This is a genomic window from Solibacillus ferritrahens (assembly GCF_037027585.1).
GTDB lineage: Bacteria > Bacillota > Bacilli > Bacillales_A > Planococcaceae > Solibacillus > Solibacillus ferritrahens.
This window is the reverse complement of record NZ_JAXCLE010000012.1, coordinates 1-115,343: the sequence shown is the minus strand read 5'-3', so window position 1 is coordinate 115,343 and position 115,343 is coordinate 1. Positions and strand designations below refer to the sequence as shown.

Below are 115,343 nucleotides of genomic sequence, written 5' to 3'. Positions count from 1 at the left end.
TTAAATATTTTAGTGCAACGCTTCGAAATAAATTCTTACTTAGTAAAAATAATAAAATGGATCCCGTAGTGGTACCGAGCAGGTTAATCATTAAACCCGGTATAAAATCATAATTACTGGCGATGAAGGCGGCCAGAACGGGAATAGGCGCAAATGGAATCATAGAAACAAGTAGCATTATTAAAAACTGATAAAGCCATGCATAGGGGTTTTCATTCTGTACGAGGTCTAAAATTAGTTGTTCCATATTATATCCTTTTAATAGTTATGTTAATATATTATCCGTTCTTTAATAAGACGCACCTGATGATAAAAAGGTGCATGCACCCCATTAAAAATACACATTAAAGGTTTTTAAAAATAAAAATTGCTTTATGTTTGTTACAGTTACAAAAATTAATTTTTATAGACTATAATAGATAGGAAATGAATTTGGAGGGTGTTTATCTTGTCGAATGAATTAGAAAAAACATATTTAGATTTTATGAAATACATTTTAGATAACGGCGTAAAAAAAGAAGATCGTACAGGGACTGGTACAATTAGCGTTTTTGGTTATCAAATGCGTTTCGACTTATCAAAAGGTTTCCCATTATTCACAACTAAAAGAACATCATTTAAACTAATTGCAAGTGAATTATTATGGTTTATTAAAGGTGATACAAATATTCGTTATCTTTTACAACATAATAACCATATATGGGATGAGTGGGCATTTAAGAAATGGGTTGAATCTGATGAATACGAAGGTCCAGATATGACTGATTTTGGCCTACGTTGTTTAGAAGACGAGGAATTTAATTTATTGTACAAAAAAGAAATGAAAGATTTCTGTGATCGAGTATTAACAGATGATGAATTTGCTGAGAAATACGGCGATTTAGGAAATGTATATGGTAAGCAATGGAGACGTTGGACAGACTCTGAAGGAAATGAAATTGATCAATTAAAGGATGTCATTGACCAAATTAAAACGAATCCTGATTCACGCCGATTAATTGTAAATGCATGGAACCCAGAAGACGTAATAAATGCCGGAGCAAAAGGAAGTAAAGCTGCATTACCACCGTGTCATGTAATGTTCCAATTTTATGTAGCTAATAATAAATTGAGCTGTCAATTATACCAACGCAGCGGAGACACTTTTTTAGGAATTAATTACAACATTACTTCTTATGCTTTGCTTCTTTATTTGATGGCTAAAGAGTGTAATCTAGAAGTTGGAGAATTCGTTCATACAATTGGCGATGCACATATTTATCTAAATCATGTTGAGCAAGTGCAAGAACAATTGTCACGTGAGCTAAGAGACTTACCAACATTAACTATTAATGCAGATAAGCAATCGATTTTTGATATTGAATTGGAAGATTTAACGATTGAAGGCTACAATCCACATCCATCGATTAAAGCACCGATAGCGGTATAAAGGGGAATAACGATGATTTCACTAATTGTTGCACATGATGAAAATAGGGTTATTGGTTATAAAAATGAACTTCCTTGGCACTTGCCTGGTGACTTGAAATATTTTAAAGAGATGACAATGGGTAAGCCAATTGTCATGGGCCGTAAAACATTTGAATCGATTGGACGCCCATTACCAGGTCGCCGTAATATTGTCATAACGCGAAATGCAGATTATAAAGCAGATGGAATAGAAGTTGTAGCAAGCCTCCAGGATGCGTTGACGCTCGTTCAGGATGCCGAGGAAATTATGATTATTGGTGGAGCACAAATTTTCGAACAAGTGATGCCGATAGCTGATAAATTGTATATAACTTTAATTAACCATACGTTTAAGGGGGATACTTACTTCCCAACATACGAAGATTGGAAAAAAGTATCCTGTCAACAGCCAGTAAAGTCGGATGAAGGCTTTACATTCCAATACTGTATCTTCGAAAAATAAAAGACGTGCTGAATTGTGAAAAACAAATTCAGCACGTCGCTTTTTTAAATTAAGTATAAATATACGCAGGCAACCATGCAGCTACAACCTGCAATAACAAATAAATGCCAAATTGCATGGTTATAAGGTAACCGAGTCCAAGCGTAGAAAATGGCACCGAAAGTAAAAAATAATCCGCCATATAAAAGTAGCATAAACCCATCAAAAGTTAAAAAACTGTAGAGGGGGCGGATTGCGATAATGATTAGCCATCCCATTGCTATATATAATACTAAAGACAGCTTTTCAAATCGATGGATGAACAAACATTTGAATAGAACTCCTAAAATCGCAATGGACCATATAATGCATAGCATGACAATGCCAAATGTTCCTCCGATTGCTATTAGTAAAAATGGGGTATAGGTACCTGCAATTAATATATAGATGGATGAGTGGTCTAAAATTGCGAATATACGTTTATATTTTTCCGGGACACTATGTAATAGCGTTGACATTAAAAACAGCAAAATTAATGAAGCTCCAAAAATAGCGTATGAAGTAACATGCAAGGCAGAACCATTTATTGCCGAATAGATAATAAGCAATATACAGACGGGAATACTAATTACTAGGCCTATGCCATGTGTAATCGCGTTCCACAACTCTTCCTTCCAGTTCTTATAATCAAATGTATCTATTTTTTGCATCGTACATCACACTCCTCTTTATATTAGTATAGTTTATATAGTAAATTATTGTGATAGTTGATTGTCATGATGTTATACTGCTATATGTCATAAGAGAATGATGATAAAGTGGGGCATTTTACAATGACAAATGTCATATTGGTAAACAAAATTGATTTCTTTATAATAGTAAGGAAGATAGAAAAAGGATGTGTTCTCTTTGAGTCAAATTCATATTGTAACTGATTCTACATGTGATTTAACAGATGCAGAAATTAAACAGCACGGAATCCATGTAGTGCCACTAACAGTTCAAATTGACGATAAAACGTATACAGATCGCGTGAACCTGCAACCGGATACATTTATCGAATTATTAAAAACAGCAAAAGAATTACCAAAAAGCTCCCAGCCTGCTCCAGGTGTATTTAAAGAATTGTATGAGGAGCTAGGTAAGGATGGGTCGCAAGTTGTTTCGATCCATATGACAGGTAGTATGAGTGGAACATACCAATCTGCAAACCAAGCAGCCGAAATGAGTAATGCCGATGTTACAGTAATTGATTCACGCTATATCGCATTCGGCCTTGCTTTCCAACTTCGCGAAGCAATCCGTTTACGTGACGCTGGAGCGACTGTGGAAGAAATTGTGGCAGGCGTTAACAAAGTGCGTGAAAACACACGTCTTTTCGTTGCACTGGATACATTGGAAAACATGGTTAAGGGCGGAAGGATTGGAAAAGGTAAAGCGGTTGTCAGCTCATTGCTTAATATTAAACCTATTGGGCACCTGGATATTGGCGAGGTTACAATTTGTGCCAAACCACGAAGCTATAAGCAAATCGTGAAATTTTTAATGAGTGAATTTGAAAAAGATACAAAGGGCAAAAAAGTAATGGCTGTAGGAATCTCTCATGCGAATTCGATGGACACATTAGTTAATCCATTAATAGAGCAAGTAAAAGAGACAGGCTTTACAGGAGAAATAGAAGTAGCATTTACATCACCAGTAATCAGTACACATACTGGTGAAGGTGCAATCGGCTTTATGTATTATACCGAATAAAAATAGGGTAATTCTAAAGGTCTGAACCTCTAGAATTACCTTTTTTATTTCGATGCTTGAGATTCTTTAAGCAGATACTTACATAACATAAAATAATGGTAATTTTCCATAAATCCAGTTGTTTCTAGGCAAATCATTCCTCAATATGCAGAAAATATTTTATAATAAAATAATATAATAAAAAGGGGGAAATTGTATGTGGCGGTTATTACTCACATCATTGGCTGTCATTTTTTTATCCGCATGCTCCATTACAGTTGACCCAAGTCTAGTAGAAGAACAATTAAACGACAATTCGAGCACCGAAAATAATGAGCAGTCTATTTCGGAAGATGAATCTGAACAAAAAACTACGGGCTTCTTCGAGATAATAAATGATGTATTTCAACTAGATTGGTCCAATCGTAAAGAAGATAATGCTCAACCAATACAGTATTTAGCTTTAGGAGATTCATTGACACGCGGAGTGGGGGATGAAACTCTGGATTACGGCTATACAGTACGGCTACAGGATGAGCTTGAAAAATGGCCGATGATTGAATCGGTAGAACTTGATAACCGTGGGAAAAACGGGAGACGTAGTAATCAGCTTTTAGATTTATTGCAGCGTGGACATTATGATGAGGAGCTGGCAGAAGCCGATCTTATCTCGATATCAATTGGTGGTAATGATGTCATGAAAATAGTAAAAAATAATTTATTTACAATGACTAAATCAATGTTTGACAAAGAATTACCTCGTTTTAATGAACGCTATGAACAGGTTATTGCAGAGATACGTGAAATTAATACCGATGCACCAATTATTCTAGTCGGTTTTTATAATCCATTTTCGATTGTAGTAGATGAAATAACACCTTTTGATCCAATTATTAATGAATGGAATTCTTCAATCGAGGAATTGGCAGTAAAGGACGGAAAAGCATGTTTTGTATCAGTAGAGGATTTATTTGTGTCAAATGAGGATATGGTATATCATGTAGACTTCTTTCATCCGAATAGCACGGGGTATGACCGTATGGCAAAACGCATTATTGAAACAATGCAAGCATGTAATATTGAAGAGATGTCAGACGGTTTAATAGGATTTGGGGAGTGAGTATATGAACAAATGGAAAGTAGCATTTTTATTATTAGCGGGTTCAGTAATGATCACCCTTGTTTCGGTTGTCTATCTATTAACTTCAGATGGAAAACAAGTCACCGAACAACCACCACTCCCGATAGAGGGCAATATATTAAAAGTAGAAACTACAGCAAAGGAATTTGAAGCGATTGCCAAACAATATTTAACAGCAGCGATGAAACAATCCCCAGTTCCTGTAGAAATCGTTATTGATGAGAAAATTTATTTATACAGTACATTAACCATTTTTAATATTGAGTTGCCGATTCAGATGGATTTCAACCCGGTTGTCAAGGACGGAAATATCGTATTGAATCAAGAGGCAGTTCATGTCGGGAAAGCAAATATACCTCCGGAATTTGTATTGAAAATGATTGATGATGCGGTTGATTTCCCAAATTGGATCACCGTGAAGCCAGATGACGAGGAAATTTATGTAGACTTATCCCGTATTAATATTGCGAGCGGTTCAAGAGTCCGAGCAAAGGAAATCGACCTTCCTAATGATAAAATAGAATTAGAAGTAGTTATTCCAAATGAATAGAACTAGGAGGCAAATTTATGGCATATGAAAAAGCGACATTTGCAGGGGGATGCTTCTGGTGTATGGTAAAGCCATTTGATACACAACCCGGTATTATAGAGGTTGTGTCAGGCTATACGGGGGGGCATGTTGAAAACCCAACATACGAACAGGTATGCAGTGAGACAACCGGCCATTTAGAAGCTGTGCAAATTACATTTGATCCAACTATTTATCCATATGAAAAATTAGTTGAGCTCTATTGGACATTAATTGATCCAACTGATGCGGGTGGTCAATTTTATGACCGCGGTGAATCCTATTCAACGGCAATTTTTTACCATAACGATGTTCAAAAGCAAATTGCCGAACTATCTAAAGCTAAATTAGAAGCAAGCGGGAAATTCAAAGCACCAATTGCTGTAAAGATTTTAGAAGCTAAGCCATTCTATGTAGCGGAAGAATATCATCAACATTACTATAAAAAGAATCCCGCCCATTACGAACGCTATTCAATTGGTTCTGGCCGGGCTGGATTTATTGAAAAACATTGGGGGTCCAAGTAAATGAATAAAGAAGAACGCTTAAAGCAATTAACAGAGATGCAGTACCATGTTACGCAAAATCAAGGAACTGAACCACCATTTAGAAATGAATATAACGATGTTTTTGAAGAGGGAATCTATGTTGATATTGTATCCGGGAAGCCATTATTTAGCTCAAAGGATAAATATGATGCCGGTTGTGGTTGGCCTTCGTTTTCAAAACCAATCGAACATGTGGAAGTAACGGAGCACTTTGATACTTCTCATGGAATGCGTCGTGTAGAAGTTCGAAGCAAAACTGCAGATTCACATTTAGGACATGTCTTTCCTGATGGACCACAAGAATTAGGCGGCTTACGTTACTGTATCAATTCTGCAGCATTACGCTTTATTCCAGTAAGTGATTTGGAAAAGGAAGGCTATTCTCAATATTTATCAATGTTCAAATAAAAACAACTCGCTTGTGGCATCCCATAAGCGAGTTGTTTTTATGAATGGAGCAGGGTATAGGGTTAAATTTTAAATTCACCTACAACACTTCGTAAATTATCTGCCTGTGCTGCCAATTCAACAGCCGACGCATTAATTTCTTCCATTGAAGCTGAACCTTGTGAAGCGGCAGCTGCACTGCGTTCTGTGTTAGCAGCTGTATTATCTGCAACGGCCGCAACATGAATAAAGGAAGAGTTCACATCATGACTGTTGTGCAATGTTTGCTCAATTTGACCAACCATATGTGTTAAAATATCTGATGTTTTTTCTGTCTGTAACAAAATATTTTGCAAAGAATCAGTTGTTTCATTTGTCACTTCAACACCGCGAATTACCTTTTGTACACCTGTTTGGTTTTGAGCAATGATGGATTTCACTTCAGATTGAATGGATCCAACAATTGCTGCAACTTCACTTGCAGCCTGCTGTGACTGCTCCGCAAGCTTTCGTACTTCATCTGCAACAACTGCAAATCCACGGCCATGTTCTCCAGCCCGTGCTGCTTCGATAGCAGCATTTAAAGCCAACAAGTTTGTTTGTTCAGCAATTGCTGTAATGGTACTAATAATGGATGTAATATTTTCGGATTTGCGGCCTAAATTTTCTACTGTTGACGATGTAGTTGCCATCGTTTCTTCAATTTCAAGCATTACATTTGAAGATTGCGTAACAGAATTACTACCGATTTGTGCAGCATCCTTCATCTGCATAGCTGCATGTTGAACTTCCAATGCCTTTTCGTTTAGATCATGCATTGATTGCTCTAGCTTCTGCATTTCGTTTGCTGCATTTCCGATACTAGTTAAAATTTCGGTACTATCATTGGCAATATCAATTGTTGAGTTTGCGATAAAATCAATTGTACGTGCATTTTCATCTGCTAATGCCATTAATTCCTGTGAACTGCCGGATACATTATCTGCGAGATTGGAAACACGCTTTATTAATACAGAAATGGACTCGATTAGTATATTTGTAGAGTTTGCAATTTCAGAAAACTCATCTTTAGTCTTAACCTTTACACGACGAGTTAGATCGCCTCCAGCTTGTGCAATATCCAAAATAGACTCATTAATTGCTTTTGTATTTTTGCGGATTGATTTAAATAGGATATAGCCCAATGTAATGGTCAAAACAATCGCAACAAAAGCTAAGACAAAAAAGGAAATTTTAGAGGCTAACGCAAATTGTTCTAATTCACTTATGGACTCTTCATTTCGTTGTTCCAATATTGTGATAAGTTTGGACGTATTATCATCAATATATGATTTGAAATTTTGGCTTCCACTATTGGAGAAGAGTTTAGCTGCATTTTCATATCCATATTTTTGACGTACTTCAATTGTAGATTTAGAATAGGATAAATAATTCGTATAAAATTGCTGAATTTGTCCAACTATCTTCGACTCTTCATCCTGATTTTCAAAGGATTTCTGAACAGATGTCAGGTTGTTATGTATTACCTCTTTCGTTTCTTCAAACAATTGGAGATACTTTTCATCACCTGTAATTAAAAAGGTTTGTTCATGGCTTGATAGTTTTGCGATATCAGAAGCCAGGTTGTTGATTTGAAATTGTTGTTTAAGATTTTCATCTGCAAAGTTACGCAAACTTGTTTGTAAGTTTGTTATATTAATATACGATAAAATTTGCATAGCAAGGATTATTGCCATTAAAATTGTAAACGCAATTAAAATTTTACCTCGAATGAGATGAAAGAAACGAAATGTTTTTTTTGCAGGTTTCACTTTTTTATTATTTTTTTCGGATTTAGTACTTAATTTCTTTTTCTTTTGCATAAATTCACCATCTTTTCTGAAAAATCAATTTTTTATTATTCTACTACACTAATGGGGAATTTTCACTATAATAATGTAAAAAAATATAAGTAGGAGGGAAACTATTGAAAAAATCATTTTATCACTATGTATTAACCTATAGAGGGGGAGAATGGTCTGATGAAAAAGTTCGATTTGCTGAAAGTATGTTTGTGGATCATTCGTTTCCTAAGCAATCCGATAATTTTGAAGAACTTTCGACCTATATTGAATTACAATCAGATGAATATCTAACAATAGAGGCATTTGACTCACTTTGGGATCTATATGATGTTTAAATTCAATTGATTTTTGCAACTCATGTAATTTTTAGGTATAGTTTAACTAAATTCCGAAGATGTAAAATTGAGAACATTTGACAAAATATTGTATGTTTAACCAAAATATTTATAAAGCAAGACGTCTAACGATTGAATATTTATACGAAAACGTTTACAATTTAAAAGAATTATGATGAAAAGAGGTTTTATAAATGAGCGTTCACATTAATGCCAAAAAAGGCGATATTGCAGAAATCGTATTATTACCAGGAGATCCGTTACGTGCAAAATATATTGCAGAAACATTTTTAGAAGATGTGGTTCAGTATAATGAAGTGCGTAATATTTTAGGCTATACAGGTACGTATAAAGGTAAACGTATTTCTGTACAAGGTACAGGCATGGGTGTCCCTTCTATCTCCATTTACGCAACAGAATTAATGCAGGAATACGGAGTTCAAAAGCTAATCCGTGTAGGTACTTGTGGAGCGATCCAAAAAGATGTTAAAGTTCGCGATGTAATCATTGCTCAATCTTCATCTACGGATTCAAGTTTAAACCGTGTTATTTTCGGCGGTACAATTGATTTTGCTCCAACGGCTGATTTTGATTTATTATTAAAAGCTTATAATGCTGCAAAAGAAGCAGACTTAAACGTACGTGTAGGGAACATTTTCACAGCTGATATGTTCTATTCAGATGAAGCACAAAACGAAAAATTAGCACAATACGGTGTGTTGGCAGTAGAGATGGAAACATCTGCACTTTACACATTAGCTGCTAAATTCGGTCGTCAAGCTCTTACAGTATTAACTGTATCTGACCACATCTTAACAGGTGAAGTAACAACTTCAGAAGAGCGTCAAACAACGTTTAATGACATGATGGTTATTGCGTTAGAAGCTGCGATTCAAGAGTAAGTTTACCAAGGGTTTGTGAGTTGGCATAATTTAACAGGGGACTAAAAAGGGACTAGGACCTTTAGAACGTCCATTGGAAGCCTACTAGACAAGAAATTGTTTAGTGGGTTTTTTTAGTGGAGTGAATAGATGTTGAGCGTATCTCGTATATTAGCATGTCCAAACTGTTGTTGTAAGACTTTGATGTTCACACCTTTAGCGAGCATAAGGGATGCATACGGATGCCGTAACCCATGAAATGAGATGGCAGGTAGTTCATGTTGTCTTACAATATCTCGCCATTGGTTACTCAGGGTTTACGTATGACAGAGTTTTCAGCTTTACTCTTTGAATCATTAGATTTAGCTCACAACACTATACTTGTTGACAGTACATTACAGTATGACAAGCTCACAAACCGCTTCTTTTTGGATATAACTAAAACTCAAAACAACGAAAAAACACTCACAAGTTGTTCACTGAACAGCTCCGTGAGTGTTGGTGTTGTAGTTGGGTTGGGGTGAAACAGTTACCATGAAAATATTCTCTTTAACAGTCTATTGGATTTGAATTTTAGCTGTTTGAAGTTTGCTTTGCACAGATTCGTATGTTGAATTTAGATTCTTACTATATTCAATATAAGAACCTATTGGAGATGTAGATAAACTGATAAAAGTATTATAGTTCTCGTATAAATCTAATACTGCTTTATACTGTTGTTCATATTTAGCAGGTGGATTTTTTAAAAGTGACAAATTCTTAGAAACAATATTGTGATTATTTAACGCTACTTCTGTTGCATTACTTTTAGCCATTCGAACTATAGTAATCATAGTATCAAAATTACCTTTCTCTAATCCTATTCCTAGACCTCCGCCAAAGTATGCTTGATTTGACCAATTTAGAAGTGGTTCAATTTCTTCTTCGGAAATCTCTAAGTTTTCACTAATAGTCGATAAAGGGATACTTCTGTCAATTATCTCTCCCCAATATTCTTGGTAGGAACTTCCGATTACAGCTGATTCAGTCGTCGAATACTCTATATCATCTAATAATTGAATTAGTTGTTTATGATATTCTGTTTCATCAGCACTCTTATTCCAAATGTAATAACTAATACTGCCACCTAAAACTACCAACAAAGTCACAATCAAAAAAACAGCCTTTTTACTCATGAGAATACCTCCTAATATAAAGATATTGTAACATAAAAGTAATTGTTCCATATAATAGTTTTGTGACTATAGTAACGTTTTTATATATATAGATTGGTAGTACAGTAAAGTGACACCGATCAAACTACGTTCAACGATATGATCGTTGTTGCGTTGGAAGCACGATTCAAGAGTAAGCGTACCTAGGGTTTGTGAGTTAGCATAATTTACAAAGTGCCCAAAAGTACCCATAACGTAATTTTAAAAGTGCCTAACAGGTGAAAAACTTGTTAGGCACTTTTTTAGTTGAAAGAATCAATAGCATGTATATATGTATTCAGTATTGTTTCAAAAGCAATAGCAAATATTTGTTTTCGCTCGTTTACTCGACTTTCATTTGGAATGAAATTATAGGTTAATTAGGAAACAAAAACACTATATGGTAAATTTAAAAAATAATAGCAACTTTAGCAAATTCTTAGTCGTCTCACTTGTGAAGGGAAAATGATTCAGGGAGATTAAAAAATGTCTAAAATGAATCCATTAGTTCTAATTGAAGAAATATACAATGAACATTATGCGTATTTAAGAAACTTTTTAATAGGTCTAACTAAAAGTGACGTAATCGCTGATGATATTATTCAAGATTTTTTTACAAAAATTTTAGTTTCACCTTCAGTAGTTACAGAAGTTAAGTATATGAAGAGCTGGTTAATAACGGGGGTTAAAAACACTCTGCTAGATTATTATAAAAAGAAGAAGCCTGAGTTGCTTCATGATGAGAATATTATTGAAACGTTATTGGTTGATAATTATACGCCAGAAGTAAGTGCAACAATTAACAACGAATTGGAAATGGTTTTAAGCAAGCTATCGACTTCTGAAAAAGCAATTATTATAGCAAAAGAATATTATGGTTATGACTATAATGAAATTAGTGATCTTTTAAATATACCAGTATCCACAATAAAATCGATAGTGTTCAGAATGAGAAAAAGAATGATTAAAGTGAGGTAATTCTATGGATTCTTTCAAAAAAATACATCTTTTATCTCTGGAGTTGATCCCTATAATTAATGACCTGGATGATGGGCCGAGACAGGTTGTTTTAGAACATATCACTGACTGTAAAGATTGCAAAAATTTATATGATAGTACAGAGCACTTTAATTCAAGTATGCCAAAGCAAGATTACTCAGAAAATGTGGAGTTAAAGCCTTTAAAAAAATTAGTGCAGTTTAATAATGGATTAAAGTTATTACTCATTACTGTAAGAGCGTTAATTTTATTTTATATTGTTTACTCCAGCTTTAAATATTATGGTGCGGAGTCTGTAACATCATTGCTAGAGTATTTCAGATCGGGGATATTTCTATTTTACATACCAGCCGCCATATTTCTACTCGTATTTACTTTTACTTTTTTCAATAAAAATTGGGTTTGGATATCCCTGGTGATTGATTTAGTAATTATTTTATTTTTAGAAAAAGTGCTGCAGTTATTTTTATAAATGGAGGTGTTAAATTGATCTATTTAGTCATGTTGGTTGGATTGTTTTTAGGTATTATATTTTTTGCGTTTGTTTTTATTGCTTCAAAAAGGAGCGGCAAATATTATTTAGCACCGGTCATTACCTTTTTGTTTTCGGGAATGATTGTTGCGTACAGCCTATTCTTGGTTGGAGGATTCGAAGGAATGGGGTATTTATTTTTAGCAGTAGGATTTCTTGTAGTTAGTATTGTAGGAACATTGCTGTTACCGTTATTAATCCCGAAGATTAAATCAAAATCTCTTAATAGAAAAGATAAAATCAGTTTGTTGCTTTTATCTATCCTATTTTTTGCAACAATCGGAATATCCATAATTTCAGAAGATGGCTATTGGATTATTGAACAGGCAAGCGCTGCTCCTGTAAAAACAGAAGGTTACCGAATATCCTCTATCTCTGAAGGCAGCAAAGCAATCACTTTACAACTAGGGGAAAAATACCTTGGAAAAGAGATTGAAGTGGAAAATGTAAGTAAACGAGGGGCTACAGAAATAATTTTGAAATTTGTAGATGGTGGGGATGATGATAAAGTTCCTTTTATACAGATAGGTCTATATGAAATAAACGAACCATTGAAAGTACAAACAACGGATGGCGATATTTTTGAATCCATTGGGGATCCTTGGAATTAAAGTTATCCAATATATAATAGAATCTATGGTAGGTTAAAGAGGAAGCCATTCTAAATAATGGAACTTAATGTACGCCGGGCTGATAGCTTATGTGATGATAGAGGAAAAGGACTTGTATGTAGCGTTATGCACGAGTCCTTTTACTTTTTTTAGTGTTCATAATACTAGTGATAATCGAGAAAATCGTAAAAATAATCACCCAAAAGAAGAATGTTTCACCAAATGTTGTAAACGTAAGTATTGTTAATACGCTAAATACTATTAATGGAGCGATGAACCATTTTTTAAATAACAAATAACTTATTGATGAAACAGTATATATGATAATAGGTAAAATTAAAAATACTAATAGAAATTCCATACTATCCTCCTAAAACATCAGCTTTTGATAAAACTATGTTAATACTTTTTCGCGTTAAAATTGTAACATAGGAAGTTAATGGTTTATATAGATGTATACTTTTAATGAAAAAATTAACAGTATACAAAGGACAAATTGATCGAATGAAAGCTTTACTCTTTTTTTGTTGAATAGTATCAAATTTTGATAGGAAACATTCAGTGTATCGAGTAACAGAAAAATCGCTGAATTTTCATACTATCTCGAATAGGGTATTTATGGTAACATGTAACTGAATCTTTCAAGTTAGAAAATAAAAGGAAGTGTAATAATCACATATGAAAAAGATATTGAAACCATTGATTAGTGTTGTTGCAATTGGTGCACTCTCCCTATCTATCAATATAAATCAAAATGTATTTGCGGATACATGTGAGTATGATACATCATCAAAGGTAAACCCAGACTATTCCACAATGAACTGTTTGTTAACCGAAACAGCACTGAGATATAATGTGCCTCCTGAAATTGTGAAGGCGGTAGCGGAAGGTGAAAGTGGAAATTGGCGACATTTTGATCAGAATGGCAAAGCGATTGTGACGGCTGATAATGGAATTGGTCTTATGCAAATTACCAATCAAGCGCGCTACGATCAAGAGAAGCTAAAAAGTGATCTTGTCTATAATATTCAGGCTGGCGTAGAGACGCTGGATAAAATGTTTAATCGCAAGGATTTGCCTAGCATCAACGGTGGGGAAAGAGATGTATTGGAACATTGGTATTTCGCTATCATGGCTTATAACGGGACTAAGCCAGTAAATAGTCCAATTGTACAAGCAACTGGTGAAAGAAATGTTAATGCCTATCAAGAAAAAATTCTTGGAATTGTTAAGAAATCAGAATTAATAAACTTAAAGGAACTGCCATTTAAACGCGAACATTTCCAATATGACTCTAACAGCAAGGAAAATATTAAATTTTCAGCTCTGAATTATAAATTTGATTTACCATTAACTGAATCAAAGTATTTTTTTAAAACGAATCAAAAAGTAAGTGCAACAGCTAATCCAAAATTTAGGTCAACACCTACTACGAATAATGATAATATTAAGGGTACTTTAAATAAAGGCGAAATGGTTACCATTACTGGTCCATTTGTATATGATGAAGTTTCAACGAAGAAAAACCATTTTGTTTGGTATCCAGTAAAAAGAAGTGACGGGTCAGAGGGGTATGTAGCTTCAAGTTATTTAGAGTACCCGGAAATGACAACATTACCAATACCGTCTCCAGCAGAGGTAACAAAACCGGACTACGCTGCTTATACTAAAAAGTATGCTGATTTCAACCCTACAGCCTGGTGGAAAGATGATATGATTTGGGCAATCGATCGAGGCTTAATTAAAGGATACAATGATGAATGGAACGCAAAAACTAAGAAATACGAAACCCAGCTACAACCGAACAGACATTTAACGGAAGCTCACTTCTTAACAATCTTCTTCCGTTATGCTCAAAAAGATGAATTAGCAAATGTAAAAGGCACTTCGTCTTGGAGCAGAAGTGGTATATACAACATGGCGGAAAAATACAAAATGCCTGTACTGGCAAATGAAAAGTCCAAAGAATCTAGAGCTCAAGCTGAGAATGGCATTAAACGTGGTAAATTAGCGCAATTGATCGTATCATACCATTTAGGTAAACAAGTAAGTGAAAACGAAGCTATTCAATTTTTCATAGATAATGGAATTACTACTGCTACATCAATCGTTGAATATAAGCCTAACCAAATTTTAACTCGTGCTCATATATCAGCGTTTATTCAAAGATATGAATCATTCGAATTAAAGCAAAAATAATTGAACTAAAAAAACGGTTGCGTTCTTGCAATCGTTTTTCTAATTTTACGGCGGAGGAAATGCATTAGAAAGAGGAGGATAGGTTGCATGGAACCAAAATGGCTATACAGATTAGAGAGTACCATTCCAACGCTAGGGCTTTGGTATAACGAAAAAGGGGACTTCGTTTTAACCCTCGCCGAAATTGAAAACTGTAAAACGAAAGATCTGCCAATGGGGTTTGACGAAAGATATAAACAAGGTGGTAAAGACTGGTTTAGTAGTTGTTCCAATATTGAAGATTTAACGCATTGGTATTCAATTGAAAATGCGAAAGATTTAATTAAGAAAGGCTTTAGGTTTTCGAAATATCTTGCTACTGATTACGTTGAATACGACAAAGAAACCGTTTTTTTAAAAGAGACTTGTTTGGAGAGAGTTACACTAAAGATTGAAGAAATTTTTAAATGAGAAAGTTTGGAATCGGGGTTGTGAAAAATGGATATGGATAATACTCAATACATTGAGCAGTGTATGATAAATTATGAAAAGATTATAAATAAAACAAAAGTAGCAACTAAAGAAAATAACGAAGTATTAGCAAAGCTTATCAAATCAATGTCATATGGACTCATCAAAACCAATTACGATAATTGGCTGGAAGAGTGCTTATTACAGGAAGACTGGCAAAAATTGAATGATTTAATTTTCCAGCAAATGCGTTATCAATTACTTCCGGGATCCAGTGGAGGGTACGACCATTGCCGAAACACTTTACATATTTTAGAGGCATTCGCTTGCGGGGACAATGAGGTAATGGAGCGCATTCTTCCAAATGAGCTGGGTTTAACTAAAAATGGTTACCCGTTTTATGTTGTGATAAGCAATCTCTTAATGGCAATGTGGTATAAAGATGAAACACTAATGAAAAAAGCCCTTGATGCTGCAGAAAAATTTGTTGGTACAAAGAAACCGCAATGGGAGCGTTCGGGAGCTGCATTTCTCATTGCTTTACAAGATGAAGATGTAGAAGCAATGGGAAAACATTTACAAGATTTCTGTTCGGGATATATGCGCGCAGATTTTAATAAGGCGATAAAACGGTTATGTGTACCTGCACATGGTCTTTATTGTTTGGCAAAAAACATATTGCCCTTAGAGCTATTTCAACAGATTAAAATGCCGGAACACAAGAACTTTTCTCAAGAATTCGCTAAGTGGAGAAATGATAATCCGCACCCTAGCTTAAATATATATTTTGAATATCCATCTCCTTTGGAAATCCTTAATCAAATAATTATGGCACCAGTAGCTAAAAGCATTATTTCCCAACCTTATCTTCAGAACGATAATCCACATCATTCACCGCAATTAAAGAAAAAATGGTTTCTTGATGAAGAGGCAATGTTAATGGCCTTTGTTGAAAATATGTAATCTTATTATTTAGATTCACATGTGTTGATCAATTAAATCCTTCCTGTAAAAAAAAGGCAATCTCAGTATTAAAACTGAGGTTGCCTTTTATTAATATATTGCATAAGTGATAAATAATATTAAATTTAGGTAAGTCTCGTTGATAATCAAAGTACTGATTACCAACGTTACATATATCTTTTACGCAATTTATTATGTTTTTTCTGCTACGCTATTAAAATTATATGAGTATAAAAATTATATTGGGGTAGAAGTATAGAAAATATTTAATTGAAAGAGGCGTTAACATGCAAGAAATACTTCTAATTTTGGCAATACAACTTGTTTATGTACCATTAATGACATTGCGAACGATTTTCCTAGTAAAAAATATGAGACTTCTAGCTTCAATTTTTGGGGTTTTAGAAGTGCTAATTAATGTATTTGCTTTATCCATCATCTTCAGTGGTGATCAAAACTTCATAGCGATGCTTGTCTATGCACTCGGTTTTGGACTTGGGATACCATTAGGAACAATGATTGAAGGTAAGCTGGCAGTTGGTTATGTTTCTGTTACGATTAATACGCAAGAAAAAAATCAGGAATTGATCGACATGTTAAGAGATAATGGATTTGCTATTACGACATATATTAGTCAAGGGCGTGACAGCGACCGATTTAAATACGAAATTTTGGCAAAACGAAATCGTGAAAAAGAACTGTTCAATCTTGTAGAATCAATTGAACCGAAAGCATTTATTATTTCGTATGAACCTAAATCATTTAGAGGCGGCTTCCTAGTCGACCGAATGCGCAATAAAAAGTTTAAACTAAAAAAGAAGACAGGAGAAAATTGATTTTCTATTGTGTCTTGAATCGCTAAAATTCAGCAAAAAAATAATAATAAATTCAGGATAGTTGGCAATACTAGTTATTGATGGTCGGTTAGCCATCGAATGATTTCGGCGCAGAAGGTTTCATCCTTCGCGCCTTTTTTATGTTTATACATTATCGCATTTTTTTGAAATTGATGTTATGGAAATCCCCTTTTCTTCAAATAATGAATGAAAAGGGGTGATAAGATGAGTAAAGAAGTTGGGAAGATTTTTGTACAGAGATTGATGAATAATAGTGATCCATTATCAAACATCGTTACAGTGCACCTTTTTTGTGAAAATGCGATAAATAGTTTAATTAAGGCTAAAGCTTTTGGCGTCGAGGATTTCTCGAAAAAGAATAAAGGGGAAACATATATCCCTATTCTTGATTCCAATTATTCAACGAAATTGTATTTTGTCTATTCGATGGGTTTAATCGAACAAAAATTATATGAAAATTTAAGACTGCTTAACCATTGGAGAAATAAAGCTGCCCATAATATCCATGAAGACTTAAAAAAATTACCTATCAATTTTCATATTTATAATGAAAACCATTCGATAACAGCAGGGGCCGATGAAAATGAAATCGTTTTAGGTGTTGCCTTTGCAACTTATGTTGAATTACATAAGTTTATCGAAGAACAATATGAAATAAAAATTTGAAACAAGGCATTAAGCTTCGATATCAGCACAAAGAGAGTTGGGGATGGACATTTCCAACTCTTTAATTATGACATTTAATTGATATTTACCCAATCATAATTGGTTCTTATTTCACATTTCTCATAATTAAATGATGGTCAAATGTACCGAATATCCATAATATCCGCTAAAATTGTTTAAATAAGGGTAAATGATGTAAGTAGTTTATTTTTTTTAAGGGGATGGACAATTTGAAAAAGAGATATTTTTTGGCTATGAGTACACTATCAATTGCAGTGGTGGCAGGTTGTGGAGATACAGCGGAACCAGTAGAAGGAACTAAAGATGAAGCAAGCTTAACTTTGCAGCAAGTATATGAAAAAGCAATGGAACGCCAGCAAAATTTAAAAAGTGTCCATGCTGAAACAACGATGGACCAAGTAACGAATTTAACGATGGACAGCGAAACAATGCAACTGACAAGTTCATCTAATTTAGCAATGGACATCGAACAAAACCCTATGGCAATGTATACAAAAGGTACTATTGATATGGATATGGGTGGCGAAAAATTCGAAATGCCAATGGAGATGTACATGACTGAGGAAGATGGCTTTTACATGTTGAATGGCGAAACAAATGAATGGATTAAGCTGCCGGATGAACAATATGAACAAATCATGGCACAGGCTGGGGCACAGGCAAATTCAACAGAACAATTAGAACAATTACAGCAATTCATAGATGAGTTTACATTTGAACAAGATGATGAAAATTACTTATTAACCTTAAATATTCAGGGGGATGAGTTTAAACAATTTATTCTATCTCAAATGGGTGCAAGCTTAGGTGAATCCATGGACATGTCAGGTGATATTTTAGAGAACATGAAGTTTGAAGATTCCCAGTATAATATAGTAGTTGCAAAAGATACATTTGATACGAAGGAAATCGATCTAGACTTAAAGATTATTACTAATATTGAAGGTCAGGAAACAACGATCGAAAGTGATGTTAATGTTATTTACTCGAAGTTTGATGAGGTAGATACAATCAAAATTCCGGATGAAGTATTAAAAGAAGCGACAATAGCTGAATAAAGTGCAAGCAGTGGAAGCGCATTTTCGCGTTACCCACTGTTTTTTTTATATTATATAGGAAACAAAATAAAAAAATTATCGTCTGTCCTTTTCTAGTCGCCTCTAAACTGATATTATTGATATAGTGTGACATCAGTCAGTGTAAAAATGAGAGTGGTGAAATTGAAATGGATGAACAAAAAAGAGATGAAGAACAAACAGAACAAAGTGAGCAGCAAGTCAAATCTGAAAAGCCTGCTGGTAAATATTTACGTATGAAACCATTTGCTTTCATTATGCTCATTTTCCTAACAATTATATGTACTGCTGGTTTAACTATCTTTGCATTAACGTTCGGTGAGCAAAAGGTTGTGGAAGTGAAGACTGAGGAACGTCCAGAATTCAAAAAGTTATATGATGCATATGATGCTCTTCAACAAAAATATTTTGAAGACGTAAATGAAGAAGAAGTAGTATATGGTGCAATAAACGGAATGTTTGATGCATTGGGTGACCCTTATTCAGATTACATGAATAAAGAAGAGGCTAGCTCGTTTAACGAAAACCTTTCTTCAAGCTTCCAAGGTATTGGTGCAGAAATTCAAGAGAGAAATGGCTATATTATGATTGTCTCTCCAATTAAAAATACACCGGCTGAAAAAGCAGGTTTGCAACCAAAAGATATGGTGCTTGCAGTTGACGGCAAAAGTGTAAAAGGAATGAGCTCCACTGAAGCTGTACTCCTGATTCGTGGAGAAAAAGGCACAGAGGTGACATTAACAATTCAACGTGGAGAAGCGGATAGCTTTGACCTGACGCTGGTACGTGATGATATTCCTGTGGAAACCGTATATGGTGATTTGGATGAATCAGGGATTGCTCACCTTCAAATTACGTCATTTAGTGAAAACACTGCTATAGAGCTTGAAAAACTATTGATTGAATTTGAAAAAGAAGGAATGAAGGGAATCGTTTTAGATGTTCGCCAAAATCCTGGTGGGTATTTAAAAGCAGCTATCGACATTTCAAACTTATTCGTTGAGCAAGGCAAAACAATCGTACAAATCCAAGAGCGCAATTTAGAGCCTCAAATTGTGATGGCCGATAATCGCTCTAAATATAAGCTGCCTGTAACTGTTTTAATCGATGAAGGAAGTGCCTCGGCCTCAGAAATTTTGGCAGGAGCATTAAAAGAATCGGCAAATGCTAAAATCATCGGCTTAAAATCATTCGGTAAAGGGACAATGCAAGAAGTTATCTACATGGAAGATGGCGCTAACTTAAAATTCACAACGGGTAAATGGCTGACACCGGATGGAAACTGGATTAATGAAAAAGGTATCTCTCCTGATGTGAAAGTGGATTATCCAGATTATGCGTCACTGCCATATATTGACCCAAATCAAACTTATGAATTAGGTACTGAGCATGTAGTGGTAGAAACAGCAAAACGTATTCTAGAAGTATTGGGTTATGACCCAGGCGAAGTGAACACTGTGTTTGATGAAACGACTGAAGCGGCATTAAAAGCGTATCAGGAAGAAAATGAGCTTGAAATTACGGGGATCTTAACTGGGGATACAACTTATGCATTAATGGATGCCATTAGTGAAAAGCTGAAAACTGAAGATCCGCAAATTTTAAAAGCGAAAGAACTTTTAGGTGTAACGCCTGAAGCAACAACAGACTAATACAAAAGATGGGCTAGTAAAAAGTGGAACTCACTTTATTGCTAGCCCATTACTATAGGAAGTGAAAATATGAAAGATGTTTATTTATTTAGTGGCTTTTTAGGCAGTGGCAAAACTTCCATGTTAACAGATGTAATCCGTCAATTGAAGGAAGCCGGATTAAAACCAGCCGTAATTATGAATGAGTTGGGCAAGTTGCCTTTTGACTCACAAGCCGTAGAATCCGATGTCCCATTAAAGGAAATGCTAGAAGGCTGCATTTGCTGTAGTGGTGCAGAAAAGACCGAGGCGCAAATTCAATCGCTTTTACATGATCAACAATTTGATGTGTTAATTATTGAAACAACAGGCGCTGCGCATCCTGTAGAAGCACTTGATGCCGTATATTCACCATTATTTGCAGAACAGTTGAATATAAAAGGAATTGTTACAGTTGCTGATAGCCGATTATGGTTAGATCGCTCTGTCTTAACTCCACAAGTGCGCTCGTTGTTTATGGAGCAAATTCGCCATGCACACTTAATATTAGCGAATAAAACAGATTTACTGACAGATTCTGAACAAGCTCAAGTTGTATATGAGCTGCAAGGTTTTAATTCTAAAGCGTTCATCTTACAAACAACGAATGGTCGTGTTCCACTTAACTTATTGCAAAATATGCAATCGACAGCCCGTGTTTCAAAGGATGACATAGTATCGGCACGCATCGGTGAAAGCTTCAATTTAGGCTCTAGATTAGTACATTTTGATAGTAGTTTCACTCAGGAACAGTTTGAAGATTGGATTCGGGAATTGCCGGAAACGGTTTACCGCATGAAGGGGTATGTACCGATTGAAGGGATTAAAAACCCGATGCTGTTTCAATATGCGTACGGTATGGTGCAATGGCTGCCGGAATACGTGAAGATGGCACCAAGCCTCGTAATAATCGGAGAGAATATAAAAGACGTGGAAATTATTGGACAATAACTCGTCAATACCTTTTCAAATGCAATGTTTGAGGGAATTGGATAAATTTACAGGAAAAATGAAGTGAGATTTAAGATTATAAGGCTTATAAATTGGTAGATGGACAACTTACCAATTTATAGGCCATTTTTTTATAAATTTTTCATTTACGATGGGATTACGAAAGGAGGCGTACAAAATGAAAAAATTAATATTACCATTTTGTGCAGTAATACTTTTTGCAACACAAGCACCCGTTGCGAATGCTAACGCAAACGAAGGGGGCAAAACAACTACAGGAATCAACTACTATCAATCAGCAGCAGAATATAAATTGAAGCTGAATCAAAAATATAACTCTCAAAAAAAGACACCTCAAAAACAAGAGGTATCATCAAATACAGTTAAAAATACATCTGTTAAAGAAGTAAAGAAAGAGCAAACGTCAAATGTTCCTTCTACTAATGTAACGCCGTCAAAAGCAGAACAAGCAACAACAGCAACAACGAATACTACAACTAATCAAGTATCGGCATTTGAAGAGAAAGTAGTAGAATTAACAAATGTAGAGCGTACTAAAAATGGTTTAAATGCTTTACAAATAGACAGACCATTAATGGCAGCAGCTCGCGAGAAATCACAGGACATGAAAAACAATAACTATTTCTCTCATACTTCACCGACATTTGGCAGCCCATTTGATCGTTTAAAAGCATTGAATATTTCGTACAAAGCTGCAGGTGAAAATATCGCAAAAGGTCAAAAATCACCAGAGCAAGTTGTAGAAGCTTGGATGAACTCAGCAGGACATCGTGCAAATATTCTAGATAAAAATTTCACGCATATTGGTGTAGGCTATGTTAAAGATGGCCACATTTGGACACAGCAGTTTATTAAAAAGTAAACACAATAAATATATCTTGAATTATTAGTACATCACTTATATAAAGTGATGTACTTTTTTGTTCTTATAACATGTATAAGTTCCAAGAAACCAAAATGGATTTTTAGTAACGCTGGCATCGTAATAATAGTTTATGTGAATAATAATTATTTTAAATTATACATACTGAATTAGGGTGATATATGTTTAACATTAACGCAAATATTTTATATAGGCTTCAATTGTGCTACAATTAACGGTATACTTATATTTGCTTTAAAATAAAGCGGTGCAAAATCGTTATATAAGTTGTGGTGAATTCCCAAAAAATACTTTTCGAGAATAATGATAATTAAAGGGATATATGAATATACGTTGAGAATACGTATAAAAAAACTATTTTAAGAAAAAATTAACGTAAATTAAATGGCAGACTAAATAATATGATATTTATCGAAGCATGTTGAAATGTCTTGATGCATAAAATATAAAAAATGACATTTGCTTTGTTAGGAGAAAATTATGAACGAAAAATCAATTATTTTAACAGGTGGGGGAACAGCCGGTCACGTATCATTAAATGAGGCAATCATTCCATCATTATTAGAAGCAGGATATAAAGTACATTATATTGGTTCGCAGGCAGGTATAGAAAAAGAACTTATAGGAAATGCATTTCCAACATTGCCTTATCACAGTATTGCAAGTGGGAAGCTACGCCGTTACTTTTCAATGCAGAACTTTACAGATCCGTTCAAAGTGTTGGTAGGGGTCACACAGGCTTTTACTATTATTAAGCGAGTAAAACCGACTGTAATCTTCTCAAAAGGTGGTTTTGTGTCGGTTCCGGTAGTCATAGCAGCAAAACTGGCGAATATTCCGGTCGTTGTACACGAATCTGACGTTACACCAGGTTTGGCAAATAAAATTTCATTGCCATTCGCATCTCATATTTTTACCGTATTTAAAGAGACTATGAAACATTTACCGAGCGATAAAGCGACATGTACCGGCTCGATTATCCGCCAACAACTTTTTGAAGGTAACCGCGAACGTGGTTTAGCCTTATGCAATTTTACTTCGGATAAAAAGGTACTTCTTGTTATGGGGGGCAGCTTAGGTTCTGTCGTAATAAATGATGCGCTTCGAAGCAACTTGCCGACATTGCTCGAAAATTATCAAATCATTCACCTTTGTGGCAAGGGGAATAAGGATACGTCATTTGATAATCTGGAGGGCTATTGCCAATTTGAATATGTGACGAATGAATTGCCGGACTTGTTATATGCAACAGATTATGTCGTATCGAGAGCAGGCTCTAATTCAATATTCGAATTTTTAACATTGCATAAGCCGATGCTTCTTATTCCTCTATCAGCTGCAAAAAGTCGTGGGGATCAAATATTAAATGCAAATCTGTTTAAAAAACAGGGTTTCGCACAAGTATTAGATGAAGAGAAATTGACAAAAGAATCGTTTTTACAAGCCATCAATCACCTTTCTGCAATGGCAGATGAAATGATTGACCATATGGCTGAGGTTGAACATCCTAAAACACCGAAGGAAATGGTCGGATTAATTACACAATACGAAAAATAAAAAGCGAGAGGCGTCCCAACAATGTGGAGAATGCCTTTCGCTTTATGTTTATAGGTTAGTGTAAAGAATTGCTTTACATTGCTTGTTCTTCTGCTTCCTCTTGCGTGTGAGCAGTTGTTAAGTAGAACAGGTCTTTTGGTATTTTAAATAAACGGAATTTAGTAGGACCTTGATTGATTTCTTCAAAAAGCAGGGGATTTGTATCCTCAGCATCAATTACATAAGGTAATTTTGATGCTGCTGCCTGCGATCGGCCATTTTCTTCCCGTACACGTAAAAATACTGTATGGAAATCGTAATCAAAAAACAACTCATTTAAAAATGCCAGCTTTGCTTTTTGATTGTAGCCTACTCCTTGAAATGGTTTGCCAATCCAAGTACCTAAAAATCCGGCACCATCCTGAATATCAAAGATGCTAATTGTACCGATTGGAGCGCCCCATTCATCGACGATTGTGCGTGAGATTGTTTGGCCATTTTGCTCTTCTTCGATTAATTGTTTTGTCATAAATAAATACTCCTCAGCGGAAGTTGCTTTTTGACGAACGAACGGAAACACAGACGGATGACGTAATAACTCGTATAATTCTGCAGTTTCTTGAAGATCTCTTTGTTTTAACATGTGAAACGCCTCCTTTTAAGAAGAAAATGGTAGAGCCTGTAGAAAAGAAATTAGTGTAAATAATCTTCTAATGCTAAAAGGTTCTTTATCATAAGGCAGTAGTCATTTCGAACTTGATCTTACCTAAAAGAATTTGACGTTAAACTATGGAACATAATTTGCCGGTCTCGCTCTATCCTAGACAAATAAAACAATATCGAAATAAGAATTATATCTACATTTTATTATAATATATTCTCTTGACGCAACTTTCAAGCTCGAAAAAAACATTTTTTTCTACTATTAGTCTATATATTCTGAATGTTCTAATTAATAATAATATTGATGACAATTTGTTTTTTGTCAAAGTATAATATAGTAATTATGAGAAGGTGAGGCGAAAGAATGAAAGTACAATTAGTTAAAGTTCACGGTTCAGGAAATACATTTTATTTATACGAAGCATTATATGACGATAAGCTTGATTTTGTGAACATGGCTAAGCAATTATGTGATCCTTCTATAAATGGAGGAGCAGATGGACTGTTGCTCGTTTTGCCCTCCGATATTGCCGATGCAAAAATGCGTGTAATAAACGCGGATGGTTCGGAAGCTTCCATGTGCGGCAATGGCTTACGCTGTGTTGCGCGCCATGTATGTGAAAAATTGGAAGTCGATGAAGCGCTTATCGAAACGATGCATGCTTGTTTAGCAGTTAAAAAAGAGGCTCCTATTTTTGAGCAGCTACCAACTTATTCAGTAGAGATTTCCCCAATTTCTTTTGAATTATCATCTTTGCCAATGTTCTTAGAGGATAAACTAGAATTGCACCATGAACGAATCCCGGCATTTTCTGAAGAAATACCTTTTACAGCTGTTTCTGTTCCCAATCCACATTTAATTGGAATTGTGGACAAAAAATATATTGAAAATACATCCCATCAACAGCAGCTAGCTGCATTTTTAAATTCGGATAATGACTATTGCCCGGATGGTGTAAATGTCAGCTATGTGCTACCTATATCAAACAATGAAATTTTCGTTCGCACGTATGAGCGTGGTGTAGGTTTTACAAATGCATGTGGAACTGCAATGACTGCTTCAGCATTAATTTCTATAATGGAGAACATTGTTTCGGATAATTTAATTACGGTTTATAATCCGGGTGGCTTCGTTCAGTGTTCTGTTACACAATATAATGATAAATGGACACTTGCTCTTATAGGAAATGCTACTATTGTAGGGTATTATGATATTGAATATATTGGTAATAAAATAGAGTTTATTAATTGTGTTATGTCAGAAGAGCAAGTACAATATGATAAATGTAATATTTTTGCAGAAAACAAGTTAATAAGTATTACAAAGTGAAAAGTGCTATAGGGGGATGCAAGCAATGAACGCCATTTTTTCCGTAAATCAATTGGATTTGTTATTCAAGAATAGTAGTGATGCGGTTTTCTTTATGGAAAGAGTAAATGATGGGTACCGCTATATTTTTGTTAACGAAACGGCTATAGATTTAATTAACGTTAATCCTACCGGCAAGTTATTAGAACAAGTCGTCCCTTCCCATTTAGCGAAAACGATTATTCAAAACTATAATTTGACTTTACAAAATCAAAAACAAATGGAATACGAAGATTATACGTATGATAAAATGGAAGTTCGAAAGCAGCGTACGACATCAATACCTGTATTTTTGAATGAAAAAACATATATTTTGGCAATTACAAAAGAAGTTTCCCTCGGCCGTGACTTAGAAGACAAATATCTTTTCATGCGCTCATTACATTCCAGTTCATTTATATCAACACTTTTAGTATCCAATGACATGCATTTGCTCGAAGCAAATCCTACTTTTATTCATGAATTTAGTATTTGTATGGAAGAAGCTCATAGTCAATCCTTGTTTGATATGAAATTTATGGATAGTAAAAGTGTAAAAACTCTCAAAAAATATATAAATCGGGTTCAAAACGGGGAAAGTATTCAATCGAAGATGCTATATTTTATTGATAAAAATAATGAGCGTCGATGTTTTACTGCTTCCTTCTCCTCCCTGACAAGTAATGATGAGACAATAGCTGTATTTATTATGCTGCACGAAATCACAGAGTTTATTAAACAAGAGCAAGCTTTGCGTACAGCATCACATGGTTTGGAAATGTTTAAAAATGCAATCAGTACCGTAGCGGATGTTATTTTTACCGATGTGAATGGCGTAATCACTGATATTAATGAACGTGTCATAAAAAATACAGGCTATAGTCGTGAAGAGATTATTGGGAATACACATCATATTTTCAATTCTGGCACCCATAACAAAGAGTTTTTCACAAATTTATGGAACACTGTTAAAGAGGGAAATGTGTGGCGGGATGAAGTTTGTAATCGTAAGAAAAACGGGGAAATATATTGGGTCGATTCCACAATCGTGCCATTAAAAAATGAACTAGGGAAAATCGAACAATTTTTCACTGTGCAATATAACATTACATCGGAAAAACAACTGCTGTCCGAGTTATACAAAATCGAACACATTTTCCGTGCTATTACAGACAATACGAACGACTTTATCGTAGTTACGGATAGTTTTGGGAAAATCAAATATGCGTCACCATCGTATTTGAGGAAACTAGGTTACGAAGAGGTTGAATTAATTGGCACTCCGTACGAAGATTTGCTAATGCCTGAAAGTATGGGGATATGGCAAGAAGCGTTAAACCCAAAAGAAATTGATTTAGTAAAAGAACTGAAAATCGAGCTGCTACTACATAAAAAGGATAATAGTCCAATTTGGACTGAGGGCAGTTATACGATGTCTCTCGATTTATCGCAGCATGAAATTTCGGAAATCGTGATGGTATCCAGAGAAATTACCGAGCGCAAAGAACTGGAAGATAAGTTGACCTATTTAGCTTATCATGATAGTTTAACGCAACTTGGCAATCGCAGAAAACTTTATAAAGACTTCCCTATGATTCAAAATGAGGCAATTCTATCCGATACGAGCATTGCAATCTTTTATCTCGACGGCGACAACTTCAAACAAGTAAATGATTTACATGGACATGATGTAGGAGATGAGTTTTTAAAACAGTTTGGCAAATCTCTCGTAAAAAGTGTTCGACAAGAAGATTTAGTCGTTAGATTAGGCGGTGATGAATTTTTAATCGTCTTTACAGGTTTATCAAATTCCGAAACAGAGCGTGTTATTCAAATCGAACAAATAATGAATCGAATTAAAGAAAATCTGGATATCGGATGGAGAATAAGAGGGGTCCATTTCTCTCCAACTGTTTCAATTGGGATCTCCATTTACCCGCAGCATAGTGAATGCCTGGATGATCTCATAGATTTGGCAGACCAGGCATTATATCAGGCAAAACAGTCCTCACAATATCAATATTGTATAAGCGACGTCTAACATAATAGCTAAAGGTGGTACGGAATATTATTCCGTATCTTTTTTTTATCTCAAATACAAATGGTACACTAGATAGTAATAATAGATTTTATTTGATTGAAAGAGGGAAAGGCATGAGTCAAAAAATATTAATTGTTGAAGACGAAAAGAATATCGCTCGTTTTTTGGAGCTAGAACTTCAGCACGAACAATTTGAAACGATGGTCGCATATGATGGGAGAACTGGTCTTGAATTAGCGCAAAGTGAAATGTTTAATTGTATTTTACTAGATGTGATGTTACCTCAGTTAAATGGGATTGAAGTATGCCGCAGAATAAGAAAGACAAGTGATGTACCGATTCTTTTAATTACTGCACGTGACGAAGTGATGGACCGAGTTGCAGGACTTGATGCGGGGGCGGATGATTATATTGTGAAGCCTTTTGCCATTGAGGAGTTACTTGCTAGGATTCGTTCTATATTAAGAAGGGTAAAGCATACTCATGCTTCCAAAACATTGATTGTCCGTGATTTGGAGATTGATGTGAACGCTTATGAAGTGGTATTTGAAAAGAATAAGATCGAGTTAACTCGGAAGGAATTTGATTTATTAAAGCTCCTTGTGGAAAATAAAAATCATGTATGTACTCGTGAGCTCATTTTAGAAACCGTTTGGGGCTTTGATTCAGAAGTAGAAACGAATGTGGTCGATGTATATATTCGGCATTTACGTACGAAACTTCAATCAAACAATGACCCGTATATCGAAACTGTTCGTGGGGTAGGATATGTGATGCGCGGATGAAAAAAAGGTATATAAAACAATTACATCTATCATTAAAAACAAAGTGGATGCTTGCTGTAGGAGTAACAATTTTCATCAGCTACGCACTAATCTCAATTGTACTGTATATTGCATTACAAACTTGGCTTATAAACAATGAAGAGAAAAATGCAATCCGTACGATAGATGATATGTCCACTTTTTTTGAAGCACAGGAGAACACTGTTACAATACAGAAACTGCAAAATAATTCTGCTTTAATGAAAGCAATATTGACCCAAGAACAAACTGTACGTATTTTTAATTTGGATGGTATTGAAATTATGCGTATAAATGATGTAACACCTGCTGCACATTTTCCGGTTGAAGAAATGAATTATTTTTCAACTATTATAGAGAAACAATCAATTGACGGTACAGAAGGATATGTCATCCACAGGGCCGTTCAGATCGGACAATTTCAAGGAATTATGCAGCTCATTCATCCATTGACGACATTCAATTCTATGATGAACTATATACTGACAACAATCCTAATCATCGGATTGGGTGCAATGCTTTTTTCTGTTACGATCAGTTATTATTTAGCCAATATATTAGTAAAACCGATTGTCCAACTTAGGGATGCAATGCATTTAGTGAGAAATAATGGGTTTAAAGCACAGCCACAATTCGATTACTCAGCACATGATGAAATAGGGGAATTGCTTCAGATGTATCGTACGTTGATGAATGAGCTTGAAATATCGTTTACAAAGCAGCAACAATTCGTTGCAGATGCATCCCATGAACTCCGGACACCTATTCAAGTTATCGAAGGACATTTATCTTTAATTAAACGGTGGGGAAAAGACGACCCGGAAATTATGATGGAATCATTAAATACATCTTTAACCGAAATTACGCGGATGAAAAAGATGATTGAAGAATTATTGCAATTGGCTCGCCGGGAAGATGCTGACGAATCTGCGGCAGCTAATATAGAAGAAGTTTATGAACAGGTGAAAGAAGAATTGCTACAACTCTATCCGAATGTACAATTCGATTTATCTGTTGTAGGACAGAGGGCGGATGCTGCAGTAACGGAACATGCGCTAGCGCAAATCTTTAGAAATATTATGAGTAATAGTATACGATATAATAGCAATGCACCAATTATTCAAATAAGCATTCTTTATAGCGATACGGACTCAACAATATTAGTTACTATAGAAGATAATGGGCTCGGGATTTCTAAGGAGCATTTACCGTATATTTTTGATCGTTTTTATCGAGTCGATGAATCACGTACAAATGAAGTTGCTGGTACAGGGCTCGGCCTAAGCATTACGAAAATGCTTGTCGATAAGTATCGAATCGTGATGAAGGTGGAGAGTACTTTACAAAAAGGCACTATTTTTTCCCTGAAATTCCACAAAAAATAGAATAATTTTAGTCAATCTATTTATTATTTCAATAGTTCAAGAAAAAATATGCTTAATTTTATAAAAAGAGTTGTATTTTTTGTGAAGAGTAGTAAGATTGAGATGGAAAAAACGTTCTTCCCCCTTTTATAATGTGCTTTTAGTCTGTGTGGAAGAGTGGTAAAATATTATTTGATTTATTTTGGTAGATAAAAAAGTGATACTTTATTATCAACATAGGGAAGATAATAATTTTAATATTGTGGTATATAAAATTATTTCTTCCTAAGTAAATTATTGGAACAGCCATAAGGCAAAATTTGGAGGTTATTTTCATGTCGAACAATGTATTACCTGCAGGTTCTCCATGGTCTGCGTTCTCTGGTCCTAACTTAGGTTATGTATTAGAGCAATACGACTTATTCCTGCAATCTCCTGAAGAAGTTGAACCGGAATTAGTACAGTTATTCCAAGCTTACGGTGGTCCTGTATTCGCGGATGGTCAACAACCAGCTGCAACAGCAGCTGTAGCAGGTACTGGAGACTACAAAAAAGTATTAGCAGCAGTTAAATTGGCAGAATCTATTCGTGAATATGGTCATTTAGCAGCAGATTTGTACCCATTAAAAAATCGTCAATTAGATACTTCACGCATTGAAGAAAGCGTATTCAATTTAACAGCAGCAGATCTTCAGGCCATTCCTGCATCAGTATTTTTTGCAAATGTCCCTGTAGGCGTTACTAACGGTAAAGAGGCAATTGATTACTTGAAATCTGTTTATACAGACAAAGTAGGGGTAGAAGTTGCACATTTACAAAACCCGGAAGAGCGTGCTTGGATCGAAGCACAAATTGAAGGAGGAGCTTTTAAAGCGTCTCTAACTTCAGATGAAAAGAAAGCCGTGTTAGAACGTTTAACACGTATTGAAAACTTTGAAAAATTCATCCATAAAACATTCGTTGGTCAAAAGCGCTTCTCTGGAGAAGGTTTAGACACACAAATCATTTTATTAGATGAAATCATTAAAGCTTCTGAATCAAATGGTGTTAAAAATGTACGAATCGGTATGGCTCACCGTGGTCGTTTAAATGTACTGACTCACGTACTGAAAAAACCATACGATATGATGTTTTCAGATTTCGCACACGTTTCGAATGATCTTTTCTTACCAGAAGACGGCCGTTTACAAATTACAAAAGGCTGGACAGGTGACGTTAAGTATCATATGGGTGCATCTTACACACATGATTCTGGCTTGAATGTGAAATTAGCATACAATCCATCTCACTTAGAAGTAGGAAATCCACTTGTTATTGGTTCTGTGCGTGCTGCACAAGATGATACTTCTGAACCGGGTGTTGCTAAGCACGATCCATCTTCTGCAATGGGTATTATTCTTCACGGAGATGCAGCATTTGCAGGTCAAGGGATTGTAACAGAAGGCTTTAACTTCTCTCAAACAGCAGGCTTTAAAACTGGTGGTACTGTACAGATTATCGCGAACAACATGATCGGTTTCACAACTGAATTGCATGATTCTCGTTCATCAAACTACTCATCAGATCCAGCTAAAGGGTATGATATTCCTGTAATCCATGTGAATGCAGATAGCCCTGAAACAGTAGCAGCTGTAGGTCGTTTTGTAGCGGCATACCGTGCTAAGTTTAAAAAAGATATCGTTATTGACTTGATTGGGTACCGTCGCTACGGACATAATGAAACGGATGATCCGACAGTAACAAACCCTGAAACATATAAATTAGTAGCAAAACATGAGCCAATCCGTGCATTATATGGTGCACAGTTAGCTGAAGCAGGTATTTTATCTGCAGACGAAGTAAAGGCATTGGATTCAAGCATTTATGCTGAAATGCAAGCTGCTTACGATCATGTTAAGGCAATGGCAGAAAAAGACGAGCACTTATCGACTGAAATGCCTGAAGAATTAAAAATTGAATTCCCTGAGATTGACACGAAAGTTGATGCAGATCGTTTAGCTAAAGTGAACGAAGATTTACTTTTATTTGGTGACGGTTTTGAACCACAAAACAAATTAGGTAAGATTTTAGCAAAACGTCGTGATGCATTTACTGAAGGTAAAATTGACTGGGGTCATGCTGAAACATTAGCATATGCAACAATTACACAAGACGGCACACCGGTTCGTTTTACTGGTCAGGATGCACAGCGTGGTACGTTCTCTCAACGTCACTTAGTATTACACGATAAAAACAATGGCGCTGAGTTCACACCATTACACCATGTTGAAGGTGCAAAAGCTTCATTCACAGTTTACAACTCACCACTTACAGAAGCGGGTGTTGTAGGATTTGAATATGGTTATAATTTAGAAAACGAAAACGTACTATCTGTATGGGAAGCGCAATTCGGTGACTTCGCAAACATGGCACAAGTAATGTTTGATAACTTCATCTCAAGTGCACGCTCTAAATGGGGACAAAAATCTGGTTTCGTACTTCTATTACCACATGGTTATGAAGGTCAAGGTCCAGAGCACTCATCTAGCCGTATGGAACGTTTCCTACAATTATCAGCTGAAAATAACTGGTTCGTAGCAAACTGCTCTAACGCAGGTAACTACTACCACTTATTGCGTCGTCAAGCTGCTTTATTAGGTACTGAAGGTGTACGCCCATTAATAGTGGTATCTCCAAAATCACTACTACGCCACCCATTAGCTGCAGCGACAGCTGAACAACTAGCTACTGGTCGATTCCAGGAAGTTATTGAACAGCCAGGTTTAGGTAAAAATCCTAAGTCTGTAGAAAAAGTAGTACTTGGAACAGGTAAAGTAATGATAGATTTAGCAGAGCGTGTAAAAGATGGCGAAGGTTTTGACCACCTGCACATCGTTCGTGTTGAACAAATTTACCCATTCCCTGCACAACAAGTGAAAGATATTATCGCTCGCTTCCCGAATGTGAAGGAAATTGTATGGGTACAGGAAGAGCCGAAAAACCAAGGCTCATGGACTTATGTTCTTGAAACATTATATGATATTGCTGAAGGCAAAAAAGTTCGCTATGTAGGTCGCCCTGCAATGAGCTCAACTTCTGAAGGTGATGGCGATTCACATAAAGCAGCTCAAGCGAAATTAGTAAATGAAGCACTTGAAAAATAATATAATCGATTGATTGATACCCAAGCTACTTCTATATAAGGTAGGGGTAGCTTGCTATACAATAACTGTATAGCGTAATAAAAGGAGGATATGAACGTGGCTGAAATTAAAGTCCCTGAATTAGCAGAATCAATTACTGAAGGCACAATTGCCCAGTGGGTTAAAAAAGTTGGAGATCGCGTAGAAAAAGGCGAATTCATCGTAGAATTAGAAACAGATAAAGTAAACGCTGAAATCATCTCTGAAGAAGCAGGCGTATTAACTCAAATTTTAGCTGAAGAAGGCGATACTGTATTAGTTGGACAAGTAATCGCGGTAGTTGAAGCTGGCGAAGGCGCAGCTCCAGCACCTGCAGCAAAAGAGGAAGCACCAGCACCTGCTGCACCTGCAAAAGAAGAAGCTCCTAAAGCAGCAGCACCAGCTCCAGTAGCAGTTGAAGAAACTTCAGGTGAGCGAGTAATTGCTTCACCAGCAGCTCGTAAATTAGCTCGTGAAAAAGGCATTGACTTAGCAGCGATCTCTCCAGTAGATCCTCAAGGTCGTGTACGTGTTCAAGACGTAGCAGCTCATGGCACAGCGCCTGCAGCACCTGCTCAAGCAGCAGCTCCAGCTGGAAATGGTCCAATGATCTTCACACCAGCAGCTGACACTGATCGTGTAACTGTTGAAAAAATGAGCCGTCGTCGTCAAACAATTGCAAAACGTTTATTAGAAGTTAAACAATCAACTGCAATGTTAACTACATTCAACGAAATCGACATGACTAACATCATGGCATTACGTAAACGTAAACAAGAACAATTCGTGAAAGCAAACGACATCAAATTAGGTTTCATGTCATTCTTCACAAAAGCAGTAGTTGCAGCACTTAAAAAATATCCATACGTTAACGCTCAAATTAACGGTGACGAAATTCACTTAAACAACTTCTTCGATATCGGGATCGCGGTATCAACTGAAGAAGGTTTAGTAGTACCAGTAGTTCGTGATGCTAACGCTAAGAACTTCGCTGAAATCGAGAAAAACATCGCTGAGCTTGCAGGTAAAGCTCGCGACAAAAAATTAGGCTTAAACGACATGGCTGGTGGATCTTTCACAATCACAAACGGTGGTGTATTCGGTTCATTAATGTCAACGCCTATCATGAACGGTACACAAGCTGGTATTTTAGGTATGCACTCAATCGTTAACCGTCCAGTAGCTGTTAACGGTGAAGTTCAAATCCGCCCAATGATGTACGTGGCATTATCTTATGACCACCGTATCATCGATGGTAAAGATTCTGTTGGCTTCTTAAAAACAGTTAAAGAAATGATTGAAAACCCAGAAGATTTATTATTAAATTCATAATTAAAACTTTGAAAGCTAATTCGTAATTTATATTGCGAATTAGCTTTTTTTTATTTAAATTTCAGAAAAATGAGTGTTGACGGAAAAGTTGGAATAATGTTAAACTTAGACTATTAATTTAATAACAAAACCTCACAGCTTAGTGAGGTAGAGGTGCGGTATTTAATAGTTTTGTATGGAGTCATTGAGCTGACAGTGAAGTATAAAAGAAGGAAATATCGCCGAAGTGTTGTTTTAGCTCGATTTAACAGCGCTGGGTCTGTAATAAATAATTGCAGGACTGTCTCAATCTTCTTCCCGGATGATTGAGGTGTGCTATCTCATATTGGGAACTGTAGAGGATTTGGGCTAATCGTGAATGTAAACGACCTAAGGATATCCTTTTAGGTTGTTTTTTTTCATTTCTAAAAGCCGGAAATATATTTAATAAGGAGAGAATTGACTTGAAAAAGAAACTATTAATGGTAATTACTGCAATGATGACGATTTTTGTACTTGCAGCATGTGGTACAGATGATGAAAAATCAACTGGTTCAGACAAGAAAGTATTAAAGGTTGGTATGGAAGCCGGTTATGCACCATTTAACTGGTCACAAAAAGGTGATTCAAACGGTGGAGTACCGATTGATGGTTCTAAAGAATACGCAGCAGGCTATGATGTGGAAATCGCGAAAAAAATTGCTGAAGGCTTAGATATGGAATTAAAAGTTGTGAAAACAGACTGGGATGGGTTAATTCCTTCATTGCAATCAGGCGCAATTGATTTAGTAATTGCAGGAATGTCGCCAATGCCGGATCGTAAGGAAGCAATCGATTTTACAGAAAACTATTATACAAGTGATTATGTAATCGTAGTTAAAGAAGATGGTCCATATGCTAATGCAACATCATTATCTGATTTCTCGGGTGCAAAAATTACAGGTCAGCAAGCGACAACACACTATGATGTAATTGACCAAATCGAAGGTGTAAATAAGCAGGTAGCAGCAACTGACTTTGGTGCAATGCGCGTGCAATTACAATCAGGTGCAATCGATGGCTACGTTTCTGAGCGACCTGAGGGTATTTCTGCTGAAATGGCATTAAACAACATTAAGTATATCGTTCCAGAACCAAACTTCGAAGCAGATGAAGCGTCTACAGCTGTAGCAGTAGGGTTGAAAAAGGGATCTGATTTACGTGAACAAATTAACAAAGTATTAGCTGAAATTTCGGAAGAAGAGCGTCAACAATTAATGGAAGACGCTATTGCAAATCAACCAGCAGCACAGTAAACCGTGCAGCAATGATGTTTTAATTAAGGTTGTCTTGCCGGCAAACGGGAGACAACCTTTTTCTATTATCATCACCCAATACATATAGAATATTAATAAGAAAGAATTGGAGGACAAGGCTATGGCATTTTTGGAATCATCATGGAACTTGTTTACGAACAACTGGGATTTATTCGTACGTGGAGCTTGGACTGCACTTCTATTGGCAATTATCGGAACTATTTGTGGAACACTAATCGGATTTTTTATCGGAATTATGCATACGATTCCTAAACGTAAAAAGAATGTAAAATCAATGCTTTTAAAAGTATTCAATTTCATATTAACCGCATATGTGGAAATATTTAGGGGAACGCCAATGATGGTTCAAGCCATGGTTGTGTTTTACGGTCTTGTTTATTTAGGAATTGATATTGACCGCTTTTTAGCAGCTTCTCTCGTTATAAGCTTAAACACAGGAGCCTATATGGCGGAATATGTGCGTGGGGGTATTGTATCGATTGATAAAGGGCAATTTGAGGCAGCTCAGGCAATCGGGATGAATCATCTTCAAACAATGATTCATATCGTCATACCACAAGTAGCACGAAATATCTTACCTGCTACAGGTAACCAATTCGTTATGAATATTAAAGACTCTTCGGTTTTAAGTGTTATTTCCGTAGTAGAACTATTCTTTACAGCGAACTCGATTGCCGGTAGTAACTATAAATATATCGAAGCATTCTTTATTGCAACGGTATTGTACTTCATTATGACATTTACCGTAACGCGGTTCTTATTACTGTTTGAGAAGAAGATGGATGGACCCGCTTCCTATAAAGTGGAGCTCATTACAGGCAATAAGCTAGAAAAGGATGGTAAATAAACTATGACAGTTGTAATTGACATTAACCATTTAAATAAAAAATTCGGTGATCATGAAGTATTAAAAGATGTTAATTTCCAGGTAAATAAAGGAGAGGTTGTTACATTAATCGGTTCTTCTGGATCGGGGAAATCTACATTGTTACGATGCATTAACCTTCTAGAAACACCTACAGCTGGGGAAATCATATACAACGGCGAAAATATACTAAATGATGGTCATCATATAGAAAAGTACCGCACACATTTAGGTATGGTTTTCCAGCAGTTTAATTTGTTCAATAATTTGGATGTACTTAATAACTGTATGGTCGGTCAAATAAAAGTACTGAAGCGTACAAAAGAAGAAGCACAGCAAAATGCGTTCAAATATTTAGAACTGGTTGGCATGAGTGCTTATAAAAATGCGAAGCCAAAACATTTATCAGGTGGTCAAAAGCAACGTGTGGCAATAGCGCGTGCATTAGCGATGGACCCGGATGTGATGTTGTTCGATGAACCGACGTCTGCACTCGATCCGGAAATGGTGGGGGAAGTATTGAAAGTAATGCGTCATCTCGCAGATCAGGGAAATACAATGCTGATTGTCACACATGAGATGGAATTTGCAAAGGAAGTATCCGACCGCATCGTTTTTATGGATAAAGGAGTAATTGTAGAAGAAGGTCCTCCTGAAGCAATACTTGTAAATCCAAGTCACGAACGGACGAAGGAATTTTTAAAACGTACATTGCGCTAAAAATAGCATTAGGAGAAAAAGTAGCTACAAAAGTAACTTTATCGCAATAAAAAACAAGGAGGTTCCCGAAAAATTCATTTTCGGAACACGCCCTTGTTTTTCTTTTGCCAATCTTTATTTTCTTGAGTTCCATTCACTTATAAGTATAAAGACAACAGCAAATGCAATTGCTATTGCAAAAAACCACATAGGAACACTACCAAATGCCATAAATTCCACCTCTGTTTGTGAGTTTACCATGTACTATTGCTTCTATCAATTATTGGCACTTGTCGTTTTTTATACGATCGAGGCTTTCCTAGAACGGAAAAATCATATAAAATAGAAGGGTATAGATATTTGTTAAAAGTGAGGGAACAGCATGCTACATTTAAAATGGAAAGATGCACCTACGATTCGTACAGTAAAGTGTGTACATACGGATGCATCAAAGTATTTAGTATCAAATGTTTTAACAGTTGGTAAGGAATATGAAGTGAAGAATGAGACAGAAGAATTCATTTTTGTTATCGATAACACAGGTGAAGTTGGCGGATTCTACAAAGAGTATTTTGCATAAAAATTATGGGTACGTAAAAGGTTGTTATGACTTTTACGTACCCGTTTTTTATTTTTGTTCTAAAATGATGTGTTCGATCTCATGGCGCTTTTCGTCTGTTTTCACGTGCATACGTAACGTGTCTTCGATATCATGCAATAGTTGAAGCTGAGTTTGTTTAAAACGGTCGACATCGTTATGGGATAGTGCTTGACGTTTTGCTGCCTTACTGGAAGCCTCCAGCATCTTTCCGTTTTTCCGCATTAATTGTTCTGATGCAGTCATGAGACGCTCCTGTGATTGCATAGCACGACGTTGATTGTTCATATTCAATAACATCGCAATTTGCGATTGCCATAGAGGAATTGTCGTCATGATGGAACTTTGGATTTTTTCGATTAACATTTGATTTGTTTGTTGAATCATACGGATTTGGGGTGCATATTGGATGGCAACTTCCCGCGAAAGCTCTAAATCATACATACGACGGTCAATCCATTCAATTTGCATTTCTAAATCTTTCAGGTCATGCTGTTTAAAAGGGTTTTGACCTTCTACTACCTCCTGTTGAAGGGCAGGCAACACAACATCCCTCATATGCTGTTTTTTTACTTCAAGAGTCGCAATATAAACATTGATTTCCTGAAAGTATTCCTCATTCATTGCATATAATTTATTTAAAAACTGGTAATCATTCAGTAGAGCACTTTGATTATATTCTAATTGAATACTTAATCGGTCTATTCTTTTACTTAATTTATTATAATGAGTCATTATTTCCTGAATAGATTGCTTGGAACGGCTAAATAACTTAGCAAAAAAACCTTTCTCCTGTTCAATTAAGGCATCTGGATCAATCATTTCTAAGTGTTGCATTAAATCCGAGAGTACTTCACCGACTTTTCGGACATCTTTACGCTGGATATATTGAAGCATTTGGGAAGTGAATTTCTTTAAGGCTTCCTGAGCGGGCAGGCCGAATGAAAGAACATCTTCATATTGTTTCGGTTCAAGATTTTGCGCTAATTGTAAAACCTTTTGTTTCATTTGATTTGATAATGATGCGAAAAGCGGTGAGGCTGCATTGTTAGCAACATTCACCGCAAATTGTTCTTTACTTACTTGTAAGTCAGTATTCTCACTCGTTGTAAAGGCATCAAATGGATTATTCGTCATATTCATTTGTTACTCACCGCCGATTTTTAATCGATCTCTTCGTTTTTCATTCGACATTTTTGCAAAGTCAAGTTCGATTTTCAAGTTTTCGATATCCGATGATAGAGCACTCTTCAAATCGGATTCCATCGTTATTTGAAGCTCCTTCAAGGTTTTGCGTGTATCTTCCAGAGCTAAATGTACATCCGTACCAGGAACTTGTTCTTTCGTTAATAATGTATATTTATCCGACAGCTCAACAGCTGAAGGTAAGTGTGCATAGAAGAAATCTTCTACTGCATAAAACTTTTGGGGGTTAGTCTGTACAATATTGATGATGCGTTTTGATAATTTAGACATTTCATTTATTTGTTTAAATGAGCGTACAGAACGTACACGGATATATTGCTGGTTTAATGCCTGAATATGTGCACGGGCCTGTTTAATTTGTGCTTCGATTAAATTGTATTCGGATTTGGACAGTCCCAGCCTTTTACTTTGAGTAGTTTTCTGTATAGCCAATGTCACTTTGTTGCTAATGAAATAGGCACCTACTCCAAGAGGTAGTGCAAGCATCGTCGCTATACCCGATAAATTTACAAAAGTAAGTGTTAGAGCAGTTGAGAAGACTAAAAAGTTTATTAAGTGTCTTGTAAGAAAATTTATAGGACCAAGCATTTTCGTACCTCCTTTACTCGATACTATTGATACGTTTGAAATGAAAAAAAGTTTCAGACAATAAATCTTTCATAAAAAAAATGAAAGTCTCTTATCTAATCGTATCAATTTTTAGTTTAAAAAACAAAGTAAAACGATTTGGAAATGGGGAAGCCACTCAGAAATATTCTGTGCAGTTTGTAAGGAAAGTAGCCAACTCCCATTAATAAATTTAACGATTCTTTTACCCACGCTCTATCATATGAAAATATGCATTATTAGACATATTCATGTTCTCTGTATAGAATGGACTTATAAAGAAAGGATAATGTTTATGTATCAAATTATTTATATGAAAGCAGATTATGAGCCTTGGTGGCAATTTGACGGGTGGGAAGAACATATTGTATCTGTTGAAAAATTTGAGACAGAACAACAATTCCTAATAGCATTTAATCAGTTACTTGCACAATTCCGCGAAAAATATGAGTTTGAAGCATACAAAAATGACCGTTTTTATGCATTTTGGTCTGAAGAAGAATGTGAGTTTTGTGAAGCATGTGACGAAGATACCCAAATTTATCACGGTATTATAATACTAACTCCTGAAGTAATTTCTACTTAAATCAAAATTTTTATAATTTAAACAATTCTAATTGACAGGAAATAACGCCGAATATATACTGTATTTAACAATTGAAATGTTTGACCGAATACAATGGATTCACATATTACAAACAGTAATCGAGTTAGTTGATCGGTGCTCTTGTAATGTGTGTTTTTTTATTTATAGGCGCATTGAAATTGTTAACTTTTATTTTCGGAGGTATTCAATATGAAACAAGGTACAGTAAAATGGTTTAATTCAGAAAAAGGTTTTGGCTTTATCGAAGTAGAAGGGGAAAATGATGTATTCGTGCATTTCTCTGCTATTCAAGGTGACGGTTTCAAAACATTAGACGAAGGTCAACAAGTGGAATTCGACGTTGTAGATGGCAACCGCGGACCACAAGCAGAGAACGTTACAAAACTATAATCTTGAAAATCCTAAGCTGCGTATCATGATGCGCAGCTTTTTTTATTTTTCAACACATTTTTATATATAATGATATCAATTTGACTATAAGGTCTTTACAGTTAAAAAAAAAGAAGTGCAGAGCTCTGCACTTCTTCTTTTTGATTTTCTTAGCTTAAGCCTTGTGCATCTTTCCACTCTAGATACTCATCATATGTTAATGGCTTATCTAAAATTGAACCGTCTTCACGAATTTCAATTACGCGATTAGCAATTGTTTGAATGAACTGGTGGTCATGTGATGTAAAGATCATCGCGCCTTTAAAGCGGATTAAACCTTCATTCAGTGCTTGAATTGATTCTAAGTCTAAGTGGTTCGTTGGTTCATCCAATAATAATACGTTCGAATTTGAAAGCATCATTTTTGAAAGCATACAGCGAACTTTCTCTCCACCTGAAAGTACAGCAGGAGATTTCTTCACTTCTTCACCAGAGAATAACATACGGCCTAAGAAACCACGTAAGAACGATTCAGTTTCATCTTCCGGAGAATAAGGGCGTAACCATTCAACTAATGACTTTTCATTGCCGCCGAAGTATTGGTCATGGTCCATTTCGAAGTAGCTTTGAGATGTTGTGACACCCCATTTATACGTACCAGCATCTGCTTGTTTACGATCCATTAAAATATCCATAAATGCAGATTTTGCATTTGGTGAACCTAAAAGGATAATTTTATCTTCTTTGTTCATTGAGAAGCGGATGTCTTTAAATAATGTTTCGCCATCTTGTGAAGCTGTTAAGCCATCAACTGTTAATACGTCATTCCCGATTTCACGACCAGCTTGGAAGTTGATGAACGGGTACTTACGGCTTGAAGGACGGATGTCATCCAGCTCAATTTTATCAAGCATTTTTTTACGAGACGTTGCTTGAGAAGATTTCGATGCGTTTGCAGAGAAACGTGCAACGAATTCTTTTAATTCTTTAATTTTCTCTTCTTTTTTCTTGTTTTGGTCTGCCATCATTTTTTGCGCTAATTGACTTGACTCATACCAGAAATCGTAGTTCCCAACATAAAGCTGAATTTTACCAAAGTCTAAGTCAGCAATATGTGTACATACTTTATTTAGGAAGTGACGGTCATGGGATACAACGATTACAGTGTTTTCGAAGTTAATTAAAAACTCTTCAAGCCATTTAATCGCTTTTAAGTCCAAGTGGTTCGTAGGCTCATCCAGAAGTAAAACATCCGGTTTACCGAATAGTGCCTGTGCAAGTAAAACTTTTACTTTGTCAGAACCTTCTAAGTCAGCCATCATCATATAGTGCAGGTCGTCGCCGATACCTAGACCGTTTAAAAGAGTGGCAGCATCAGATTCTGCTTCCCATCCGTTCATGTCAGCGAATTCGCCTTCAAGTTCAGCTGCACGCATACCATCTTCGTCTGTCATTTCAGGTTTCATATAGATTGCGTCTTTTTCAGCTTTTACTTCCCAAAGACGTTTATTACCCATAACAACCGTATCTAATACATTAAATTCATCGTACTCGAAGTGGTTTTGCTTTAATACTGAAAGACGTGCATCTTTACCCATTGATACGTGGCCTTCTTGTGCCTCAATATCACCAGATAAAATTTTTAAAAATGTTGATTTACCAGCACCGTTTGCACCGATTAGGCCATAACAGTTACCTGGATTGAATTTAATATTTACATCGTCAAATAATTTACGGTCACCATAACGTAGACCTACACCTGATACTTGAATCATGCAGGTACCTCCTTGAATTGTTTCGTTGTATTTTGGATTGCTAAAAAAAGAGAATTCTCTTTTGCACACAATGTTTCTATTATAGCATGTCTTAGTGCTAAATTAAATAACAGCGCTTATGAAAATCTACAATTCCATCGATTGAAAAAAAATTAAGTTGGCAGAATTTTTATTTTATGGTTTACTTGCTACGAATGTATAGAGAAACGGGGAAGTTACATGAATCAAAGATCAAAGTGGAGTGCCGGTCTTATAATTTTCGCTATTTTTCTTGTTTCAATAAATTTACGGCCTGCTGTTACGTCAGTTGGACCAATTTTATCAACTATTAGGGAATCGTTACATGTATCAAGCACTCAGATGAGCTTATTAACGTCAATTCCTGTATTTTGTATGGGATTATTCGCACCTTTAGCAGTACCTATGCAAAAAAAGTATGGGTATCGGCTGTCAATAACAGTATTGACAGGCTTAATAGGACTTGCAACCGTTACGCGTATTGTATTTTCAAGCTATAGTGCGCTTCTTATTACAAGCTTTTTAGCTGGTTTTGCTATTGCTATCATTAGTCCAATTATTAATGCATATATAAAACAAAAATTCCCTACAAGAATGGAACCGGTTATTGGGATTTATTCTTTTGCAATGGGATTCGGTGCAGCAATCAGTGCGGGCTTCACGGGTATTTTCTACAAGAGCTTCGACGGCAATTGGGCTTTATCACTCAGCATTTGGGGTTTTTTGGCAATTTTCGCGATGATTAGCTGGTTTGCAATTGTAAAAGATGGACCGGTGCGGAAGGTTGGAACTCATCAGACTGATCAAGCAAGAAATCCATGGAAGAATAAATTAGCTTGGACGATTCTTATTTATTTCGGTTTCCAAACTTCTTTATTTTTTAGTTTAACAACTTGGCTAACTTCTGTGGCGTTAGAGCAGGGGATGACATTACTAACAGCAGGATCTGTTTTGACGCTGATGACAATTGTCCAATTAGTCGGCAATATATTGATTCCATCCTTAGTAAATCGTTATCCGAATCGATTGATTTGGTTACAGAGTTTAATTTTCATCGGTGTTGTCGGGTCAGCGATATTTTTTATCGATTCAACATGGGCTATATGGATAAGCGCGGTTATCTTCGGATTGGTGCTAAGCGGATTGTTCCCGATTGGCCTCATGCTACCGTTGGATGAAGCTGTAAATAATCGAGAAGCAAATGAGTGGAGTTCAATGGTATTATCAGGTGGATTTATGATGAGTGCTTTTGCACCGCTTACAATCGGCTTTGTATATGATTGGACAGCTACACATTATTTTACGAAGTGGATTATCGTTATTTTGTTTATACTTATGTCATTATCAGTATTTATAATGCAAAAACAAAAGAAATCAGTATAATGGAAGAAGTGTCTGAATAAATCAGCCGCTTCTTTTTTTATAATGGATAGCTAGTTTACATAATATAATTATTTGTTAGGAGATCGTATGCGAAAGTTATTTTTACTAATGGTGTTGTTTTTAGCAGGCTGTGCAGATCCAGCCGAGGAGAGTAAGTGGGTGGGAGAAGCGTTACCAAATGAACCACTTGAGGAAATAAAGGTGCAAGAAAGCAAAGTCCCGATATATACTCCTACTTCAAATACAGTGGGATATGTAATTAAGCAACAAAAACGGGATAAATGGTTATTGGTAAATGCAGAGCAGGTGGCCAGTCATCCTTATTCACTTGTTCATCATGACCTTTTAAATTTAGGTGAGACTTATGCCATTGACGTAGAACATAATATTGCAATTATTCATATTAGAAACAGCTATGATTATTTGATAGAGGATATTTCAACTTATGAAACTAAGTTGAACGAAAAAGATATCATTGCAGAAAAACAACATATTGATGCATTATTGAAAAAGGCTATCACCGAGAAAATGGACTGGCAGGAGCGCCTGCAAAAAAATAAACAGCTGCTGGACGTTTCCAATCAACAGCCAATCGAAAATTTCACAGATTACTATAATAAAAATATTTTCACATATAATGTCGATGACCTGAGAGCTTCAGCCGTAAACTTGATCGAAAAACTCAACAAATATATCGACGAACGGGATGAAGCCTTGATAACTGATCTCATACGATCTGATGATATATTAAAGGAAATACAATATTTAACAAAATCAATTAATGGATTTGAAATAAAGGAAGCCCGTAAGGATGGCTTTTACTATTATGTAAATGGTGCTGATGATCAAAAAAATGACATTAGACTAACATTAATTAAAGAGGGGCAGCGGTATAAATTAATTGGTGCGAATTTCTTATCTGACGAATTTTTAAATGAAGAAAAAATTCCTCATATCCAATTTGATGAGAAAGCGACATACGATTCATTACCAGGACTACAAATGTTTGTAAACAATAATCTTCCTGCTATAAAAATAACTGTAGATAAGCTTACATGGTCTTTAAAGCATGAGGATAAAAAAGTAGCCGTATCAAATGGAACTGCTAACTTCAACTGTGCAAAAGTAACAGTCATTGAAAACGATTTAATTTTAAATAGCTGCGAAAACACAAAAAATAAAAATTATATTATCGCATCTTTCAAAGAATAGGGATTATCTATGTAGTCCCTATTTTTATATTACTACATATTATCCGACGCTATATAGGAAAAAATTAATTTAAGAAAAGTCTATAAGAAATAACAGGCGATAAAGAAATTTTCAACAAAAAGCTCCCTATTTCATATAAAATAGAGTAAGGAAAGATAAAAAAAGATTAATTTTATAATTATATTATGTAAACTAGATATTTTATATTTTAAATAATAAGACACTATATATTGTAAATAACTAATTTAATCCAGGAGGCGCTATGTTACAGGAAGCTATTAAACATTTAAATACTTATTTTGGTTATAGTTCTTTTCGAACAGGTCAGTCACAAATTATTGAAAATGTACTAAAGAAGCAAGATACGCTAGTTATAATGCCTACTGGTGGGGGGAAATCAGTCTGTTATCAAATTCCTGCCCTTTGTTTACAAGGCACAACAGTCGTTATTTCACCTTTGATTTCACTAATGAAAGATCAAGTTGATATGCTCGTTTCCAGCGGAATAAAAGCTGCATATATTAATAGTTCGCTTAGCTATGATGAAGTGCAGGATGTGATGTATGCAGTGCGCAACGGGGAAGTTAAGCTTCTTTATATTGCACCGGAACGTCTAGAAAATGAACGCTTCTGTGCGGAGCTTGCCCAAATACAGGTACCACTTTTAGCAATTGATGAAGCACATTGTATTTCCCAATGGGGGCATGATTTCCGTCCAAGTTATCGCTCCATCCAGCAGTTGCTACACTTATGGGCTGACAAACCAACCGTAATTGCTTTAACAGCCACGGCAACTGAGGAAGTAAGCGCCGATATACAAAAGCTATTATCGATTGATAAGACTAATACTTTCGTTACAGGTTTTGCGCGGGAAAATTTAGCTTTTTCAGTACTTCTTGGTGAAAATAAAGAGGCTTATATTAAAAAGTATGTAAAGGCAAATGAGTCGGAAGCCGGCATTATTTATGCTGCTACTCGGAAAGCTGTAGAATCGGTATATGAAATGCTACATAAAGCCGGATTTGCGGTAGCTAAGTATCATGGGGGAATGTTTGAAGAAGACCGGACTTATGAGCAAAACCGCTTTTTAAATGATGAAGTTCAAATAATGGTCGCAACCAATGCATTTGGCATGGGAATTAATAAAACGAACGTGCGTTACGTCCTTCACTATAATATGCCGAGAAATATGGAAAGCTATTATCAAGAGGCAGGACGTGCGGGGCGAGATGGACTTAATAGTGAGTGTATTTTGCTTTACAGCTCCTCAGATGAACAAACACAGCGATTCTTAATTGATCAGGCTCAAGATCGTTCGCGCATTCCTTTTGAACTTGAAAAGCTACATGCGATGATAGATTACTGCCATACAGAGCGCTGTTTACAAAGTTATATAATAGATTATTTTGGTGACCAGGCTGAACAAGATTGCGGACGTTGTGCCAACTGTACAGATGATCGCCCTCAACAAAATGTGACGACAGATGCTCAAAAAGTTTTATCGTGCATAGTCCGAATGGGACAGAAATTTGGGAAGCAACTGACTGCCTCTGTATTAGCCGGTTCACGAAGCAAAAAAGTATTGGAATTCAATTTTCATAAACTGCCTACTTACGGTATATTACGCGCGATGAATGCTAAGGAAATTTCGAGCTTTATTGAATTTTTGATTTCGGAAAAACTCATTACCGTACACAACGGCCAGTTTCCAACGATTTCGATATCGGACTTAGGAAAAGAAGTGTTGTTGGGCAATAAGCAAGTATTCAGAAAAGAAGCTCGTATTGTTCAAACTACGGTAGAGTCGAATGATCCATTATTCGAAACTTTAAGGAAAGTTCGGAAAGAGATTGCTGACCGTGAAAAAGTACCACCATTTGTTGTATTTTCGGATAAAACTTTAAAGGAAATGTGTATTCGCCGTCCTAAAAACAGTAGCCAGTTTTTAGAGGTAAGTGGTGTAGGGGAAAGTAAACTAGAGAAATATGGCAAAACTTTCATTGATGCAATAATTTCACAATCTTAATAATTTGTTTAGTATACTTCATTAAACAATACTATATAATTTTAAAAATTATTTATTATATTAATTGTAACAAAAGTACAATATTTCCCTTAATTTGTAATGGAAATGTTATTTCACTTTAATTAAAAGGATGCTATGATCTCGCTTAGCATTCTTTTTTTATGATTTTGCAGTTTAAATCATTAAACTTTTAGTTAAGATATTGTAAAAAATCTGTATTCATAGTTTAATTAGAATATTCAGTCGAATATTTAGGTAAGAAGTGTGGGTGAAAAAGTGAATATATTAGGAGAGCGTATAAAAAAGCTAAGAAAAGAAAAAAAATTAACACAAACTGAAGTCGTTGGTGAGCGCTTAACAAAAGGAATGCTCAGTTTAATTGAAAACGGAAAAGCACAGCCATCAATGGAGAGTCTTTGCTTTATCGCAAAGCAGCTTAATGTGGACGTAAGCTACCTACTTGATGATGGGACAATGACAGCTCTTCGAAACTTATATACGGATATTGAGGAAGATGTAGAGCGCAGAAAGCTAATTCGTGATCCAGATGAACTTCAATCATTAACAATTAAAATGATTGAAAAAATCGAACCATTTTTAACTGAAATCCAAGGAACGAACTATGAACAAATTAGATTAAGAGAAGTCTATTTCTTAATGAATCGTACAATCAATAAGGCAAAATCATTGGATGAGTATTGGAAATTCATTGATCAATACGAAGAGATCCATGCATACAGCCGCATGTTACGTTGTTATTTCTATCTATGTCTATCATCAATCGAACAACGTAATTATAGTGAAGCTCTAAGTATTTTAAAACAAGGTGAAGAAAAAGTAGCGCCATATGAGCTAATGATTGATCCGATGGTTAGAATCGACTTATACTATAATTTAACTATTTCATACTCGGCAGTCGATGATGTCCGAATGTCCGAACATTATTTACAAAAGGCATTGGAAATGGCTAAGAAATTGCAAATTTTTTATCGTATGGACCGCTTTTATCACTTGCTGTTTATCCAATCGATTGCTGGTGAAGATTATGAGAGAAGTAGGGAATACATAGAAAAATTGAGACTTTTATCCGAATTCGCAGAAGAACCTACAATATCCATCCTCTTTTTATATAGTAAATTACACTACTTAAATAATGTTGAAAAAAACTACAGGCAAATAGCTCCTGAAATTCAGCATTACAAGGTAAAGCTTCATAATTATTTATTCCTATTTAAAAATCCAATATTCATCGGGGAAGAAATGTATGCGGAGTTTAAACTGAAAAACTATACAAATGTCATTCGAATAGGGGAGTCTTTAATTATTCCGAGTTATCTTCACCATCCAATAGATTTGGCTAAATATTATCGCTTCTTCGCGGTGCGTGCTTTAGCTTATTATTATGAAAATGACGAAGTGGCTGCTAAGCGCGACATTATATTTGCCAAAAATGGGGTGGAGGATTTCCCTTCAACGATCTATAAAAAATTCATTTATGAAGCATTTAATGAAATCTTCATGTGAAAAATGAACACGAATTAAAATAAAAAGCCGTTCAAACTTTACAAATAGTAAAGTTTGAACGGCTGTTATGTCCTAGCCTTTTTAAGGTTAAGTTATTCTTTATCCCAGTAGTTATTTAAAAACTCATCTCGACCTGATTTTGCACGGTCTTCTTTATAAAGAGCTTCTTCTTTTTTATAATAATCTTGGTGATGCTCTTCTGCTGGCCAGAATGCAGAAGCTTGTCTAATTTCAGTCACGATTGGCTTTTTAAATCGGCCACTTTCAGCTAATTTTTGCTTTGACTGTAATGCTGCTTCGTGCTGAACGCTATTATGTGTAAAAATTACGGATTTGTATGACTCGCCGCGATCATGGAACTGGCCTCCCGCGTCAGTAGGGTCTATTTGCATCCAATAGATTTCCAACAGTTTTTCATAGCTGAATACTTCCGGGTTAAATATGATTTGAACTGCTTCAACATGACCGGAATTACCCTGCTTTACATCTTCATATGTTGGATTTTCTACATGACCACCCATATAGCCACTTGTCACTTTTTCAATGCCATCCCATTGATCGAATGGTTTGACCATACACCAAAAACATCCACCTGCAAATGTTGCCTTTTCCATTATGTAACACTCCTTGTGCTGCCGAATTTATATACATCGGAGCTGAATATAGAACAAATTTCATAAGTAGTTAATTGTTGTATTCTATCATGTATATGTATGTCAATCAATGATTACAATTGATATTAAACAGAAAGCTGTGTGCTTTAAATGGTATAATCATGATAATTTGAAACTAAATATAATTATAAATCGTCTAAACTTCACGTAATTAGAAAGGAAGTAGTATCAATGGAAGAACAGACGCGTCAAACCCGTTATAAAAAGAAAAAAATCCGAAAAGGCAGGGTAATTTTTTTAATCCTCTTTTTAGTCATTATTGGCTCAATTGGTTATAGTTATGTTCAGTTTCAAAATGGCCGTGATTTAGCAAGTGACAACAAAATTCCAGTCGAGGGCTTTGAACCGGATGATAACCACCCGACTGTTGAAAATTACCTAGTTTTAGGGGTTGATACACGGGGGGAGGAAAAATCACGTACCGATACGATGATGTTGCTATCCTGGAACCGTGATACCAATGATATGAAGCTCGTTTCCTTCATGAGAGATATTTATGCAGAAATTCCAGGCTATCAATCATATAAACTTAATACCGCCTATTACTTAGATGGTGTTTCATTACTACAAAAAACACTAAACAATATGTTCGATATTCCTATTCATCACTATGCGATGATTGATTTTAGAAGCTTCGAAACATTAATTGATATTTTAGCGCCAAATGGAATCGAGATGGACGTTGAAAAGGACATGGGCGGATTAATATATGTGGAACTGAAGAAAGGTGTCCACAATTTGAACGGAAAAGAATTACTTGGGTATGCTCGTTTCCGTGCAGATGCCGAAGGGGATTTTGGACGAGTTGCACGACAACAAAAAGTAATTGAAGCCCTAAAAGATGAATTATTATCACCAAGAAATGTAGCCAATATGCCCAAATTTGTTGGTGCAATGCAAGGCTATATTACAACTGATTTAACAAGTAAGGATCAATTAGCTACCGTTTTAAAAGCCGTTGCAGGCGGCAAGGTAAATATTGAAAAATTAACGATTCCTGCTGAAGGAACATACAAATTTGCTAAGTACCGTCACGCGGGTGAAGTAATTGAAATCGATAAGGAAAAAAATAAACAAATATTGCATGATTTTTTAAATTTAAGCGAGTAAGCATTAGATGTAATTTTCTAATTCATGCTAAAATGAACATATAGTAAATTTTGTCGATATATTGGGGTGGTCTTTTGGAGAAAAAAGTAGAAGAAAAAAGTAACAATCAAGTACCGCAAGAAAAATCTAATTTTTTCTCATCGATCTTTATTCGTTTTCTAGGCGGAAAAAATTTATTGTTCTTATTAGTGGTCATCTTATTAATCGGTTGTACAGTATTCATCTACGATAAAATTGCGTTTGTTTTTGAACCATTGCATGTACTATTCGAAGTGATCATTTTACCGGGTGTGTTAGGGGTAATTTTATTTTACCTATTACGTCCTCCGTTAAAGCTGTTAGTGAGATGGAAAGTACCACGCGGGTTGGCAATTTTGATTTTGTACATTGTAGCAATTGCATTAATCACTTTGCTTGTTGTTCTTGTATTCCCGTTTTTGCGAGACCAGTTTACAAACTTAGTACAGGAATTTCCTGTAGTGCTTATGTCTCTTGCCAATGATTTATTAGTCTTTTTAAATAACTCTCAATTCAATGAGTATTTTGAGAAAATCAATTTTGATTACAATAAATTATTGACTGATTTTACCGGCAGCTTTATTGAAACAGTGAAAGATACATTGACAAGTGTTGCGTCAGGCGTAGCGTCAGGAATTACGGGACTTGTATCTACAATAACAGGAATCGTTTTATCACTCGTCATCGTTCCTTTTATTACGTTTTATCTATTATATGAAGGTGAAAAGATGCCTCGTTTTATTTTACGTCTTTTTCCACCTCGTATGCGCCTACGTATGGGGGAAGTCCTGCATGACATGGACAAACAAATCAGCTCTTATATTCAAGGTCAAATTTTAGTGTCATTTTGTATTGGCGTCATGATGACAATCGGGTTTTTAATCATTGGCATGCCTTATGCATTACTATTAGGTTTCATAGCCATGATAACAAGTGTAGTCCCATACTTAGGTCCAGCAATTGCCGCAACACCAGCAGCGATTATTGCCATTGTAAATTCACCATGGTTGTTATTGAAGTTAATTATCGTATGGACAATTGTACAATTAATCGAAGGGAAGTTTATATCTCCTCAAATTATGGGTAAATCATTAAGTATTCATCCGATTACGATTATTTTTGTATTATTAACATCCGGTTCTCTATTTGGTGTAGCTGGTGTCGTGTTAGGTCTTCCTGGCTATGCTCTAATTAAAGTTCTTATTACACATACGTATCGAATATTTAAAGAGCGCTATAATCGCTTTCAAACAGACGAAACGAATTTGTATGAAGATTTAAAATAAAGAACATGGGGGTGTCCTGAAATATTCAGGGCACTTCCTTTTAAAATCATTCGGTTGATTTCTTATTTTATGGGGGAATTCACATGTTAAGTAAATGGTTAACAACAGTAGAAGAAAACGGCGTGAGAGTAGAAACAGTTATTGAAAAAACAGACCTTGTTGAAGGTGATGTGCTTAATGGTTCTGTTTACATTACGCCACTTACAGATGATGAAGATGATAAAATTGACTACATTTCATTAAAAGTTCTTTGCGAACAGGCAAACGGAGAAATATCCGTTATTGGTAAACATTCCTTTGAAGTGGTCGGCACTATTCGATCAAAAGATGCGGAAATTATGCCTTTTGAAATTATGCCAGATGAGCGTTGGGTATGTGGAGTAGATGAACGACTTATTTTCCAGACGACTGTAATATTTTTAGATGGAACAGAAGTCGAAGAAGTTGGTTATATTTCTTATGATACTGAGTAAGCATATAGAGGCCGGGACAAAACCCACCTCAAAATAAACAGCCGTTCAAATTTTACGATAAGTAAAGTTTGAACGGCTTTATTTTTGTATCTACTTCGTAGCCGTTGTTCTCCGTTACGGCGGACGCTTTCCTGGGGGCACGAGGCCAACACGATGTTGGTCACAAAAGCGTTGCCACAGGACGTGGCGTTTTTAGCTTTTGTTCCTTTCGCTCTCCCTCGTGCTCCTGCGATTACTCGTCGCAAAGTAAACTTTGCTTGTTCCCCTGGGAGTCGCCGCCTTCACTCCGAACAACTATTTTTCCCTCTATATCAAGTAAATCCCTACATAATTTTTGTCCCAGCTTAATTCTTTAGACACGAATTGTTTTTAACTTTTCCACGGCTTTCTCAAGTAATTCGACTGGTTGTACTAATGCTAAACGCATGTATCCTTCACCTGCTGAACCAAAGACCGTGCCAGGTACCATAACAACGCCAATTTGTTCAATTGCTTTAAAGGCAAAGTCAATGCAATTTATATCGTAAGGGTATTTTGCCCAAACGAACATTCCTCCATCACTAGGTGCAACTTCCCAGCCTAATGATGTCAAACCTTCCATCAATGTTTTATGACGCTTCGAAAAAGTCTTTCTTAATTCGTCTGTAATTTCCTCAGAGTTGTCTAACGCTAATGCTGCAACTTGTTGAATCGGTTCAAAAATACCGAAATCTAAATTGGATTTTAACTGCTTCATTATTTCAACTAATTGTGCATTACCTACAATGTAGGCAATTCGGGTACCAGCTAGGCTAAAGCTTTTTGATAAGGAATTGATTTCCAATCCAACTTCTTTTGCTCCTGGTGTTGCAAGGAAGCTAATCGGTGCATTGCCTTTGAAGTAAAACTCTGAATAGGCTGCATCATGTAATACAATGATATTGTATTGCTTCGCGAATTCAACAACTTCTTTAAAATATTCCAGAGATGGCATTGCAGGTACTGGATTACCTGGTAAATTCAATATTAGTAATTTTGCCTTTTGTAGAACTTCTTCAGGAACAGCTTTTAAATCGGGTAAATAATCGTTCTCTTTTGTTAAAGGCATATAGTAGGGTGTTGCACCCGCTAAATGTATCCCGGCATCATAGGCAACATAAGCTGGATTTGTTGTTAATACGACGTCTCCTGGATCACAAAAAGCAACAGGCAGATGTACCAAGCCTTCTTGAGAACCGATTGTTTGTACTACTTCAGTTTCTGCATTTAATTCAACACCGTTTACTCGTTTATAGTAGTTACATACTGCTTCATTAAATGTTTGAATACCCGTTAATGTATAGCCATATGAAGAAGAAAGTGCCGTAAGCTCCGACATTTTTTTGCGTAAATTTTCAGCTGGAGGGATATCTGGACTGCCTAAGCTTAAATCAATCAATTCCATCCCATTTTGCTGTTGGCTTTTTGCATGTTTTTTTAAATCCCCAAATATTGCTGGGGCAAATAAAGACATTTTTTTTGACGGTTGGATATTCAATATGTAACACTCCTTAAAACTTTCAAATGTAAGCACCATTTTATCATACTCATCACGTATAATGGGGAGGAAATCAGAAAATAGAGTTATCTTCATACACAAAAGCATTAAATTGAAATAGAGTAGCTATTTTTTACTGTATAGATAGAAGGGAAGAGACTGATGATCATCTATTCTTTAAGTGGGCCGAGTGGAACTGGTAAAAGTACAAGTGCGCTACAATTTGCTCACGAACAAAATATTCAGGCAATTATTGATGATGGGTTATTTATTGTAAATGGTGAAAAGGTAGCCGGTACGTCAGCAAAATTTGAGAAAAATACATTAAAGGCAGTGCGTCGCGCAATTTTCGATGATGATGTACACAAAGAGGAGATTTTAAAGGCTATTCAATCCTATGAAGTGAAATCAATCTTAATTATAGGAACATCGGATAAAATGACTAAAAAAATAGCCGCGCGTTTAGAGATTGGCGAAATTAACCATTTTTATTATGTACAGGATATTCGAACAGAAAAAGAAATCCGTATCGCTAAATATATTAGAGAAGTACAAGGAAAGCATGTTATGCCGGTACCTTACAAACAAGTAGAACAAAATTTCTTTAAACGTCTAGTTCAGCGTGGGAAAGAGATTTTCTCTTCTACTCAAGTGAAACTAGGGGAAACGACGATTGTACAACCTGACTTCCATCAAAATAGTGTGTATATAGCACGTTCAGTTTATCTAGATGTTTTGGAACATGTACTCGAGCAGCAGAATCAAATCACAAAATTTGAAGTGCCGAATTTACAAATTGAAGGAATTCCGCAGATGAACATTAATATTTATTTAAGATTACCTGTCCACTATCATGTTCCCACTTATTTATACGAAGTTCAAAAAGATATTGCCGATGTATTTTCCCATCAATTCGGCATAGAACCGGAAAAAATTAATTTACAGTTAAGAGGAATTAAATAACCGTTAAAAAGGGCTGACATTAATACGTCAGTTCTTTTTTTAAATTATTAACATATAAATCTTAAAAATTAATTGTATTTTTAGAAAAATAAATATATTCTAAATATTAAGAAGTATTGGTTGGACCAAATGATTGTTGGTATAACCAAAAATCAAAAAGGGGATGCATTATGAATTATATTGAACAATTACAGGATTTATTATCACATGAACAAGTGACAACAAATGATGTTTTACGTGAACAGCATGGGAGAGATGAATCTTACCATGAACCTCACTTACCAGATGTGGTCGTTTATCCAAAATCAGTAGAAGAAGTGAGTGCGGTTTTAGCCTTCGCAAATGCGCAGCTTATACCAGTTGTACCATTTGGTTTAGGTACAAGTCTTGAAGGACATGTCATTCCAACAAAAGGCGGGATCTCACTTGATTTGTCACTTATGAATGCTGTGCTTGAAGTACGGTCAGAAGATTTTTTAGTAAAGGTCCAACCTGGTGTTACACGTAGTCAATTAAATAAGGAACTAAAAAAACACGGCATGTTCTTTTCTGTTGATCCAGGGGCAGATGCAACACTGGGAGGTATGGCTGCTACGAATGCAAGCGGGACTACTTCTGTGCGCTATGGGATTATGCGCGATCAAGTTCGTGATTTAGAAGTCGTTTTAGCGAATGGCGACATTATCCACACAGGCGGGCTAGCTGCCAAGTCATCATCTGGCTATCATCTAAACGGGCTTATGATAGGTTCAGAAGGTACACTTGGTGTCATTACGGAGTTAACATTACGAGTTTACGGTATTCCGGAAAAAATAGTGGCAGGACGTGCAACATTTAATACTGTCCAAGAAGCCGTCAATTCAGTTGTTGCATTAAAGCAGGCCGGGATTCCAATGGCACGCATTGAGCTTGTTGATAAAAATAGTATTGAACAGGTTAATCATGCTTCGGGTACTAGTTTTATAGAAATGCCTACGTTATTTTTGGAATTTCACGGCAATGAATCTGGTTTACAGTCCGATGTTGTCTTTGCAACAGAACTATTGAATGATAATGGCTGTACGGGTCTAGCTTTTGAACAAGATGAACGAGCTCGTAATCAGCTATGGGAATTGCGTCATAATCTGGCCTACACTTACATCCATTCAGCACCAGGAAAACGCTTAATGTCTACCGATGTAGTAGTTCCGATCAATTCATTGCCGGAAGCGATCGAAAATTCCCGCAAAAAAATTGAGAGCATGAATATCAACGCCGGAATTGTCGGACATGTTGGTGATGGGAACTATCATATTTTACTCATGGTTGATATGAATGATCCACACGATATATTGCAGGCAAAAGAGCTTAATGAGCATGTTGTGGAATTCGCATTATCATTGGGTGGTACTTGTACAGGTGAACATGGTGTCGGTAGCGGCAAAGCAAAATACCAACGACTTGAGCATGGGTTAGCATACGACTGGATGAAACAGATTAAACAAATATTTGATCCAAACAACATTATGAATCCAGGTAAAATATTCATTGATTAGGGGAATTGGAGATGAAAAAATTCGTTTGCATAGTGGGGCTTGTATTGAGTTTTGCACTTTTATCGGCTTGCACAAGTTCAAATGAAAGAGAGCAGTATGTTTTATACGCAGGACATTCACTTGCAGCAGATCATCCGTTCGAGTTGTCGATGCAAGAGTTAAAGCAACGGGTTGAAGAGCGTACAGACGGGAGAGTCATTATTGAAACATTTCCTTTAAGTCAGCTCGGAGCCGAACGTGAGCTGATTGAAGGAGCTATGCTCGGTTCAGTAGACATGGTTGTCTCAACATCAGGACCGATTATGAATTTCGTTTCAGATTTTGCTGTACTTGACTTGCCATTTTTATTTAACGACCGAGAAACAGCAGTAAACATTTTGGAAGGTGAGATTGGGGATGAGATGTTTGAGCAATTACGGGATATTGGGATTATCGGGTTATCTTGGGGAGAAAATGGTTTCCGCCATGTGACAAACAGTATCAAGCCAATCGAAACACCTGATGATTTAAAAGGGTTATCCATGCGTGTGCAGGAAAACAAAGTATTTATCTCTGCATTTAAGGAGCTTGGTGTTACTCCTTCTCCTATGGCTTGGACTGAAGCGTTAACTGCGCTTCAGTCAGGTGTAGTAGACGGGCAGGAAAACCCAATCTTAGTTATAGATAGCTACAAATTATACGATGCCAATCAAAAACATATGACGCTAACAGGACATGCCTATTCTTCGGCAGTGTTTATGATGAGTGAACATGCATATAACCGTTTACCGGAAGATCTACGCCAAATTGTATTGGAAGAAGGTCAAAAAATCGGTGCATATGAACGACAACTCGTTATTGATATGGAACAAAAGGCACTCGCTAGACTTGAAGAACAAGGAATGGAAGTTGTAGATACTATTGAAGTGAATGCATTCCGCGAGAAAATTATGTCTGTCTATGATAGTGCAAAAAACCAAAAGCTATTACAGCGTATTTTAAATGAGCAGTAGGATAGGAGAAAGACAATGGTGAGATTAGTAGAAGGGGTAAATAAAGTTGTACATGGTATTTTAATTGCCTTGATGGTGGTACTTGTTATTTCGGTATTTTGTCAAATTACGTTCCGCTTTTTTGACTATTCTATTGCCTGGACAGAAGAACTATCACGGTATTCCATGATTTGGATGACATTTTTAGGGGCGGCCTATGCAGTAGCAGCCCGTGCGCATATTGGCATGGAATTATTAGTTGACCGGATGGAAGGCCTTATTAAGAAAGCTTTTATCGTGCTAAGCGCAGCAGTTTGTCTAGTGTTTTTTGTACTCATGGTCGTTAAAGGCTTTGAACTATCCATGCGTGTAATGAATCAGCCGTCAGCAGTATTGCAAATACCGATGGGGATTGTCTATTCAGTCATTCCTATTAGTGGGCTAATTCTAGTGATGAATTTGTTCTATATCACGACAAAACAACTGAAAGGAGAGCTATCTTAATGGCAGATATTATTCTTTTCGTTGTATTGCTCGTATTAATTTTCATCAATGTGCCAATTGCAATTGCTCTAGCGATGGCAGCAACAACGTTTTTCGTTATTCAAAGTGAAATGCCCATTGTAGCAATTTTCCAACGTATGTTTAACTCGATAGACTCCTTTCCATTACTTGCAGTTCCTTTTTTCCTGCTTGCCGGAAAGTTAATGGAGTCAGGCGGGATTTCCCGTAGATTAATCCATTTAGCGGAAGTAATGCTCGGCCGTGTACGCGGTGGATTGGCATTAGTATCAATTATTTCATGTGCCTTTTTCGCTGCATTATCTGGCTCTGCTGCTGCGACAACAGCGGCGGTTGGTGCGATTATGATTCCTGCTATGGTGAAAAAAGGCTATGATAAAAACTTCTCGACTGCTATTCAAGCTGCAGGAGGTACAATCGGAGTGATTATCCCTCCAAGTGTCCCGCTTGTATTATTCGGCGTCACAGCAAGTGTTTCAATAAGCGATCTATTTTTAGCAGGAATAATTCCCGGCATATTTGTAACGTTTGCTTTACTTGTACTGGTTTACATCGTTTCGATTCTCCAAGGTTACGGCGGGGGAGAGAAATATGATTTCAAAGAATTTTTCTTAGCTTTAAAGGATTCTATTTTAGCTCTAATGATGCCTGTCATTATTTTAGGCGGTATTTACAGTGGGTTTTTTACCGCTACAGAAGCGGCTTTAGTTGCGGTAGTATATGGGTTAATCGTAGGAGTATTTATTTACCGCGAAATTACTTTAAAAGATTTGTATCACATATTTTCATCAGCAACTGTCATGAGTGCATCCATTTTATTTATCATTGCTGGCGCATCTGTTTTTGCCTATTACTTAACGCGCGAACGCATTCCGATGCAAATTACAGAAGCTTTATTAAGTGTGACGGACAACTGGATTTTTGCATTGCTTATCATTAATTTCATATTACTGATTGTCGGAACATTTATGGAAACAGCGGCAGCTATTTTAATTTTAACGCCAATATTAGCGCCTGTTGCGACTGCACTTGGTATTGACCTTGTTCATTTTGGAATTATAATGATTGTTAATTTAGCGATTGGATACATAACACCACCAGTTGGGTTAAACTTATTCGTAGCCAATAAAATAGCCGGAACGAAACTTGAAGGTGTAATGCGTGCGATCATACCATTTATACTTGTCATGATAATTTGTGTATTAATCATCTCATTCGTTCCAGCACTTAGTTTATTTTTAGTGAAATAGTGAAGGTGTGAATCCGGTGACTTCAACAAACAAACAAAAGGTTTATGAAATCATATTCCAAAAAATCCAACATGAAATTGCTGCTGGTCATTTAAAGATTGGCGATAAATTGCCTCCTGAACGGGAACTTGCCGCGCTCTATAGTGTAAGTCGCACGTCGATACGAGAAGCACTACGGTTATTGGAAGTCAGTGATGTAGTGGAAATCCGACAAGGTGATGGGACATTTATCAAAAATAAATCCCTTCATCAAGTACAGGACCCATTATCAAATGTACTATTAAAAACTGATAAAGTCGTTTTATATGAGATGCTTGAATTAAGGCTGATTCTGGAATCTCAGTGTGCAGCACTTGCTGCATTACGAGCAGATGGTCATGACCTTGAAAAAATTGCGCAATCAATTGAAGCGATGAAAGCAGCTGAGGATAATGAAGAGGCTGGGCTACAGGCCGACTTCGACTTCCATATGGCAATTGCAAAATCGACCCATAACAGCGTACTTGAACAAATGATTGCGTCTTTGGAACCGCACATGCAAAATACAATTGAAGCAACGCGCAAACATCGATTATCATCAAAAGCAAATATCACGCGTACATTTGATGAGCATAAAGCGATTTACCTAGCTATTAGCCGAGGGGAAAGCGAAAAGGCGAAGTTACTTATGGAAGACCATATTCGGACAATTCGTGAAGAAATCTCGGAATTATCGTTTTAAAAATCTCATCACTTAATGAAGAACGCCGCAAATTATGAAATCTAATTTGCGGCGTTTCACTATTTTATTTACGTTGTTGTCTAGAAAAAGCAGGTTGGCGTTTTTCAACAAAGGCGCGTACACCTTCAGCAAAATCGGTTTGAGAAACGAACGATGAAGAGCCTTCCCATAGTGCTGGCGTTGAATCAACACACTCTTTCACAGAACGCTTAACAGCAAGAAGTGAATCCGGTGACATCCCGGCTACTAGTTTTCCCATGCGAATGGCAAAGCGATTCAAATCCTTTTCCGAAACTAAATAGTTTAACATTCCTGCTTTATATGCCTCATCTGCTTTATACATACGGCCAGTAAATACAAAGTCTTTCGTTGCAGAAGGCCCCACTAAATCAACTAAACGCTTAGCAAATTTATTATTTAATGTGATACCAAGCTTTCCAACGGGAATCCCCATTTTCGCTTTATCCGAACCAATGCGGATGTCACATGCAAGTGCAAGCTCTAACCCAGCACCCATTGCCGGTCCATTAATGACACCGATAACAGGCAATGGTAAATTTTCAATTGTAGAAATTGTTTTTTCCATATGTACAAAAGCTTCTTCGGCTTTTTCCAAGGAAATTGAATTGAATTCTTTAATATCAGAACCCGCAGTAAAGTTCTCTCCAGAACCTCGTAAAAGCAACACTTTATTTTTAGGATTTTCCAACGTCTTTAGTGCAATGTTTGCTAATTGATCCCACATATTTGCCGTCAACGCATTTTTAAGCTGAGGTCGATGAATTGTGATAATGGCAATTCCAGCTGTCTCCTGATAAATAATTTTTGCTTCTTCAGCTTCAAGCCTTGTAGTACGCACTTGCATAAATATCCCCCTTAAATCATTTATACCAATTATTATAGACGATTATTAAATCATTAACATTTAATTAAGAATTTTCAAGAAAAATGTTAATATGTTAAGCAAATCTATACTCATATCTTGTTAAATTTATTTAAGAGAATGGTACAATATGGTTGAAGGGAGCCATGTTTATGTATGACACATATGTGAAAGCTTTCGAAACCTATTTAATGTCAATCAATAAATCGTTTTATACGAAAAAACAATATACGTTGGATGCAAAGCAGTTTGCTGAAATAATTCAGCATACCGAGCACATAAATGAAGCGTTGCAACATTATGCAAAGGAAATTCAGGAAACCTATCAAAAGGTGAATACAATAAATCGGAAATTCGCGTCAATTCGTCAATTTTTAACTTTTTTACAATTAAGGGGTGTTATAACAGCGTATAATGAAGCATTGATTCAACCTTTAGAAAAGCTAGATACAGAACTTGACGTTTTAAAAGAAAAGCAATTTAAACGAGCACTGTCCTACTGGCCCTATCAATATGACATCGCACAAAACGCTGAACATGAATGGCTGGCATTAAGAAATGCGGCAATTGTTTTCACGGTAGCGGAGCTTGGCATTAAACCTGCAGAGCTCGTTCGTATGGAATGGAAGCATATTAATAAACAAACAAAAGAGGTCATTGTCCTTGCTTCCAAAACTTTCAGGTCATTGCCTATTTCCACAAGACTATTGGAATTATTAGATGACTATAAAAGATTTACTGAACAATTTATGCCCCTCACTGATTTCTCACCATACGTCTGGCTTGGCGTAGGGAACAAGATGGGAGAGCCATTAACTGTAAAAACCATTGAAAGAATATTCAAATCGATGTCAGAGCAGATGGAATTTAAAATAACCGCTACAAATCTAAGATATTACACCATCCAAAAGGAATTAATTCAACAGCAGGAAACAGAATCCTTATTTGAGCAATTTGGTTATGCAAGAAAGGGCGTTTTAACCGAACGAGAGCAGCGTTTCCCTAAAAACTATTGAAACTTATGCTACAATAGCAAATAGACGGACACAATTTGATATTTAAAGAAAGAAAATGATATTAAGAGGGGGAAAGGCCTTGGCAATTTCAATGATGGAAGCATATACAATTGAAGTATTAAAAGCACATCCATACACATACGAACAAGTTAGACAGTATATCGAAAATGATCAAGTTCACATTTTAAAAGATGATTACAACATGGACTTTGAACCAATCATGACATTGCTAAATGAAGATACAAATCTTCTACAGCAAGCATTTGAAGGGAATTATAAGGTGAAGTTTATGACGATTAATGGACTAAAAAATTTGCTGCGGATGCGTTTTCAAATTACAGAGGATCAGTATGAGCTTTTAGAAGCTGGAAATGGCTTAGCGCAATTAAATGTTTCAGCAGATACAGAACAGGAAATCCGCAATATGTTGTCATCAAACTGGAAGGTAAAGCGTAACGGTGAAACGATTACGCTATTTGTATAAAAGATGGATTGGCTTACTATTATCTTATTTATCGGGGCATTCCTGCTTTTTGTCAAACTATTTAAAGGCGTACTGAAACTAGTCTTGTTTTTAATTATAGTTTTTTTCTTGTATCGTTTTTTTATGATGTAACAATAAAAAAGATGGGATAGAGTAGAGTCTTTATGACTTTTACTTTATCCCATCTTTTAATTTACCGCTGTCGTTTTCTTCGTACTTTTCCGTATATGCTAGTTGTAAAGTTGAACAGCTGATTGATGATTAAAGCTGCCATTGTGAATAACCCCAGCATAGCTAGTATTAATGCTATCCATTCAAATAAAGTGAAGTCCACTATATCGGACAGTTGGATAGGTTCTCCCAACATTTCAATGACTAGGTTCATTCCATATATACCGGAAATCATACTGAAAATAGTTAAAATAAAAATTAGCTTGTTTAATCTATCAGCGGATCGATCTTCCTGAATCCGATAAAGTTCATCTAGCGTTTCCTTCGTTTCATGATACAGCCCGTCTATACGAAACACCTTCCGGAAATACTGCGAAATTTCTTTCCCTTCAGTACGTACAGAGACTTCCGTAAAGTAATACCTAGAGGCGAACTTTGTTATTTGTTCAATTAATTCCTCGACTATATCTTTATCCTTTGAAAATTTTAATTCACTATGTTCAAATATTAACTTCAATAGCATGAGCTTATAAAAATAATGAATAAGTAAAGTGTAATAGGAAATCGAATGAAAACTCCCGAGATATTTCTTCATACTTTCTTCATCGACATTTGTTAATTGGATTTGGCCTTGCAATGTCGTAATTGTATAAAATCTCGGTGCCCAGCGTTGGTAAGTATGTTCATCAATAAAACGCTTTATATATTCTTCATTCGTACTGGATATATAGGGATCTCCATTACGATCACGCCCATTCAGCTGCCCGGCGCGGTATAGTAGAAATTCATCGATTTTTGTATTTTCATCGAAATGAAAAAAAGCACTTACATACATGCGCTCATCTTCAAAAAACGGTATTTTGCTTATATTTTTATGAATGGCTGAATAATCAACAAAAAAATCTTCTAAAAATGGTGCAATCTTCTTAAATAATAATTCCTCCGTATTTTCAAACGTAAAATCCTCATATTGGATAGTTACGCCGAGTTCTTCATCAATTTTCGGCTGTAGTACGCGAAAGTAATGCCCAAATGACAACGCAGCATTTACATCAATATCGTCTTCCAATTGTATTCTTATAGCTGCAATACCAATACCGAATGGACATAAATTGACATCTGCACTCAATAAGGTAAATGGAATTTCATCGAATTGTGTTACCATCACGCCTTGCCCCTGTATCTTTTTCGAGTAGCGATTAAAGTGGAGATGAGAGACGTCATCATTTAATAGCTTTTCTTCTATAAAGGGGTAATAAAATTGCTTTAATAATTGGTGAGAAACTTCGACATCTTCTCCGTAAAGAGTATCTTCATAACCCATTTTAAAATGATAAAAATGATGCTGCTTTAATAGCTGCTCAAATTTTTCAAAATGATATTGACGATAATTAAATGGATAGTAAAAGACGTAATGGGTTTTAAGCGAATTCATCGTTTCACCTCCTAGATTCTACATTCCCGAAAACCGAAATTCCTAACCTAAATGCTCATTTTCAAAAACGCTCTCAGACGATTTGAGATGGACAACTATACACAACATTAAATTTCACTGCGTCTGAGAGCGAAATCACATTTAAGGAACGTTTGTTCTGTTTTTAGGTACAAATGATGCTAATTATGCGATTTTATCCAATAATGTTCCCAAATATAAATTTGGGAACATTATTTATGCTATAATAATAGAGAAGAGAGGATGAAATTGGGAAATGCCACTACCTAAATTTTTGCGGGATTTTTTAATCTACTTAACAACAATTACGGGCAAGTCCCCAAGAACCCGTAAAGAGTATGAATATGATTTAGTTTTATTTATGCGCTTTTTAAAAGCCATTGAACACGATATACAATTGGATTTAATACATACGATAGATATTTCAGATGTAACAATAGATATGATTAAGGAAGTTTCCTTGGAAGATTTATATTTATTTATGGAGTACTGTGAAGTGCAGCGTGGAAATTCTTCTTCTGCCCGCGCACGTAAAGTCGCGACATTGAAAGCTTTTTTCAAATATTTAAAAGGAAAGCGCCGACTTGTTGATGAGAACCCAGCCGAACATCTAGAAACACCAAAAATCGGTAAAAGATCGCCGGTTTATTTAAATTATAATGAAGCAAAGGAATTTATCGGTGCAGTCCAAGGACAGTACTATAGTACACGCGACGAATGCATGATGGTATTTTTCTTAAACCTGGGGATACGGGTTTCGGAATTGTGCTCTCTAAATATAGATTCTATTCATGACCGTAAGTTAACCGTAATCGGTAAAGGGAACAAAGAGCGCCAAGTATACTTAAATGATGCTTGTATGAAAGCTTTGGAAAAATATTTACTAGAACGTAATACATATAAAGGTGATGGGAAAGAACCATTATTCGTTTCACAAAAGGGAACTCGGTTTGCCAGACAATCCATTGCCCGCATCGTAAAGGCTATTAATGCAAATAGCGAATCACCAAAAGACCGATTAACACCGCATAAGCTGCGTCATACTTCTGCAACGATGATGTATAAAGCGGGGGCAGATATACGAAGCCTACAGCACATATTGGGGCACTCAAGTGTTGCGACCACTCAAATTTATACACATATAGAAGATGAGCAAATACAGGAAGTACTAAAAAACAATCCTTTCAATAATTTATAATAATTATATTATGTCAACTAAACTACAAGATCTTTATTGTAGTTTTTTTATTTGCTTAAATTGAGAAAATTCGTTGACATTAATAACTAATCTGTTATATAGTTAATTCATAAATCAAAAACTGTTATAGTACAAAGGAGGATGGATTATGATCCATTATGAAGAAGGTTATTCCGTATATGTAGAGAAGTGTGAGCAGTTTGGACTTGAGCCAGTAAATTTCCGTTATTTTGTAAATATGCTTTCGCCACAGCAATTACTTGCATATTATAACTACGCAATTGAACAGGAGATGAAATAATATCTTACAGGCAGCTTCGAACTACCTTCACCTTCCATTAGTAAAAGAATTGCTAATCACCACAATGACAAAATCATTATGTAACAATTTAATAGCACCCAATAAATCAGTCTATCCTTATATATAGATTGATTTATTTTTTTGTATTATTATTCCAATATAAATATATTTATCTATTGGCAGATTCAATTGTGTTACTATAGTATCAATGAAATTTACTAGAAGAGAAAATTTAAGTCTATTTAATTATGATAAATTTGTGAATTATGTATAATTTACTATCTTTAAAATGATTACATTTACATAAAAAGTTAGCTAAATATATTATTTAGATTTATAATTTTATCAATAGAAAATATAGTTATTCTAAAGAACAGAATGGAGAGGTTTCTATGCATGGAGCATTGGACTCTAAAGCACTAACTTCGATTGATTTTACATATGAGCAACTTGTTGATTTAAAAGCCGCATTGGATAAAACAGCAATTGTAGCGGTAACCGATCAGCGGGGTATTATACAAAAAGTTAACGATCAGTTTTGCGAGATTTCCAAATATTCTTGGGAAGAATTAATCGGAGAAGACCATCGGATTTTAAATTCCGGTTTCCATGCAAAATCTTTTTTCAAAGAAATGTGGCGAACAATAGGAAATGGCGGTACATGGCAGGGCGAGGTATGTAATCGTGCAAAAGACGGTTCATTATATTGGGTAAAGACTACTATTGTTCCATTTGTGGGGGAGAACGGGAAACCCGAACGGTATATTTCTATTCGTACAGACATTACTGCCCAAAAGAACATCAAAAAGATTGCGCATATTGCATATCATGATGATTTAACAGGTTTACCAAATCGTCGTAGCCTGACGAAACGAATCGAACATGAAATTTCAACGAGTTTGCGTCATAATAAACAATTTGCTGTATGTTTTTTTGATGTTAATCGTTTTAAAAACATAAATGATAGTTTAGGACACAAAATCGGGGATTTGTTTTTAATAGAATTAGCAAGTCGTTTAAAGGAAATCGATATACAGTCCAATTCGTTTTATCGAATGAATGGAGACGAGTTTTTCTATATTTTAGAAGATGATACATTAGTACATGAAATGGCTGCAAAAATATTAAATGTATTTAAAGACAGTTTCATTTTAGAGGATTACGAGTTTTATGCAAGTGTAAGTTTAGGCATCAGCATTTATCCTGAAGATGGGGAAAGCGCTGCAAAATTACTGAAAACTGCCGACATTGCGATGTATGCTGCAAAAGCTAAAAAAGGAAACAATTATATAGTCTATAAAAAAGAAATGCCGAATACGAATGATCAGTTTTTAGTTCTGGAAACAAAACTGCATAAAGCATTGCGTGAAAATAAATTCGTTTTGCATTATGATCCCATTTACCAATTACATAAAAATGATATAATCGGGGCTGAAGTGATTGTTCATTGGGTTGATGAAGAAATTGGCGTTATGAAGCAGGAAGAAATCTTACCCTTTGCATTACAATGTGGCTTACTCCCACAAATAGAACAATGGGTATTGCGAAATGCTATCATGCAACTTGTGGAATTTAAGCCCTTTGTAGATGACAGCTTCAAAATCGCTATCAATCTTTCTATCGAGACGATTAAAGAACCAAATTTCATTACCGATTTGACACTAATGCTTGAACAATCAAATTTAGCACCGAATTATTTAGAAATTGAAATATCAGAACTCGGTATGCTCGATAAAGATATCCAGCTCATCGATATAATTAACCAACTTCATGATAGAGGTATTACGATTTCAATAGATGATTTCGGTACAGGGTATTCATCTTTAAACTATTTAAGAGAGATTCCAATTAGTACTTTAAAAATAGATCGCTCATTTACACATGAATTAAATTTAGTACCGGCAAATGCGAAAATGGTAGCTGCCATTATTTCCTTAGCAAGTGTCCTGGAATTAGAGGTAGTAGCTAATAATATAGAAAATGGGGAAGATTTTGCTATTTTAAAGGAGCTTAATTGTCAGTATGGGCAGGGGCTTTATTTTAATAATCTATTAAACTACAAAGACTTCACGAAACAAATTCAAAATGTATAGCAATAAAACGGAGGTGGATAAAAGTCAATTAACTTTTATCCACCCCCTAATTTTATGAATCTATCTTCTAATAGTCGATTAAATAATTTTCAATCCTTAAAAATTCCTCTTCATCGATACAATCCATATATTTGTACAGTAAATCAATATCAACTTTAATCTCATCTTTATGTGTTAAATAAAACTGCTCAGTTAAATGACAAATAATTAACGGTACCGCTTTTTGATGGTTAAAACGGTGTAAATACGTAGATAAGAATTCGACGTTAACTGCAATATCTGTATTAAGCCCTAGTGCGTCAAAATCAATATATTGAATATGGGCAGTTAAAAACTGTTCATTTAAATGTACATTATATTGGCAAATGTATGACCAATCCAGCTCATTCCGGTATTTGTTTAACCAGTGAGGTTCGGCAATGGCCATAAATAATTGCTTTTGCTGTGCATTATAGGACTTTAATTTTTTGTCCATTTCAGTATTTGTTAAACGTTTATCACCGTAGCAATTATACTGCTGGCTCACAAGCGACGGAATACCTTTTACGAGGTGTTCACTACCAGGCCATTTATACGGTCCGCGGTCATATTCGAAATACTGTAAATCCATATCCGGAATCTCATCAGCCTCCGGAAGGTATACGACATCATAGGAGCTGTAAAAAGCATTGCTTTCAATAAAATCATCCAATTGATCGACAAAATCAGGGTGAATGCGCTTTTTATTTTCCATTAAAGTCGTTATTAAATAACGTTTAAATGACATCGTAAGCCTTGCAAGTACTGGCTTATTATATTGAAGTGCTTCCAAATCAACTTCTGGTAAATAATCGATTAAAAATTGCTCTGATAACAAAGCATTGCTGTAACAAATATAAGAAAATGGTAGGTATTGCAAATAGGCTGTCAGTTTAGAAGGATGCTTTTGCACCGCTAATCGGCACCATTCTAAATAGGTTTCCAGAAATGAACGGTCATAAGGCAGCTCTTCATAAAGTGTTTCATCATGCGATTCGATTTTTTTTAACACTGAAATATTATTAAAATCCGTTACCGAAAAATCAGCCGGAAAATTGATAGACTCGAAAGCATCTTTAACATGTATGAGCTTCTTTGGCTTTGTTGAAACAAAGCTGTAGGTTCCGATTGCTCCACGCTCTTCCAATAGTAAATAAGCAAGTTCCTGGCGCTCGTCGCGAGTTAAATTACAGTCTTTCGGAAATTTTACTGCTGCAAAATATTGAGCTTTTGCTAAATCATAAAAAAACTTATAGTCGCCTTCTTTGGTATATAGTTCTTCGGATTGATTTTGCTGCCAGTAGAGGAGGGCACCATGAATTGGATTTCGGTTTGAAAAAGTAATATTAGCAATAGAAAATATATTTTGTGCCAATGCATCATCATAAAGCACTTTCATAAATTCTATTTTCTTTATTTTAATCATTATAAGACACCCCCGTTCATTCATTATATACTCGAAACACCAAAAAATTGAAAGAAAAAGTGTCAAAAAGAGGTTTAATTATTTATATCGGTGGTATATTACTAACAAGTAAAGTTGCGATCATCGAAAAGAAGAGTAAATTATTAACCACTAGTTTAGATTAGATAATATTATGATTTCTATTACCTTCGTTGTATGCGTTTTTTAGTAATATTTACAAAAGTGTTACTGGCAATTAATGTACCAAATGCTTTAACGAAGATTCTCGAAAGATGCCAACCAGATTTAAGCGAGCGAAATGCATACGCGAATTGAGATATACCATTGAAAATTTCGGCTCACACGTAGTATTTAAAGTTAAACTATCGTAAGTAAACCTTTACAACTTAATATGCATTATCCGATCGCAACTTTACGTTCTACACTCCTTATCATATAAGGGGTGTTTTATTTTGCCCAGCATTGGATATAATATAAATATCTATATAATTCGATAGGAGAATGACAATGTGGAAGTTACATAATGGTAAGCTCATGCAAACAACGGATGAAACAAGAGTTCGATATAAAACACGTATAAGCGCGGAAATTTTAAATAACTTAAAACAATTGGCCGAAAAATACGATACCCACATTGGCTATTTACTCGAAAATGGTTATAGCAATATAATAGAAACTGAAACTATTGTATTCAATAAACAGAACCGCCCGAAAGACCGGACTGAATTTCGGACGACATGTGACAAAGAATTGCTTGAGAGCCTAAAAAACTTTGCAAAAAAGCATGAGCTCAATTTAAATGATGTCATTGAAGCGAGCGTAGCCTATATTAACTTTGAAGACGTAAAGCATTCGCATTGGAGATATCGCGTAGAAATTTAGACCTCAAACTTAAAACCTTTAACCAATGTCAATTTGATATTGGTTTTTTTCTGTTTCAAGCAAATATTTGAAGTAAAAAACCTAATTATACAATTAATATTTATTGAAAATATTGAAAAATTTTACAATTCATTTTATACTAAATATGCTGCGATGGATTGCGCATTACATCCTAAATCGTTTTAATCAAACGGAATGATTTAGATTTGTTTAGCTTTAAAGAATAATATATTTTTTATAGACCGTGAAAAAGATGGAGAAGCTTTAAGGGGGAAGACCATGTTAAAAAAATATTCACCTAGATTAATTTTTGCATTGCTTGCGATTACGTGTTTAATTATTTCACCACTATTTGCTATATTTGTCCCAATGACCGTTCCGGATTTATTTTTAACAGATCGCTCAAACTTTTATATTTATTCATTTAAAACGAATGTAATGATTATTTTGACTGGTTTTGCAATTTTAGCTGCTGGATTTACACTACTGAGCTGGAAGCGTCAAACAATCACATACATTGTAAGTTTTGGAGTTTTAATTCTAGGATTTGTTACTTTATATAGTTCAACAGAAACATATACAGCTATTAATGAGAATGTCGTGTATAAAAAACAATTAATTGGTTCGCAGAAAATGGAATGGGATGTAATCGATAAAGTTGCACTAGAATATGTACCAGGAGCAATTGGTAACTATAAGTTTACCGATAAAGTGGGGAACGAGCTTGTCGTTAAAGAAGATAAGGAAATGGCTTCGATTTTCATTTATCAAATGGCCAACAAGAAAAATGTCCCTTATGATGAGTATGAGAAGAAATAGAAGACATTGGCTTGTGGAATAGTTCGGGAATTCAGCGTTAAGTAAATATATAAATTAAATAAGTACAATAAAAGTTTAGCCCTTTGTTTGATGCTAAACTTTTTTACTTTTAAATTGCTTATCTATACTCAATACAACCAGAGTGCATATTGAGGAGAATGATTGCTTACACTACTAATTCTAAGGGATGATGGCGTATTTGAATAAATTTATTTTGCAATTGGAGGGGTTAGCTGTTTTTGTTTTAAGCGTTTATTTTTACTTCTATCTGCAATTTAGTTGGAGCATTTTTCTAGTTTTATTGTTAGCTCCAGACATTTCAGCAATTGGTTACATAAAAAACGTTAAGGTTGGTTCAATACTGTATAATCTTTTTCATACATACTCGATCCCATTAATATTAATGATATGCGGATTCTTAATACATAACGATAGCATTATAATGATTTGCCTAATTTGGATAGCCCATATCGGGATGGATAGAATGTTTGGTCTTGGATTGAAATATCCAACAAAATTTCAAGATACTCATCTTAATCGTGTTTGAGGGGGTACGTAACACCTCCTCCATTCAAATTACACCATTATTCACCATAACAACCTAATATATGTTTAATTTAAGCCTATAATTTAGGATGAGAAATCAAGTAAAAAGGAGAGATTTCACCTATGCAATATTGTGGAAGTCATAAATTAAAAAAACTAAGAGTGCAGGCAGATATTAGTGCTGACCCATTATGGTGTGACCGATGTCTTACAAATTTAGATATAGATGATTTTTCATTATCAAAAGGATTGAAGCAGGATCTGCAGGAATGGATATATGACTATGGTAAATGGATTGACTGGGAAAACGACGGCATTGTGCCAAATGGTGTTTTGCTGGAGCAACAGCATAATGATCGTGGTGCTGAACTGACAAAAAAAGTGAAGCAGACGCTAGAAGGACAATATGAAGTAGTGTTTTTTCCATCTACATTTGCGAAAATAATAGTTGGAGATTGAAATGTGTAATGAAGGGAACTTTAAGTGTTAAAAAAGAGTGTATGGCTTTTTGAACATGAAAGGGAGATACAGGAGGCTTATCTGATAAAGGTAGAAACGATGCTGAAAAAGTAAAAGAAATACTAAGTTCAGAATCCATTGATTATATCGTATCCAGCTCATATGTAAGAGCAATTCAAACTGTAGAAGGTTTATCAAAATTGATTAATAAAGAAATCGAAAAGGATTACCGTTTTAGAGAAGGTTGTTTAGCTGCTACCGACTACATATTTGAGGATCCAATAGAAGCGTTTAAATATTCAATGGAAAATCCAAATTTTTCTTATCCGGGCGGGGAATCAAGTAATGAGGTGAAGGAGCGCGGTCTTGCAGCTCTAAATGAACTATTACATAAATATAAAGGGAAAAAGATTGTCATAGGAATTCATGGAAATATAATGTCGAATATTATGCATCACTTCGATAGTACATTTGATTTTAATTTTTGGAAGTCTACAACAAAACCTGACATTTATAAGCTAACTATTAGTGAAAGCAATCAATTACTAAATACTGTTAGGTTATGGGAAGAAGGTTAAATATCAAATGAATCCTGATAAGCTAATTATTTATATTCCAAACTGATTTGAAAAATTAAACTGCACTTACACTTGTTTGAATCTAACAAATGTAAGTGCAGTTTTTTTCACTATGACTTTAGTTCTCTAATTTTTACTTTATGAGCATAAAGCGTTTATTTTTTGCAATGAGCAGAGTAATAATAAGTACAATAGCAAATAATATCGCTAATAATTGTAGCCCTAAGATATAATCTAATGATTCGCTTGCTAAGAAAAAGTTGTGTTGTTTAGAAACGATTTTTCCAACTTGAATATAAGATGTTGGTAAGTTTTCAATATCCCAAAAATAACCGACATTACGGCTCATATAAAATCTTTCACCAAAAATTAAAAGGGTACCGACAGCTAAATTCACCATTTCATGACGGAATAACACGCTGCACAGTATTACAAGCGCAATAACAACGAGGAACCACATCAAAATAAGTGCAAGTGATTGTGCTAAAAATGTACCGAGTGTCATCATGTCAAAACTGCCTACTTGTTGCCATTCCGATATGTTTGTAAATACGGGAGACGGTAGCTGAAAATGACCAAAGCCTGACCGCACACCGATTATAACAAAGCCCACAATTAACGGAAGAAACAATGCCAGACTGCCAATATAAGCAACGAACATTTTCGAAAGCAGCTTTTTCCAATCTGTTAAAGGAAAGCCCTTTAAAACAGAAGGATGAAGGCGGTCTTTCAACACAACATCGATTGCTAATAGTAAGGCACAAGTAATTAATATAATTGGCAATGGGCCGTTTAATAAGCGCTCAGCAGTTTGTAATGCTGTGCGTTGTTCAAACTGGTTAATGGATAGCTCATAATCTGCTTTGGCATAAGCCCCGTAACGTGCATATTGCTCTAACGAATTATAAAAGCCACGATCAAATGCCAATTCTCGTTGTTTCATATAATAGCGTGAGTTGTACGAGATATGCTCATTGTAATAAGTCATATAATTTGTGATAAAATACCATTCGCTCGTTACCTGAGCATATTTTTTCAAATCACCTGTATCAAGTGTGTCTAATCTAGCTTTGTCTAATGGATTGACTTCACTGAACATATGGTAGGCCTGTATTGTCATAGGATGAATATCTTCATAATCTCGTTTCTCTATGCTATCAATAAACTCTTGTCGTGTTAAATAACGCGCTTCGATTTCTTCACGATCTACCTTTTCTATCGGATCATAGGCAGGGGCTACTTTATACGCATAAAAAAACACAGCAAACGTTAAAAGAATGTAGATGAATATGTTTTTCTTATTCATAAAAAAGTGCTTAAATTCTATTTTTAAATATTCTCGCATAATGTTCCCCTTAAGATGCTAAACCAACTAAACGCTATGTAGTAGGTAAGGCAAAGTCACTTTTCTGTTGTGTTAAATACACACTTATTTATTTTTATAATGTTGTTATAATTAATAGAATAATCAAAGTTTCGAAATTTTACAAATATATGGTATATTATGTATAAATTACAGTTGAATTTAAAATGATTCTTCATTGTGATTGAGCCCTTTTCCTGTAAATGGATTGGGTAATCTTTCAGGATCTGTTGGTTAGAATACTGAAAAAATGAGTAGAGGGTAGGGGGAATTGGCTTAGTGTGGAGTTATTTTAAATTCGAGTTCAAGCAATTTTTTTCAAATATAAAAAATTTAGCAATCTATTTTCTACTTACTTTTGCGACACTTTATTATGTATTTCAAATAGTCCCTAATTATGATCCAATAGAAAGTGTAAGCGAGAATGAAATTGAGGCACGTTATTTAACGCGTCAGGAGTTTCTGGATGGAATCGAAGGGCAGGATTTAAATGGCGCACATCCTTCTTTACTGTATGCGATCGATGTCTTTAAAGCCATTAATCCTATCGATAAAGGAAGATTAGACGCTTTAGAAGAAGGGGATTTAACAAAATATGCTGAATTGACGCGTGATTGGTATTATATAACGAACGCCACTACATATAGAAATGAATTATTTTCATATAACCCTAAGTACTTTATTAACAATAAAGGGTATGCTGATGAAGATGCCTTTTATGCTTATTTAGAGCAAGCGGCTCGCTATGATGCTTATTCGAAAGCAGATTATGATTTAACTATTGATGCATTTGAACAAAGGACAGCATTTCAAACATTGGAACGACTTTTAAAAGAAATTCTACCAATCATCCTATTTGTTTGTGTCTTGCTTTTGGCTGTAGATATCGTAACTAAAGATCGACGACATTCATCCATTATAAAAGGAATTCCTATAAATGACTGGAGAAAGCTGCTTGTCAAAATGATTGTCGTGTTTATAGGTTCCTGTGCTTTACTTGTTCCATTAGGATTAGGTTTCCTTGTTATAGGCTTCCAAAATAGCTTTGGACATCTCCATTTACCATCGCCAGAATATGCAGCTCATTTAGAATACTTAAAAGATGGCAAATTTGAAATGATGACATTATCTCAATTTTTATCGAAATCAGCCATTTTACTTTTTGTATGGATTATTGTCATTATAAGTGGCGCGGTTTTATTAAGTCTTATATTTCGTCAAGAAATGGTTAACTTATTTGCTGGCTTACTACTTATTTTTGGAGAAAATATTTATTTCAGCCGTAAGGTGGGGAATTTCTGGGATGTACAAAACTTTCCGACGTCATATATTCAAGTGGGACAAATCATATCTAAACAGCGAAATTTCTATTACCTTAATAATTATTTAGATTGGGGATTAGCCTTACAATTATTGGTCACAATAGTAGTCGTAATAATTATTTCCATGTTCTTTATTACAACAAATAAACGATACAAGCTTATAAAATAAGCGGAACACTTCGTTGAATCCGTCAATCAAATGAATATTTAATGATAATGAGGGTTAGATTAAAAAAAGAAATGAATGCTATATCAAATATTTAATTAAAAGCAATGTTTAATAGACAGGACTTGTTGGTTGTCTAAAAAGAAAGCAAGAAGTCTTGTTGTAAATGGACAAGAAGTTCTCTAGTTTTTTATATCAAGCTCTATAAATTTTTCGATTTAAACATTAAAATTGAAGAGGAATTGGTATTAAACATCAAAGACCAGACTTTCTTGTCCATGTATAAAGTTAGAAGTTACCTGAGGGAATCAGAAGGACATATAAGTCAAATCCACTTTAGGGACACGGTCATAATATATATTATAGGAAGTTAGGTATCGTTTCAAAAGTATACTTATAACAGTGAGACGGAATGCAAAATTAAGCCTTGAATTAGTTGAATTTATTTTAAGTCTAAATCCAGCTAACTCAAGGTATTTTTTATTTAATTAAATTTTTAATTGTATATGCTTTTTTAAGCAATTAAATCTAACTTGCAATTTATGTGCAGCAACACTCTAAAATCTAGTTAACTTAATTTAAAAATAAAGTTATAGAACTTCAAGCTGTTGGAACAAACTTTCTCGATCATTTTCATCAAGTTGCTTGCTGATCTTTAATAACTAACATATTTGATTCGTCGAATTCCCAATCTTCACCGTAAGCAACTTCCCAATAATAGCCGTCTAGGTCTGTGAAGTATCCACCGTAACCGCCCCAATCAGTATTTTTAGGCTCTTTTTGAATGGTTGCACCAGCAGATTTGGCTTTATTGATTATTTCATCAACTTCTTCAATTGATTTAGCATTATAAGCCAGTGTGATTCCTGCAAATCCACCTGGTATAGCTGGCAGATTATCTTTATTAATGTCTTTTACTAGTTCCTTCATTGGATACAATGCAATTCTAGTACCTTCATTTTTGAAGAAAATAATGGCAGGGTTGGATTCGGTTCCTCTGATCGATGTTTGGAATCCAAGACTTTTAAAAAAATTGTGTGATTTTACAATATCGTTTGTACCAAGTGTTATAAGATTTAATCTATTCATAGTTATCCCCCGCTTTTGATACATTTAATATTGTATTTCAACATTTTCTAAAAATCCTTTCTTCATTCGACAATAGCTATTTATTTTTGATTTGTATCAGCAAGCTACGGGAAACATCAATACTAATACTTTTGTCAAAAACAGTAACTTTCTTGTCCAATTGTTTTTCGATAACTGGGATATATAGCTCTATATAGGATAATGGCAGGACTAATTTTGCTGATTTCTTAAATTGAACCTGTTTGCGGTTTGTTGTCATTTGCAACTGTATGCCTTTATTCAACTCCAGCGACACTGTCAGTTGCCGGATTGGCTCATTGATGTACAATTCCACTCCATCCGCGCTTTTAAATGCCGGTATATCATCCGTTTCACTATTAAAAGTTGCAAGGTAGCTATCACCAAGCGACATCATAGAAACGATCGTATACCGCGCTTCATCAAATTCAGGCGTTTGTTCAGCACGTTCAGAATCATCCGTACCCGTATCAATTTCAAACATTTCCTGTTTCCCATTAGCATACATCACTACAACCTCACTAGACGTCTTTTTAATCGCATGTATCTGATCCTTACTACATTTCGTTAATTCAGTCGTTTCTACATCAAATGTATAAAGTGTAGCCCCATCAGAATGATTAACCATATACACAAGCCCATTCGCATACGTACAATATTGAACACGAATGTCAGCAAGCTTTTTAGTTTGCAATGTTTCAGGATCCATCGCCGTTAAATAAGCAGTTTTAGAATGCGGATAAATAAGCAGATCACCAGCAATGCACACATCATACAAATGATGCATCGCGTTAAACCGTTCACTCGTACAAGGTGGATACAGATCAAGGTCCAATTGATGATTTTTGGCAATTTGTTCATCAGTTAATAAAAAATAACGATATCGAATTTCATGATGTTCAAACACATGGCCAATATCATCCCAAGTTACATCAATGTGATACCATTGCCCGTCAATCTCCACCATATTCCACGCATGACCGGCATCACCTTCCCCATCAGCCTTCCCTATTACATAATGACAAGGAATCTGTAACACTTCCATCATCTTTTCAAATAACAACGCATACGCCATACAAACTCCGCGCTTTTCTTTCATAAACGTAGCTACTGAAAATGGAGAACCTTTTGTATGAAGTTCATAGCTATACGTTCTGACAATATAATCATGTACCGCGATCACCTTTTGAAGTGATGACATGTTAGGTGTAGTAATATGCTGAAGCACCGATTCAACTTCTTCAAGCATCTGTTTTTCATCTTTTCGATTCATACGATAACTTAGTGTAAAATCCACCTTCACACGATTTTTGGACAAACTGCGATAACGATAACTACGATTAGCACAATGCTGTGTATAAAATGCCTTATATAAATGACTTTGTTCAAATGCATCATCTAGGATTTGATGTAATGGCTTTGGCAGGTGTCCATTAATAATCAGTGAAAACTGTTTATCTAAACGTTCCATATGCATTGTTAACACTGCAAGCAGCTCTTCATACGTAATTGTCGTTGTTTTAATGGATCCTCCTTTTTGTTTAAATGCTTCATAACTTATAAAATAACTTTTCACGTTTGATTCCTCATTCAATTTCATTTTCAAGTACATAAATTTCAACAGACTTACCTTCCATCGTAATCACCTTTTCTAGCTTCATTCCATTTTTAAGGGCGATTTGCTTTGAGCCTGTATTCCCTACCTGAATTGCCGATACATACCGTTCTAAATACATCTCTTCATCTGCATAGCCCTTTAATGCGCGCGCTGCTTCAAACCCATACCCTTGCTGCCAATAAGCTGGTGCTATCCAGTAGCCAAGCTCCATCTCGAAAGCATCATCAATAATCTGTGCAACCAATCCTGCATGCCCTATGAATTCCCCTGTTTCTTTATGGATCAATTTATGTAAACCATAATCACCAAAGTTTCTGTATTGTTCTAGCATGCGTTCAATTAAATGCTTGGCATAAGCTTGATCTTTTACGTTACCGTCTCCGATAAACTGCATAACCCGCGCATCCGTTACAAGTGCTGTTACAACTTCTACATCTTCCAAAGTATATTGTTCAAAACGTAATCGTTCAGTTTGAAGATTTAACATACTTTACCATCCTTTTAACATTTATTTGCTCGACGTTTAAAAAAACACGGGATATTATAAAGTTGATATCAAATATTTATCATTTTAATTCTTCTCCATGTTCAATAAGAGGCTTATTTTTTAAAACTACTGCTCTAATCATAACATCACTATGAAAAGAAATTTTTTTATTTTCATCAATATCAAAATTTTATCATTTTATTGTTGTTATAGTACACACTAAACCCTCTCCATTTTATTCAACACCATCTATTATATTAGAGTAACGAAATGTAATATCTTGCTTTATGTATATATTTTTCTTTTTAACATTTGTTTTTTGTTGATTATGAATTTGAAATAATAATTCATCAATATATTTTTACATAAAACGACTTGAATTTTCTTCAAATAACGTATTAATTCTACTTCATACAAGGTCCTCTAATTTTAATTATTCAGAAAAATTATTATTGCATTATAAAGTATTCCCTCTTACAATGAGTACTATTAACGGTTTCAAAAAGTAATATTCCGTTTAAAACAGAATAATAATTCGTAAGGGGGAATTACGTTGAGCAATTCAGGGGAGAAATACTCAGCGAAACACGATGCAATCAACTATGATGCAATCGAACGTATGGAAACATTCAATCAATTTGTAAAGAAGAAAAACACATTTTTATTCGGTATAACTATAACATTTTTGACATTTTACATTTTATTACCGGTTTTGGCGTTCACACCTGTGTTACAACAGAAAGCGATTGGTAGTATAACATGGGTTTGGGTTTATTCACTTGCCCTATTTATTATGACAATCGTGCTTTGTACACTTTACGTAAACATGGCAGCAAAGTTTGATAAAACTGCAGCTGCTGTTTTACAGGAATATAAAAAGGCAGGTGCGCAACAATGAACTTAGTGTCAGCAGGTTTCTTTCTAGGGATTGTCGGTTTAACATTAATCGTTACATATATTGCAGCAAAAAGAACTTCATCTGCAAGTGATTTCTACACAGCCGGTGGTGGGTTAAAAGGTTGGCAAAACGGATTTGCTATTGCTGGGGACTATTTATCGGCAGCTGCGTTTTTAGGGGTATCCGGTGCCATTGCATTAACGGGCTTTGATGGCTTCTTCTTCTCTGTCGGATATGTAGTAGCAAATTTAGTTCTTCTATATATAATTGCAGAACCTATGCGTAATTTAGGTCGATACACTTTAGCGGATATGCTGACAGCACGTTTCAATGAAAAGCGAATTCGTGGGGTTGCTGCGACAGGTACTATTATTATCGTAATTTTATATATGATTGCACAGTTAGTAGGTGCAGGTGCATTAATTAAACTGTTATTCGGTATTGAGTATTGGTTGGCCGTTCTTATTGTTGGAGTTATGATGACTACATACGTATTATTCGGTGGAATGACAGCGACTAGCTGGGTTCAGATTATTAAAGCAGGTCTATTATTATTCGGTACAACATTGTTGGCATTTTTAGTATTTGCCAAGTTTGATTTTAATTTAGTGAAAATGTTTGATACAGTAAGTACAAATTACGGGGATCAGTATTTAGTTCCTGGCGTTAAATATACTTCGACAATTGATTCGGTTTCCATGATGCTTGCATTAGTGTTAGGTACATCAGGTTTACCGCATATTTTAATGCGATTCTTCACGGTTAAGGATGCTAAAACAGCACGTCAATCAATCTCTTGGACTACTTGGATCACAGCAATTTTCTTCTCGTTAACGATTTTCTTAGGCTTTGGTGCGATGCATTTCGTAGGATTTGATGCCATTATAGCGGAAAATTCTGCAGGTAATACAGCTGCACCACTATTAGCTGAGTTCTTAGGCGGCAATATTTTATTATCATTTATTTGTGCCGTTGCCTTTGCGACAATTTTAGCTGTAGTATCTGGACTAGTATTAACAGGTGCTTCTGCCATTTCACATGATATTTACGGTGAAATCTTAAATGATGGTAAATTAACAGAGAAACAGCAAGTATTAGCTGCTCGAATCGGTTCTATTTCAATTGCGGTAGTTTCTATTGTATTAGCATTATTTGCACAAAGCTTAAACGTATCATTCTTAGTGTCATTTGCTTTCTGTATTGGTGCTTCTGCAAACTTACCGGTTATTCTTTACACAATCTACTGGAAAAAGTTCAATGCCAATGGTGCAGTTGCTGCGATGGTAACAGGTCTAGTTTCCTGTTTAGTATTGGGTGCACTTGGACCAAACATTTGGAGCCCTACTGGTAATGCTATTTTCGTAGGAGAGCCACTTGTAAACTTGGCTGTACCAGCAATTATTACAATACCACTCAGCTTCATTGCCGGTTATTTAGGATCTATATTAACGGCAAATAAAGTAGAACAGTTGGAAGCAGAACGTATTTATAAAGAAATCCGCGTGAAAGCACATACTGGTATTTCTGTACAGGATGTTTCACATTAGTATTTAAATAAATATTTAATAGAAAACTGTCTCGAAATTTCAACATTTTCGAGCAGTTTTCTTATTTTTTATGCTTTCTACTTTATAAATATAATTTTCTGAATAAACTAAAAAGAATATTTTGAAAAGTAAATTGTTTTTCGAATATTACTATTTCTTATTAAAACATATAATATTTTCTTATCATAAATTTCTGCAAAATCTCAAAATCTACTTTTTGTGATTCCATAGTAAACGTTGCGCTGTCTACCTTTCTATCTTATAAACGAAATACAAATAACATTAATCTGTTCTGTTATGTAGCTTTTTTTCTCTATTAAACATATTTTTCCGAAAAGTTTTTTCACATAATTTTCTTAAAAAGTATTGCAATTTTGTTACAGCTAAAATAGAATGAAAATGTGAATTCCTTAAAAGAGAATTTTACGCACATTAAGCAGTAATATTAATCACAAACGGGGGAATGTTTATGGGGAATAATCAAAAGCCAATTATTGATTATGAAAGAATCGCATCACAGCAATCTTTTAAACAGCTTGCAAAGAAAAAGAATGTATTTCTATGGACAATGACGGCAATCTTTTTAGCACTTTATATGTTATTACCAATCTTGACGTCATTCACTGAAATTCTACATCAAAAAGCAATCGGCAACATTACATGGGTTTGGGTATATTCAGCTGGCCTATTCGTAATGACTTGGGGATTAGCGCACTTCTATGTAGCGCGTGCAAACAAATTTGACTCTGAAGCAAAAGCTATTATTGCAGAGTATGAGGGAGGTAAAGGCAAATGAGTTTTACAGCCATATTCTTCTTCGTAGCAATCGTAGGTTTAACTTTAGTCATTACTTGGTGGGCTTCAAAACGTACTTCAAGTGCGTCTGACTTCTATACAGCTGGCGGCGGTTTAACTGGTTGGCAAAATGGACTAGCAATTGCCGGTGACTATTTATCGGCAGCGTCATTCCTAGGTATCGCCGGTTCGATTGCATTATTCGGTTTCGATGGATTCTTCTTCTCTATCGGATACTTAGTAGCTTACTTAGTAGTTTTATACATCGTAGCTGAGCCATTACGTAACTTAGGTCGATTCACTTTGGCAGATATGATTACTGCTCGTTTCGATAAAGCAAAAGTACGTGGTACAGCAGCATTATCTACTATTACAATCGTATTATTCTACATGATCGCTCAGCTAGTTGGTGCTGGTGCCCTTATTCAATTACTATTAGGTATTGAATACTGGATGGCTGTACTTTTAGTAGGTGTCATGATGACAACATACGTATTATTTGGTGGTATGACTGCCACTTCTTGGGTACAGATTATTAAAGCAGTACTTTTAATGTTAGGTACTATTATTATCTCATTCTTAGTATTAGCAAAATTCGACTTCTCTATTGCAAACATGTTCACTCATATGACTACTGTAACAGAGCATGGTGAAGCATATTTAAATCCTGGACTACGCTACACAAATGGTATTGATACGATTTCAATGCTTATCGCGTTAGTACTTGGTACAGCAGGTCTTCCGCATATCCTAATGCGTTTCTTCACTGTAAAAGATGCGCAAACAGCTCGTTCTTCAGTAATTTGGGCTACTTGGATTGTAGGTTTATTCTATGTATTAACAATCTTCCTTGGCTTCGGTGCTGCTGCATTCGTAGGCAGAGATGAAATCGTTGCGGCAAACCCGGCAGGTAATATGGCTGCCCCACTATTAGCTCAGGCTCTTGGTGGCGACATCCTATTCTCATTCGTATGTGCCGTAGCATTCGCGACAATCTTAGCGGTAGTAGCAGGTCTAGTACTTTCTGGTGCATCTGCCCTATCACATGATATTTATGGTCAAATTATTAAAAAGGGTAAAATCACTGAAAAAGAAGCTGTTAAGGCAGCTCGTATCGGTTCGATTATTATCTCTGTAGTATCAATTCTTTTAGCTCTTGGTGCTCAGACGTTAAACGTAGCATTCTTAGTATCGTTAGCATTCTGTATCGCGGCATCTGCAAACCTACCAGTAATTATTTACACGATTTATTGGAAACGCTTCAATACAACAGGTGCAGTATCAGCCATGTTAACAGGTCTAGTTTCAGCATTAATTTTAGTAGCAGTGTCTCCAAACGTATGGAATCCAGTAGAAGGTAAAGCAATCTTCGTAGGTGATCCGTTAATTATGTTAACGAACCCAGCGATCATTTCTGTACCACTTGGCTTCATCGGAGGATTTATTGGTACATTAATGTCGAAAGAAATGGATGCTGCGAAATATCGTGAAGTTGAAGTTAAAGCGCAAACAGGTATTTCAGTTCAAGATATTTCACACTAAGATAATATTCCCTACTTTTCATAAGTCATGGAAAATCAATCAGCTTCTAACCTAGTTAGAGGCTGATTTTTTATAACGCAACTGGTCGAAATTTCACTTATTTTTGAGGAGTGAGAGTCGTGACGATTGGACAACATCTCCGTGTTTTGATTTGTGTTGCTGCTATGGGCTGTATTACCGGCTTTGTACTGAACGGTACAGAGATTGATACGGACTCCCCTTACATTGATTATATAAAAGCACAGAAATGGCCATATAAAGAGAATGCATCAATTTCTGAAGTGTTTGATACGCATTATGAAACGACTTATTGGGAATACTTCACTGCCCGCGCTGGGCAACACGTCGTCCAATTCACGGGAACAGATGATGAACAGCAGTTTGTATTTCAATTCATAGTAGAAGAAGATTACTCTTCATTTTCATTCGGCGCATTAAAGCAAAATAATATTCTTTTACGACCGTACGCTAAATGGACTTATGTAAAATCGTTAACGATAAAAAAAACGTCGAAAGCTGAAGAAATCTTCCTCAGCCTTTGACGTTTTTCTATTGTCTCTTTGTCTAAAAAGAGAGATTCCTATTTAACATTTCATGGTACAATATGAAAGCAGCATCCAGCTGACTCCTTTTGTAAAGGAGGTGTACTACTGTGTCTTATCCATCACGCAAAGAAAAGGCTAAGGCTGCTTCGGAAAAGAAGCGTAACGAAAAACTCGCCATTTTTCGTTACGTGACAGACTTATTTCGTCTTGTCGATACTATTTATCGTTTTTTCCGTATGATGCTGTAAAAAAGTATTTTCACCACTTAGACTAGCCACCTAAGTGGTGTTTTTTTATTTTAATATAAACCCCTTGCAAAAACAAAAAAAGCGATTGGGGGCCACCCAATCGCCTTGTACTACTGTAGATCCATCACGCATGAATCTTACTAACTTCATTGTATGAAAGTCTGGCTTACATGTCAATGAATTACTTTTATCATATGTGAATGTTACCTGAATTATACACGACTGTTACACCTTTTGATTGACAAAAGCCCGTGAAATAGCTCCGTCTGCTTCAGTATCTATACGAAGCGAACCATTGGAATAACGGTCGGCTCTTGTTAAATTGGTTACTTGGATTGTTTCATCTATACCTTTTTCTGTTTCGATTGTAAATGTATCTCTAAAACCTACAACTAAAATCGTATAAATACGGTGTGGATTCGCTTTTAGCTCTTTAAGAATCACAACACCACGCTTTGCACGATTGCCAAGCTCGAGCTCATTTAATAGCATTCGCTTAACAGCACCGCGTTGCGTCACAATAATTAACTCCTGCTCTTGCTTTGGATCTAAAATAGCGACAGCAGCTAAATACTCGCCCTCTTTTACAACTATCCCTTTAACACCTGCTGTTTTTACACCTGTCACAGGTAAATCTTCCATTGGGAATCGAATCGTATAGCTAGTATTTGTCGATAATAGAACTTCTTCCTCCTCGGTAACAAGACGCGCAAAGATCATTTCGTCGTCACCTTTAAGGTTCATCGTTTTAATTGGTTTTGAATAACGTGTTACAACATAATCCGTAAGGGCCGAACGTTTAATTTGCCCGTCTCTTGTAGCTGTAAACACATAAACATTCGACTGCTCAAATGTCTCTATTCCAATTACCTCGATAATTTCCTCATTGGAGTCAATTGGTACGATACTTGAAATATGCTGACCTAAGTCTTTCCAACGAATATCAGGCAACTCATGGACCGGCTGGTAAATATAGTGACCTTTACTCGTAAACAGCAATAAGTGATGCTGTGTATTTAAATTAGCTTCGTATATTAAGTAATCGGAGTCCTTCATTGCGAAATCCTTCCCATTGGAAGCACTATGCGAACGAAGACTTGTACGTTTAACATAACCATCTTTTGTAACGGTTACGACAACTTCCTCACTTGGAACCAATACATCGCGCGTCACTTTAATCTCTTCTATTTCTGCTTCGATAGCTGATAGACGCGGTGATGGAAAACGCTTTTTAATATCGTTTAGCTCAGTTTTAATGACACGAATTAATTTTTTCTCATCGTCCAAAATCGCTGTTAATTTTAAGATGAGTTCACTTAATTCTTCTTGCTCGCTTTGTAATTGTGTTATATCCGTATTTGTTAGACGGTAAAGTTGAAGGCTTACAATTGCTTCTGCCTGCTCTTCCGAAAAGCCGAATTTATCGATAATATTATTTTTTGCATCACGCTTGTCCTTTGACGCACGGATTGTTTCTATCACTTCGTCTAAAATCGATAATGCCTTCATAAGCCCTTCGACAATATGTAATCGATCTTGTGCACGTGTTAGATCATATTGTGATCTGCGACGTACAATTTCCTTTTGGTGATCAATATAGGCATCAAGCATAAGAGGTAACGTCATCATCATCGGACGGCGATTATGAATGGCAATCATATTAAAATTATAAGACACTTGTAAATCCGTTGATTTTAATAAAAAGTTTAAAATACCTTGTGCCTGTACATCTTTTTTTAATTCCACGACGATGCGCATTCCATCACGGTCTGATTCATCACGAATTTCTGAAATACCATCTAAACGACGATCGTTCACACGTAATTCATCCATTTTACGAATCATGTTCGCCTTATTCACTTCGAAAGGAATTTCAGAAATAATAATTTGCTCTTTATTCCCTTTTAACTGCTCGATTTCTGTGCGTGAACGAACAATAATTTTTCCTTTCCCTGTTTCAAATGCCTTTTTGATACCATCGACACCTTGTATAATGCCACCTGTCGGGAAATCAGGTCCTTTTATAACTGTCATCAGTTCATCGACTGTACAGTTTTTATTGTCTAAACGCATTAAAACTGCATCGAGAGCTTCTTGTAAATTATGTGGAGGGATGTCTGTCGCATAACCAGCAGATATTCCGGTAGCTCCATTAACCAACAGATTCGGAAAGCGTGATGGTAAAACAGTTGGTTCCATATCCTGATCATCAAAGTTTGGTACGAATTCAACTGTATTTTTATTAATATCACGCAATAGCTCTGCAGCAATGGTTGATAGACGCGCTTCTGTATAACGCATCGCAGCCGGCGGATCTCCGTCGACCGACCCGTTGTTACCGTGCATTTCAATTAACATGTGACGGCTTTTCCAATCTTGACTCATTCGGACCATCGCATCATACACAGAAGAATCCCCGTGCGGATGGTAGTTACCGATTACATTTCCGACCGTTTTCGCGGATTTACGGAATGGTTTGTCAAAAGTATTACCTTCATGGAACATCGCATATAATATACGGCGTTGTACAGGTTTTAAGCCATCGCGTGTGTCAGGTAATGCACGATCTTGAATAATATATTTTGAATAGCGACCAAAACGGTCACCCATTACTTCTTCTAATGGTAAATCCTGAAATTTCTCAACAAAACTCATTTATCTTTTGCCTCCTCATGCTGGATGAATTCATTTTCTAAAATGCTTGCATCCTCTTCCATGCCGAAGTTGACGTTAGATTCAATCCATTTACGTCGGGGCTCAACTTTATCGCCCATCAATGTTGTAATACGACGTTCCGCACGAGCACCATCTTCAATTTTTACGCGAATTAATGTACGCGTTTCCGGATTCATCGTTGTATCCCAAAGCTGGTCGGCATTCATCTCACCTAAACCTTTATAGCGTTGGATAACGTAGCCTTTGCCAATTTTCTTCGTAGCGGCACTAAGCTCCTGCTCTGTCCAAGCATATACAAGCTCCTGCTTCTTCCCAGACCCTTTAGATACTTTATACAATGGTGGCAATGCTATGTAGACTTTACCGGCTTCGATTAATGGACGCATATAGCGATAGAAAAATGTGAGTAAAAGTACTTGAATATGTGCGCCATCTGTATCGGCATCCGTCATAATGACCACTTTATCGTAGCAGGCATCTTCTACATTGAAATCCGCGCCGACACCCGCTCCTATAGTATGGATAATCGTAGCAATTTCCTCGTTTTTCATAATGTCCTGCAGCTTTGCCTTTTCAGTGTTGATAACTTTACCGCGTAAAGGCAAAATGGCTTGGAAAGTACGATCCCGACCTTGTTTCGCCGAACCGCCTGCAGAATCACCCTCTACTAAATACAGTTCGTTTCTCGCCGCATTTTTCGATTGTGCAGGCGTTAGCTTCCCTGACAGCAAAGTACTCGATTTTTTCTTTTTACCGTTTCTTGCATCATCACGTGCTTTACGAGCTGCTTCACGAACTTGATGAGCACGAATCGCCTTTCGAACTAAAGATGCCGAAAGCTCTGCGTTTTCCTCCAATACATACAATAACTTTTCAGAAACGACTGTATCGACAACATAACGCGCCTCAGATGTTCCGAGCTTGCCTTTCGTCTGACCTTCAAACTGTAGTAGATTCTCGGGAATACGCACTGAAACAATCGCGGTTAAACCTTCGCGAATGTCAACGCCTTCCAGATTTTTATCTTTTTCTTTTAATAAACCAATTTTTCTTGCATATTCATTAAACACTCGTGTTAATGCAGACTTCGCACCTGTTTCATGTGTTCCGCCATCACGTGTACGTACATTGTTTACGAACGACAGGATAGTTTCGGAATAACCGTCATTAAATTGCAGGGCAAATTCCACTTCAATTTCCTGAAGTATGCCTTCCACATATTTAACAGGATGCAGAACATCTTTTTCTTCATTCAAGTAGGCAACAAATGCTTCAATACCATTTTCATAGAAGAAAGTTTCATGCTGGCCTTGTCCGCGTTCATCAACACGCTCATCGATTAACTCAATTTTTAAACCTTTTAATAAAAATGCTGATTCACGCAGGCGCTCTGCCAGCGTGTCATAATTATACTTTGTCGCCGAAAAAATCGTTGAATCAGGTAGGAAATGTACCAATGTACCTGTTTCCTTTGTTTTTCCAATCATATCAAGGGATGTAGCTGGTTTACCACCTTGCTCGAAACGTTGGCGATAAATTTGCCCATCACGGTAAATTGTTACTTCTAAAAATGAGGACAAAGCATTTACAACAGATGAACCTACACCGTGTAAACCGCCACTCGTTTTGTAGCCACCCTGTCCAAATTTACCACCTGCATGGAGTACAGTAAAAATAATTTCCGGAGTTGGCTTACCCATTTTATGAATACCTGTAGGCATACCACGACCATGGTCTCGTACGCTAATACTATTATCTTCATGAATCTTCACGATGATATGATTACCAAATCCAGCAAGTGCTTCATCCACTGCGTTATCTACAATTTCGTACACTAAGTGGTGAAGACCTCGACTATCTGTAGAACCAATATACATCCCTGGTCTTTTTCGTACGGCTTCTAAACCTTCTAATACTTGAATGGCATCTTCATTATAAGACATACCCGATTGATTTTTAACCAAATGCAATCCCCTCCAAAAAATACAAACAAACGTTCTATTTACTACCTAATCGTACTTTCAAATATGCATGATGTCAATGTTTGAGCGTACTTTTTTAGGCTTTGCAAAGACTAATTGTATCATCAAAAACCGACGTTTAAAAGCCTATCCTTTAATAGTTGATAAACAAATGTAACTTTTTCCCTGTTTCCATCCTGTTATTACGAAAAAATAATACCTCTTTCCTTCTATTAAAAAACATTGTAGAATATTCATAACATACTATTAGTACCAACTAATAATTCTGACATTTGAAAGGAGCACAACTTCTTGATCAACGCTTTAATAATTATTTGTGCTTATTTAATCGGTTCCATCCCATCTGCATTATGGATAGGGAAAATTTTTTATAAAACAGATATCCGAAAGCAAGGCAGCGGTAATTTAGGCACTACGAATACATTTAGAGTTCTAGGTAAGAAACCTGGAATTGCTGTACTGCTACTTGATATTTTTAAAGGGACAGCAGCAGTTTTATTGCCGCTGTTAGCAATTTTCAGTGATAGTACTGTTCATCCACTTATTCTTGGTATCGTTGCAGCAGCGGGGCATATGTTCCCGATATTTGCGAGCTTCCGTGGCGGTAAAGCCGTAGCGACAAGTGCTGGTATCATCTTAGGTTATAATTTGCCATTATTCCTTGTTTTACTTACTGTATTTATCATTTCATTAAAAACGACAAAAATGGTGAGCTTAACTTCAATGATTGCATCAGCAGTGGCGATCATCTATGTAACGATTAATTGGATTGTTACGGGTGAATATGCGCTCTTTATTTTAGTAGCAATTTTAGCTTCCTTTATCTTTTATCGTCACCGCGAGAATATTATACGCATTAAAAATGGAACTGAACCAAAAATTAAAGGTTTTTAACATGCAGGCTGAAGGTTTATACTTCAGCCTTTTTTGTTTCGTTTTAGCAGGCGCGGGTTTTGTAAGTTTTTTTCATTTCCTGCATAATGACAATAGAGGTGAATTGTATGGAAATTAAATTAACTGAAAAAGCAGTCGAATGGTTTAAAGAAGAAATGGAAATAGAACATGGAGACTATATTCGCTTTTATGCACGCTATGGGGGCTCATCTCCCTTTCATGAAGGATTTTCGTTAGGAATGACACGTGAGCAGCCCCATGAAATAGGGATTGAAACCATTATAGAGAATGTACACTTCTTTATTGAAAAATCCGATGAATGGTTTTTTAGTAACCATCATCTAATTGTAGACGTCGATGAAACAACTGATGAACTTAGCTATTCATATGAAAAATAGCCTTCAAAAAGTTATAATATTTTAAATATATTGTAAATCCGTTTTTCATCCTTGTAATCGATATAATGTGTAAAGATATTGATTACAAGAAGAGGGATTACAATTGAAAGTGAAACAAGGATTTTATTGGCGCTGCCTATTTTTTATCGCAGGGATTATCGTTTTGTCACTAGGTGTTGCCTTAACGATTAAAGGACAAACAATCGGTGTAGGTTCATGGGACGTGCTCCATATAGGACTTTATAAAAATCTCGGTTTAACAATCGGGGCTTGGTCCATCATTATAGGGTTAATTATTTTAGCGATTGACTCTATGTTATCAAAAAGACTACCAAAAATAGGTACCTATTTAGATATGTTTTTAACGGGGATTTTTATTGATATCTTTTTGTATGTGCTACCTAATGCACACAACCTTTTGGAGCAAACTTTATCGTTTGTAGTAGGTATAGTGCTACTAGGTATTGGTTGTGGTATGTACATGGTGGCTAACCTCGGTGTTGGACCACGTGATACTTTAATGCTGTTATTAGTCCGTCGCCTAGGCTGGAGCGTGAACCGTGCACGTACGACAATGGAAGTATCAGTTGCTGTTGTAGGCTTCATTTTAGGCGGTCCTGTTGGTATAGGGACAGTATTTATGGCATTCGGCTTAGGACCGGTTGTTCAATGGGCCCTAAAATGGAATGAAAAGCTGTTTTACCGTGCAGCAGGTGTAGAAAGTGCCGTAATTTAAAATGAGAAGAAAGCGAACATAGTAGGTTTGCTTTCTTTTTTTTATTAACAATTGTTACAATATTCAAAAAATACTTCCGTAATTAAAATAAATCCCGCATAGTAGTAATTGGAGGTGTTTTTTAATGATACAGATTGAAAATGTCCAACTATACCGGAATGAAAAAGTAATTTTGAATAATTTAAGCTGGCATGTACAAAAAGGACAGCATTGGGCCATTTTAGGCTTGAATGGTTCAGGAAAAACAACCTTGTTAAAAGTAATCAACGGCTATATTTGGCCAAACAAAGGTAAAGTGCAAGTACTGGGTGAAACTTTCGGCAATACATATATCCCTACCCTACGGACACGCATCGGCTGGGCAAGCAATGCAATGATTGATAGCTTCAACTGGCAGGATAATGCAATCGAAATTGTGCTCAGCGGAAAATTCGGTGCGCTCCGTCTATTTAATGACGTGTCCAACGAGGAGATTGAGCAGGCACTATCCTTTATGAAACAGTTTCATTGTGATCATTTGGCAAATAAATCATTTGAGCATTTATCACAAGGTGAACGTCAACGTGTACAAATTGCACGTGCTTTAATGGCAGAACCAGAAATATTAATATTAGATGAGCCATGTGGCGGACTTGACCTTATAGAGCGGGAAAACTTACTACAAAAGATTGAGCAAATAGCCAAGTGCGATAACTGTCCTACACTTATTTATGTAACGCATCATGTAGAAGAGATTTTACCTTGTTTTAGCCATGTACTGTTAATGAAAGATGGTGAAAGCGTAGCTGCAGATACTCGCGAAGTCATATTGAATGAACAATTGCTGAGTGACTTTTTTGGCCGTGAAGTAAGTTTACAAATAGAACAAGAACGTGCATGGCTTGCAGTAAAATAAAAATGAGCCAGCAAGATATTCCCTTGCTGGCTTTTCTTATATGTGATATTCGATATTTTCCTCAACAAAATGCCATTCATAAGGTGTTTCTTGGTATACGTAATAGTTTAACCAGTTGTAGAATAACAGATGTGAATGGGCACGCCATACATTTTTAGGTGCATTTTGTGGGTCATTATTCGGGAAGTAATTAATCGGAACTTCCGTATTTTCCGGATCCTTTTCAATATCACGGAAATATTCGTCCGATAGAGTCGTCGCATCATACTCTAAATGGCCTGTAATCATGATATGCTTATTGTTTTTTGATTGGACGATAAATACACCGGCATCGTCCGAATAGCTAAGCAGACGCAAATCTGGGTGTGCACGGACTTCATCTATTGAGACAGATGTATGGCGTGAATGAGGTGCAACATATTCATCACTGAAGCCCCGTACTAAATCGACCGTTAAATCTGTTATCACATGCGAATAAACGCCGGAGCATTTTTTAGGCAGCTCAAACTTCCCGATACCGAAATGATGATACAGTGCAGCTTGTGCGCCCCAACATATATACATGATCGATGTAACATTTTGATCGGCCCAGTCCATCACATCGGTAATTTCCTTCCAATAGCCTACATCTTCAAATTGCATTTTCTCTACTGGTGCACCAGTGATAATAAGACCATCATATCGGCGGTGCTTAATCTCATCGAATGTTTGGTAGAACGTATCTAAATGTGATTTGGAAACGTTTTTGGATTCGTATGTAGCGGTATTTAAAAATGTAACATCTACCTGTAGTGGTGTGTTCCCTAGTAAGCGCAATAATTGGAGCTCGGTTTTTTCCTTTTCCGGCATTAAATTGAACACTAAAATATTCAAAGGTCGAATTTGCTGAGTTTTCGCACGATCTTCCTCCATAACGAAAATCTTCTCTCTTCTCAGCAGCTCACCGGCAGGTAAATGTTTCGGAATATTAATTGGCATTGCACTTTCCCCCTCTAATCTTTCTAAATAATCTTGGCTTAATAACGCAAAGCTTTTTCGAGCTTCTTTCCTTTCAAATAAATCATTGTAATAGCCGCAGGGGTTTGATCATTGGAGCATGTAATCGAATACTTGCCGAAAAAACACAAAAAACCCCTCATTCCAGCACAACAGAAATGAGAGGTTTATATACCCGTTCTTATCTGCCAAGGTCATTGCCTTGCTGGAAGTAGCACCTTTCTAGTTGTACTAGAGGTTGCTGAAGCATCTACGGGCACAGTTCCCTCCGCTTCTCTTGATAAGACTATTAAATTGACACTAGTGTAACACGGTAGTGTAAGTTTTGCAATAATTCAAAAAATATATATATTTACTCAGGATTTAAATGCTCTTTCTCATAATTAAATAAAATCGTTTCAAGCCTTTCATCCCATGCACCTGTTAACGTATTATACACACGCATAAAGTGGCGGTTTTCCTTTTGATCCATAAGCGAAAAACATAGAACCGGAATATCATTAATTTGAATTGATTCGGTCGATATAACTTTTGTAATAAAAGTTGGGACCTCCTGTTCTGCCAATGGTTGTTCGCTTAACTGTCGCTGAATAAATTCAATCAGCATCGATTCTTCAATCGCTTCAATTTCCTCGTTTTCAATCGTCGGAAACGGTTCAGGAAACTCCTCTAAATCAGAGAACTCCTCTAGGTCCCCTTCCAGCAGCTGTTCATGAATCGGGCTATATTGTACAAAATGACTTGTTTGCTCAAGCTCCTCTTCAAAAATACCCGATTCAAGCTGCGCCATTCCTTTTGCCGTAAGTGTGAACACTTCATTTTCTTTTTCAATCATGCCCATTCGTAACATTTTATTCGTTAAATCATGGATAAATAACGGTTCAACTAATAAAATTTCCGCTAAAAGCTCGACATTATTCAGCTTCGCCTTCTGAAATGAAATTAGCATCATCTTCATTAAAATATCCATCGCATTCCTCATAACAGGATGATAGTGCACTTCCAACGTATGAATGGGAATGGCGTATTGCATCTGCTTTTGAATTTCGATGTTTGGATTTTCGTTAAGTTCTTTTTGTAATTGTCCGGTTATGCTGTTTAAATCCACTGTATACACCTTTCCTTACATTGCAAAATAGCCACTTTGCTCTTTTACTGTATTTAATACATGGGAATACATATCGCGTGTTTTCGCATGTTTTGGACGCTGTGTAAACATATCGGTACTGCCGATCATAATAAGCAGTTCACGTGCGCGGGATAATGCTACATTTAGACGGCGATAATCTTTGGCAAACCCAATTTCTCCGCGCTCATGGTCATGATTACGCACCATACTGACGATAATGACATCCATCTCCATCCCCTGGAACTTATCGACCGAGCCTGTGCGGATGTGTAGATGCGGTAAGCTTAGTTCCTGTTCGATGAGACGATTTATGCGTCTTACTTGCTCGGCATAAAACGAAATGACCCCAACAGATTTCTGAGCACCTTGCGGGATTAATCCTTCCGCTTTTGCTTTTTCAGTCGCTTCATTCATTTCCAGTAATTGCTGTTTAATCTGATCAAGCTCCGCTACATTGAATAAGCTTGACCCTTCTTTTACACGCTGTTCAAAATACGGCTTTTCATTCGGAATATCCAGCCACATTAAATGATTTTTCCGCGTAATTTTAGAAGTTTGCAGGAAGTGATCACGTACAGCATCCGAATCTTCCAAACCACATTGCAGGCTTTCCTGTTCATTTTCATAAAACGGTGTGATAGTTGACATAATATTTTTATGCATACGATATTGAAGAGCAAGCATAGTTTTATTTTGAGTTGGTAAGTTATTATAAAGGCGTTCGAATAAAGATTCTTCCAGTAATTTTTCAAGTTCACGTTTTTCCTCAAAAGTCGTACTTTCTTTTACAACTTGCTCCAATGTTTCTTCAAACGTTGCATCCCCTACAAGTGGCGGTAATTGATGATGATCTCCTACTAATATGATCTTTGAGCCCTTTAACATCGGTAAAAGTAGTTCAGGTGGCGTCGCCTTAGATACTTCATCAATAATGACAACATCAAAAGTTGGATAGTTGTCCATAAACTCTTTATTTGCCGACGCTACACATGTCGTGCCAATGACATTCGCATGCTTCACATATAATTTTCTGATTTCATCTAAATCGTGCGCATTCGCATTTTTCAGTAAGCCATACCACTCGTTTTGAAGCTCGGCTGTGACGGGCAGTAAATCGATTTTCACTTGTAATGTTGCAATTTGCGCTGTGAAATGCTCAATTTTTTCGTTTACAGCTACAATAGCTTGTTCTGGATTTAGCTTCGTTAATTGTTCAAGCTCTGTACGGCGTTTTTCGAGTTGCACGCCTTCACTGTTGATTTCTTTAAAGCGTGTAGTCATGTCTTCAACAGTGGCAGTGCCAAGTGCAATTTGTTCATCCAGTACCGCAAGTTCTTCTGCTTTTTTACTGTGCTGAAGCTCTAATCTTTCTCGATTTTGGCGCTGTGTTTCAAATTTCATTTGCTCTAGCTCGTTTGTAGCGAGCAAATCTTCAAGTTCATCCGTTGTATGGCTAACGACGATTGATGGATCTACATTTCCTTTTACGGAATCAATTTGAGTTTGAGTTGCAGCAGCTTCTTCCTGTAATTTTTGAAGGACCTGTGCTTTTTCGTCATTTTGCTCCTTGAACTGAAGCGTTATTTCTTCTTTTAGCTTTTCAAAAATAAGTACAGTTTCACGAATCGAATCCATATACTTATTGTTCAGCTGATCAATATATTGCATGCGCAAATGGATACCTTGGATAGAGCGTGTCCCGTTTTGTGCATTAACTTTTCGGTCGCGGAATGCCATGCTTAGTTTTGTTAAAAATTCCTGTACCTCTTCAAGTGAATAATGATGATTCATTTCCAATTGATCTGGCGTCACATGAATGCCCAGTGCTGTTTCACTGTAATTCAGTGCTTTTTCAAGCCGCTCTTTTACATCCTTTATAGGCTTATATTGCTCCATTTGGGGCTGGATACGCTCAAGAGCAGTAAGTAATCGATCCATTGCATAGTTGCGGCGAATATTATATTCAGTCATGAATGCTTCAATTTCATAAACTTTTTTCAAAGAGGCTATTTTGTCGACTATCTTTCCATATTCCGAAGTTTCATTCGCACGTTCGATTTTTAATTGAATCCCTTCATACTGTTGCTCATAACGATGAAGAAGCGACTTGTATTTACTTTGTGCAATTTGCTTTTCATAGTCTATTTTCGCTTCACTTAACTTTTGCTGCTGTTCTGTAAGCTGTACAACAGTCATTCCATCTGCTAATTGCTGTTCGAAGTTTGCGACTGTTTCAGCTGTTGTACTTTGCGCTGTTTGTAGTTTTTCGAGTTTACGTTCATTTTCCTCAAGTTCTTTCTTGCATAACGTCAACTCTTTTTTTAATGCACTAATTTTTTCCGCCAATACATGGAGTTCAGCTTTCGCCGCTTCTTTTTGCTGGATTTGCTTTTCAAGTTCTAGCTTTTGTTCATTTAGCGCTTGAATTTCCTTTTGTGCATGTTCAATTTCTTCATTTAAAAGCTGTTCTTTTTTTGTATGCAATGAAATTTCATGACCGATCGCGTTAAACGTTTGCTCCTGCCAATACGCTGCTACATTTTCTTCAATAAACTTTTTGCCTTCTTCTTCAATACTTTCTGTACGTCCATAACGAAGAATTCGAATATCCTTATTCGACAATAGACGACTTAACGCATTATCTACAGCTAAGTTTGATTGGGAGGCGACGAGAGTTTTTAATCCGGCTTTGGCGTTTTGGTAGCAAATTTCCGAAATTACCGTTGTTTTACCGGTACCGGGTGGGCCTTGAATGACATATAAATCTTCTGCACTCATTGCCCCTTCAACTGCCTGTTGCTGATAAATATTTAACTGATTATGAAAATCGATTGATAGAGGCTGTTTCCGCTCTGCAATCGTTGGTTTGTCTTCAAATAAAATTGTTTCCAAATTGGCATTGGCCGCTAATCCTTCTTTTAACCGCTCAAAACCTTTTAATAAGCGCTTAAGCTGTGATTTTGTCGCAGCATTAGAAAATTCAACATCCTCTGATAGAAAATTAAGTTCATTTCTGCGGGCCAAGTTACTGTAATAAGGTTTTAAAGCAATTTCAACTGTATTTTCATTTCGACGAACCTTTGCGACGTCTCCAATTTCCTGTACATAACCGCGTAGTCGGGCACTTAAGCCTTCAATCTGCTTCCAATGTTTATTATCCAGATTTGAAATACGTAATGTCATATGTGTAAAGTCAGCATCATATGTAACGGCTGAAAAACGGGCATGTATATCTTCAATATCTGCATTTTTATTTAAAACTTTTAAATAGCCTTCCCAGCTACTAATTCTTTTATTTACGTAGTCAAAGCGTTCCTGTGCTATTGGTAGCTCAGCAATGGCCTGTAAAAACGGCGCTTGGTATGTATGCCCACTAATACGTGAAGCGACAAAATGAATTTTCATCATTGCGCGGCGATTCGTTACGACTGGTGTACCTTTACCACGTGAACGGAAGCTTTTTGCAACGAGACCATTCTTTTGATCAAACACACAGTCCATAATGACAACACGATCATCAAACTTACTTTTCAGCTTTAAATTTTTTTCATTATCAAAATAAATCGTAATATGTGTTTGATCATCTTCCACAGAAACTTTTTCAATTGCGACGACAAAATATTGCTGTAAATTAAAAAAGGCGTGTTCATCAGGAACATGCTCCTTCATCGCTTCCCGCGCAGTATTTGTAAGTAAAATATGGCAGCGAGTTTGCACATTCGCTATTGTTTTTGATGACATGAACACACCTCCCTTATCATTTAATCATAACCTTTATTATATCAATATTGTGGGCGCACGTGCAAAAATATTATATAGCTGTATTTCGCCTTTACAGCATATTTTTAGTAAGAGCAATTGTATAAAGGGTGTCATGTGACCATTTGCTTAACTATTCTTACCAGTTATATTTTTATTTTAAATTTCATATTTATTAAAGGTTTAACCATATACTTAACGAATTTTATAATGGGAGAAATTTTACTAAGCCTGAGGGGGTGAATAATGATGTATGAATACAAATTTATTCAAATTGAATTAAAGCAAGGATTAATGAAGGCAACGGCAAAAGAGGATTACCGTGAAATTGTAAATGAAGAGGCAAAAAATGGCTGGAGACTCGTTCAAATTTTTGCACCAAGTGTTGTCGGTTACGGGTCTGCAGAGAACTTTGAGTTGATTTTTGAAAAAGAAATTAACAAAAATTAAGAATCTGATTTTAGCTATTATTAAAATAAGTATAACCCCTTTCATAAAATTAGGAAGGGGTTATACTGTTTAGAATTTATTTTTAATAAATAGCATTTTAATTAAAGTACTTCTTCACACTTTTGGTATTATTAATAACCTTTATCTTATCTTTATGTATCCCATATTTACTGAAAAAATTAACCTTACCAACTTCTTCAAAATAACGATTCCATTTAAACATTTTAAAGAAAATAGTTAATGTTGGTTTATAATTTGCTTGCTCTATTCGAAATTTTTGTTTTAAAAACCTCTTTATAATACGGTAAGTTCTTATTGAGTATTTTGTATTTAAAAATAAAATCAAATCTGCACTATGAAAACAACCGCTTACCCAGTCTTCATTGTGTATTCCTTCAATGATCCAACTGTCTAACTGTAATATACTATTTAAATATGCTTGTCTTTCTTGTTCCGTTCTTCTTATATCTCCAGACTCATGCCTGATCCATACTACATTATCTAATTCGTAATACGGTATATTGAACGTTGAAGATAGTTCCTTTGCTAAAGTTGTTTTACCACTTCCAACAGAGCCAATAATATGTATTCGTTTGCATATTGTCTCCCCCAACCACACCAACTCCGTTCCGGTTAATTATATAAACATTTCGATATTATAGCTGGATTGACCTCTTTAAATACCTGCCCAGTGCTTTCATTAATCTCTAGACATTACTTTAACTTTTCCTCAACTAAATCTGTCAGTCTTTCTTCCGCATAGAAAAATCCGAATTGTGATTTACCTTGTTCGATTTGTTTGCGGTGTTCTGCTAGTTTAGTCGATGCCAAAGCTTCATTTCCGGAAAGTTTCGCAATCATCCACTCACTACGCTTATAGCTAATCGGCTCAATTGGCGCCATCATCTTATGTAAGTCGTGCATTTCCTCTAATGCTGTATGCCTCTGCATCACTAAATCCAGTTGCTTTATATGTGTAATGAATTGCATTGTCATTTTATTTTTCTTTGTCACTGGGATTGATTTATATTCAGTTATGGATTGTGAAGCAGTTTCAAAATTATGCTTCAATAAATCATAGTAAAACAGCAAATAGCTAGTACTAATATTTTCCTCACTTGGTTGTACTGTTCTTGCTTGCTCTACTAAATTGCTTGACCATGATGTCGGGTGAACCGGTGTCATCATTTCTTTCATCAGTATAAGCGAGCTAACGAACTGATTCTGATCTTTACCCGATAGTAGTTCCAGTATTACACGTCCATCTGATTTCATTCCTCCGTTAAATGGAATAGCTGTCACTAGAAAAATAACTACATTCAATATTCCGAACAATAATATAATTTGCAAATTAAGAATATAGCCTAAAATAAGAGAACTGCTACCTACTATTAGCGAAATAATTGGTCCCCCTGCTGCAAACCAAAGATGTTGACGACGAATAATTTGTAAGTCATCTGTTTTTGGCAAACAACTTGCGACGCCACCGAAAAACGCCCAGCTTTTATTAGCGCTAATCTTATTACGTTCAATCGTAATAGGTCCGGCCGTTAAAAAGTTAAACTGATACCCTGCCGCCACTGCAAACAAGGCATGCCCTAGTTCATGGATAAAAAATGTCGCAATAGCGAGCAAACTAAATAACCAAATCGTCTGAAATGTTTCCGCGAAAGCTGTTAATTGAAAACCGAGCGCAACTAGTGTAAATAAAATTGTCACTCCTAATGGACTTTTAAAAAATTGCATGCTTCTTCCCCCATAATCTGCTATTGTCTCGCCCTAATTATATCCATATATAGTAAAACAGTATAATAGATACCTTTACCACCTGGAATTGAAAATTAAAGGAGCCTAACTGTTTGTACAGTTAAGCTCCTTTTAGTTCGTATAAAATAATTAAGTATTAACCCTTAATTTTCGCCACTTCTGCATATTTAGCATCCCACTCTGGGTCTACCTTTTTTAATGCTACTGGGCGGAAATTTTCCTTTTTCACTAAAATATGCTGAGACTTTGCCGTTACAGCAACAGTTCCGTCTTCATGTAAAATTTCATAGCCATATGTAGTACGCAGCTTCGTATGCTCCTCGATCCAAGTCCGTACTGTCGCAGTCTGTCCATAGCGCATTGCTGCCTTGTACTGAATCGAAAAGTCCATAACTGGCGATAAGTAGCCATCTTCCTCAAGCTTTGCATAATTAAACCCTAAATCCTTTAGAATTTGCGTACGCCCTATTTCGCACCATACAAGATAATTTGCATGATACACAACACCCATCTGATCGGTTTCAGCATAACGCACTTCTACTGTTGTTTCTGAAATAAACATTCTCTTCACCTCTAGAAGGTATTATAGCTTTAAAAATGGCGAATTGTAACAATAAATAACACAATCTAAATATTTATGTTCTAATGCCCCTAATCATTCCTCTTTCGTTGAATAGGATAACGAAGAAGGAGGTGACATTGATGGGATATCAAGGATACCAAGAAGGATACCAAGGTAATAACAACTACGGCTACGGATACGGTGGCGGTGGTGGTGGAAATAGTGGCGGCGGTACTGGTTCAACATTCGTCCTAATTGTTGTACTATTCATTCTTTTAGTTATTGTCGGCGCTTCTTTCGCCTATTAATAGCTTGTATAAATAAAAACCAACCATCTGTTGCTAACATTTAAAAGGGTCACTTCCCCCGAGTGCCCCTTTTAATAGTTGTTAACCTAGACCATTCATTTGATCCAAAGCCGTTTTGAAAGGTTGATTTTCTCCAGCTTCCTTAAATTCTCTAAATGGATTACCGAGTATAAGAATGCGTTCCATGACATGAATAGTGGTAAACTTTTTCGGCTTCAAATGTTCGTTGACCTCATCCCAGTATAAAGGCGCGGCTACCAATCCATTTGCGTTGCCCCGCGTAGAATAGGGCGCTACAATTGTCTTCCCTTCCCGATGCTGGACGTAATCTAAATACAATCTATTTTCTCTGTTTTTTTTGAGTCGCTCTACTGTAAACCATTTAGGATACTGTTGTTCTAAAAATTTACATACAAATTCAGTAAAAATACCGGTTTCTTTATATGTAAAAGTGTTGAAAGGCAGCGGAATATAGACTTGCATTCCTTTCCCACCTGAGATTTTAATAAATGATTGCAGACTAAAATGATCCAGTATTGCTTTAAGTTTTAATGCAGCATTCACCGCTAAATGAAATTCCTCCACGGATGGTGGGTCCAAATCAAAAACGATTTCGGTAGGTTTATCCGTATGAATCGTCTGAAATGGAATGTGAAATTCTATAGCTAATTGGTTTCCTAGCCATAAAAGCGTTTCGATATTATTGCAAATAACACAATTCGTTTCTTCAGCAATATGTGTTGTTACATAGTCCGGTATATTTTCTAGGTAGTTTTTCTGATAAAAACTTTCCCCTGGTAAGCCATGAGGGTAACGGATAACTGTTAATAACCGATCCTTTAAAAAAGGCATCATAAACGGTGCGACCTTTTGAAGATAAAGTAAATAATCATCTTTAATAATCGCATTTACCGGAAAGACCGGTTTATCTGGATGTGTTACAACTACATTTTCAGGTATTGGATTTAATTGACGTTGCATATTGTTCCAGCTGCATTCGTCGGGATTTATAGTATGCTGGAAAGAATGAAATCTTGGTTCCCTTAATTTACTGCCATCAAAATCGATACAGGCAATTGAAACACATATGGAAGGAGGGATTTCCGAAACTTCATTACCTAGTGAAGTGCCATATGTCTTAAAAAAAGTCGTTAGTGTTTTATTTTCCTCTTCTTTTAGACCGTGTTTAAATGAGACAATTTCCAGTAGATTATCCTCTTTATAAATTGCACCTGCAAAAAAGCCATTGGATTTATCGAATTTTGTTAAGATAACATCTACATATTTCCAGTTTTTAATTTTTAGCCAGCTTGTTGATCTTGTTCCTTCAACCCATTTACTTGTTTTTTTCTTGGCAATAACCCCTTCCCCATTATGCGTTTTCACCCTTTCCCAAATTAAATCACTATCTTCAACAGCATCAATTGCCTGCAGTCGCCTCTCATCAATGTAACTTACAGTTGTAGGGTGATTTATCGAATCAAAAAACTTTGTCAACATTTGCTTTCTAGTAGTCAACTGGCTATTTAATTTTGGCTTCCCCTTATATTGCAATATATCAAAAGCAATATAGTGACAAGGAAAAGTATCGGCATTGGAATTAATAGTTTGGGGATTATTCATTCTTCCCCGCTTTTGTACAATAGAAAATTCACTTTGAAAATCATTTTTAAGGTAAACCACTTCCCCGTCCAATATTAGGGGTAAATGTGGGGCTATCTTGTCGTAGATACTCTCACAGTACTTTATAATTTCCGGGAATTTTTCATTAAGTATATTATCGTTTCTTGATTTCAAAACTGGATAATGTATGTCTTTATCCCATGATAGAATGCAACGGTAACCATCATACTTCGATTCATATAACCAATCACCGACTGGTATTTCATTTGAATCAGTTAATAACATTGGTTTCAAATTTCCAACCAACTTTCGTTTTTCTACTATCTTTAGTTTTTTTCACTAAGACAATACATAAAAATTAATCTTTAGCTCCATAGTAAGGAAAAATGAGGTGAAATATGCATGCATACTGTCTGGAAAGGAAGTATTAGCTTTGGATTAGTCAATATTCCAGTGAAACTTCATGCGGCTACTGAAAATAAGGATATTAAACTAAGGCAACTTCATAAAGAATGTAATACGCCAATAAGCTATAAAAAAGTATGTGAAGGCTGTGAGAAAGAAGTAACTGAGGAAGATATCGTAAAGGCTTATGAGTACTCCAAAAATAAATTTGTCATACTGGATGCCGAAGAATTGGAAAATTTACGTAAAGAAAATGATGATAAAGCAGTTGAAATTATAGATTTTGTAAAGTTAGAAGAAATTGACCCCATTTATTTTGAAAAAACGTATTTTCTCTCCCCCGATGCAACTGGGTCAAAAGCTTACGCATTACTAAGAAGGACATTAGAAGAATCCGGTAAGATCGGTGTTGCAAAAATCATCATACGTTCCAAAGAACAATTAGCGGTGGTCCGGGTTTACAAGGATGCTTTAGTTATGGAGACAATCCATTTCCCTGATGAGGTGAGAAGTATCGGCGATGTACCAAATATACCGGATGTGGATACTGTTGTTCAAAAAGAGCTCGATACTGCGCTCATGTTAGTAGAACAATTGACAACCGTGTTTGACCCTTCAAAATATACAGATGAATACCGTACGGCGCTAATGCAATTAATTGAAGATAAAAAGGCTGGAAGTACCGTATCAGTCAATGAAAAACGACCACTTCCTGATAATGTGACAGATTTAATGTCTGCCCTTCAAGCATCACTCGAAAAAACGAAAAAACCAGCACCAAGAAAGCGCACAACCCGAACGAAGAAAAACGCTTAAAATTAAAAGAGCAAATGCGCAATTATGCGTGTTTGCTCTTTTTAGTATCTTTTTTTGAAAAGCTGACGATTATAGCAACGTTTCAATAGCCTTTTCAATATCTATAAACGAACTATCCGGCTCAAATCTTTGAATGACACGTCCATTACGGTCTACGAGAAATTTCGTGAAATTCCAACGTATATTGCGGCCGATTAAATAGTCAGGGTAATTTGTCTGAATCCTGTCATACAAATGTTTTTGCTGCATTGTATCGCGGACAAATTCAGGACAATCGACTTCATGCTTTAAATAGTTGAATAAAGGATGAGTCTTGTTGCCATTAACATCTATTTTATCGAATACTTGGTAAGTCACCCCGAACTGCGTTTTACATTGCAGTGCAGATGTTGCGCCATCTTCGGGGTTTTGCTCACCGAATTGATTGCATGGAAATGAAAGAACGTTAAAACCTTTATTGCCGTATCGTTCAAATAATTTTTGTAAATCCTCATATTGATATGTAAAACCACAATTACTAGCCGTATTGACAATTAACATCACTTGATTTCGATACGTTTCCATCGATAAAATCTCACCGTTCGTTTTTCTTGCCAAATAATTATAAATACTCATTTAGATCCCCCTAATTTAAATTTCGGTAAATATTTTATCCTACTAATATATAGTACAAAACATCTATTAGAAAGTAAAAAATTAAGAGAGATTATCAGAAATATATTTTTTCTATTTAAGAAATTGATTCTCAAATTTTGATATTATATTATTATATTTCCAATTAGGAGGATACTATGATTAAATTAGCTTCGATTGAACAGGCAACTGTGACAGCACAACTTGCTTTACAACTTTGGCCAGATAATGATTTACAGGAATTCATTCAAAACATGGAAGAAGCGATTGAGAATCCTAACAGTGCTATCTTTTTGGGTTTTAGTGAGGAGGAAGTGATTGGGTTTGCTCAATGTCAGCTTCGATACGACTATGTAGAAGGAACAGATTCAAGTCCTGTTGGATATTTGGAAGGTTTATACGTAGTTGAACATTACCGTGAGCAAGGCTTTGCAAAAGGTCTGGTTCAAGCATGTGAACAATGGTCAAAAGATAAAGGCTGCACGGAGTTTGCGAGTGATTGTGAACTGTCCAATACAGCAAGCCTCCATGTACATTTAAAATTAGGCTTTACCGAAGCAAACCGCATAATATGCTTTACGAAAAAGCTTTAAATATGAAAAAATTTTATTATGTGTAAGTTTCTTGTGCTTAATATTTACGGTAATAGGTTGCAGTGAACAGGAAGAGGCTAAAACAGGTGAATTTCTTATAGGGAATTTTGGATTCGAACTTATATCAAAAGAAACTTATCATCTCGTTGTTCCATTTGAATGGACAGGCGAATCATCAGTAACAATAGATTCGATTGAGTTAATAAAAAGGACTGTATTAAATGATATTGTAGAAAATGGCGTAATTCAACCTACATTTGATGCTTTATATAGTTAGTATGAGACAAAGACAATGCAGAATTAATATCTACAAGAAAAAGAGAAATGAAAAAATGCACCCCTTATTGGGATACCGTCTGGAGAAAGGGAATGTTATGAATAGAAAATTCGGTGTTTTTTTATTTGTTTTCTTTTGTTATTTATTATGGCTATACTTCTCTATATATGAATCTTCAATTGATAACTGGTGGTCAGTAATGGAGATAAAAGATGCAACAACTGATGATATTCAAATAAGTGTCTCATTAGTAAAGGTCTTTGTTGGTACGGTTATATTTACTCTTAGTGGCTTTATTTTCTATTTATTGTTGAGAAAGAGAAGTTAGTTCAATAAGGATTTATAAAGAATACAAAACAAACTTAATAAACGTTCTGAAAGTTTGAGAACACGTCAAAAAGCCATAAACACTGATAATTTAACGTTTATGGCTTTTTGCTGGAACATTATGTATATGTTGTTTTATGCACGCTTTCATAAAGTCAGTTCCAGCAATAGTTTAGCCAACTTTAACTGAGAGCTGTGTTGGGAGTGGTATTGCATAAAATCGGGTATATTTCTTATCGTTGTAAATCCGTATGAATCTAATGGTACTCTTTTAGACAGTTCCCTTATTCTTAATGGGTAGCTTTCGCTTCAACCGCACCAATTAGTCTCGTAATCCGTACCATTGTTTATAGCCTTTGAATAAACTCGATTAAAATCGGGTTTAACTTCTCGGCATTACGCATCGGGAAATCATGACCTGCTTTTGAAATAGTCGCTGCATTACAATGCTCATTTTCCCCTAGCAATTTAAGGGAATCTTTTATGTCTTTGCTTTCACGCTCACCACAAATCGCAAGCATCGGTACTGAAACTTTATAAAAGTGAGGTAGATTGATAATATTTAACGTTTCAGTGAAAAACGCTCTGTAATTCTCTTCGGTAATTTTTTGGGCATACTCCCCCATATCATTCGCCTGCTCCTTCGAATAATTCCAATACTTCCCCTGCATTTTTACAATCCAATTTGATCGCAGCAGCCTCACAGTTATAGGAGCAAATTTACAATACATTTGAATTGTCTTTTCATTCGGCGATATATTCGCGCTAAGAAACACAGCAAATGAAAACAGCTCTGGATTGCCACTTACTAATTTGACCGCAAGCTGAGCGCCAATAGAATGACCAATAATACCAACATTCGGCTTCTTAAGTGCCCTTATCAATTCTACAATTTCCAGCGATAATTTTTCGGGTTCGTAAAGTATTTCAACTGACTTTCCTGCGCCATATAAATGAGGTAAAACGATATGATACTCTTTCAATAAATTATATTGCTGTGCAAATGTATGTACTGCCATTGCCCCATGTAAAAGTATGATTGTCGGACGATTAGGATCCCCGTATTGTTCGTAGTAAATCAAATTTACACCCCCTAGCTATTTAGAGATAATACTCATCATACCAAAAATTGGCTTATCAAGTTTAGATAAGCCAATTCTGTAATGAGCTATTATTTTGATAATGCGATTTTAATATGAGCTAAATGGTGCTCTTCATGCCATGCCAGTTTCGCTACCTTAGTCGCTACAGAAATTTCACCATTTGTTTCGTGCGTGAATACACGTCCTAATTGCTCTTCTGTTAAATGATGCGCTAAAGCTACAATACGCTCATTAATCCCCTCCAGCATTTTAAGAGAGCTTTCAACAGGAATTTCGGTATCCGGCTGAACTGCCCACTTTTCTTCATCAAAAGCCGGTACCGTAGGATTATCGTCTGTTAAAGCAAGTTTTAAACGTTGATACATATTCAACTGTGAGTCTGCAATATGGTGGACAAGCTGGCGGACTGTCCAGGCGCCTTCACGGTATGTTTTGTTTAATTCTTCGGTGCTTAATCCAGCCACCGTTTCATTTATACGAGTTGAATACGTTTCTATTTGTTTTGCCCACTCCTGAATATTATCTAATGTCACATTTTCAGGAACTGCTAATTTACCAATTGGAAATTGTACATCCATTTTTGAAGCACCACCTTTTTTTCAGTACAATCATTGTTAATTATTAATTTTAGTATCCTCGATTAGCATCGTTCCATGCTCTTTCAAATTCGTATGGAAAGAAAATGCCTTTTCTAGAATATGTGGTGTTTGACCGCCAACTTTCTCTTTCGCCTCTTCAAAGTAGGCACGTAATTGCGCTTGATAATTAGGATGCGCAATTTCAATTAGCTTTTCGGCTCTCTTTACTGGTGGGAGTCCGCGAAGATCCGCGTATCCTTGCTCCGTAACAATTACATCTACATCATGCTCTGTATGGTCAATATGCGACACGAATGGAACGATTGTTGAAATGGCACCATTTTTCGCTAAAGAAGACGTTACAAAGATTGTAATTCGGGCATTACGGGCAAAGTCACCCGATCCACCAATACCGTTCATGATTTTTGTACCATTTACATGTGTTGAATTGACATTTCCATAAATGTCGACTTCAAGCGCTGTATTAAATGAAATAACACCTAAACGGCGAATAACTTCCGGATTGTTTGAGATTTCCTGTGGTCTAAACATAATTTTATCTTTATACTTTTCCAAATCTTCTGCAAGTTGATCAACACGTTTTTTCGATAATGAGAAGGCAGTACCTGCTGCAAATTTCACGATACCTGCATCGATTAAATCGAATACGCCATCTTGCAGAACTTCCGAGAATACTTCTATATCTTTAAACTGAGATTTTTGCATGCCATTCAAAACAGCATTTGCAACAGATCCAACTCCAGATTGTAATGGAGCTAATGATTCTGGTAATTTCCCTGCTTCCACTTCACTGGCAAGGAAATCCAATAAATGATCTGCAATTTTCTGTGTTTCTTCATTTGGCTCAAATAACGGAGAAGGAACATCCGGCTGTTCTGATAAAACGATCCCTTTTACCTTGGCTGGATCTACTTTTATCCCGATCTCACCAATACGATCTGCAACACCGTATACCGGTATTTCTTTACGTTCACCTTGTGCCTTCTGAACATAAATGTCATGAAGTCCTTCATAAGCTTTTGGCGCCGTTGTATTGATTTCGATGATAACGTTTTCAGCCTTTTCTACAAAAATAGGCGAATTACCTACAGATCCAGTTGGGATAATCAGCCCATCTTCCGTAATAGCTGCTGCTTCGATAATAGCATAATCGATTTTCCCTAACGATCCTTTTCTCACTTCTTCTGCTGTATGTGATAAATGCTGATCAATATAGAATATTTCTCCTGCATTGATTTTCCCGCGCATAACGGCATTTCCTTGATAAGGAACACGTAAGCTAACGATATCCGCCTCTGCCATCGATTGATCTGCAGTTGGACCTAAAGATGCGCCAGTATATAAATTGACTTTGAAATTTTCTTTCTCACCACGTCTAGATAGTGCAAGTGGAAATTCTTTTGGCTCCCCGAAAAGTGTAAAGCCACTCATTCCAAGGTTCATACCGTCCTCAATCCAAGAAGCGGCTTCTTCTGCCGAAACAACTTTACTTAAAAACGCTTCATTTCTGATGAATTGACTTAAATCTTTTTCCATTAACAATCACCCCAAAATAGTTTTTTAATTCGTTGTTACGATGAATCATAAGAAATTCTTATTGCCAATTAAAAAATCCAAGACACTATATTTTTTAATTGCCTTATCTATATTGTAATGAGAGCATTCCCGTTCGTCTATTACATCATACCTATCATAATGATAGAAATAATCTATTATCCTAGTAAAGGGATTCATATAAAAAATCGGATTAAGGAATTGTTGAATCCCTTTAATCCGATCGTTTAACGATATAAAGCATACTTAATTTACTCTTGCACATTATATCGAAATCATAATATATATTTATGAATAATTTAGCGTGTGCTATTTTTTATATCTGGTACTTACAAAGGCTAAAGACTATGCAATTTTAAGCAACGAAATGAACTCTGACTTTAATGTTTTGCATGATCAATTGCCTGATGAAGCAGGTTGATAATATGATCATCGTCGCTTGAATAATACAATGTCGTTCCTTCCCGGCGAAACTTTACTAAGCGCAGATTTTTCAAAAAACGCAATTGATGGGAAACAGCGGATTGATTTAAATCCAGCGTTTCCGCTATATCATTTACTGAATGTTCCTCACAGCATAGCATATTTAAAATACGTATCCGCGTAGGGTCACTTAATGCTTTAAATGTTTGCGATACGACAAATAAAGTTTCGTCATCCAGTTCGTGTTGTGTTCTCTTTTCTATCGACATAATATTAACACTCATTTCTTATTAAATTAAAAGTATTAATGATGATGGTGGTGGTGATGTGCATTCGTATCCTGCTTGACTGTGCAATAAATGGAACTGTCATGTTTATGTGTATTAGTTTCAACTTGTATTGTCACATGGTGAATATTTTGATGAAGTAAGTCGTGTTCTATTTTATCGAGAAGCTGCTCGCTTTCTTTTATCGTTAAATTTTCATTCACTACTACATGGCACGACATGGCATTTAACCCACTAGTAATTGTCCATATATGCAAATCATGAATCGCTTTAATTTCACTATGCTGTTCAATCGTATGAATGATATCCTCCACATTTATATCTGAAGGTGTTCCTTCCATTAAAATATGCAAAGAAGCTTTCGTTAAGTGGTAACCGCTACGAATAACAAGTGCCGCTACAAATATGCTGGCTAATGGATCTGCCCAACCCCAATCAAAAATCAAAATAAGTAAAGCTGCCACAATGGCACCGATTGAACCAATCATGTCGCTAATTACATGTAAATAGGCTCCACGCATATTTAAATTCTCTTTCGTATCTGCACCGCGTAGCATAATCCATGCCACTAGTATATTTACCGCTAACCCAATACTACTAATGATTAGCATCCCTATTGATGCGACTTCCGGTGGATTCATGAACCTTTGGATTGCTTCATAGAAAATAAACAATGCAATAACGATTAAAGTTAATCCATTTAAAGTAGCGGCCAATATTTCAATACGTTTATAGCCGAATGTTTTACTGCCATTAGCGACCCTTTCAGCCAAAATGATGGCCAACAATGCAATACCAAGCGATACGGCGTCACTTAACATATGACCTGCATCTGAAAGAAGAGCAAGACTATTTGTCAAGAAACCTCCAATCGCTTCGACAATCATAAAGCTTGTAATGATTAAAAAGGAAATGAACAATACTTTCTTGTTCGTGCTATGAGAATGATGATGATGGTGATCGTGATCCCCCATTTAAAACCCCTCCACAATTAATTTTATATATATGAACATATACTCATATATAACTTATTATTTATTGGCAGAATTGTCAATTACATTCGCCTAAAAATTCATAAGCCCCTTACTTCTGAAAAAGAGTGAGGGGCTTATATTTTAGGTATTTATCATTTTTTATGTTCATTTGCCGAAATATAAAGTTTCCGATAATCAATTCGTCCATGGCTATCAAACACCACATGATCAAAGTTAGAATTATCCCGAACATAATAGTAATGCTTACGGTGTTTTAAAAATTTCAGATGGTATGACGTTTGCAGAAATTGCTCAAGTTCCTCAAATTGAAGCAATGGATTATGTGACGTTTTCGCTTCTTCAAATATATTGAATGCCTTACTACAATCCTGTGCATTCATTGTAGCAATTAAGTTTTTTCCGTATGTAGTGTAATAATTATAAAAGGATAGATTTAGATTCCTTAAAATAGCCATACCACCAACAAATAGGTCCATCTTATTAAATCGTTCTGCTGTTGGCTGTTGAAAATTAATACATTCGAGTTTCGCTTCAATATTATGCTCTGCTAAAATCTCCTGAAGCTTTTCTGCCTGTGGAAGATGGTTCACCCCTTCACGAATTTGCTGATACCCAATAATAATCGGCTCTTTCAAGTCGGGTTTTATTAGCTGTGGGGTTTCTACTTGTACTTTATTTGATGAAGTCAGCCAGCCGTACGCAGGTTGCTCGTAATACGGATTTAATACAAATTGCTCAGGTAAGATGTTATGCCATATATAGGCTCTTGCCTCTACACTTGAGAAGGCTTCACGGTTACTATTAAAAAATAAATATGTTGCACCTTCCTCCTGCTGTTCAATGACACGATAAGGTTCGTCCTCAATCGGCATATGGGAAATAGGACTTGCGACATCGCTTTCCGTTATAAACAGCTCCACTCGGTCAATCCAAGGACGTTCTTTAAAATAAGAATGAAACGCCTCCAAAATAATTTTGTCATTTGAAAGCTGCTTAAGCTGAAAGGGTCCACAGCCGATTTCTGGATTGAGGGATTTGGTTAGCATGACTAATCTCGGACTAGCAAAAAAGGTTGGCAGTAAGGAAAATGGCTTTTTCAGCTGTACAAGAAGTTCGTATTTACTAAGGACATTCATTTGTTCAATTTCATAAATTTCTTTGTAACGCTCACTAATATAGGCAATCGAAGCTACGACCTCCTCCGCCGTCAGTATTGTACCATCATGAAACTTGACGCCTTTCTTTAATACGAAAGACCATGTGCGATAATCCTGTGTATCATAGGCAAATACTAAATTATTAAATATATTGCCATTTTCATCAATCCCAAAAAGTGTTTCATGAATTTGCTCCATCATATGGGAATCATGTCTTGAAATTGATTCTAAAGGATCTAGAAAAAGTTCAACTTCATACATTTGCTGAACAAATATATGCTCATCTTCAATGGATTGCAGACCTAATTTTGAATTTAACCACGCCTGAATATTTAAATTTTGGGTCATGTCATAACGTTTTATAATTTCCAATGCGACTTCATAATTCCCGATTTCCCAAAGCTGAGATATCCATTCTAGTAAAATGGTATCTGAATTTCTCAGCATCGTAATAAACGGCTTCTTTCCCCGACCACGCGCGGTTTCCCATCGGATTTTCTGATTTTTCTCAAGCTGATGTACTATCGTTTTGGCGTAGCGTGTAGAACAATTTAAAAGCTCGGCTATTTCCGCAATAGACGTTTCCATACGTTGATCTTTCATAAAAAATTTGCTTAACGTAAACTCGTATTCCATAATTCCTCCTTAAAAGGTGAACAAGTCTATTTTTCCAATCACTTTTTGTTCCAGTTATTTTATTCTAAACTTCTTTAAGTGGAGGTGCTATATGAATTTACTTAAAAATCCAAATTTCCAGAAGCTGTATGTAATTTCATTATTAGTGAATATTTCAATGACAACATTTTCCTTTATATTACCGCTTATCTTGTATGAATATACAAAATCAGCCATTGCTATGAGTACAATGCGCTTAATGGATTTCTTACCTAATGTGCTATTAGGAATGTTCATTGGGGTGCTTGTAGACCGTATGAATCGTCGCCTAACTATGCTTTGGGGAAATGTCATCCGTACACTATTTGCATTTACTTTAACAGTAGTGCTAACGACAACCGAGTTTTCACTTTGGTCTGTATATGTGCTCGGTTTTGTTATTTCTTCGCTCGGCTATATGATCGGCAGCGCGACAAATGCGATTATGCCGCAGCTGTTTGAGCGTTCGCAAATGACAGAGATTCAAACAAGATTGTCGTTACAAAGTACCCTAATTTCCATTATCGGACCTGGACTATTAGGTATGCTTCTGCTTTGGAGTTCAAATGCTGTATTTTTATGGCTTTTTGTAGGTTGTAATCTGCTCATTGTTTTCGTAACAGCCCTACTACAGAAGGTACCTAATCCAAAACGGTCTTCTCAATCACTTTGGCAGGATTTAAAAGAAGGCTATGATGAGCTGATCAGAAATAAGTCGCTGTTTATACAAACATGGACAATTTTCTTTTCAAATTTCGCCTCAAGCCTAATTATCGGTGTGCTAACGTTTTATGCGCTAGATACGCTGCAGTTTACTAAAGAGGAGCTTGGCTTCATGCTAACACTATCAGCTTTTGGTGGCATATTGGGAGCAAAAATAATTAGACCGCTTCGTAATAAATATCGAAGAGGACAAATTTATACATATTCAATGGCAGTGGAAGTTCTTATTTTAATTACTTTTATGTTTGCACAAACTTGGTGGCTATTAGGGATTTTATTAGCCTTGCGTACAGCAATTTCAACGATGACAAATATTGTCTACCTTGCACTACGTCAAGAAACAACGCCCAATCATCTATTAGGTCGTGTTGCTGGTACAACTTCGATGATTATGAAACTCGCTTTACCTTTTGGCCTACTTGTTGGAGGTTACTGGGCAGATCACTTTGCCATTCCGCCGATATTTCTTATAAGTGCAATCATTATTTCCATTAATGTTTTCATTCTATTTAAAACGAAATTTACGAAAACGGTTTGAGCTGACGTTTTAAGGATGGGAGTAAGGGTGTATTCACTTCATAAAAAAAGCTTCCTAATTAAATATCGGGTTCGGTTGATGGGAAGAATAATATTAAAAACAATGTAAATGACACGCTAATTATATAAATGGCGATTAAAAATGCTCAGATTATTTCTGTGCGTTTTTTGATGAAATATTTAAATCTAATTGAGGTTACTTCGAAAAATGCGGATTTACAAACCATAAGGATATGCATGATTTTATACAAGAAAACCAATGACGCAACATTCCCCAAAATACGCTCAAACCGTTGTCCGCATTGAGTTTTAGTAAAAGTGTATAAAACAACGCATAAACAATGTACCAATAGAGTAAGCAGAAACGTTGATTTAATAACATTTCTGCCCTTTTCGCTTCTTGCCAAACTTGCATTTGGGAACGTTATTAGGTTAATTTTTATATGCTTTATAAATCCTTAATGAACTAAGGTGTCTTAACTTATTATCCTTTATGTTTTTTCTCCATATATTCTAAGTATTCCTTTGATTGTCCTTTTGGAATACTAAGGTTTTTCCAATCTTTATCCTTTACTTGTTTTCCAATGTAAACAACTTGTCCTATATGATAAGAATAATGAACCATTTGTCTTTCTATTGCATCAATTACTAGATGCTTTTCACTACGGATATAAATATTTTTTAATAAATCCTGCTCTTCCAAATTAGTTAATGCCTCAAAAAGTATCTGCCAACCTTTTTCCCAAATTCCAAACAATTCTTCCTTTGATACTCTAGACTCTTCGAATTCTTGATCTCGATTCCTATAAGATTTTTCTCCATCTGAAGTTAAAAAATCAGACCATCTAGACACCATATTTCCACTTAAATGTTTTACAATAACAGCAACATTATTAGATTCATCATTTAATTTCCAATGAATCTCGTCTTCTGATAATAGATTTATTGTCTTATCTCCAAGATTTTTGACACTTTTAAACCGTTCTAAGACAACTTTTAAATATTCCTTTCCCAAATTCATTAGTAGTACCCCCCCTTTAATTAGTTGTAATGTGTTGCTTAATTACTAAATAAACTTCATACAATTAGGTTCGATTAATAAAAGGAAAACCCTTCTTTAATTAAATGATATGGACCGATTGTTGAATAACGAAAATGCACGTAAAGCATTGTTTGGGAATTTATCGTTCACGAGCAGCCAAAATACCCCCTATTCAATTGAATAGGAGGTATTGGTTCCCAAATGTGAATGTTTATTAGGTTTACTTTGTATACTTTATAAATCACTGTTGCGTTTAGTTAAAGGTAATATTTCTTATTGAGATAAATGTTTGTAGTCTAATATTTCAATTTCGAAACCGTGATTACATTTCTGCTTATTAATCTTCTCACTATCACAGGACGGGGATATTCTTACCTTAACCAAATCTTCTTTAACATTCCCGTTAGGCTTTTTTGAAGGAATCTCAATTCTTACAGTAACATCATAGGAATGATTCTCGTTGTAAGTAATACCAACAATCCTTTTCCATTGCCAAATAAGACGATTATCTCCTCCATACTCTTTGATAACTCTTTTATCAATAGTTGGGAAGATAATGTCAGAAATAATATCCTCCGTTGTGACATACATTTCTTCTGCTTTTGGTATTGTTTCTGATTTTGCTACTTGCATAGAAGTAAGAACAATTAATATAAATCCTAATAAGACTAAGTAATGCTTAACCATCAACACTCACCCCAGGTTTACGTTTACTCCTTATTCTTCGTATCTTGTTAATTTTTATTCAATAAACCTACCTCGGTAGTTGAATAAAAAAACGCACCCAAAGCGACGTTTGGTAACATTAAGTGATTAACTTTTTAAATCCCATAAAAAGTAATTTTAATATTGAGGAATCTGATTTTATATTACCTCTCGAATCTTCATCTTCTAAAACGCTATAACAAAAAAATAAACGCAAAAAAAGGCATCCTAATTAAAGGATACCTCTTTTGTATGGTTACATCATTAAAATTAAAGTTTTACGATGTTTGTAGCTTGTGGGCCACGTTGACCGTCTTCAATACCGAATTCAACTTTTTGACCTTCGTCTAAAGATTTGAATCCGTCGCCTTGGATTGCTGAGAAGTGAGCGAATACGTCGTTTCCGCCTTCAACTTCGATAAATCCAAAACCTTTTTCTGCGTTAAACCATTTTACTGTACCTTGTGTCATTTAAATGACCT

At 35.9% G+C, this 115,343-nt stretch carries 113 protein-coding genes, 1 pseudogene and 2 riboswitches (1 of these 116 running past the window's edge); of the genes and pseudogenes, 75 read left to right on the top strand and 39 right to left on the bottom strand.

Translation table 11 applies throughout. The features are described 5' to 3' along the window. Nucleotides 1-247 carry the start of a TVP38/TMEM64 family protein gene (locus SNE38_RS12995; RefSeq protein ID WP_336046637.1) on the bottom strand. It extends 308 nt beyond the left edge of the window, so only the first 247 of its 555 coding nucleotides appear in the window; its start codon is at nt 245-247; its stop codon lies beyond the left edge, outside the window. A gap of 201 nt (nt 248-448) precedes the next feature. On the opposite strand from SNE38_RS12995, the gene SNE38_RS12990 reads away from it, so the two are divergent. Beyond that, nucleotides 449-1,429 carry a thymidylate synthase gene (locus tag SNE38_RS12990; RefSeq protein ID WP_191704563.1) on the top strand — a complete coding sequence of 327 codons (981 nt, stop codon included), beginning with the start codon at nt 449-451 and terminating at the stop codon, nt 1,427-1,429. 12 nt (nt 1,430-1,441) lie between these two features. Next, nucleotides 1,442-1,912: a dihydrofolate reductase gene (locus SNE38_RS12985; RefSeq protein ID WP_336046636.1), complete on the top strand. Its 471-nt coding sequence runs from the start codon at nt 1,442-1,444 to the stop codon at nt 1,910-1,912. Between the two features lie 44 nt (nt 1,913-1,956). Here SNE38_RS12985 and trhA read toward each other — a convergent pair whose 3' ends face one another. Beyond that, complete coding sequence (gene trhA, locus SNE38_RS12980; RefSeq protein WP_191704565.1) at nt 1,957-2,601, bottom strand: PAQR family membrane homeostasis protein TrhA; 645 nt, start codon at nt 2,599-2,601, stop codon at nt 1,957-1,959. Between the two features lie 199 nt (nt 2,602-2,800). Here trhA and SNE38_RS12975 point away from each other — a divergent pair, with 199 nt between their 5' ends. The 5 genes from SNE38_RS12975 to msrB all read left to right on the top strand — a co-directional run bounded on the left by SNE38_RS12975 (nt 2,801) and on the right by msrB (nt 6,290). Further along, nucleotides 2,801-3,646 (top strand): DegV family protein, encoded by an 846-nt coding sequence (locus SNE38_RS12975; RefSeq protein ID WP_336046635.1) that lies wholly within the window; start codon nt 2,801-2,803, stop codon nt 3,644-3,646. A 196-nt stretch (nt 3,647-3,842) separates the two neighbouring features. Further along, on the top strand, nt 3,843-4,745 hold the full coding sequence (locus SNE38_RS12970; protein WP_336046634.1) for a GDSL-type esterase/lipase family protein: 903 nt from the start codon (nt 3,843-3,845) through the stop codon (nt 4,743-4,745). A 4-nt stretch (nt 4,746-4,749) separates the two neighbouring features. Beyond that, nucleotides 4,750-5,316, top strand: a complete 567-nt coding sequence (locus SNE38_RS12965) for a YpmS family protein (RefSeq protein ID WP_336046633.1) — start codon at nt 4,750-4,752, stop codon at nt 5,314-5,316. Nucleotides 5,317-5,333: 17 nt separating this feature from the next. Then, a complete protein-coding gene (gene msrA / locus SNE38_RS12960) occupies nt 5,334-5,861 on the top strand; it encodes a peptide-methionine (S)-S-oxide reductase MsrA (protein WP_336046632.1) in 528 nt (175 codons plus the stop codon). Further along, nucleotides 5,862-6,290, top strand: coding sequence for a peptide-methionine (R)-S-oxide reductase MsrB (msrB, locus tag SNE38_RS12955; protein ID WP_336046631.1), 429 nt, complete (start codon nt 5,862-5,864; stop codon nt 6,288-6,290). Nucleotides 6,291-6,352: 62 nt separating this feature from the next. Here msrB and SNE38_RS12950 read toward each other — a convergent pair whose 3' ends face one another. After that, a complete protein-coding gene (locus SNE38_RS12950) occupies nt 6,353-8,131 on the bottom strand; it encodes a methyl-accepting chemotaxis protein (RefSeq protein WP_191704571.1) in 1,779 nt (592 codons plus the stop codon). A 104-nt stretch (nt 8,132-8,235) separates the two neighbouring features. Between SNE38_RS12950 and SNE38_RS12945 the strand changes: the two genes are divergently transcribed. Both SNE38_RS12945 and deoD read left to right on the top strand, forming a co-directional pair. Then, nucleotides 8,236-8,448, top strand: a complete 213-nt coding sequence (locus tag SNE38_RS12945) for a YozE family protein (RefSeq protein WP_191704572.1) — start codon at nt 8,236-8,238, stop codon at nt 8,446-8,448. Nucleotides 8,449-8,642: 194 nt separating this feature from the next. Beyond that, a complete protein-coding gene (gene deoD / locus SNE38_RS12940; RefSeq protein ID WP_191698952.1) occupies nt 8,643-9,350 on the top strand; it encodes a purine-nucleoside phosphorylase in 708 nt (235 codons plus the stop codon). Nucleotides 9,351-9,463: 113 nt separating this feature from the next. Here deoD and SNE38_RS19300 read toward each other — a convergent pair whose 3' ends face one another. After that, nucleotides 9,464-9,643, bottom strand: a complete 180-nt coding sequence (locus SNE38_RS19300; protein ID WP_408022382.1) for a tyrosine-type recombinase/integrase — start codon at nt 9,641-9,643, stop codon at nt 9,464-9,466. Nucleotides 9,644-9,886: 243 nt separating this feature from the next. Further along, a complete protein-coding gene (locus SNE38_RS12935) occupies nt 9,887-10,504 on the bottom strand; it encodes a hypothetical protein (protein WP_336046630.1) in 618 nt (205 codons plus the stop codon). Nucleotides 10,505-11,008: 504 nt separating this feature from the next. On the opposite strand from SNE38_RS12935, the gene SNE38_RS12930 reads away from it, so the two are divergent. From SNE38_RS12930 to SNE38_RS12920, 3 genes are read left to right on the top strand one after another with little or no spacing between them, the layout of a single operon-like run. Then, a complete protein-coding gene (locus SNE38_RS12930; protein WP_336046629.1) occupies nt 11,009-11,500 on the top strand; it encodes an RNA polymerase sigma factor in 492 nt (163 codons plus the stop codon). A gap of 4 nt (nt 11,501-11,504) precedes the next feature. Then, on the top strand, nt 11,505-11,993 hold the full coding sequence (locus tag SNE38_RS12925) for a hypothetical protein (RefSeq protein WP_191704575.1): 489 nt from the start codon (nt 11,505-11,507) through the stop codon (nt 11,991-11,993). Between the two features lie 14 nt (nt 11,994-12,007). Further along, on the top strand, nt 12,008-12,664 hold the full coding sequence (locus SNE38_RS12920) for a YesK family protein (protein ID WP_336046628.1): 657 nt from the start codon (nt 12,008-12,010) through the stop codon (nt 12,662-12,664). A gap of 124 nt (nt 12,665-12,788) precedes the next feature. Here SNE38_RS12920 and SNE38_RS12915 read toward each other — a convergent pair whose 3' ends face one another. Continuing rightward, on the bottom strand, nt 12,789-13,025 hold the full coding sequence (locus SNE38_RS12915; protein ID WP_191703344.1) for a DUF2651 family protein: 237 nt from the start codon (nt 13,023-13,025) through the stop codon (nt 12,789-12,791). Nucleotides 13,026-13,342: 317 nt separating this feature from the next. Here SNE38_RS12915 and SNE38_RS12910 point away from each other — a divergent pair, with 317 nt between their 5' ends. The 10 genes from SNE38_RS12910 (at nt 13,343) to SNE38_RS12865 (ending at nt 23,978) form a co-directional block, all read left to right on the top strand. Further along, the gene (locus SNE38_RS12910) at nt 13,343-14,863 is read left to right on the top strand and encodes a transglycosylase SLT domain-containing protein (RefSeq protein WP_191703345.1); all 1,521 of its coding nucleotides are present in this window, start codon (nt 13,343-13,345) and stop codon (nt 14,861-14,863) included. Nucleotides 14,864-14,950: 87 nt separating this feature from the next. Next, on the top strand, nt 14,951-15,313 hold the full coding sequence (locus SNE38_RS12905; RefSeq protein WP_191703346.1) for a hypothetical protein: 363 nt from the start codon (nt 14,951-14,953) through the stop codon (nt 15,311-15,313). A gap of 27 nt (nt 15,314-15,340) precedes the next feature. Next, complete coding sequence (locus SNE38_RS12900) at nt 15,341-16,276, top strand: hypothetical protein (RefSeq protein WP_191703347.1); 936 nt, start codon at nt 15,341-15,343, stop codon at nt 16,274-16,276. Between the two features lie 287 nt (nt 16,277-16,563). Further along, nucleotides 16,564-17,112: a DUF2179 domain-containing protein gene (locus SNE38_RS12895; RefSeq protein ID WP_191703348.1), complete on the top strand. Its 549-nt coding sequence runs from the start codon at nt 16,564-16,566 to the stop codon at nt 17,110-17,112. A gap of 225 nt (nt 17,113-17,337) precedes the next feature. Further along, nucleotides 17,338-17,799, top strand: coding sequence for an RND transporter (locus SNE38_RS12890; RefSeq protein ID WP_191703349.1), 462 nt, complete (start codon nt 17,338-17,340; stop codon nt 17,797-17,799). A 254-nt stretch (nt 17,800-18,053) separates the two neighbouring features. Further along, nucleotides 18,054-18,878 carry a DUF6612 family protein gene (locus SNE38_RS12885; protein ID WP_336046627.1) on the top strand — a complete coding sequence of 275 codons (825 nt, stop codon included), beginning with the start codon at nt 18,054-18,056 and terminating at the stop codon, nt 18,876-18,878. Nucleotides 18,879-19,045: 167 nt separating this feature from the next. Continuing rightward, nucleotides 19,046-20,548: a lmo1851 family serine protease gene (locus SNE38_RS12880; protein WP_336046626.1), complete on the top strand. Its 1,503-nt coding sequence runs from the start codon at nt 19,046-19,048 to the stop codon at nt 20,546-20,548. A gap of 69 nt (nt 20,549-20,617) precedes the next feature. Beyond that, nucleotides 20,618-21,517 carry a CobW family GTP-binding protein gene (locus tag SNE38_RS12875; protein WP_336046625.1) on the top strand — a complete coding sequence of 300 codons (900 nt, stop codon included), beginning with the start codon at nt 20,618-20,620 and terminating at the stop codon, nt 21,515-21,517. Nucleotides 21,518-21,695: 178 nt separating this feature from the next. After that, nucleotides 21,696-22,400 carry a CAP domain-containing protein gene (locus tag SNE38_RS12870; protein ID WP_336046624.1) on the top strand — a complete coding sequence of 235 codons (705 nt, stop codon included), beginning with the start codon at nt 21,696-21,698 and terminating at the stop codon, nt 22,398-22,400. Between the two features lie 501 nt (nt 22,401-22,901). Further along, nucleotides 22,902-23,978, top strand: a complete 1,077-nt coding sequence (locus SNE38_RS12865; protein ID WP_191703354.1) for an undecaprenyldiphospho-muramoylpentapeptide beta-N-acetylglucosaminyltransferase — start codon at nt 22,902-22,904, stop codon at nt 23,976-23,978. Nucleotides 23,979-24,051: 73 nt separating this feature from the next. Here SNE38_RS12865 and SNE38_RS12860 read toward each other — a convergent pair whose 3' ends face one another. After that, nucleotides 24,052-24,600: a GNAT family N-acetyltransferase gene (locus SNE38_RS12860; protein WP_191703355.1), complete on the bottom strand. Its 549-nt coding sequence runs from the start codon at nt 24,598-24,600 to the stop codon at nt 24,052-24,054. Nucleotides 24,601-24,984: 384 nt separating this feature from the next. Between SNE38_RS12860 and dapF the strand changes: the two genes are divergently transcribed. The 9 genes from dapF to SNE38_RS12815 all read left to right on the top strand — a co-directional run bounded on the left by dapF (nt 24,985) and on the right by SNE38_RS12815 (nt 37,549). Continuing rightward, nucleotides 24,985-25,950, top strand: coding sequence for a diaminopimelate epimerase (gene dapF, locus SNE38_RS12855; protein WP_191703356.1), 966 nt, complete (start codon nt 24,985-24,987; stop codon nt 25,948-25,950). A 25-nt stretch (nt 25,951-25,975) separates the two neighbouring features. After that, a complete protein-coding gene (locus SNE38_RS12850) occupies nt 25,976-28,009 on the top strand; it encodes a sensor domain-containing diguanylate cyclase (protein ID WP_191703357.1) in 2,034 nt (677 codons plus the stop codon). Between the two features lie 113 nt (nt 28,010-28,122). Further along, nucleotides 28,123-28,794, top strand: a complete 672-nt coding sequence (locus tag SNE38_RS12845) for a response regulator transcription factor (protein WP_191703358.1) — start codon at nt 28,123-28,125, stop codon at nt 28,792-28,794. Continuing rightward, a complete protein-coding gene (locus SNE38_RS12840; protein ID WP_191703359.1) occupies nt 28,791-30,197 on the top strand; it encodes a sensor histidine kinase in 1,407 nt (468 codons plus the stop codon). The genes SNE38_RS12845 and SNE38_RS12840 overlap by 4 nt, the downstream gene beginning before the upstream one ends. Nucleotides 30,198-30,511: 314 nt before the next feature. Then, entirely contained in the window at nt 30,512-33,319 is a 2,808-nt protein-coding gene (locus tag SNE38_RS12835) for a 2-oxoglutarate dehydrogenase E1 component (RefSeq protein WP_191703360.1), read from the top strand. A 96-nt stretch (nt 33,320-33,415) separates the two neighbouring features. Continuing rightward, on the top strand, nt 33,416-34,669 hold the full coding sequence (odhB, locus tag SNE38_RS12830) for a 2-oxoglutarate dehydrogenase complex dihydrolipoyllysine-residue succinyltransferase (protein ID WP_191703361.1): 1,254 nt from the start codon (nt 33,416-33,418) through the stop codon (nt 34,667-34,669). A gap of 140 nt (nt 34,670-34,809) precedes the next feature. Beyond that, a riboswitch (Lysine riboswitch) is annotated at nt 34,810-34,995 on the top strand. A 117-nt stretch (nt 34,996-35,112) separates the two neighbouring features. Next, nucleotides 35,113-35,943 (top strand): transporter substrate-binding domain-containing protein, encoded by an 831-nt coding sequence (locus SNE38_RS12825; RefSeq protein WP_191703362.1) that lies wholly within the window; start codon nt 35,113-35,115, stop codon nt 35,941-35,943. A 121-nt stretch (nt 35,944-36,064) separates the two neighbouring features. Beyond that, complete coding sequence (locus SNE38_RS12820) at nt 36,065-36,811, top strand: amino acid ABC transporter permease (protein WP_191703363.1); 747 nt, start codon at nt 36,065-36,067, stop codon at nt 36,809-36,811. A 3-nt stretch (nt 36,812-36,814) separates the two neighbouring features. Further along, nucleotides 36,815-37,549: an amino acid ABC transporter ATP-binding protein gene (locus SNE38_RS12815; RefSeq protein WP_191703364.1), complete on the top strand. Its 735-nt coding sequence runs from the start codon at nt 36,815-36,817 to the stop codon at nt 37,547-37,549. A 114-nt stretch (nt 37,550-37,663) separates the two neighbouring features. Here SNE38_RS12815 and SNE38_RS12810 read toward each other — a convergent pair whose 3' ends face one another. Beyond that, complete coding sequence (locus SNE38_RS12810; protein ID WP_263618315.1) at nt 37,664-37,789, bottom strand: hypothetical protein; 126 nt, start codon at nt 37,787-37,789, stop codon at nt 37,664-37,666. Between the two features lie 121 nt (nt 37,790-37,910). Here SNE38_RS12810 and SNE38_RS12805 point away from each other — a divergent pair, with 121 nt between their 5' ends. Beyond that, entirely contained in the window at nt 37,911-38,108 is a 198-nt protein-coding gene (locus SNE38_RS12805; RefSeq protein WP_191698974.1) for a DUF6501 family protein, read from the top strand. Between the two features lie 48 nt (nt 38,109-38,156). Here the strand turns inward: SNE38_RS12805 and SNE38_RS12800 are convergent, their stop codons facing one another. Continuing rightward, a complete protein-coding gene (locus tag SNE38_RS12800) occupies nt 38,157-39,269 on the bottom strand; it encodes a toxic anion resistance protein (RefSeq protein ID WP_191703365.1) in 1,113 nt (370 codons plus the stop codon). A gap of 3 nt (nt 39,270-39,272) precedes the next feature. Next, nucleotides 39,273-39,920, bottom strand: a complete 648-nt coding sequence (locus tag SNE38_RS12795) for a 5-bromo-4-chloroindolyl phosphate hydrolysis family protein (RefSeq protein ID WP_191703366.1) — start codon at nt 39,918-39,920, stop codon at nt 39,273-39,275. Between the two features lie 313 nt (nt 39,921-40,233). Between SNE38_RS12795 and SNE38_RS12790 the strand changes: the two genes are divergently transcribed. Both SNE38_RS12790 and SNE38_RS12785 read left to right on the top strand, forming a co-directional pair. Continuing rightward, the gene (locus tag SNE38_RS12790) at nt 40,234-40,524 is read left to right on the top strand and encodes a DUF1033 family protein (protein WP_191703367.1); all 291 of its coding nucleotides are present in this window, start codon (nt 40,234-40,236) and stop codon (nt 40,522-40,524) included. Nucleotides 40,525-40,734: 210 nt separating this feature from the next. Then, nucleotides 40,735-40,935, top strand: coding sequence for a cold-shock protein (locus SNE38_RS12785; protein WP_191703368.1), 201 nt, complete (start codon nt 40,735-40,737; stop codon nt 40,933-40,935). Between the two features lie 149 nt (nt 40,936-41,084). On the opposite strand, the gene SNE38_RS12780 is transcribed toward SNE38_RS12785, so the two are convergent. Beyond that, nucleotides 41,085-42,689 carry an ABC-F family ATP-binding cassette domain-containing protein gene (locus SNE38_RS12780; RefSeq protein WP_191703369.1) on the bottom strand — a complete coding sequence of 535 codons (1,605 nt, stop codon included), beginning with the start codon at nt 42,687-42,689 and terminating at the stop codon, nt 41,085-41,087. Nucleotides 42,690-42,908: 219 nt separating this feature from the next. Here SNE38_RS12780 and SNE38_RS12775 point away from each other — a divergent pair, with 219 nt between their 5' ends. From SNE38_RS12775 to SNE38_RS12760, 4 genes are all read left to right on the top strand, one after another. Beyond that, on the top strand, nt 42,909-44,090 hold the full coding sequence (locus tag SNE38_RS12775; RefSeq protein WP_191703370.1) for an MFS transporter: 1,182 nt from the start codon (nt 42,909-42,911) through the stop codon (nt 44,088-44,090). Nucleotides 44,091-44,177: 87 nt separating this feature from the next. Beyond that, entirely contained in the window at nt 44,178-45,302 is a 1,125-nt protein-coding gene (locus SNE38_RS12770) for a hypothetical protein (protein WP_191703371.1), read from the top strand. A gap of 262 nt (nt 45,303-45,564) precedes the next feature. After that, on the top strand, nt 45,565-47,328 hold the full coding sequence (gene recQ / locus SNE38_RS12765; protein ID WP_191703372.1) for a DNA helicase RecQ: 1,764 nt from the start codon (nt 45,565-45,567) through the stop codon (nt 47,326-47,328). 276 nt (nt 47,329-47,604) lie between these two features. Continuing rightward, the gene (locus SNE38_RS12760; RefSeq protein ID WP_191703373.1) at nt 47,605-48,852 is read left to right on the top strand and encodes a helix-turn-helix domain-containing protein; all 1,248 of its coding nucleotides are present in this window, start codon (nt 47,605-47,607) and stop codon (nt 48,850-48,852) included. 92 nt (nt 48,853-48,944) lie between these two features. Here SNE38_RS12760 and msrA (SNE38_RS12755) read toward each other — a convergent pair whose 3' ends face one another. Then, the gene (gene msrA, locus SNE38_RS12755) at nt 48,945-49,466 is read right to left on the bottom strand and encodes a peptide-methionine (S)-S-oxide reductase MsrA (RefSeq protein WP_191703374.1); all 522 of its coding nucleotides are present in this window, start codon (nt 49,464-49,466) and stop codon (nt 48,945-48,947) included. A gap of 231 nt (nt 49,467-49,697) precedes the next feature. Here msrA (SNE38_RS12755) and SNE38_RS12750 point away from each other — a divergent pair, with 231 nt between their 5' ends. The 3 genes from SNE38_RS12750 (at nt 49,698) to SNE38_RS12740 (ending at nt 52,413) form a co-directional block, all read left to right on the top strand. After that, on the top strand, nt 49,698-50,636 hold the full coding sequence (locus SNE38_RS12750) for an LCP family protein (protein ID WP_191703375.1): 939 nt from the start codon (nt 49,698-49,700) through the stop codon (nt 50,634-50,636). 74 nt (nt 50,637-50,710) lie between these two features. After that, complete coding sequence (locus SNE38_RS12745) at nt 50,711-51,940, top strand: AI-2E family transporter (protein WP_191703376.1); 1,230 nt, start codon at nt 50,711-50,713, stop codon at nt 51,938-51,940. Nucleotides 51,941-52,023: 83 nt separating this feature from the next. Further along, entirely contained in the window at nt 52,024-52,413 is a 390-nt protein-coding gene (locus SNE38_RS12740) for a cysteine synthase (protein ID WP_191703377.1), read from the top strand. 352 nt (nt 52,414-52,765) lie between these two features. Here the strand turns inward: SNE38_RS12740 and SNE38_RS12735 are convergent, their stop codons facing one another. Beyond that, nucleotides 52,766-53,929 carry an aminotransferase class I/II-fold pyridoxal phosphate-dependent enzyme gene (locus tag SNE38_RS12735; RefSeq protein ID WP_404829010.1) on the bottom strand — a complete coding sequence of 388 codons (1,164 nt, stop codon included), beginning with the start codon at nt 53,927-53,929 and terminating at the stop codon, nt 52,766-52,768. Nucleotides 53,930-54,091: 162 nt separating this feature from the next. On the opposite strand from SNE38_RS12735, the gene SNE38_RS12730 reads away from it, so the two are divergent. The 6 genes from SNE38_RS12730 (at nt 54,092) to SNE38_RS12705 (ending at nt 59,891) form a co-directional block, all read left to right on the top strand. Further along, nucleotides 54,092-54,892, top strand: coding sequence for an ATP-binding protein (locus tag SNE38_RS12730; protein WP_336046622.1), 801 nt, complete (start codon nt 54,092-54,094; stop codon nt 54,890-54,892). A gap of 170 nt (nt 54,893-55,062) precedes the next feature. After that, nucleotides 55,063-56,427: an FAD-binding oxidoreductase gene (locus SNE38_RS12725; RefSeq protein WP_191703379.1), complete on the top strand. Its 1,365-nt coding sequence runs from the start codon at nt 55,063-55,065 to the stop codon at nt 56,425-56,427. 11 nt (nt 56,428-56,438) lie between these two features. Further along, entirely contained in the window at nt 56,439-57,419 is a 981-nt protein-coding gene (locus SNE38_RS12720) for a TRAP transporter substrate-binding protein (protein ID WP_191703380.1), read from the top strand. 15 nt (nt 57,420-57,434) lie between these two features. After that, nucleotides 57,435-57,902, top strand: a complete 468-nt coding sequence (locus tag SNE38_RS12715; RefSeq protein ID WP_191703381.1) for a TRAP transporter small permease — start codon at nt 57,435-57,437, stop codon at nt 57,900-57,902. Next, complete coding sequence (locus SNE38_RS12710) at nt 57,902-59,170, top strand: TRAP transporter large permease (RefSeq protein WP_336046621.1); 1,269 nt, start codon at nt 57,902-57,904, stop codon at nt 59,168-59,170. Before SNE38_RS12715 ends, SNE38_RS12710 begins: the two co-directional genes overlap by 1 nt. 16 nt (nt 59,171-59,186) lie before the next feature. Continuing rightward, a complete protein-coding gene (locus SNE38_RS12705; protein ID WP_191703383.1) occupies nt 59,187-59,891 on the top strand; it encodes a FadR/GntR family transcriptional regulator in 705 nt (234 codons plus the stop codon). Nucleotides 59,892-59,955: 64 nt separating this feature from the next. Here the strand turns inward: SNE38_RS12705 and SNE38_RS12700 are convergent, their stop codons facing one another. After that, nucleotides 59,956-60,756: an enoyl-CoA hydratase/isomerase family protein gene (locus tag SNE38_RS12700; RefSeq protein WP_191703384.1), complete on the bottom strand. Its 801-nt coding sequence runs from the start codon at nt 60,754-60,756 to the stop codon at nt 59,956-59,958. Between the two features lie 185 nt (nt 60,757-60,941). Between SNE38_RS12700 and SNE38_RS12695 the strand changes: the two genes are divergently transcribed. Then, nucleotides 60,942-61,790: a tyrosine-type recombinase/integrase gene (locus SNE38_RS12695; protein ID WP_336046620.1), complete on the top strand. Its 849-nt coding sequence runs from the start codon at nt 60,942-60,944 to the stop codon at nt 61,788-61,790. A gap of 79 nt (nt 61,791-61,869) precedes the next feature. Continuing rightward, nucleotides 61,870-62,274, top strand: a complete 405-nt coding sequence (locus SNE38_RS12690; protein ID WP_191703386.1) for a hypothetical protein — start codon at nt 61,870-61,872, stop codon at nt 62,272-62,274. Nucleotides 62,275-62,467: 193 nt separating this feature from the next. On the opposite strand, the gene SNE38_RS12685 is transcribed toward SNE38_RS12690, so the two are convergent. Further along, nucleotides 62,468-63,880, bottom strand: a complete 1,413-nt coding sequence (locus SNE38_RS12685; protein ID WP_336046619.1) for a sugar phosphate isomerase — start codon at nt 63,878-63,880, stop codon at nt 62,468-62,470. Nucleotides 63,881-64,154: 274 nt separating this feature from the next. On the opposite strand from SNE38_RS12685, the gene SNE38_RS12680 reads away from it, so the two are divergent. From SNE38_RS12680 to SNE38_RS12670, 3 genes are all read left to right on the top strand, one after another. Beyond that, nucleotides 64,155-65,096 carry a tyrosine recombinase XerC gene (locus tag SNE38_RS12680; RefSeq protein WP_191703388.1) on the top strand — a complete coding sequence of 314 codons (942 nt, stop codon included), beginning with the start codon at nt 64,155-64,157 and terminating at the stop codon, nt 65,094-65,096. A gap of 148 nt (nt 65,097-65,244) precedes the next feature. After that, nucleotides 65,245-65,397: a transcriptional regulator gene (locus SNE38_RS12675; RefSeq protein ID WP_336046618.1), complete on the top strand. Its 153-nt coding sequence runs from the start codon at nt 65,245-65,247 to the stop codon at nt 65,395-65,397. Nucleotides 65,398-65,789: 392 nt separating this feature from the next. After that, nucleotides 65,790-67,490, top strand: a complete 1,701-nt coding sequence (locus tag SNE38_RS12670; RefSeq protein WP_336046617.1) for a putative bifunctional diguanylate cyclase/phosphodiesterase — start codon at nt 65,790-65,792, stop codon at nt 67,488-67,490. Nucleotides 67,491-67,557: 67 nt separating this feature from the next. Here the strand turns inward: SNE38_RS12670 and SNE38_RS12665 are convergent, their stop codons facing one another. Next, nucleotides 67,558-68,934 (bottom strand): nucleoside-diphosphate sugar epimerase, encoded by a 1,377-nt coding sequence (locus SNE38_RS12665; RefSeq protein ID WP_191703391.1) that lies wholly within the window; start codon nt 68,932-68,934, stop codon nt 67,558-67,560. A gap of 507 nt (nt 68,935-69,441) precedes the next feature. On the opposite strand from SNE38_RS12665, the gene SNE38_RS12660 reads away from it, so the two are divergent. The 5 genes and pseudogenes from SNE38_RS12660 to SNE38_RS12640 all read left to right on the top strand — a co-directional run. After that, the gene (locus tag SNE38_RS12660; RefSeq protein WP_191703392.1) at nt 69,442-69,816 is read left to right on the top strand and encodes an rRNA methyltransferase; all 375 of its coding nucleotides are present in this window, start codon (nt 69,442-69,444) and stop codon (nt 69,814-69,816) included. 279 nt (nt 69,817-70,095) lie between these two features. Next, nucleotides 70,096-70,635, top strand: a complete 540-nt coding sequence (locus tag SNE38_RS12655; RefSeq protein WP_191703393.1) for an ATP-dependent exonuclease — start codon at nt 70,096-70,098, stop codon at nt 70,633-70,635. Between the two features lie 199 nt (nt 70,636-70,834). Then, entirely contained in the window at nt 70,835-71,182 is a 348-nt protein-coding gene (locus tag SNE38_RS12650) for a DUF4260 domain-containing protein (RefSeq protein WP_191703394.1), read from the top strand. Between the two features lie 122 nt (nt 71,183-71,304). Further along, complete coding sequence (locus SNE38_RS12645) at nt 71,305-71,640, top strand: hypothetical protein (RefSeq protein ID WP_191703395.1); 336 nt, start codon at nt 71,305-71,307, stop codon at nt 71,638-71,640. A gap of 89 nt (nt 71,641-71,729) precedes the next feature. Further along, a pseudogene (locus SNE38_RS12640) lies at nt 71,730-72,218 on the top strand (histidine phosphatase family protein); the annotation flags it as partial. Nucleotides 72,219-72,351: 133 nt separating this feature from the next. On the opposite strand, the gene SNE38_RS12635 reads toward SNE38_RS12640, so the two are convergent. Further along, on the bottom strand, nt 72,352-73,563 hold the full coding sequence (locus SNE38_RS12635; protein WP_336046616.1) for an ABC transporter permease: 1,212 nt from the start codon (nt 73,561-73,563) through the stop codon (nt 72,352-72,354). Between the two features lie 297 nt (nt 73,564-73,860). Between SNE38_RS12635 and SNE38_RS12630 the strand changes: the two genes are divergently transcribed. Beyond that, nucleotides 73,861-75,072 carry an ABC transporter permease gene (locus tag SNE38_RS12630; RefSeq protein WP_336046615.1) on the top strand — a complete coding sequence of 404 codons (1,212 nt, stop codon included), beginning with the start codon at nt 73,861-73,863 and terminating at the stop codon, nt 75,070-75,072. Nucleotides 75,073-75,705: 633 nt separating this feature from the next. Here SNE38_RS12630 and SNE38_RS12625 read toward each other — a convergent pair. The 3 genes from SNE38_RS12625 to SNE38_RS12615 all read right to left on the bottom strand — a co-directional run bounded on the left by SNE38_RS12625 (nt 75,706) and on the right by SNE38_RS12615 (nt 78,281). Further along, complete coding sequence (locus SNE38_RS12625; protein WP_336046614.1) at nt 75,706-76,158, bottom strand: VOC family protein; 453 nt, start codon at nt 76,156-76,158, stop codon at nt 75,706-75,708. Nucleotides 76,159-76,234: 76 nt separating this feature from the next. Continuing rightward, nucleotides 76,235-77,752, bottom strand: a complete 1,518-nt coding sequence (locus tag SNE38_RS12620) for a transglutaminase domain-containing protein (protein ID WP_336046613.1) — start codon at nt 77,750-77,752, stop codon at nt 76,235-76,237. A 10-nt stretch (nt 77,753-77,762) separates the two neighbouring features. Continuing rightward, nucleotides 77,763-78,281, bottom strand: coding sequence for a GNAT family N-acetyltransferase (locus tag SNE38_RS12615; protein ID WP_191703400.1), 519 nt, complete (start codon nt 78,279-78,281; stop codon nt 77,763-77,765). Between the two features lie 553 nt (nt 78,282-78,834). Between SNE38_RS12615 and SNE38_RS12610 the strand changes: the two genes are divergently transcribed. The 6 genes from SNE38_RS12610 (at nt 78,835) to SNE38_RS12585 (ending at nt 83,856) form a co-directional block, all read left to right on the top strand. Then, nucleotides 78,835-79,179, top strand: coding sequence for a DUF485 domain-containing protein (locus SNE38_RS12610; RefSeq protein WP_456242980.1), 345 nt, complete (start codon nt 78,835-78,837; stop codon nt 79,177-79,179). Then, nucleotides 79,176-80,726 carry a solute symporter family protein gene (locus SNE38_RS12605; protein WP_336046612.1) on the top strand — a complete coding sequence of 517 codons (1,551 nt, stop codon included), beginning with the start codon at nt 79,176-79,178 and terminating at the stop codon, nt 80,724-80,726. Before SNE38_RS12610 ends, SNE38_RS12605 begins: the two co-directional genes overlap by 4 nt. Before the next feature lie 469 nt (nt 80,727-81,195). Continuing rightward, complete coding sequence (locus tag SNE38_RS12600) at nt 81,196-81,522, top strand: DUF485 domain-containing protein (RefSeq protein ID WP_191703402.1); 327 nt, start codon at nt 81,196-81,198, stop codon at nt 81,520-81,522. Continuing rightward, nucleotides 81,519-83,063: a solute symporter family protein gene (locus SNE38_RS12595; protein WP_336046611.1), complete on the top strand. Its 1,545-nt coding sequence runs from the start codon at nt 81,519-81,521 to the stop codon at nt 83,061-83,063. Before SNE38_RS12600 ends, SNE38_RS12595 begins: the two co-directional genes overlap by 4 nt. Nucleotides 83,064-83,182: 119 nt before the next feature. After that, nucleotides 83,183-83,605 carry a hypothetical protein gene (locus SNE38_RS12590; RefSeq protein WP_336046610.1) on the top strand — a complete coding sequence of 141 codons (423 nt, stop codon included), beginning with the start codon at nt 83,183-83,185 and terminating at the stop codon, nt 83,603-83,605. A 110-nt stretch (nt 83,606-83,715) separates the two neighbouring features. Continuing rightward, nucleotides 83,716-83,856 carry a hypothetical protein gene (locus tag SNE38_RS12585; protein ID WP_191699020.1) on the top strand — a complete coding sequence of 47 codons (141 nt, stop codon included), beginning with the start codon at nt 83,716-83,718 and terminating at the stop codon, nt 83,854-83,856. A 225-nt stretch (nt 83,857-84,081) separates the two neighbouring features. Here the strand turns inward: SNE38_RS12585 and parC are convergent, their stop codons facing one another. Together parC and parE are read right to left on the bottom strand one after the other, a co-directional pair. Further along, nucleotides 84,082-86,511 carry a DNA topoisomerase IV subunit A gene (gene parC, locus SNE38_RS12580; protein ID WP_191703406.1) on the bottom strand — a complete coding sequence of 810 codons (2,430 nt, stop codon included), beginning with the start codon at nt 86,509-86,511 and terminating at the stop codon, nt 84,082-84,084. Then, complete coding sequence (gene parE, locus SNE38_RS12575; RefSeq protein ID WP_336046609.1) at nt 86,508-88,496, bottom strand: DNA topoisomerase IV subunit B; 1,989 nt, start codon at nt 88,494-88,496, stop codon at nt 86,508-86,510. Before parE ends, parC begins: the two co-directional genes overlap by 4 nt. Before the next feature lie 309 nt (nt 88,497-88,805). On the opposite strand from parE, the gene plsY reads away from it, so the two are divergent. The 4 genes from plsY (at nt 88,806) to SNE38_RS12555 (ending at nt 91,437) form a co-directional block, all read left to right on the top strand. Next, nucleotides 88,806-89,408: a glycerol-3-phosphate 1-O-acyltransferase PlsY gene (gene plsY / locus SNE38_RS12570; protein WP_191703408.1), complete on the top strand. Its 603-nt coding sequence runs from the start codon at nt 88,806-88,808 to the stop codon at nt 89,406-89,408. A 107-nt stretch (nt 89,409-89,515) separates the two neighbouring features. Next, nucleotides 89,516-89,806, top strand: a complete 291-nt coding sequence (locus SNE38_RS12565) for a HesB/YadR/YfhF family protein (RefSeq protein ID WP_336046608.1) — start codon at nt 89,516-89,518, stop codon at nt 89,804-89,806. 109 nt (nt 89,807-89,915) lie between these two features. Next, the gene (locus SNE38_RS12560; protein ID WP_336046646.1) at nt 89,916-90,542 is read left to right on the top strand and encodes a YczE/YyaS/YitT family protein; all 627 of its coding nucleotides are present in this window, start codon (nt 89,916-89,918) and stop codon (nt 90,540-90,542) included. Between the two features lie 124 nt (nt 90,543-90,666). Beyond that, a complete protein-coding gene (locus tag SNE38_RS12555) occupies nt 90,667-91,437 on the top strand; it encodes an ABC transporter ATP-binding protein (RefSeq protein WP_336046607.1) in 771 nt (256 codons plus the stop codon). 36 nt (nt 91,438-91,473) lie between these two features. On the opposite strand, the gene metA is transcribed toward SNE38_RS12555, so the two are convergent. The 3 genes from metA to SNE38_RS12540 all read right to left on the bottom strand — a co-directional run bounded on the left by metA (nt 91,474) and on the right by SNE38_RS12540 (nt 97,303). Further along, on the bottom strand, nt 91,474-92,415 hold the full coding sequence (metA, locus tag SNE38_RS12550) for a homoserine O-acetyltransferase MetA (RefSeq protein ID WP_336046606.1): 942 nt from the start codon (nt 92,413-92,415) through the stop codon (nt 91,474-91,476). Between the two features lie 196 nt (nt 92,416-92,611). After that, nucleotides 92,612-92,720, bottom strand: a riboswitch (SAM riboswitch). A 65-nt stretch (nt 92,721-92,785) separates the two neighbouring features. After that, the gene (locus tag SNE38_RS12545) at nt 92,786-93,541 is read right to left on the bottom strand and encodes a nucleoside-diphosphate sugar epimerase (RefSeq protein WP_336046605.1); all 756 of its coding nucleotides are present in this window, start codon (nt 93,539-93,541) and stop codon (nt 92,786-92,788) included. Between the two features lie 15 nt (nt 93,542-93,556). Further along, entirely contained in the window at nt 93,557-97,303 is a 3,747-nt protein-coding gene (locus tag SNE38_RS12540) for an AAA domain-containing protein (RefSeq protein WP_336046604.1), read from the bottom strand. A 267-nt stretch (nt 97,304-97,570) separates the two neighbouring features. Here SNE38_RS12540 and SNE38_RS12535 point away from each other — a divergent pair, with 267 nt between their 5' ends. Beyond that, nucleotides 97,571-97,771, top strand: coding sequence for a DUF4177 domain-containing protein (locus tag SNE38_RS12535; RefSeq protein ID WP_191703513.1), 201 nt, complete (start codon nt 97,571-97,573; stop codon nt 97,769-97,771). Between the two features lie 97 nt (nt 97,772-97,868). Here the strand turns inward: SNE38_RS12535 and SNE38_RS12530 are convergent, their stop codons facing one another. The 3 genes from SNE38_RS12530 to SNE38_RS12520 form a co-directional block, all read right to left on the bottom strand. Next, nucleotides 97,869-98,384 (bottom strand): P-loop NTPase family protein, encoded by a 516-nt coding sequence (locus tag SNE38_RS12530; RefSeq protein WP_336046603.1) that lies wholly within the window; start codon nt 98,382-98,384, stop codon nt 97,869-97,871. 101 nt (nt 98,385-98,485) lie between these two features. Then, nucleotides 98,486-99,517 carry a site-2 protease family protein gene (locus tag SNE38_RS12525; protein ID WP_336046602.1) on the bottom strand — a complete coding sequence of 344 codons (1,032 nt, stop codon included), beginning with the start codon at nt 99,515-99,517 and terminating at the stop codon, nt 98,486-98,488. 157 nt (nt 99,518-99,674) lie between these two features. Beyond that, nucleotides 99,675-100,100 (bottom strand): acyl-CoA thioesterase, encoded by a 426-nt coding sequence (locus SNE38_RS12520; protein WP_336046601.1) that lies wholly within the window; start codon nt 100,098-100,100, stop codon nt 99,675-99,677. Nucleotides 100,101-100,240: 140 nt separating this feature from the next. Here SNE38_RS12520 and SNE38_RS12515 point away from each other — a divergent pair, with 140 nt between their 5' ends. Further along, the gene (locus tag SNE38_RS12515) at nt 100,241-100,408 is read left to right on the top strand and encodes a YjcZ family sporulation protein (protein WP_336046600.1); all 168 of its coding nucleotides are present in this window, start codon (nt 100,241-100,243) and stop codon (nt 100,406-100,408) included. Between the two features lie 81 nt (nt 100,409-100,489). Here SNE38_RS12515 and SNE38_RS12510 read toward each other — a convergent pair whose 3' ends face one another. Then, a complete protein-coding gene (locus tag SNE38_RS12510) occupies nt 100,490-102,316 on the bottom strand; it encodes a DNA ligase D (protein WP_336046645.1) in 1,827 nt (608 codons plus the stop codon). Between the two features lie 117 nt (nt 102,317-102,433). Here SNE38_RS12510 and ku point away from each other — a divergent pair, with 117 nt between their 5' ends. Continuing rightward, entirely contained in the window at nt 102,434-103,252 is an 819-nt protein-coding gene (gene ku / locus SNE38_RS12505; RefSeq protein WP_336046599.1) for a non-homologous end joining protein Ku, read from the top strand. A gap of 69 nt (nt 103,253-103,321) precedes the next feature. Here the strand turns inward: ku and SNE38_RS12500 are convergent, their stop codons facing one another. Beyond that, nucleotides 103,322-103,867 (bottom strand): glutathione peroxidase, encoded by a 546-nt coding sequence (locus SNE38_RS12500; RefSeq protein WP_336046598.1) that lies wholly within the window; start codon nt 103,865-103,867, stop codon nt 103,322-103,324. Nucleotides 103,868-104,043: 176 nt separating this feature from the next. Here SNE38_RS12500 and aac(6') point away from each other — a divergent pair, with 176 nt between their 5' ends. The 3 genes from aac(6') (at nt 104,044) to SNE38_RS12485 (ending at nt 105,083) form a co-directional block, all read left to right on the top strand. After that, nucleotides 104,044-104,478 (top strand): aminoglycoside 6'-N-acetyltransferase, encoded by a 435-nt coding sequence (gene aac(6'), locus SNE38_RS12495; RefSeq protein ID WP_191703423.1) that lies wholly within the window; start codon nt 104,044-104,046, stop codon nt 104,476-104,478. A gap of 31 nt (nt 104,479-104,509) precedes the next feature. After that, nucleotides 104,510-104,755: a hypothetical protein gene (locus SNE38_RS12490; RefSeq protein ID WP_191703424.1), complete on the top strand. Its 246-nt coding sequence runs from the start codon at nt 104,510-104,512 to the stop codon at nt 104,753-104,755. 67 nt (nt 104,756-104,822) lie between these two features. Beyond that, the gene (locus SNE38_RS12485; RefSeq protein ID WP_336046597.1) at nt 104,823-105,083 is read left to right on the top strand and encodes a hypothetical protein; all 261 of its coding nucleotides are present in this window, start codon (nt 104,823-104,825) and stop codon (nt 105,081-105,083) included. A 346-nt stretch (nt 105,084-105,429) separates the two neighbouring features. On the opposite strand, the gene SNE38_RS12480 is transcribed toward SNE38_RS12485, so the two are convergent. The 6 genes from SNE38_RS12480 to SNE38_RS12455 all read right to left on the bottom strand — a co-directional run bounded on the left by SNE38_RS12480 (nt 105,430) and on the right by SNE38_RS12455 (nt 111,803). After that, the gene (locus SNE38_RS12480; RefSeq protein ID WP_191703425.1) at nt 105,430-106,164 is read right to left on the bottom strand and encodes an alpha/beta fold hydrolase; all 735 of its coding nucleotides are present in this window, start codon (nt 106,162-106,164) and stop codon (nt 105,430-105,432) included. A gap of 89 nt (nt 106,165-106,253) precedes the next feature. Then, complete coding sequence (locus SNE38_RS12475; RefSeq protein ID WP_191703426.1) at nt 106,254-106,763, bottom strand: YfiT family bacillithiol transferase; 510 nt, start codon at nt 106,761-106,763, stop codon at nt 106,254-106,256. A 36-nt stretch (nt 106,764-106,799) separates the two neighbouring features. Further along, nucleotides 106,800-108,320, bottom strand: a complete 1,521-nt coding sequence (locus SNE38_RS12470; protein ID WP_191703427.1) for a succinate CoA transferase — start codon at nt 108,318-108,320, stop codon at nt 106,800-106,802. A gap of 398 nt (nt 108,321-108,718) precedes the next feature. Beyond that, nucleotides 108,719-109,030 (bottom strand): ArsR/SmtB family transcription factor, encoded by a 312-nt coding sequence (locus SNE38_RS12465; protein WP_191703428.1) that lies wholly within the window; start codon nt 109,028-109,030, stop codon nt 108,719-108,721. A 35-nt stretch (nt 109,031-109,065) separates the two neighbouring features. Continuing rightward, on the bottom strand, nt 109,066-110,022 hold the full coding sequence (locus tag SNE38_RS12460) for a cation diffusion facilitator family transporter (RefSeq protein WP_191703429.1): 957 nt from the start codon (nt 110,020-110,022) through the stop codon (nt 109,066-109,068). A gap of 152 nt (nt 110,023-110,174) precedes the next feature. Further along, on the bottom strand, nt 110,175-111,803 hold the full coding sequence (locus SNE38_RS12455) for an ABC transporter substrate-binding protein (RefSeq protein WP_336046596.1): 1,629 nt from the start codon (nt 111,801-111,803) through the stop codon (nt 110,175-110,177). 124 nt (nt 111,804-111,927) lie between these two features. Between SNE38_RS12455 and SNE38_RS12450 the strand changes: the two genes are divergently transcribed. Continuing rightward, a complete protein-coding gene (locus tag SNE38_RS12450; protein WP_191703431.1) occupies nt 111,928-113,115 on the top strand; it encodes an MFS transporter in 1,188 nt (395 codons plus the stop codon). Nucleotides 113,116-113,598: 483 nt separating this feature from the next. Here SNE38_RS12450 and SNE38_RS12445 read toward each other — a convergent pair whose 3' ends face one another. The 3 genes from SNE38_RS12445 to SNE38_RS12435 form a co-directional block, all read right to left on the bottom strand. After that, nucleotides 113,599-114,135 carry a DUF1572 family protein gene (locus SNE38_RS12445; RefSeq protein WP_191703432.1) on the bottom strand — a complete coding sequence of 179 codons (537 nt, stop codon included), beginning with the start codon at nt 114,133-114,135 and terminating at the stop codon, nt 113,599-113,601. Nucleotides 114,136-114,429: 294 nt separating this feature from the next. Continuing rightward, nucleotides 114,430-114,843: a hypothetical protein gene (locus tag SNE38_RS12440; RefSeq protein ID WP_191703433.1), complete on the bottom strand. Its 414-nt coding sequence runs from the start codon at nt 114,841-114,843 to the stop codon at nt 114,430-114,432. A 288-nt stretch (nt 114,844-115,131) separates the two neighbouring features. Next, a complete protein-coding gene (locus tag SNE38_RS12435; protein ID WP_191703434.1) occupies nt 115,132-115,332 on the bottom strand; it encodes a cold-shock protein in 201 nt (66 codons plus the stop codon). Nucleotides 115,333-115,343: the final 11 nt, after the last annotated feature.

Bases quoted from the DNA above. Each gene is read 5' to 3' on its own strand.
- SNE38_RS12985 (WP_336046636.1), top strand. From the start codon at position 1,442: ATGATTTCACTAATTGTTGCACATGATGAAAATAGGGTTATTGGTTAT.
- trhA (WP_191704565.1), bottom strand. From the start codon at position 2,601: ATGCAAAAAATAGATACATTTGATTATAAGAACTGGAAGGAAGAGTTG.
- SNE38_RS12970 (WP_336046634.1), top strand. From the start codon at position 3,843: ATGTGGCGGTTATTACTCACATCATTGGCTGTCATTTTTTTATCCGCA.
- SNE38_RS12965 (WP_336046633.1), top strand. From the start codon at position 4,750: ATGAACAAATGGAAAGTAGCATTTTTATTATTAGCGGGTTCAGTAATG.
- msrA (WP_336046632.1), top strand. From the start codon at position 5,334: ATGGCATATGAAAAAGCGACATTTGCAGGGGGATGCTTCTGGTGTATG.
- msrB (WP_336046631.1), top strand. From the start codon at position 5,862: ATGAATAAAGAAGAACGCTTAAAGCAATTAACAGAGATGCAGTACCAT.
- SNE38_RS12950 (WP_191704571.1), bottom strand. From the start codon at position 8,131: ATGCAAAAGAAAAAGAAATTAAGTACTAAATCCGAAAAAAATAATAAA.
- deoD (WP_191698952.1), top strand. From the start codon at position 8,643: ATGAGCGTTCACATTAATGCCAAAAAAGGCGATATTGCAGAAATCGTA.
- SNE38_RS12935 (WP_336046630.1), bottom strand. From the start codon at position 10,504: ATGAGTAAAAAGGCTGTTTTTTTGATTGTGACTTTGTTGGTAGTTTTA.
- SNE38_RS12930 (WP_336046629.1), top strand. From the start codon at position 11,009: ATGTCTAAAATGAATCCATTAGTTCTAATTGAAGAAATATACAATGAA.
- SNE38_RS12925 (WP_191704575.1), top strand. From the start codon at position 11,505: ATGGATTCTTTCAAAAAAATACATCTTTTATCTCTGGAGTTGATCCCT.
- SNE38_RS12915 (WP_191703344.1), bottom strand. From the start codon at position 13,025: ATGGAATTTCTATTAGTATTTTTAATTTTACCTATTATCATATATACT.
- SNE38_RS12910 (WP_191703345.1), top strand. From the start codon at position 13,343: ATGAAAAAGATATTGAAACCATTGATTAGTGTTGTTGCAATTGGTGCA.
- SNE38_RS12905 (WP_191703346.1), top strand. From the start codon at position 14,951: ATGGAACCAAAATGGCTATACAGATTAGAGAGTACCATTCCAACGCTA.
- SNE38_RS12900 (WP_191703347.1), top strand. From the start codon at position 15,341: ATGGATATGGATAATACTCAATACATTGAGCAGTGTATGATAAATTAT.
- SNE38_RS12895 (WP_191703348.1), top strand. From the start codon at position 16,564: ATGCAAGAAATACTTCTAATTTTGGCAATACAACTTGTTTATGTACCA.
- SNE38_RS12890 (WP_191703349.1), top strand. From the start codon at position 17,338: ATGAGTAAAGAAGTTGGGAAGATTTTTGTACAGAGATTGATGAATAAT.
- SNE38_RS12885 (WP_336046627.1), top strand. From the start codon at position 18,054: ATGAGTACACTATCAATTGCAGTGGTGGCAGGTTGTGGAGATACAGCG.
- SNE38_RS12880 (WP_336046626.1), top strand. From the start codon at position 19,046: ATGGATGAACAAAAAAGAGATGAAGAACAAACAGAACAAAGTGAGCAG.
- SNE38_RS12875 (WP_336046625.1), top strand. From the start codon at position 20,618: ATGAAAGATGTTTATTTATTTAGTGGCTTTTTAGGCAGTGGCAAAACT.
- SNE38_RS12870 (WP_336046624.1), top strand. From the start codon at position 21,696: ATGAAAAAATTAATATTACCATTTTGTGCAGTAATACTTTTTGCAACA.
- SNE38_RS12865 (WP_191703354.1), top strand. From the start codon at position 22,902: ATGAACGAAAAATCAATTATTTTAACAGGTGGGGGAACAGCCGGTCAC.
- SNE38_RS12860 (WP_191703355.1), bottom strand. From the start codon at position 24,600: ATGTTAAAACAAAGAGATCTTCAAGAAACTGCAGAATTATACGAGTTA.
- dapF (WP_191703356.1), top strand. From the start codon at position 24,985: ATGAAAGTACAATTAGTTAAAGTTCACGGTTCAGGAAATACATTTTAT.
- SNE38_RS12850 (WP_191703357.1), top strand. From the start codon at position 25,976: ATGAACGCCATTTTTTCCGTAAATCAATTGGATTTGTTATTCAAGAAT.
- SNE38_RS12845 (WP_191703358.1), top strand. From the start codon at position 28,123: ATGAGTCAAAAAATATTAATTGTTGAAGACGAAAAGAATATCGCTCGT.
- SNE38_RS12840 (WP_191703359.1), top strand. From the start codon at position 28,791: ATGAAAAAAAGGTATATAAAACAATTACATCTATCATTAAAAACAAAG.
- SNE38_RS12835 (WP_191703360.1), top strand. From the start codon at position 30,512: ATGTCGAACAATGTATTACCTGCAGGTTCTCCATGGTCTGCGTTCTCT.
- SNE38_RS12820 (WP_191703363.1), top strand. From the start codon at position 36,065: ATGGCATTTTTGGAATCATCATGGAACTTGTTTACGAACAACTGGGAT.
- SNE38_RS12815 (WP_191703364.1), top strand. From the start codon at position 36,815: ATGACAGTTGTAATTGACATTAACCATTTAAATAAAAAATTCGGTGAT.
- SNE38_RS12810 (WP_263618315.1), bottom strand. From the start codon at position 37,789: ATGGTAAACTCACAAACAGAGGTGGAATTTATGGCATTTGGTAGTGTT.
- SNE38_RS12805 (WP_191698974.1), top strand. From the start codon at position 37,911: ATGCTACATTTAAAATGGAAAGATGCACCTACGATTCGTACAGTAAAG.
- SNE38_RS12800 (WP_191703365.1), bottom strand. From the start codon at position 39,269: ATGAATATGACGAATAATCCATTTGATGCCTTTACAACGAGTGAGAAT.
- SNE38_RS12795 (WP_191703366.1), bottom strand. From the start codon at position 39,920: ATGCTTGGTCCTATAAATTTTCTTACAAGACACTTAATAAACTTTTTA.
- SNE38_RS12790 (WP_191703367.1), top strand. From the start codon at position 40,234: ATGTATCAAATTATTTATATGAAAGCAGATTATGAGCCTTGGTGGCAA.
- SNE38_RS12785 (WP_191703368.1), top strand. From the start codon at position 40,735: ATGAAACAAGGTACAGTAAAATGGTTTAATTCAGAAAAAGGTTTTGGC.
- SNE38_RS12780 (WP_191703369.1), bottom strand. From the start codon at position 42,689: ATGATTCAAGTATCAGGTGTAGGTCTACGTTATGGTGACCGTAAATTA.
- SNE38_RS12775 (WP_191703370.1), top strand. From the start codon at position 42,909: ATGAATCAAAGATCAAAGTGGAGTGCCGGTCTTATAATTTTCGCTATT.
- SNE38_RS12770 (WP_191703371.1), top strand. From the start codon at position 44,178: ATGCGAAAGTTATTTTTACTAATGGTGTTGTTTTTAGCAGGCTGTGCA.
- recQ (WP_191703372.1), top strand. From the start codon at position 45,565: ATGTTACAGGAAGCTATTAAACATTTAAATACTTATTTTGGTTATAGT.
- msrA (WP_191703374.1), bottom strand. From the start codon at position 49,466: ATGGAAAAGGCAACATTTGCAGGTGGATGTTTTTGGTGTATGGTCAAA.
- SNE38_RS12750 (WP_191703375.1), top strand. From the start codon at position 49,698: ATGGAAGAACAGACGCGTCAAACCCGTTATAAAAAGAAAAAAATCCGA.
- SNE38_RS12740 (WP_191703377.1), top strand. From the start codon at position 52,024: ATGTTAAGTAAATGGTTAACAACAGTAGAAGAAAACGGCGTGAGAGTA.
- SNE38_RS12730 (WP_336046622.1), top strand. From the start codon at position 54,092: ATGATCATCTATTCTTTAAGTGGGCCGAGTGGAACTGGTAAAAGTACA.
- SNE38_RS12725 (WP_191703379.1), top strand. From the start codon at position 55,063: ATGAATTATATTGAACAATTACAGGATTTATTATCACATGAACAAGTG.
- SNE38_RS12720 (WP_191703380.1), top strand. From the start codon at position 56,439: ATGAAAAAATTCGTTTGCATAGTGGGGCTTGTATTGAGTTTTGCACTT.
- SNE38_RS12715 (WP_191703381.1), top strand. From the start codon at position 57,435: ATGGTGAGATTAGTAGAAGGGGTAAATAAAGTTGTACATGGTATTTTA.
- SNE38_RS12710 (WP_336046621.1), top strand. From the start codon at position 57,902: ATGGCAGATATTATTCTTTTCGTTGTATTGCTCGTATTAATTTTCATC.
- SNE38_RS12700 (WP_191703384.1), bottom strand. From the start codon at position 60,756: ATGCAAGTGCGTACTACAAGGCTTGAAGCTGAAGAAGCAAAAATTATT.
- SNE38_RS12685 (WP_336046619.1), bottom strand. From the start codon at position 63,880: ATGAATTCGCTTAAAACCCATTACGTCTTTTACTATCCATTTAATTAT.
- SNE38_RS12680 (WP_191703388.1), top strand. From the start codon at position 64,155: ATGCCACTACCTAAATTTTTGCGGGATTTTTTAATCTACTTAACAACA.
- SNE38_RS12675 (WP_336046618.1), top strand. From the start codon at position 65,245: ATGATCCATTATGAAGAAGGTTATTCCGTATATGTAGAGAAGTGTGAG.
- SNE38_RS12670 (WP_336046617.1), top strand. From the start codon at position 65,790: ATGCATGGAGCATTGGACTCTAAAGCACTAACTTCGATTGATTTTACA.
- SNE38_RS12665 (WP_191703391.1), bottom strand. From the start codon at position 68,934: ATGATTAAAATAAAGAAAATAGAATTTATGAAAGTGCTTTATGATGAT.
- SNE38_RS12660 (WP_191703392.1), top strand. From the start codon at position 69,442: ATGTGGAAGTTACATAATGGTAAGCTCATGCAAACAACGGATGAAACA.
- SNE38_RS12655 (WP_191703393.1), top strand. From the start codon at position 70,096: ATGTTAAAAAAATATTCACCTAGATTAATTTTTGCATTGCTTGCGATT.
- SNE38_RS12645 (WP_191703395.1), top strand. From the start codon at position 71,305: ATGCAATATTGTGGAAGTCATAAATTAAAAAAACTAAGAGTGCAGGCA.
- SNE38_RS12635 (WP_336046616.1), bottom strand. From the start codon at position 73,563: ATGCGAGAATATTTAAAAATAGAATTTAAGCACTTTTTTATGAATAAG.
- SNE38_RS12625 (WP_336046614.1), bottom strand. From the start codon at position 76,158: ATGAATAGATTAAATCTTATAACACTTGGTACAAACGATATTGTAAAA.
- SNE38_RS12615 (WP_191703400.1), bottom strand. From the start codon at position 78,281: ATGTTAAATCTTCAAACTGAACGATTACGTTTTGAACAATATACTTTG.
- SNE38_RS12605 (WP_336046612.1), top strand. From the start codon at position 79,176: ATGAACTTAGTGTCAGCAGGTTTCTTTCTAGGGATTGTCGGTTTAACA.
- SNE38_RS12600 (WP_191703402.1), top strand. From the start codon at position 81,196: ATGGGGAATAATCAAAAGCCAATTATTGATTATGAAAGAATCGCATCA.
- SNE38_RS12595 (WP_336046611.1), top strand. From the start codon at position 81,519: ATGAGTTTTACAGCCATATTCTTCTTCGTAGCAATCGTAGGTTTAACT.
- parC (WP_191703406.1), bottom strand. From the start codon at position 86,511: ATGAGTTTTGTTGAGAAATTTCAGGATTTACCATTAGAAGAAGTAATG.
- SNE38_RS12565 (WP_336046608.1), top strand. From the start codon at position 89,516: ATGGAAATTAAATTAACTGAAAAAGCAGTCGAATGGTTTAAAGAAGAA.
- SNE38_RS12555 (WP_336046607.1), top strand. From the start codon at position 90,667: ATGATACAGATTGAAAATGTCCAACTATACCGGAATGAAAAAGTAATT.
- metA (WP_336046606.1), bottom strand. From the start codon at position 92,415: ATGCCAATTAATATTCCGAAACATTTACCTGCCGGTGAGCTGCTGAGA.
- SNE38_RS12540 (WP_336046604.1), bottom strand. From the start codon at position 97,303: ATGTCATCAAAAACAATAGCGAATGTGCAAACTCGCTGCCATATTTTA.
- SNE38_RS12535 (WP_191703513.1), top strand. From the start codon at position 97,571: ATGTATGAATACAAATTTATTCAAATTGAATTAAAGCAAGGATTAATG.
- SNE38_RS12525 (WP_336046602.1), bottom strand. From the start codon at position 99,517: ATGCAATTTTTTAAAAGTCCATTAGGAGTGACAATTTTATTTACACTA.
- SNE38_RS12520 (WP_336046601.1), bottom strand. From the start codon at position 100,100: ATGTTTATTTCAGAAACAACAGTAGAAGTGCGTTATGCTGAAACCGAT.
- SNE38_RS12515 (WP_336046600.1), top strand. From the start codon at position 100,241: ATGGGATATCAAGGATACCAAGAAGGATACCAAGGTAATAACAACTAC.
- SNE38_RS12510 (WP_336046645.1), bottom strand. From the start codon at position 102,316: ATGTTATTAACTGATTCAAATGAAATACCAGTCGGTGATTGGTTATAT.
- ku (WP_336046599.1), top strand. From the start codon at position 102,434: ATGCATACTGTCTGGAAAGGAAGTATTAGCTTTGGATTAGTCAATATT.
- SNE38_RS12500 (WP_336046598.1), bottom strand. From the start codon at position 103,867: ATGAGTATTTATAATTATTTGGCAAGAAAAACGAACGGTGAGATTTTA.
- SNE38_RS12475 (WP_191703426.1), bottom strand. From the start codon at position 106,763: ATGGATGTACAATTTCCAATTGGTAAATTAGCAGTTCCTGAAAATGTG.
- SNE38_RS12470 (WP_191703427.1), bottom strand. From the start codon at position 108,320: ATGGAAAAAGATTTAAGTCAATTCATCAGAAATGAAGCGTTTTTAAGT.
- SNE38_RS12465 (WP_191703428.1), bottom strand. From the start codon at position 109,030: ATGTCGATAGAAAAGAGAACACAACACGAACTGGATGACGAAACTTTA.
- SNE38_RS12460 (WP_191703429.1), bottom strand. From the start codon at position 110,022: ATGGGGGATCACGATCACCATCATCATCATTCTCATAGCACGAACAAG.
- SNE38_RS12455 (WP_336046596.1), bottom strand. From the start codon at position 111,803: ATGAAAGATCAACGTATGGAAACGTCTATTGCGGAAATAGCCGAGCTT.
- SNE38_RS12450 (WP_191703431.1), top strand. From the start codon at position 111,928: ATGAATTTACTTAAAAATCCAAATTTCCAGAAGCTGTATGTAATTTCA.
- SNE38_RS12445 (WP_191703432.1), bottom strand. From the start codon at position 114,135: ATGAATTTGGGAAAGGAATATTTAAAAGTTGTCTTAGAACGGTTTAAA.
- SNE38_RS12440 (WP_191703433.1), bottom strand. From the start codon at position 114,843: ATGGTTAAGCATTACTTAGTCTTATTAGGATTTATATTAATTGTTCTT.
- SNE38_RS12435 (WP_191703434.1), bottom strand. From the start codon at position 115,332: ATGACACAAGGTACAGTAAAATGGTTTAACGCAGAAAAAGGTTTTGGA.